This window comes from Halorubrum salinarum, from assembly GCF_013267195.1.
Classification (GTDB): domain Archaea; phylum Halobacteriota; class Halobacteria; order Halobacteriales; family Haloferacaceae; genus Halorubrum; species Halorubrum salinarum.
The window spans coordinates 839,755-948,838 of record NZ_CP053941.1 but is presented as its reverse complement, the minus strand read 5'-3'; the positions used below and the strand labels follow the sequence as shown (position 1 = coordinate 948,838).

Below are 109,084 nucleotides of genomic sequence, written 5' to 3'. Positions count from 1 at the left end.
CGCTTACCGCTCGCGGACGACGACGAACTCCGCGAGGTCGCGGAGGTACTCGATCGCCTCCGTCTCGGGCGGGTCGGCGTCGTCGAGCGCGGCCAGCGCGCGCTCCGACTCCGCCCGGGCGCGCTCGTTGATCTCCTCGGGCGACAGCGACGTGACCTGGAGCACCGACGGGCGGTCCATCTCGGCGTCCTGCCCGGTCGGCTTGCCGAGGTCGTCGGCGTCGGCGGTGGCGTCTAACACGTCGTCGCGCATCTGGAAGGCGACGCCGACGCGCTCGGCGTACTCGCCGAACGAGTCGATCGCGTGCGGCTCGGCGCCGCCGGCGACCGCGCCCAGCTCGGCGGCGGCCCGGAACAGCGCGCCCGTCTTCCGGCGCGCGAGCTCCATGTACTCGTCTTCGTTCGTCGGGCGCGCCGCCAGCTCCGTCGCCTCGCCCTCGCCGAGTTCGACCATCGCCTCGGCGACGGTGCGCATCGCGCGCGGGTCCGTCGAGAACAGCGCGAACGCCTCGCCGAGCAGGCCGTCGCTGGCGATGATCGCGGGCCCGTAGCCGAACTCGGCCCAGGCGGCGTCGGTGCCGCGGCGGACCTCCGAGCGGTCGATGATGTCGTCGATCACGAGCGAGGCGTTGTGGACGAACTCGATGCCGGCCGCGAAGTCGACCGCCTCCTCGGGGTCGCCGTCGAACGCCTCGCAGGCGAGGACGGTCACCGCGGGCCGGACGCGCTTGCCGCCCGCGAGGACGACGTGCCCGACCTCGTCGGACAGCTCCTCGGGCTCGACGCCGTCGATGACCGACTCGATCCGGTCTTCGACGAGCCCGACCCGACGCTCCAGGTACTCCATCTACCGCCCGGAGGGCCCCGGCGCGCAAAGGCCTAACGGAACGCCGTCCGGCCGCGATTCGGACGACGGCGGCGGCGCGCCAGCCGCGCTACCGGAACCGCACGCCGAGGTCGTCGAGCCCGTCGTTGTTCGCGGCGACGTTGATTAAAAGCGGCGTGAGCCCCTCGATTTCGGGTGCGTTGGCGATCCCGCCGGCGTCGAGCGCGCGCAGCCCCTCGATCCCCTCGGCGACGTCCGCGACCGTCCGCTTGGCGTCCCCGTCGTCGCCGATCACGAGCGTGTCGACGCCCAGCTCGGCGTCGAGGTTCGCGAGCCGCGCGGCCGCGAGGTTGTGGAACGCGCCGACGACGGCGACGCCGTCGGGCGCCGCGTCCGCGACGATCCGCGTCACCGAGCCGGCCCCGGGCTTGTGGTAGTGGAACCCCTCTTCGTCGCGTTTCATCCCCGTGGCGGGCGAGACCAGCACGTCGCCGTCGTCTAACGACCCCGCGACCGCCTCGACGGTGTCGCCGACGTGGTACGGCGGGACCGCGAGGACGACGATCCGGGCGTCGGCGGCGACCGCGGCGTTGTCGCCGCCGGTCACCGCGGCGTCGAGGCCGCGGCTCTCCAGTTCGGTCGTGTACTCCTCGGCCTTGGTCTCGGCCTTCTCGGCCTCTCGGGAGCCGACCGCGATCCGGTGGGGCGTGTCCGCCGCCAGCCGGAGCGCGAGCCCCTCGCCGATGTCACCCGTGCCGCCCAAGATGGCGATTTTCATACGGTCCGTGGGGTCGCTCGCGTCTTAGGGGTTGCGCGACCGGCCGTCCTCGCCACGACCGAAGGCGACCGGACAGCGGGGGACTTTTGCCCGATCGCGCGGAGGCGACGCCCATGGACGAGCAGGACCGCGTCGCCGCGTTCGTCGCCGAGCACGGGTTAGAGACCGACCTCGCGTACCGCGTCCTCGACTTGGAGAGCGAGGTCGGCGAGGTCGCGAAGGAGGTGGCGACCTCGACCGACTACGGGGAGGACCCGGACGCCGCCGCGATCGCGACCGACGAGGTCGGCGACGCGCTGTTCGCGCTGCTCGCGCTCGCCGACGCGGCCGATATCGACCCCGACGCCGCGCTCGACGAGTCGCTGGCGAAGTACGAGTCGCGGATCGAGTCGTCCGGCGACGCCGGGTCCGGGCAATAGCGGCCCGGGCGGCGACGCCGAATCTGAAAGGGAGGACCGCGCGCGAGGCGCCGGTTCAAGTGCGTCGCCCGCCTACGGGGCCCATGCCCGACGCCCCGTCGCTCGCGCTGCGCTACGTCGCCTGCGACGCCTGCGGCACGGTGTTCGCGCGCCCCGACGACCCCGACGAGCCCGCCGCCTGCGGCCGGTGCGGCGCCCGTCCGCTCCGCGAGATCTCGGGGATTCGGGGCCCGGACGCGTACTTCTCGCCCTGACCCCGGCTCGCTGGCGGGGGCGCTACCGGGGGATCACCGCCGCCGGCTCACTGCCGCCGGCTCACCGCAGGTCGTCCATCTCCAGCTCTCCGGCCGCGATCGCCCGCAGCTCCTCGTCGGAGAGGCGGTCGATCACGAACTGCGGCATCCCCTCCGGGAGCCCGGCCGGCACCGACCGCCCGCCGTCCGTGCGAGACGCCGCCGAAGGGCCGCCGTCCGCGTGAGACGCCGCGGACGATCCGCCGTCGTTCGCGGTCAACCGGCGAACGGCCCGCTCGACGGTCTCGACCGACGCCGACTGCCGCTCGCTCTCTTCGGCCACCTCCCGCATCCGCTCGCTGATCCGGTTCGACTGCTCGACCACCCCGTCGACCGTCGCGGCGATCTCCTCGGCCGCGGCGGCCTGCTCGTCGGTCACGTCCGAGACCTCGTCGATCCCGTTCGCCGTCTCCGTCACCGCCTCGGCGATGGCCGCGAGGCTCTCGGTCGCGTCGTCGACGCGCTCGCTCCCCTCGTTGACCCGGATCGTCGTCTCCGAGAGGCTCTCGACGGTCTCCTCCGTGTCGGTGCGGATGCCCTCGACCATCGCCTCGATGTCGCTCGCGTGGCCCTGTGACTCCTCCGCGAGCGACTTGATCTCGTCCGCGACCACGCCGAAGCCGGCGCCGGCGTCCCCGGCGCGCGCCGCCTCGATCGAGGCGTTCAGCGCGAGGAGGTTCGTCTGGTCGGCGATGCCGTTGATCGCGTCGACGAACTCGTCGATCTCCTCGACCCGCTGCTGGAGCGTCTCGACGTCCTCCGCCACCTCGTCGACCGCGGCGCCGATGTCGTCCATGGCCGCCGCGGCGTCGTCGGCCGCGTCCGCCCCGTCCTCCGCGAGCGTCTCCGCCCGGCCGCTGGTCCGCTCGACCTCGTCGGCGGTCGACGCCACCTCCTCGACCGTCGCCGAGAGGTTCGCCACCTCCGAGGAGACCTCGGCGACCTGCTGCGACTGGTCCTCGGCCGCGTCGCCGACCTCGGCGGCGCTGTCGGCGACGTCGCTCGCCGACTCGCGCAGGTCGGCGATCGGCTCTTCGACCTCCGCTTCCACGTCCGCCATCAGCCGCTCGTTCTGCTCGACCGCCGCCGAGAGCTTCTCGCTGTACGAGTGGATATACGTGTCCGTGACGACCTGCATGTCGAGGTTGACGATCCGGAGGATCGAGAGCAGGTCCTCGATCGCGTCGTCGACCTCCTCCTCGACCGCCGCCGCGGTCGCGTCGTCGACCGTCTCACCGGCGGCGTCGGGGGCCAGCCGGTCGGTGAGCGAGTCCACGAGCCGGTCGCCGACGATCGGCAGGATGAGGTCGTAGTACACGCCGTACTGGCCGAGGTAGTGTTTCATCGGCATCTCGAGCATGTCGTGGATCTTCCCGATCCGCGCCCGGTCCTCGAAGTACTCCTCGCCGTACTCGCCCCCGGCGAGGGTCACGAGGTACGCCGACTGCGTCCGCTTGAGCTGTTCGATCCCCTTCTCGGATCGACCGATCACGTCGACCGTCTGCTGGTGGCCGGTGAGGTTCTCGTAGAAGTCGTCCGCTATCTGGTCGGCGTTCTCCGCGAACGCGTCCTCGTACCGGCTCAGTCGGCGCTCGTCCTCCGCGTCGAAGCCGACGAACTCCTTCCGCCACGCGATCTCGTCCGCGTTGAGCCCAATCTCGTCGACGAGCTCTGACGCGTCGAGCCCCTCGTTCAGGCCGCCCTGGCCGAAGTCGTCCCGGCCGTACTCTCCAGATGTAGCCATACTGAGGCTTCTCCGCCTGGGTTATATAAATGATAACCCGTGCTTCTCACCGGCGATACTCGGGCTCAGCGGCGAGTACCGGGGACGGACGGCCGGGAACGCGGCGTCGGCGAGCTCAGTCGTCGCCGGCCGCCTCGCCTCCGTCGGCCGCATCGGCGGCGGGCTCGACCGCGACGGCCGAGTGTTTGAACTCGGGGATCTTCGCCTCCGGGTCGAGCGCGTCGCCGGTGAGCGCGTTCGCGAGCGGCTCCGCGTAGTGGAACGTGCAGAACGCGACGCCCTCGCGCACCGCCGGCGTGACCTCGGCCGCGACCGCGACGCTCCCGCGCTCGTTCGAGACGGTCACCCGGTCGCCGTCCTCGATGCCCCGGTCGGCGGCGTCGCTCGGGTGGATCTGGAGGGCGTCCTCGCCCCGCATCGCCGTGAGCCGGTCTGAGCGGCGGCTGAGCGCGCCGCTGTTGAAGTGCTGGAGCACGCGCCCGGTCGTGAGGGTCAGTTCGTCCGCGTCGAGGTCGTCGGCGGGCGGGACCGGGTCGACGACCGCGAGGGGGGCGGTGCGCTCGCCCGTCGCGAACGCCTCCGCGTGTAGCACCTCCGTGCCGCGCCCCTCGTCGGCGTCGAACGGCCACCGCTGGTAGCCGTCGCCGATCCCCGCGTAGCTCATCCCCTCGTAGATCGGCGCGACGCGTGTCAGCTCGTCGAAGGCCGCCTCCGGGCCGTCGTAGTCGAACGCCTCGGGACGGTCGGTCAGCCGCCGGCCGAGCGCGGTCAGGATCTCGAAGTCGCGCCGGGCGTTCCCCGGGAGGTCGGCGTTGGGGCGCATCCGCAGCACGCGCCGGTCGGTGTTCGTCACCGTGCCGGACTTCTCGGCCCACGCGCTGCCGGGGAGGACCACGTCCGCGTGCGCCGCCGTCCGCGTCTCGAAGAGGTCGATGACGACGCAGAAGTCGAGGTCGTCGAACGCCGACGCGACCGCGGTCGCGTTCGGCTCGGTGACCGCGGGGTTCTCGCCGAAGACGACCGCCGCGCGCACCTCGTCGCCGAAGCGGTGCGTCGCCTCGACCTCGGTCAGCCCGGGCTCCGCCGGCGGCTCGATGCCCCACTCCGCCGCGACGCGCTCGCGGGCCTCCGGGTCCGTCACGGGCTCGTAGCCGGGGAGGACGCTCGGGAGCCCGCCCACGTCGCTGGCGCCTTGGACGTTGTTCTGCCCGCGGAGCGGGTTCACGCCGGTCCCGGGCCGCCCGACGTTGCCGGTCAGCAGCGCGAGGTTGAGCAGGGCGTGGACGTTGTCGGTGCCGCAGCGGTGCTGGCTCGTCCCCATCCCCGTCACGATCGCTGCGCGGTCGGCCTCGCCGTACGCCCGGGCGGCCTCGCGGATCGCCTCGGGCTCCACGCCGGCCGCCGCGGCGTTGGCCGCTACGTCGACGCCGGCGAGGTGCTCGCGCAGGCGGTCGAAGCCGGTCGTACGCTCCGCGAGGAACGACTCGTCGACGAGGTCCTCCTCGACGAGCACCGCGGCGACCGCGTTCGCCACCTCGATGTCGGTGCCGGGCCGCAGCGGGAGGTGGACGTCCGCGGCCTCGGTCGTGTCGTTCGCGCGCGGGTCGACGTGGACCAGCGTCGCGCCGTCGCGGACCGCCGGGAGGACGTACGACCGGAACGCGACGGGGTGCTGCTCGGCCGGGTTCGCCCCGTTGACGAAGATGCAATCCGCCTCCCCGAGGTCGTCTAAGGTGTTCGTCATCGCGCCCGCGCCGAACCGCTCGCTCATCGCGGCGACCGTCGAGGCGTGGCAGAGCCGCGCGCAGTTGTCGACGTTGTTCGTCCCGAGCACCCGCGCGAGCTTCTGGAGGACGTAGTTCTCCTCGTTCGTACAGTTCGACGACGCGAAGAACTGGACCGCGTCCGGCCCGTGCTCGTCGACGACGCGGCCGATCCCCTCGACCGCGCGGTCGAGCGCCTCCTCCCACGGCGCCGTGACGAAGGTCCCGTCGTGACGCACCAGCGGCTCGGTCAGGCGGTCGTCGTTGTCGACCACGTCGAACGCGGCCGCCCCCTTCGGACAGATCTCGCCGCGGTCGTTCACCGGTCCCTCGACGCCGGTCGCGCTGCCGCGCCCGGCGTACTCGACGCTGCAGCCGACCCCACAGAACGGACAGACGGTGGGGTTCGAATCGAAGCGCCGCTCGGCCGTCTCGGTCGGATCGGTCATCGGGTCGACGTAGGGCCTCCACGACCCTCCCGATGCGGCCGGAACTGCGTGGTGTTTTAAGTAGCAATCCCGCGACCGCCGACCGCTGCGCGTCACCCCGTCACGGCGTCGCCGCCGACCGGCGCGACCTGGCGCCCGAGCGACAGGGCGCCGGTGGTCACGAGGCAGGCGGCGAACGCGATGGTGCCGAGCTTCCCGCCGAAGCCGACGACGTACGGCGCCGCGCCGACGAACCCGACGCCCGCGGTCGCGCCGGCAAGCAGCATCGCGCCTGGGCCGGGGATCCGCTCCGGCGTGGCCATCCCGGCGAACGACGCGCAGAAGGCGACCGCCGCGACCGCGTCGCCCGCGGCGAACAGCGGCGGGCAGACGACGCCGGCGACGAGCCCGACGACCGCGCTCGCGACGACCGGGCCGTGGCCGAGCCGGACGCTCACGAGGAACGTGACGGGCGCGGCGACCGCGGCCGCGGCGACAAGCCCCGCCGCGACGGCCGGGTCCGGGACGGTCCCGGTGCCCGGCGTCAGCCCGCCGAGCGCCGCCACCGACAGGCAGCCGACGAACGCCGTCGTCCCGAGCTTCCCGCCGAACCCGTTGAACGCGCGCTTGGCGGCGACGAAGGCGACGGCGGCGGCGAGCCCGGCTGCGGCCACCGACGCGAGGTCTGCGTCGGCGGCGGGCGTGGCCATCCCGACGAACGAGCCGCAGTACGCGGGGGCGCCGTACGTCTCGGTCAGGAGGTGCGCGCAGAGCCCGACGAGCGCGGACGCCACGACCGCGCCGACGCCGACCCGCACGGAGAGCGCGTACGTGACCGGCGCCGCGACGGCCACCGCGGTCGCGTTGCCGAGGTCGACCCGCGTGACGCCGAAGCCGTCCGTCCGCAGCGCGTCCCGCGTCTCCCTCGCGGCGGTGTGCCCGAGGCTCACCGCGGCGACCGCGAAGACGGCCGCCCCGATCGGTAGCTCCGGTCCGCCGACGGTTCCGCCCGCAAGGCCCGCGGCCGCCGCGGCGCTCATCCCGGCGCCGGCGCCGGTCAGGGCGACCGCTCCGACCACGTGGATCGCTCGGTTCACGGCCGCGACTCCGGGCCGCGGACCGATACCGACCGGCCCTCAGTATTGCGGGTGTTCTCGGTGTGACCCCCCGGAGCGGTCCGCGCGTCGGGGATCAGGCCTTTGTGCCCGTCGCACTAACCCCGACCCGATGGGAACCGGAGGGAAGCCGGCCGACGGCGGCGCGGGCGCGACGCCCGACGGCGTCCGCGCGGGCGTCGCGATCCACGGGACGGGGAACTGCCCGGTCGTCGCCGCCTCGACCGCCCACGAGGGCCCGATCACGGGCGTCACCTGGACGCACGCGGGCGACACGCACACCGAGGAGTTCCGCGCCCGCGACCCGGACGCGGTCGACGGCGCGGAGGGCGTCCCGGAGCCCGCCTCCGTCGTCGACCTCGGCGACGAGCGCGTGTACCGGTACGAGCGCCCCCGCGACGGGGCGTGCGCCTGCCGGATCATCGAGGAGCTCGACTGTCCGATCGCGGACGCCCGCGCCGAGGACGGCGTCCTCCTCCTGACGCTCCACCTCCCCGACCTCGAACGCCTGCGCGACATCGTTTCCGCCCTCGACGGGACGGCGGAGCGCGTCGAGGTCCGCTACCTCGTCGAGGGCGCGGCGCGCGGCGACGGGGCGTCGGACCGGACGCTCGTCGACCGCGGCCGCCTCACCGACCGCCAGTGCGAGGTGCTGCGGACCGCCTACCGCATGGGCTACTTCGAGCGCCCGCGCGACGCCAACGCGAGCGAGGTCGCCGGCGCGCTCGACATCTCTCCGTCGACGTTCGCCGAGCACCTCGCGACGGCGCAGCGGAAGCTGTTGGAGGAGACGCTCGCCGGGAACTGACGGCCCGCCGGGAACTGACGACTCGCCTCAGGCGGCGTGTTCGGCGATCGCGGACTCAAGCGTCGCGCGGTCCTGCGCGCCGACGAAGCGGTCGACCGCCTCGCCGTCGGCGTACAGGACGAGCGTCGGGATGCTGCGCGCGCCCAGCTGCTGGGCGACCGCCTGGTTCGCGTCCACGTCCACCTTCGCGACCGCCGCGTCGGTCTCGGCGGCGAGCGCCTCGATCGCCGGCTCCATCATCTGGCACGGCCCGCACCAGTCGGCGTAACAGTCCACCAAGACCACGTCGTGCTCGTCGACCGCGCGCCGGAGCTCGTCCATTCCGTTCACGTGGATCGGCTCGCTCGGGGTCGCCGTCGACTCGCCGCCGGCGTCGGGTTCGGCGCTCCCGTCGACCGCCTCGCCGTCGCCGAGGCGCGCCTCGAGCTCCCGCCGCTTCCGTTCGCGGATGCGCTCGCGCTCGGTCTTCGCGTCGTCGCCCGCCGGTTCGTCCGCGTCGGCTGCGTCGCTCATGCCACAGTATTGGATACTTGGAACAATATACCTTCCGCCGCCGAATCCGCCCCCGCGTCACTCCGTCGGCCCGAAGAGGCCGTCGAGTCCGGCCGCGCGCAGGTCCACGTGGTCCGCGACGAGGTCGGCAGCGCGCTCGTACGGCGAGCGGTCGGCCGCCTCGGCCCGCGGGCGCTCCCGGTCCGCGTGCGCGAAGACCCGCTCAACGAAGGCGTCGCGCACGGCCGCCGTCTCGAAGAGCCCGTGGAGGTACGTCCCGAGGACGCGGTCGGTCGCGACGCTCCCCGCGCCGAGCGGCCCGGTCGCGACAGCGGTCTCCGCCCCCTCGCCGGCCGCGTCGCCGAGGAGCCGGGTCCGCCCGGCGTGGATCTCGTACCCGGTCGCGCGCCCCGCGGCGCCCGCGATGGGGCCGACGCCGTCGACGGCGCACGTGACGCGCTCGACGCGCTTCTCCGTCGAGAACTCGGTCTCGACGGGGAGGAGTCCGACCCCCGGCACCGCCTCGCGGTCGCCGAGGCCCTCGACGGCCGCGTCGACGAGCCGCTCGCCGAGGATCTGGTACCCGCCGCAGACGCCGACCACGGGGCCGTCGAACGCGCGCAGCGCCGCGTCGAAGCCGGCGTCGCGGAGCGCCAGCAGGTCGTCGACCGTGTTCTTCGACCCGGGGAGGACGACCGCGTCGACCCCGTCGAGCGCGGCGTCGAGCGGGAGGTAGGCGACGCGGACCCCCGGCTCGCGCGCCAGCGGCTCCAGGTCGGTGAAGTTGGAGATGCGCGGGAGCCGCGGGACCCCGATCCGGACGGCCGCCGCGTCGGGGACGCCGTCGTCGGCCCCGAGGACGCCCCTGCCGCGGTCGCCCTCGCTCGGTCCGTCCTCCCCCGCGTCCGGCAGCGAGAGGCTGTCCTCGGCCGGGAGCCCGGGGTCGTCGTGCGGGACGACGCCGATCACCGGCACGCCCGTCCGCGCCTCTATCCCCTCGATGCCGGGGTCGAGGAGGCTCGGGTCGCCGCGGAACTTCGTGATCACGGCGCCGCGGACGCGCTCGCGGAGGTCGTCGGGGAGCAGTTCGAGGGTCCCGTAGAGGCTCGCGAACGCCCCGCCCCGCTCGATGTCGACCGCGATCAGGATGTCGGCGTCCGCGAACCGGGCGCACTCGACGTTCGGGAGGTCGCGGTCGCGGAGGTTGATCTCGGCGACGCTCCCCGCGCCCTCGGCGACGATCACGTCGTGGGCGGCCGCGAGGCGCTCGTGGGCCGCGACCGCGGCCGCGCGCGCCTCCTCCCAGCGGTCGTCGTAGTACTCCCTCGCCGGGGCGTTCGCGACCGCCTCGCCGTCGATCACGACCTGGCTCTCGCCGCCGCCGCGGGGCTTGAGCAGCACGGGGTTCATGTCCGTCGTCGCCGGGACTTCGGCCGCCCGCGCCTGGACGTGCTGGGAGACGCCGACCTCGCCCCACTCGCCGTCCGGGGTCAGCGCGACCCGGGCGTTGTTGCTCATGTTCTGGGCCTTGTACGGGGCGACCGAGACGCCCCGCCGCGCGAGCAGGCGACAGAGCCCGGCCGCCAGCGTGCTCTTGCCGACGTGGCTCGCGGTCCCCGCGATCAGGACGGTGTCGGCGTCGGGAGCGGCCATCTCTTTGGCACTCAGTACTCCGTCCCGCGCCGGGCGCGCTGGCCGTCGTCGAACGGGTGCGCGACCTTGCGGACGTTCGTTATCAGGTCGGCGACGCCGTCGAGGTACTCCGGCTCGGCGTGGCTCCCGGTGAGGACGAGTTCGAGGTCGTCGGGCTTCGACTCGGCGAGGGCGACGACGTCGTCGGGGGCGACGAGCCCGCGGTCGGCCGCGTACAGCAGCTCGTCGACGATCAGCATGTGGACGCCGTCCTCGGGGTCGCCGTCGAGCGGGAGCGGCTCGGTCAGGGCCGCGTCGGCCGCGCCCGCGACGAGTTCCTCCGCGCGCTCGAAGGCGGCCGCCGCCTTCGCCTCGTGCTCGTCGTCGGCCGATCCGTCGAGCAGGCCGTGCCAGCCGTAGTGACCGGCGTTCTCGTAGCTGAACCCGGGGACGGCGGCGATGGCGTTGTACTCGCCGCGGACGCCCTCGACGCTGTCGGCGCCGCCCTTCATCAGCTGGAGCATGTGGACGCGGTAGCCGTGCCCCGCGGCGCGGAACCCCATCCCCATCGCCGCCGTCGTCTTCCCCTTGCCGTCGCCCCACCAGGCCTGAACGAGCCCGAACTCCTCGGGGGCGGCGGGCTCGATCGGCTCGGGCTCGGGGGCCTCGCCGCCGCCCGGGGTGCGGCTCCGGTCGGCGGTCGGTGTCGCGTCGTTCTCGCTGCTCTCGCCGTTCTCGTCGGTCGATGCCTCGTCGGTGGTGTCGTCGTTCGGTGTCATGGGTCGAAGACCTCCGCCCGTTCGTCGGTGACGACGCCGTGTTCGGCGTCGGCCGCCGGACCGGGCACGTCGCCGTCCGGGTACCGCGACCGCAGGCTCGCGCGGACCGCGTCCCGGACGCAGGCGCGGGCCGCGCCGCCGACCGCCGTGGCGCTCCCGGAGAACTCGGTCGGCTCCCCGCCGGAGTCGTCGGCGACGACGACCGCGTCGCTCGTCGTCCCGGGCACCCCCGCGGTCGCGAGCAGCGTCGCCGCCTTCGCCTCGGCCGCGACCGCGACGAGGTTCGCCGCGGCCCCGGGCGCCAGCCGCCGCGTCGTCCCGACGACCAGGTTGACCGTCCCGGGGCCGGGCGGGCCCTCCGCGGCCTCCGTCACCTCTCGCGACTCGGCCGCGTCCGCGGGCGCCGTCGGCAGCATCGCGGGGTTCGACAGACCGACGGTCGCGTACGCGACGGCGGGCCCGAGCCGAGCGGCCCGGGCGTGCTCCATCGAGACGCCGGTAAACAGCGTCGGCGGCGCGTCGGCGGCGGCGTCCGCCCCCTCGCCGGCGGGGTCGTCGGCCTCACCGGCGAATCCGGCCCGCGCCAGCCGCTCGTCGCGGTAGGCTGCGAGGTCCGTCCGGTCGAACCCCTCCGGGACGGTGACGTTGTACGCGGCCGCCGCCCGCGACCGGCCGCCGTCCCACCCGGTCGAGAGCCAGCGCGTCCCCGGTCGGCGGAGCCGGAGGACGCCCTCGCTGACGGTCGCCTCAAACATCGCCGTCCACACCTCCGTCACCGCGGCTCCCGTCGCCGACGCCGAGCGCCGCGAGGAGCCGGTCGTTCTCGGCCGGGCGGCGCACCGCGACCCGGACGTGCGAGTCGAGGCCGCGGAAGGACCGCGCGTCGCGGACGGCGACCCCCCGGTCGCGGGCGCGCTCGATCACGCCGTCCACGTCGCGGTCGCCGACGTCGACGAGCAGGAACGGCGCCTCCGAGGGGGCAACCGCGTAGCGCTCGCCGAGCGCGGCCCGCAGCCGCTCGCGCTCGCGCCGGACGCGCTCGCGGGTCTCGCCGACGAACTCGTCCTGTCGGAGGCAGTACTCGCCGGTCGCGAGCGCCGGCGCGCCCAGGTTCCACGTCCGGCGGGCGCCCCGCAGCGCCGCGCCGAGGTCGCCCGTCGCGACCGCGAAGCCGGCCCGGATCCCGGGGAGCCCGAACAGTTTCGTGAGCGCCCGCGCGACGAGGACGCCGTCGGTCCCCGCGAGCGACGCGCGCTCGGTGAACCCGAGGAACGCCTCGTCGACGAGCAGGACGGTTCCCGCCGCCCGACAGAGCTCCGCGAACGCGAGCAGCGCGTCGCGGTCGTAGCCGGTGCCAGTGGGGTTGTTCGGGGTACAGACGACCGCCAGCGCGTGGCCGCTCGGGTCGGCGTCGAGGACGCGGTCGGCGTCGACGAACGACGGCTCGCCGCCCCGGAGCCGGACCTCGCGGGCGTACTCGCCGAAGCTCGGCGCCGGGAGCAGGGCGGTGTCGCCCTCGTCGACCGCGAGCGCGACCGCGGCCCGGATCGCCGCCAGCCCGCCCGGGGCCGGGACCACGTCCTCGGGGTCGCAGCCCACGTAGTCGGCGGCCGCCCGCCGGAACGCCGCCGGCGGCTCGGGCGGGTACGTCCGCGCCCGCTCGAACGCCGCCCGGTAGACGCGCTCGACGCCGTCGGGGACCTCGGGGTTCGCGTTCGCGCTGAAGTCCAGCAGGTCGGGGTCGTCGCTGCTCCCGTGCGGCTCGCGGCCGAGCGCCGCGGCGCGCTCGCGGTTCACGACCGCCCACCTCCCCCGCGCGCCGCCGTCGCGTCGAGCCAGTCGATCCCGCCGGTCGGGAGCGAGTCGGGTCCGTCGCCGGTGAGCAGCCGCTCCGCGAGCCGGCGGTCTCCAGGGCGGTTGACGTTGACGGCGAGACGCGCGTCGCGGGTCGCCCGGACGGCCTCGTCGCCCGCGTCGCCCAGCGCTCCGACGACGTTGATCCCGGCGGGCACGCGGTCGTCGGCGGCTTCCCCGCTCGCCTCGCCGCCGTTCGCCTCGTCGCTCGCCTCGCCACCGCCGTCCGCCTCGTCGTACCGCGTCGCGGCGTCGGCGCTCGCGCCGAGTTCCCGCTTGCGCGCCGCGGGCACGCGGACCGAGAGCGCGTCGGCGTCGGCGGCGGCGTGCGCGTCGAGGACCGCGTCGACCGCCGGGCCGTCGAGCAGCGGCAGGTCGACCGCGAGGGTGAGCGTCGGCGCGTCCGGCCCGGCTTCGAGGGCCGCCCGGAGGTCCGCGACGTACCCGTCGCCCGGCGTGTCGAGCACCCGGAGGTCGACCGAACCCGCGTCCGGGTCGTCGGAACCGCCGTCCCGCCGCGCAACCAGTCGCTCGCGCGTCCGCGGCGTGTGCGGGGAGACGGCGGCGTACGCCGTCTCGACCCGGCTCGCGGCGAGCGCGTCGAGCGCGCGGTCGACCATCGACCGCCCGGCGACCGCCGCGAGCGGCTTCTCGCCCTTGCCGAGCCGGGTGCCCCGGCCGCCGCACATCACGAGAGCGTCCACGCGATCACCCCCGCGTGAACCCCGACGACCCGGGCGACCTCGGTCGCCGCGCCGAGCACGTCGCCGCTGACCCCGCCGAGGCGCACGTTCGCCCACGCCAGGCCGACGATGGCGACGGCGCCCGCGGCGGCCAGCGCCGCGCCGGGGACGAACGCGGCGTTGAACCCGACGCCCGCCGCGGCCGCGGCGGGGCCCAGCAGCGCGGCGGGGGCCGCCGCGAGCGCGACCCAGGTCAGGTCCCGCGGGCCGGACTCGGCGGTCAGCGCCGACCCGAGCCCCTCGTGGGCGGCCTCGCCGACGCAGACGAGCGCGGCTGCGGCGCCCCTCGCGCCGACCTCGGCGGCGACGACGAGTGCGACGGCGTCGACGAGCGAGAGCCGGGCGAGGTCCACCGCCACCGTCGCCGCCGTCGCGAGGCCGAAGACGACGAGCGCCACCGCGAGCGCGCCGCCGACGCCGAGCGCCGAGTCCTTCATCACCTCGCGGCGGCCCTCGGCGTCCCCGTGGACGACCGCCGCGTCGCCGAGGTCGGCGACGCCGTCGAGGTGGGTGATCCCGCTGACGAGGTACAGCCACGCGGGGACCGCCGCCGCGACCGTGGGGGACGGGACCGGGACGGGGAGCAGCGTCGCGGCGACGACCGGGAGCGCGACCAAGGTGCCGAGCGCGTAGGCGACCGCCGGCATGGCCGCGGGCGTCCGCCGGAACGCCTCCCAGGCCGCCTCGTCGCGGCCGACGGGGACCCGCGAGCAGAACCCGAGCGCGCCGCGGAGCGCGGCGACCGTCAGGACCACGCGATCACCCCCGCGAGCGCGAGGAGCCACCCGGCCGCGGCCGCGACCGCGATCCCGCCGGCGGCGCCGACGAGGCGCACGGCGTCACGGGCGGCCGCGGGCGTCGGCGGCTCGGGCCCCCCGGGGAGCGCGTACGCGCCCGGCTTCTCCAAGCGGACGCCGAGCGCGACCGCGGCCGTCGCCATCGGCCACCCCGAGTTCGGCGAGGCGGGCTCGCGGGCCAGCGACCGCGCCCGTCGCAGGCTCCCGGGCGACCGAGCGGCGACCGCGAGACAGCCCGCGGCGGCTCGCGCGGGTAGGAACATGGCGGCGTCGTCGAGGCGGGCGCTCGCCCGGCCGACCGGCTTCGAGCGGTAGCCGAGCATCGAGTCGAGCGTGTTCACGGCCTTCGCCCAGGCGGCGGCCGCGACGCCGGCGGCGAGCGCGACTGACGGGACGGCGGCGCCCCCCGCCGCCGCGGCGAGCGCGACGGCGACGGTCGCGCCCGCGACGAACCAGGCGAGGGGCGCGACGAACCCGTCCGCGAGGTTCTCGGCGGCGCTCTCGACCGCGGCGCTGCGGAGGTCGGCCGGCGAGAGGGCGGCGGGGTCGCGGCCGACGAGCGCTCGGACGGACTCCCGGGCCGCGTCGGGGTCGGCCTCGCTCTCCGCGACCACCTCGCCCGTCACGTCGAGCAGCATGCGCAGGCTCGCGGTCGAGAAGCAGACGGCGGCCGCGACGGGGACGGCGAGGACCGGGACCCCCCCGAGCCGGGGGCCGTAGACGGCCGCGAGGCGGACCGCTCCGCCGCAGGCCGCCGCCGCGGCCAGCGGGAGCGCGACCGCGACCGCGGCGCCGACGAGTCCCGGACGCCCCCACTCGCGGTCGAAGGGCCCGATGAGGCGCCCGAACAGCGCGACCGGGTGGACCCGCCGGGGCGGCTCCGCGACCGCGAGGTCGAGCGCGACGGCGACGGCGAGCGGGGCGAGCAGCGTGACCGCCGCGGCCGGGAGGACACCGCTCCCCGTCACCGCTCCACCTCGTCGAGGAACGCGTCGAACGCCCCGCTCGCGGCGTGGACGTGGCAGTACGTGCCGAGGGTCCGGTGCTCGACGAGCCCCTCGCGGTCGCCGTCGATGCCCGTACCGCGCTCCACGTCGAACGCGAACCGAGCGTCGTCGGCGATGTCGGCCGCGGAGTAGTGGAACTCGTGGCCGCGGAGCCGGTCGCCCGCGCCCGCGGTGAGCGTCTCGGTCCGCGCGCGCAGTTCGACGTGGTCGAGCCCCTGGTACCGCTCCCGCATCTCGACGCTCGCGGGGAGGACGCCGGCCATCTCGTGGGCGTCGCCCTCGACAGTCGTCAGCGTCTCCGCGAGCGCCATCAGCCCGCCGCACTCGCCGAGTACCGGGGTCCCCTCGGCCGCGGCGTCCGCGACCGAGTCGAGCGCCGGCCCCTCGGCGAGCGCCGCCGCGTGGAGCTCCGGGTAGCCGCCGGGGAGGTAGACCCCGTCGCAGAGCGGGAGGTCGTCGCCGGCCGCCGGCGCGAACGGGACCACCGTCGCGCGCTCCGCGAGGCGCTCGCGGGTGGCCGGGTACACGAACCGGAACGCTGCGTCGTCGGCGACCGCGATCCGCGGAGGGTCGCCGTCGCCGCGGCTCGCGGCGGCGTCTCTGACGCCCGCGTCCGAGGTCGCCTCCGCGCGGGGCGTCGGCTCGCGCGCGAGGTCGAGCAGCCGGTCGGTCCGGAGCGCCTCGGCGGCGGCGTCGAGCGCCGCGTCGTCGAGCGGGGCCTCCTCGGCCATCCGGAGCCCGAGGTGCCGGTCGGGGACCTCCAGGTCCTCGCGCGGCGGGACCCGGCCGCAGTAGTCGAGCCCGTCGGGGAGCGCCTCGCGGATCCCGTCCTCGTGGCGGCCGCCGTGGGCCTTCTGGGCGATCACGCCCGCCACGTCGAGGTCGTGGGGCGTCCGGTCGGCGTACGCCGCGAAGCCGAGCGCGGTCGCCGCGACGCTCTCCATCCCCGCGCTCGCGTCCACGACGAGGACGACCGGCAGGTCGAGCGCGGCCGCGACGCCGGCGGTGCTCGCCGCGTCGCCGTCGTACAGCCCCATCATCCCCTCGATCACGCACACGTCGCCCTCGCCGCGGGCGTAGTTCCGGCGGAGCCCACCGGGCCCCTGGAGCCACGGGTCGAGCGTCCGCGAGGGCCGGCCCGCGACCCGGGCGTGGTGGCTCGGGTCGATGAAGTCCGGGCCCGCCTTCGCGGGCTGAACCGTCCGTCCCGCGGCCTCGAACGCGCGCAGCGCCGCGAGCGTCGCCACGGTCTTGCCGACGCCGGAGGCGGTGCCGGCGAGGACGAGCCCCTTCACGGCGGGTCGCCCCCGCTCGTCGGCGTCGAGCCGTCCGGGTCGCGCGGCGCGCGCTCGGCGAGAAGCCGGTCGGTCACGGCGGCGATCCGATCGCGGACGGCGGCGTCGGCGACACCCGCGCGCTCCGCGAGCGCGAGCGTCCCGCCCATTCCGACGCCCTCCTTCGCCTCGCCCCGGGCGTACGCCGCCAGCGCGGGGTGGTCGCCCTCGGCGAACCCGGGGTCGGCCGCCGCGAGCGTCAGGTCGAGGTCGGCGGCGAGCGCCGGGAGGTCCGCCGTGGGGTCGTCGGCGACGAGCGACGTGGTCGCCAGCGGGAGCCGGCGGTCGACCCCGGCGTGTCGCGCGAGCGCCGCGGCGGCGGCGAGCTGGGTGCCGCCCGCGAGCGTGACGTCGACCTCCTCGTCCGCGCAGCCGACGAGCAGCCCGGCGACCGCGGCGAGGACCGGGTCGCCGGCCAGCCGGACCGCCTCGATCGGGTCGCCCGCCGCGCCGCCCGGGTCGAGGCCGCTCGCCGCCAGCCCCTCGGCGACGACGCGGCGCTTGCGCTCGATCGGGTTCGCCGGGAGCGACGAGGAGACCGCGGCGCGCTCGCCGAGCGCCGTCAGGACCCCGAGCGCCGTCGTCGTTCCGCCCGGGATCGTCTCCGCGACGAGGAGTTCGGTCGCCCCGTCGCCGCCCGCGTCGTCGCCGCCTCCGGACGCGGCGAGGTCCGGCGCCAGCGACCGCGCGCGCTCGAAGACGGTCGCCGCCGCCGGGACCGGTTCCGGGTCGCGCACGTCGCCGCCCGGCGCCGCGCCGACGCCGCGCGTGGCGGCCGCGGTGGGCGCTCCCAGGCCGGCGTCAATGAACTCGGCTGGGAGCGACTCGGGGCCGAGCAGCTCGCGGACGGCGCGGGTGACGACCGCGGGGGTCGGACAGCCGCCCGGGCTCACCGGCACGGGCGAGCCCGGGGCCGGGCGCCCGGACGCGACGATCTCGAGGTCGGCGCTCGGCGTGTGGACGCGCAGGTCGGGGTCGGCGCCCGCGGCGCTAATTCCGTCGATCGCGGCCGTCTCGGTCGTCCCGGCGACGACGACGAGGGTCACGTCCCCCACCGGACACCCCCTCCGTCGAGGCCGCGTCGCCCCGGCGCGGCGTCGATGTGTACCACTGGCGGTTAATCGATACAAGTGAACTTTAATCGATCGACGCGGGGTGCCGGGAGCGCGGCCGAGCCTCCCTGTCACTCCTCCGCACGCGACCCGCGGAGCGAAGCGGTTAAGGGCGGACCGCGGATAAATCCGCCAACTCGCTGGTGCGGACACAGCGGGCACTCGCCGCCGGGAACGTCGGGTCGGCCGACGCGCGCCCGGGACGAGACGACATGTAGCCCCTCGCGGCTGAATCGCAACCGTCCGCGGACACACAATGGCACGAAGCTTCTACTCGCACATCAAGGAGGCGTGGCGGTCCCCCAAGGAGGGGAAACTGGCCGAGCTGCAGTGGCAGCGCAAACAGGAGTGGCGCGACCAGGGCGCCATCGAGCGCATCGAGCGCCCCACCCGGCTGGACAAGGCCCGCGAACTGGGCTACAAGGCCAAGCAGGGCGTCATCGTCGCCCGCGTGAGCGTCCGGAAGGGCGGCTCGCGCAAGCAGCGCTTCAAGGCGGGCCGCCGCTCGAAGCGCCAGGGCGTCAACCGCGTCTCGCGGCGCAAGTCGATCCAGCGCATCGCCGAGGAGCGCGCCTCGCGGAAGTACCGCAACCTCCGCGTGCTCAACTCCTACTGGGTCGGTGAGGACGGCTCCCAGAAGTGGCACGAGGTCATCCTCGTGGACCCCGCCCACCCCGCGATCGAGAACGACGACGACCTGAACTGGATCTGCTCGGACGACCACAAGGGCCGCGCGTACCGCGGCCTCACCTCCGCCGGCACCAAGGGCCGCGGCCAGCGCAAGCGCGGCAAGGGCACCGAGAAGACGCGCCCGAGCGTCACCTCGAACGACCGGCAGGGCAAGTAACGCCCTCGACGAAATCGACGTTTTTCCTCGCGGTCCGCGCTCCCGACGAGCCGCGGCGCCGTGCGACGGCGACGCAAGAGCAAAGAGACCGCGTCACATACTCACGCACGTGGCGATCGCTACGTGACCGCGAACGCGCCCATTCCGCTCGACGCGTTCGCGACCGAACTCGAGTCGCTCGACGGCGACGCGTTCGCGGACTTCGTCGCCGAGGCGTACGCGGCGACCGCCGACGAGGTCGAGGTCGACGGGGCGCGGGTCACGGTGACCGAGGGCGGCCGGCGGACCGAACTGCTCGGCGTCGCGGCCGCCGACGGGGCCGTCCCCGACGCCCCGGCGGACGCCGTCGTCGTCGCCAGCGACTCGCTGCTCGACGACCTCGACGCCGGGTTCGACGCCGACGTGGTGACCCCGGCGGACCTCCGAGAGCGCCTGCTGTACGGGGTCCCGCCGGCGACGGCGAACGCCATCTCCGACCGGTTCCTCGACGTGCCGATCCGGTCCGCGGCTTACGAGAGCGCGGTCCCGGCCGACGCACCGGACGCCGGTACCGGTCTGACGGACGACGACGCGGGCGCGGTGACGGACGACGGCGACGAGTCGGGTGCCGCCGCGCCGGGCGCCGCTGCGCCGGAACCCACCGGTGACGACGACGGTTCGGGCCTCCGGTCTGCCGACCGCACCGCCGCCGACCGCACCGCCTCCGGCTCGTCGGGCGATTTGCGGGTCGACGCTCGACCGAGCGACGCGGCGACCGTGACGGATACGGGCCACGCCGCCGCCGCGACGGACACGAGCGACGAGGCGACCGCGACCGACGGGGCGAGCGAACGACCGGACCGACGGGCGCTCCTCGCGGCGGTCGGCGTCGCCGTCCTCCTCGTCGCGGCGGCCGGGGCCGGGTTCGCCGCCGGCGCCGCCGGGGTCGGCGGTCCGGACGGCCTCGCCGGCGTCGGGGGCGACGGGGCGAGCGACCCGGCGGGGAACGACTCGGACCCGACCGGAGCGGCGAGCGAGAGCGACGACGGGAGCGGCGGATCGACCGACGACGGGAGCGGCGGATCGACCGACGACGGCGGCGCAAACACCGTCTCGGTCGCGGACGGCGACCCGACGGGCGAGGCCGCGCGCAACACGGCGCCGTCGCCCACCTGCGAGCGGTCCGCGCTCCAGGTCGTCCAGATCCAGATGAACGCGCTCCGCTACAACGACAACGCGACGAACGCCGGGATCCGGACCCTCCGGGCGTTCGCCTCGCCGCAGAACAGGGACCTGGTCGGCTCGACCGAGGAGTACGCCGAGCTGTTCGAGACGCCGCTGTACGGGCCGATGCTCACGTACGACACCGCCCAGTACTCGGTGCCGGACGTCGTCGACGACGCCGCCTACGTCGAGGTCGTCACCCGGGAGAACGGCAGCGTCACCGGCCGGTACGAGTTCCGACTCGTGCGCGTCGCCGGCGGGAGCGGAGACACGGACACCTCCCTCGGCGACGTGGACGACTGCTGGATGACCGACGCCGTGGCGGCGTCGACCGAGTGAGTCGGCGCGCCCCGCTCTCGCGGCTCAGTCGAGCCCGTCGAGCAGTTTCGCGTAGAACCGGTCCTGCTCGGTCCGCGCGTCGGTCTCCTCGGCGTCCTCGTCGTAGCGCAGCCACCGGAGCACGACGACGAGGTCGTGTTCGGGGTCGACCCAGACGGTGTTCTGTCCGTGCCCGAGGGCGGCGTACGCCGACTCGGGGGCGCTCGGCCACAGCGTCCGGCCCTCGTTGAGCCACCACAGGTAGCCGTAGCTCTCGTTGACCTCACAGGGCTCGGTCGACGCGTCGACCCACGCCTCCGAGAGCAGTCGGTTCCCGTCCCACTCCCCGCCGTTGAGGTACAGCAGGCCGACCCGCGCGAGGTCGCGGGCGGAGATCCACAGCCCGCCGCCCCAGTGGCCGCCGCCGGAGACGCTCTTCATCGCCGTCCCGTCCACGTCGACCGTCGAGTTGTAGTAGCCGTGCCACTCCCAGGTGTCGGTGGCGCCGACCGGTTCCATGACGTTCTCCGCGAGCACGCGGGGGAGCGGCCGGCCGACCGTTCGCAGGAGCGCCAGCGAGAGGCGGTTGATCCGCACGTCGTTGTACTCCCAGAACGTCCCCGGCTCGCGGAGCGACCGCGTCTCCGACTTGTCGAGCGCCTCGCCGTCCTTCCCGACCGCCCGGTTGCGGTCGACGGCGTCGGGCTTGCCGAACAGCGTCCCCTCCCACTCGCTGGTCTGGTGGAGCAGGTGGCGCCACGTGATCGCCCCGTTGTGGTCGCCCTCGAACCCGCCGTCGTCGACGTACTCGCGGACGCGGTCGTCGACGGAACCGATCTCGCCGCGGTCCCACGCCACGCCCGCGACGACCGAGAGGAAGCTCTTGGCGACGCTGAACGCCTGGTCCACGCGCCGGGTGTCGCCCCACTCCGCGACGAGGTAACCGTCCTTGAGGACGAGTCCCGCCGGGCCGCCGCGCCGCGCGGGGTGGGGCCCGATCCGCTGCCCGTGCTCGCCCTCGGCGTCGTCCCACGTCTCGTGGTCCGCGAAGTCGTAGTTGATCTGCTCGCGCGGCGTGCCGTTCAGCCTGTGGTAGTCGGCCGCGGCCGCGACGGCCTCCGGGTCGAGCCCGACCGCCTCGGGGTCGCGCCGTTCCCACTCGCCCGCGTCGGGGAAGTACATACCCCGCCTTCAGGGCTCGCCCCCTTCAGTCGTTCGCGTGCGAGGCCGGTTCCCCGGTCGCGTGCGAGAACCGTCGCGGGTGGCGCGCGCTCGCCGGCCGGCGCGTCGGCGACCGCCGCTCGGGAACACGGTTATATCCGCGCCGGCACAGGTCGTAGGCATGAGTCTCTCGCTCGACGCGACCCAGCTCGACCGCTACTCAAGACACGTCATCCTCGACGACGTGGGTCCGGAGGGGCAAAAGCGGCTGCTCGACGCGCGCGTCCTCGTCGTCGGCGCGGGCGGGCTCGGCGCGCCGGCGATCCAGTACCTCGCGGCCGCGGGGGTCGGGACGATCGGTATCGTCGACGACGACGTCGTCGAGCGCTCGAACCTCCAGCGACAGGTGATCCACGGCGACGGCGACGTGGGGCGGAAGAAGGTCGACTCGGCGGCCGAGTTCGTCGCCGACCTCAACCCCGACGTCGACGTCGAGCGCCACGAACTGCGGCTCGACGCGGGCAACGCCCGCGAACTGATCGCGGACCACGACGTTGTCGTCGACTGCTCGGACAACTTCGCCACCCGCTACGTGGTGAACGACGCGGCCCGAATCGAGGGGGTGCCGGTGTCGCACGGCGCGATCTACAAGTTCGAGGGGCAGGTGACGACGCTCTCGCCTGAGGGCCCCTGTTACCGCTGCCTGTTCCCCGAGCCGCCGGAACCGGGGACGGTGCCCGACTGCGCCAGCACGGGCGTCCTCGGCGTCCTCCCGGGGACGGTCGGCTGCCTCCAGGCGACCGAGGCCGCGAAGCTGATCATGGACGTGGGCGAGCCGCTCGTCGGGCGGATGCTGTTCTACGACGCCATGGACCTCTCGTTCGAGACGGTGCCGTACGCGCGCAACCCCGACTGTCCGGTGTGCGGCGACGACGGCATCGACAGCATCGAGGGGATCGACTACACGGCCGGCTGTCAGATCGACGCGGCCTGAGTCGGCCCGCTCGCCCCGTCGCCCGCGAGGCGCGCGCCCCGGCCGCTCACAGCGACCGGTCGGCCATCGCGGTCCCCGCGGTGACGCCGGCGTCCTCGTCGACGAACCCCGACCGGACGCACCACCGGCAGTACCGATACCCCGCCCGGTTCTCGGCGCCGCAGTGCCGGCAGACGACTGTCTCGCCGGCGGCGTCCAGCGGCGGCGGCCCGTCCCCGTCGGGCTCCCCCGCCCCGCTCGCCGAGCCGGCGTCCCCGTCGCCGTCGAGCGCGAGCGTCGGTCCGATCTCGGGCCCCTCGCCGTCGCCGTCCGAGGACCGAGCCGCGGCCGAACCGAGCAGCTCCGCCGGGTCGCGGTTCCGCCGGACGAGCAGCCACGTCACCGCGAGGTTCAGCGCCGCCACGCCGACGAATATCGCGGCGAGCGGCAGGAGCTGGTCTCCCGTCATACGTGGAGTGTTACCATTCCATCCGCTTGTGTCTGACGGTGATTCCGACCGTCCGCGACCGCGGTCCGGGCCCCGCGTCGACCGGCGGCGCGGCTCCAGAGTACTCTTGAGGCCGCCGGTCGAAGGCGCACCCGCATGAAGGAGACGATCCACACGGACGACGCCCCGGCGGCGGTGGGCGCGTACAGCCAGGCGACGACCGACGGCGACCTCGTGTTCACGGCCGGGCAGATCCCGCTGACGCCCGAGGGCGACCTGCTCGACGACGCCCCGATCGCGGTCCAGACGGAGCAGGCGCTCGACAACCTCCTCGCGGTGCTGGAGGAGGCAGGCGCCGGTCCCGAGGACGTGCTCAAGACGACGGTGTTCATGGCCGACATCGGCGACTTCGACGAGATGAACGAGACGTACGCCGACTACTTCGACGAGTCGCCGCCCGCCCGCTCCGCGGTCGAGGCCGGCGCGCTCCCGAAGGGCGCGGGCGTCGAGATCGAGGCCGTCGCCGTCGTCGAGTAGATGGCCGACGGCGAGGGCGGATCCGGACCGGGGCGCGAGCCGGACGCCGCGACCGACGGGTCCGTCCCCGCGCCCGGCGCGCCGGCCACCCCGCGTGCCCGAGCGCGCTCCGCGGCGCTGTGGGGGATCGTCGGCGGGTTCGCCTTCCTCGTGCTCGCGCAGGGGTACCGGCTCCTCGGTCCCGGATCGCTGCCGCTCGGTCTCGGCGGGCTGGCGCTCGTCGCCCTCGGCGTCGCGGTCGCGTCGGCGGGTATTACCTACCTCGCCGAGGTCCGGGTGCGCGCGAAAAGAAGGACTTAACAGTCGCACCGGATTATCTCCGCGTGAGCCAGGATGGCCGAGTGGTAAGGCGCACGCCTGGAAAGCGTGTTCCCATCCGGGATCGGGGGTTCAAATCCCTCTCCTGGCGTTCTGTCGACGTCGACTACGAGCGATGAGCGGCAGCAACGAGCGAGTCCGGCGTCGACGAACCCGTCTAATTGCCCATTTATGAACAACCAAGTGACGTCGCTGGCGATTATTTATCAATAGTTGACGACGCATCGGCGGCGAACACCGCCAAAGCCCCAGCCGCGAGGCGGGCGCACGCTCGCTGCGGTGCTCGGTCGCTCACTCCGTTCGCTCCCTGTGGTCCTTGCGTCGTCATCAGAACGCTTCGCGTTCTGATTGGCTCACGAGAGCAAAGCTCTCGTGAACGCCTGCGCCCGCCTCGCGGCTGCCCCTTTGAGTCCCGCCCCGCACAGCACCGCAACCGCACCTCACGCCTCCCCAGCCTCGTCGGCCGGCCTCCGCTTCGCTCCGGCCGCCCGACTCCCTCGCGCGTACTGTCTCGCGGCCGCCGGGGGCGGCCGCTCGCAGGCACGCGCCACCGCCTCGTTCATTTAAATATAATATCGCTGCTATCGGCTCCTCCGCTTCGACTGCGTCTGCTGCCGCCCCGCTCGCGGATACGTCCGCACACCGACACAAGATTCATATGTGTGGGAAGTGTTGACACGGGTGACGATGCCAGACACGAAATCGGGCCGCGAGCGGAAAGGGAGGAACAAGCGCCGCCAACTCGAGAACCACCTCGCACGGCGCGAACTCGACGCGGACGACGAACCGCCGGAGCCGTATGCCGAGGCCACAGACGCGGAGTTCCTCGCCGAGTCCGACGACGCGGCCCGGTGACCGGCCGCCTTCGGGTCCCTTCTCGCCGTTCGTTCGCCGCCGCGCCTGCCGGTAATCTCGCGTCGCGAAAGCTTTAGACCGAGGAGCGGCCTATCTCGGCGCAATGAGTCGCGGCCCCGAGCTGATCATCACGGAGAAAGACAACGCGGCGCGGCGCATCGCCGACATCCTGAGCGGCGAGTCCGCGACCGCGGAGCGGATGAACGACGTCAACGTCTACGAGTGGGGCGGCAAGCGGTGTATCGGGCTCTCCGGCCACGTCGTCGGCGTCGACTTTCCGGCCGAGTACAACGACTGGCGCGACGTGGAGCCGGTCGAGCTGATCGACGCGCCCGTCACGAAGACGCCGACGCAGGAGGGGATCGTCGCCGCGCTGCGCCGGCTCGCCCGCAACGCCTCCCGCGTCGTCATCGCGACCGACTACGACCGCGAGGGCGAGCTGATCGGCAAGGAGGCGTACGAGCTCGTCCGCGAGGTCAACGAGGACGTGCCCGTCGACCGCGTGCGCTTCTCGTCGATCACGGAAAACGAGGTGAAAAAGGCGTTCGCGAACCCCGACGACCTCGACTTCGAGCTGGCGGCCGCCGGGGAGGCCCGCCAGACCATCGACCTCACGTGGGGCGCGGCCCTGACCCGCTTCCTCTCGCTGTCCGCCCGACAGATGGGCGACGACTTCATCTCCGTCGGCCGGGTCCAGGGGCCGACGCTCAAGCTCATCGTCGACCGCGAGCGCGAGATCCAGGCGTTCGACCCCGAGTCCTACTGGGAGCTGACGGGCGAGCTGGCGAAGTCGGGCGGCGACCCGTTCGAGGCGCGCTACTTCTACCTGAACGACGAGGGCAACGAGCGCGAGCGCGTCTGGGACGAGGCGGTCGCCGACACGCTCACCGAGGCGCTCGCCGCGGCCGAGGCGGCGACCGTCGACGACGTCGACCGCCGCACGCAGACCGACGACCCGCCGACGCCGTTCAACACCACCGCGTTCATCCGCGCGGCGGGGTCGCTCGGCTACTCCGCGCAGCGCGCCATGTCGCTCGCGGAGGACCTCTACACCGCCGGCTACGTCACCTACCCCCGGACCGACAACACGGTGTACCCGGACGACTTGGAGCCCGAGGAGCTGATCGAGGAGCTGTCGGCGGCCTCGACGTTCGGCGCGGACACCGCGAGCCTGCTCGACGGCGACGGCGACATCGAGCCGACCGAGGGCGACGAGGAGACGACGGACCACCCGCCGATCCACCCGACCGGCGAGCTCCCCTCGGCGTCGGACCTCTCCGACGACGAGTGGGAGGTGTACGAGCTCATCGTCCGCCGGTTCCTCGCCACCTGCGCCGACCCGGCCACCTGGGAGCGGCTGCGCGTGGTCGCGCTCGCGAACGGCGAGGCGACGCCGATCGCCGCCGACGCGGACGGGCTCGCCGCGCTCCGCGACCCCGAGGACGCGGCCGGGCCGGCCGACCTCGTCGCGGACGGCGGGCTGCGGCTGAAGGCCAACGGGAAGCGGCTGCTCGAGGCCGGCTACCACGACGTGTACCCGTACCGCTCCAGCGACGAGCGGATCGTGCCGGACGTCGAGGTCGGCGAGACGCTGTCGCTGTCGGACCGGGCCACCGAGGCCAAGGAGACGCAGCCGCCCCGGCGCTACGGGCAGTCGCGGCTCATCGAGGAGATGGAGAAGCGACAGTTGGGGACGAAGGCGACCCGCCACCGGACGATCGAGAAGCTGTACGACCGCAACTACGTCGAGAGCGACCCGCCGCGACCGACCCGGCTCGCCGAGGCGGTCGTCGAGGCCGCCGAGGAGTTCGCCGACCGGATCGTGAGCGAGGAGATGACCGCCCAGCTCGAACGCGACATGGCGGCCATCGCCGCGGGCGAGAAGGACTACGACGAGGTGACGGCGGACTCCCGCGAGCTGCTCTCGCGCGTGTTCGACGACCTCACCGAGTCGCGAGAGGCGGTCGGTGACCACCTCCAGACGTCGCTGAAGGCCGACAAGACGCTCGGGCCCTGTCCGGAGTGCGGCTCGGACCTGCTCGTCCGGAAGTCGCGGCAGGGGTCGTACTTCGTCGGCTGCGACGGCTACCCCGACTGCGAGTACACGCTCCCGCTCCCCTCGACCGGGAAGCCGCTCCTCCTCGACGAGACCTGCGAGGACCACGACCTCCGCCACGTGAAGATGCTCGCCGGGCGGAAGACGTTCGTCCACGGCTGCCCGCAGTGTAAGGCGGACGAGGCCGACGAGCAGGAGGACGAGGTGATCGGCCTCTGTCCCGACTGCGGCGAGGAACACGGGGGCGAGCTCGCGATCAAGCGGCTCCGCTCCGGCTCGCGGCTCGTCGGCTGTACGCGCTACCCCGACTGCGACTACTCGCTGCCGCTCCCGCGGCGCGGCGAGATCGAGGTAACCGACGAGACCTGCGAGGAGCACGACCTCCCGCACCTCCGCGTCCACTCCGGCGACGACCCCTGGGAGCTGGGCTGCCCCATCTGTAACTACCGCGAGTTCACGGCCCGCCAGGAGGGCTCGGAGCTGCAGACCGTCGAGGGGATCGGCGAGAAGACCGCCGAGAAGCTCAAGGACGCCGGCGTCGGCGGCGTCGACGACCTCAAGTCCGCCGACCCGGACGACCTCGCGGCCGACGTCGACGGCGTCGGCGCCGACACCGTCCGCGACTGGCAGGCGAAGGCGGACTGACCCTCGCTCGGGCCGAGCGCCGTCGCGGGGTCGCGGCGACCCATAAATCCATAAACACATATGCGCGGAGTGTCTCCATCACCGACAGATGGGAGACGGGAACGGGGATCCGCCGGCCGAGGGTCCGTCGTCGTCGAGCGGCGACGCCGCCGCGGCCGGGATCCTCAGAGCGTTCGTCGGGGCGGTCCCGACGCCGACGCTCGTCTGTGACCCCGAGACGCTGGCGATCCGCGCCGCGAACGCTCCCGCGGTCGACCTGCTCGGCCACGACCGCGGCACGCTGACGCTGATGGGCTTCCCCGACCTGGGCGAGACGGAGGTCACCGTCTCGGGGCGGTCCGTCGACGCCGTCGCCGCGGCGGCCGTCGACCCTCCCGCGTCCGACGGCTCGGACGACCGGGTCGAGCGGTTCGAGTGGGACCTCCGGCTCGGTGACCCGGGGCTGCGGGTCGACGCGGCGCTCCACGCGGCGACGATCGCCGGCGACGAGTGGCTCGTCGTCGGGCTCTCGGACGCCACCGACCGGGTCGCCGCCGAGAGCGAACTCGACGGCGAGCGCCGGCTCGTCGACGCGCTCGCCGAGACCGTCCCGCTCGCGCTGTTCCGCTGTACCGAGGAGGGGACGCTCTCGCGGTGGAACGACCGGCTGGCGGCCGACTCCGGCTACGACCCCGAGTCGCTCTCGGGGCGGGCGCTCACCTCGCTGTTCGACGAGGAGACGCGCGGCCGCGTGAGCGAGTCGCTCTCGCGGGTGTACCGGGCGGGCGAGACCGTCTCCTGTGAAGTGCGGCTGCTCACCCGCTCCGGCGAGCGCGTCCCCTACCGGCTCTCGGTCGGCCCCGTCACCGACGGCGACCGGGTCGTCGGCGCCGTCGGCGTCGGCGAGGACCTCACGGAGGCGTCGCTCCGAGAGGAGCGGCTCGCGGTGCTGACCCGCGTGCTGCGACACAACTTCCGCAACGACCTCAACGTCGTCACCGGTTTCACCGGTCAGGCGATCGAGGCCGTCGACGACCCCGAGCTCACGGGGCAGCTCGAACGGGTCGTCGACACCGCCGAGCGGCTGCTGCGCCTCGGCGAGACCTCGCGCAAGGTGGAGCGGCTGCTCTCTCAGCGCCCCTCGCCGCGGCCGGTCGCGCTCGCGCCCGCGGTCGACGCGGCGCTCGAATCGCTCCCGCCGGAGATCCGCGAGCGCGCCGCCGTCGACGTGGACGTTCCCGAGGGGGTCGTCGTCTCCGCGGTCGCGTTCCTCCCCGAGGCGATCACCGAACTCGTCGACAACGCGGTCCGCCACAACGACGCCGCCGACCCGCGGGTGCGGATCTCGGCGGCGGAGCTGCCGAGCGAGTCGTGGGTCTCGCTCGTCGTCGCGGACGACGGCCCGGGGATCCCGCCGGCGGAGCGCGCCGTGCTCACCGGCGAGGAGACGCCGCTCAACCACGCGAGCGGGCTCGGGCTCTGGTACGTGAACTGGATCGTCACCGCGGGCGGCGGGAGCCTCGACATCGTCGAGAGCAAGGCCGGCGGCAGCCGGATCGAGCTGTCGCTGCGCGTCGCGGATGAGCCGCGCGCGGGGGATACGGACGTGTTCGCCCCCGACGCCTTCGAGGACGGCCCGTAGGTCCCGGGCGGCTCCCGCTCACTCGACCAGCCGCAGTTCGTCGCCGACCGCCACCGACTCGGCCGCGCCCGCCGGCAGTTCGACGACGGTGTCGGCGCGGCCGCGGCCCAGCCCGACGAACGGCGCGAGCCGCTTCGTCGCCGTCACCTCGCCGTCGGCGAGCCACACCGCGTCGATCGCGAACGGCACGAACAGCATGTGGAGCCACTGCGTGTCGGCCTCGTCGAAGGGGAAGACCAGGCCGTAGTCGTCCGGGATCGAACGCCGGAACATCAGGCCCCGGGCCTGTTCGAGCGTCGAGCGCGCGACGTCGACGTCGCTCGCGAGGACGGTCTCTCCCCCCGACTCGGGACGGTGAACGAGTCGCACGGCCGCCACCTCGCCGCGGGCGGATAAATAGCCTCTCGTTGCGGGGCCGGGCTCCGCTGGCTCCGTCCCGGGCCGATCGCGTCGGCCTCAGCTCGCGCCGCCGTACGTCTCTTCGAGGTACTCGACGATGTCGTCGCTCTCGGGCATCCCCTCGACCCCGTGGTCCTCGTCGACGAGGACCGGGACGCCCGTCTGTCCGGAGACCTCCTCGACCTCCGTCCGGTCGCTGTGCGACCGCGGCACCATCACCGACTCGTAGTCGAGGTCGAGCTCCGACAGCTTCGTCTTCACTTTCGCGCAGTACGGACAGCCCTCAAGCTCGTAGAGCGTTAGGTTTGCCATCGCCCAACCGTAGGGCCCGGGCCCGTAAAGAGGTGCGGCCGCGGATGCGTCCGCCGCGCACGGCCGAGCCCGTCCCGGTCGCGGACTCGGACCTGGCGGACGTTAGGATGCGGTACGAAAAGCGGGGGAAATCGGAGCGCGCGAAGGTGTAGTCGTCGAGCGATCGCGGTCGGGCGCGGGCGTCGAGGTCCGAGGACCTCGACCTACGTCGGCGTCGTCAGGCGAGGCCTGACGGGCTGTGGGAATTCGTCTCCGACGGGCCTCACATCGCGCCGCCCATGCCGCCCATGCCGCCCATGCCGCCGCCGGGGGCGCCGCCCTCGTCGTCGCCGCCCGACGTCGAGAGGTCGCCCGCCGAGATGATGTCGTCGATTTTCAGGACCAGGTTCGCCGCCTCGGCCGCGGAGGCGATCGCCTGCTCCTTCGCGTGGGCCGTCTCGACGACGCCCGCGTCGGCCGTGTTGACGACCTCGCCGGCGAACACGTCGAGCCCGGCGTTCTGGTCGCCCGCCTCGTGGGCCGCGCGCAGGTCGACCAGCAGGTCGATCGCGTCGAGGCCCGCGTTCTCGGCGAGCACGCGGGGGATCAGTTCGAGGGAGTCAGCGAACGCCTCGACGGCGAGCTGCTCGCGCCCCTCGACGGAGTCGGCGTAGTCGCGCAGGCGGCGCGCGATCTCGACCTCGACCGCGCCGCCGCCGGGCAGGGTGCGCCCGTCGGAGACGGTCGTCGAGACCACGTCGAGCGCGTCCTGGATGCCGCGTTCGAGCTCGTCGACGACGTGGTCGGTGGTGCCGTACAGGAGGAGCGTGACGCCGTGGGCGTCCTCGCCCTCGACGTAGAACAGCTCCTCGTCGTCGTCGCGCTCGACGGAGCCGACCGCGAGGTCGTCGGCGGTAAGCGAGTCGAGGTCCGTGACGATCGGCGCGCCGAGGACGTTCTTCAGGAACGTCAGGTCGGACTTCTTCGTGCGGCGGACCGCCAGCACGCCCTCCTTCGCGAGGTAGTGCTGCGCGAGGTCGTCGATGCCCTTCTGACAGAAGACCACGTCGGCGCCGGAGTCGACGATCTGGTCGACCTTCTCGCGGAGCTGCTGTTCCTCCTGGTCGAGGAACTTCTGGAGCTGGTCCGGGGAGTCGACGTTGACCGAGGTGTCGACGTCCGCCTCCTCGACCTCGATCGGGTCGTTGAGGAGGAGGATGTCGGCCGCCTCGAAGTCGGTCGGCATGTCCTCGTGGACGGGGTCTTTGTCGATCGCCGCGCCGGAGAGCAGGCGGGACTCGCCCGCCGCGCGACCGGTGCGCGTCTCGATGTTGAGATTGGCCAGGTCGACCACGTGAGAGCCGTCGTCGGCCTCGACGGTGACGCCCTGTACCGCGCGGACGACGAGGTCGGCGAGCACGTCCTTGTCGAGCTCGGCGCCCTTGCCCGTCATCGAGGTCTCGGCGACGTTACGCAGGGTCTCCGTGTCGTCGGGGTCGACGGCGGTCGCGACCTCGTCGACCTGCTCGCGGGCGTACTCGCTCGCGAGGTTGAAGCCCTTGATCACCGCTGTCGGGTGGATGTCCTGTTCGAGGAGGTCCTGCGCGTTCTTCAGGAGCTCGCCCGCGATGGCGACCGCGCTGGTCGTCCCGTCGCCGGCCTCGTCCTCCTGGGTCTCGGCGACCTCGACGACCATCTCGGCGGTCGGGTTGTCGATGTCCATCTCCTGGAGGATGGTGACGCCGTCGTTCGTGATGGTGACGTCGCCCATCGAGTTGACGAGCATCTTGTCCATCCCCTTCGGTCCGAGCGTCGAGCGGACCGACTCGGCGACGCCGCGCGCCGCGGAGATGTTGTACTCCTGAGCGTCCTTGTCTTGGACGCGCTGGGCGTCCTCGCCCATGATGATCATCGGCTGGCCCTGCTGCATTCGCTGACTCATACAGCGTTTGATTGATTGTGATTCTATATAAATGTCTCGTTGAGGGGCCGCCGCGTGCGGGTCGTCCGTGACGAATCGACTCGCTCGAAAACACCGGACTCCGCGGCCTTGGACCGAAATTCATGCGGGGAGTTAGCATTGCCCTCTGTCGGCGCGAGAACGCCGATTCGGCGGCATTTATATACTCGCGTTCCGGGGACCGTCACCCCGGTATCCCGCCGGCCAGGAGCGCGGCGTCGACGAGCAGCAGGACGGCCAGCCCCGCGCTCGCGAGGAGGTACGGACGGGCGACGGAGGCCAGCCGGGCGGACCCGGGGACGCCCCCGACCCCGGCGAGGGCGTCGACCGGGAACCCCTCGGCCATGTACCGACCCCACCCGAGGTCGGGGTCCACCTCGCGGCGCATCCGGAGGACGCCCAGTTCGACGAGCCCGTTCATCGCGCCCCACAGCGACAGCATCGCGAGGACGGCCCACCCACGGCCGGTCATCGCGAGGAGCTCGATCGGCGTGTACAGCCGCCAGATCATGTACGCGCCGGTGACCGGGAGGACGACGCCGGTCCAGCGCGTGACCATGAGGAGCCGGTGGGCGGCGTCGACGAACGCGGCGCGGCCGAGCGTCCCGTCGGTCGCCCGCGGCAGGGTCGCGTAGACGACGTACAGCGTCGCGCCGGTCCACAGGGCGCCGGAGAGCACGTGGAAGACGAAGGCGGTCGTGAGCAACACGCGATCGACTGGGAGCGAGAGCGGCAAAAAGGCCGTCCCGGACAGGATCGGTTCGCTCGCCGCGGTCCGGGCTCGCGTCCCGCCGATCGGGCTCGCCTCTCGTCGACCGAATCCATCCCTGGTCGGTCGAATTCACCCCTCCTCGGCCGGATTCCCGCTCGTCGGCCGAACTCACCTCTCATCCACGGGCACCGCCTCCAGCGCCGCCTCGACGACCCGCACCGCGCTCGCGCCGTCGCGCCGGGAGACGACGCAGACGAGCGCGTCGGCGGCCACGCCCGCGGCCGCGACCTCCACCTCCGCGGCGCCGAGCCGCCCCAGCGCGTCCGCCAGCGCCGCGGCGTCGACGTCGCCGGTCGCCAGGATCGCGGTGCGGTCGCCGCCCTCGACGACCGCCGCGTCGCCCACGCGGAGGAGGGGGTCGGCGTCCGCCCCGTCGCCCTCCGCGCCGTCGTTCGCCTCGGTCGGGTCGTCGGCGATGCCCACTCCGCTCCGCATGGAAACGCTCGCGGTCCGGGCCTCGGTCTCGTAGGCCGGCAAGTCCTCCCGGAAGCGGCGGAGCGCGGCCGCGATCGCGTCGGGGTCGCCGTCGAGGTCGGCGCGCGCCGCGAGCCACGACGCCGCGGCGCTGTGGTTCACCAGTCCGGCGCGGAGCGCGTCGCGGACGAACGGGCGCGCTCTGACCGCCTCCCGCGTCTCGGCTGCCAGCGACATGCGCGGGGCTGCGCGGCGGGCGGGCAAGATCGTTTCGGTCGGGCGGGGAAGTCCCGGGCGACCGAGCGCCGTTCCCGTCGTTCCGCAGCCTCCGAAGTCCCTAAGAGCGGCGCGGCCCCAGCACGGGTATGCAGTCGCTCGTCATCGTCGCGCACGGCTCCCACCTCAACCCCGAGTCGAGCGCGCCGACGTACGACCACGCCGACACGATCCGCGCCACCGGTGCCTTCGACGAGGTCCGCACCGGGTTCTGGAAGGAGGAACCGCACTTCCGAGAGGTGCTCCGCACCGTCGAGGGCGACGAGATATACGTCGTCCCGCTGTTCGTCTCGGAGGGCTACTTCACCGAGCAGGTGATCCCGCGCGAGCTCCGGCTCGACGGCTGGGACGTCTCCGAGTGGGGCTCCGACGGCCTCTCGGCGGACCAGGCGACGCTCGTCGCCGAGGACATCGACCGCGAGGTCCACTACTGCGGGCCGGTGGGGACCCACCGCGCGATGACCGACGTGATCGTCCGACGGGCCGAGTCCGTGACGGACGACCCCGACGTGGGCGAGGGGTTCGGCCTGGCGGTCGTCGGCCACGGCACCGAGCGCAACGAGAACTCCGCGAAGGCGATCGAGTACCACGCCGACCGGATCGCCGAGCGCGACCGCTTCGACGAGGTGAAGGCGCTGTACATGGACGAGGACCCGGAGGTCGACGACCTCCCCGAGCACTTCGAGAGCGACGACGTGGTCCTGGTCCCCCTCTTCATCGCCGACGGCTACCACACCCAGGAGGACATCCCGGAGGACGTTGGCCTCTGCGAGGACCACACCGAGGGGTACGACGTGCCCGAGACGGTCGACGGTACCCGGATCTGGTACGCCGGCGCGGTGGGGACGGAGCCGCTCATGGCCGACGTGGTCTTGGAGCGCGCGGCCGACGCCGGCGCCGACCTCGGGAGCGCGCTCGACGACGTGCGCGAGACGACCCGCGTCGCCACGGGGGACTGACCGTGGCCGACTCCACCTCCGCGACCGACGGCGGCGAGGCGGGCAGCGACGAGCCCGAGGTCCCCGAGATCGACCTCCCGAGCGACGCGTTCGACGCGGTCCTCGACGCGCTCGACGAGCTGGACCCCGGTGAGCCCCTGCGGTTCGAGGGGTTCAGCGTCGCGCGCGGCACCGAGGGGACCGACGAGGAGCTGCCCGGCGGCTCGCCCGACGAGTACGTCCTCGCCGACGGGAGCCGGCCGACGGGGATGAGCGAGCGCGACCTCCACGAGGCGCTCGCCGAGCGCGCGCCCGCCGTCACCGACTGGTACGTCTTCGAGCGCGTCGTCGGCGAGTTCGGCCCCCGACGCGCCTTCCTCCGCTGGATCGAGGACGCCGACGGCGAGACCGTCGCGGCCCGGTACGCGGCGCTCGCGGCCGGGATCGAGCGCGCCTGGGGCGAACTGAAGATTACGGCGACGCTCACCGACCGCGGCGAGCGTCGCTACGACGTGCGCCACGCCGACGACGCGGGCGTCCCGGTCGACGACCTCGACGCGTACGACGACCCGCTCGACGCGCGCGACCTGGTCACCTTCGACGAGAAGGGGCGGTACCGCCCCCTCAAGACGGCGCCGTCGCTCGTGGGCGGCTGGGTCTTCCCCGACCTCGGCCCCCGCGAGCTCTACGAGGCGGTCGAGACGATATACCCCGCGACGGTCGCTAACTGGCACCGCGAGCGCGAGGGCGAGCTCGACGTGAACCACTGGCGCGAGACGATGGAGCGCCAGTCGGGCATCTACGGCGTCGTGAAGACGTGGGACCGCGGCGAGGGGTACGAGCACGTCAACTGGGTCGCGGAGGCCTGTTGCGACGACTCGCAGTGTCTGAAGCGCCGGGAGTGGGAGTACGACGACGAGACGGACCTCGACGTCGACGGCGGCGACGGCGCCTTCCCCTGTCGCGAGCCCTGCTCCGTGGTGGTGTCGGCCGCGCGGAAGTGGACGCGGCTGGAGAGCGAGCAGCCGCGGACCTACGAGTTCGAGCTGACCCCGAGCGAGAAGGAGCAGGTCGAGGCGGTTATCGACGCCGTCGCGGACGGCCGGATCGACGAGATCCGCGAGGCGGACACGAAGGAGGGCGCGAACCGCTACCGGACGCGGTTCCTCCGGGCGAAGCTGTTCGACGACGAGGGGAACCTCGGCGGCGTGCCGACCGACCCGGACGAGGAGTGAGCCCCGGGGACGAGCGACCCGCCGCAGACGAGCGACCCGCCGCGGGGACCCTCACCCGCTGACGGCCCGGAAACATCGCCGCGCCCCGCAGGCTTTTCTCACCGCCCCCGGTACGGTGGGGTGATGAACGCCGTCACGCTGGGCCCCGCCGGCACGTACTCGCACCGCGCCGCGCGCTCCGTCGCCGCCGAGGTGTCGTTCCGCGAATCGGTCACCGCCATCGTCGACGCCGTCGCCGACGGCGAGTTCGAGCGCGGCGTCGTCCCCATCGAGAACAGTATCGAGGGCTCGGTCACGGAGAGCCTCGACGCGCTCGCGGAGTACGACGTGTCGGTCACCCGCGAGGTCGTCACGCCGATCCGACACGCCCTCCTCGCGCAGGACGACTCCTTCGAGGTCGTCGCGAGCCACTCGCAGGCGCTCGCGCAGTGCCGCAACTGGCTGGAGGCCGAGTACCCGGACGCCGGCCTCGAAGCGGTCGCCTCCACCGCCCGCGGCGTCGAGCGCGCCCGCGAGGACGCCCGCGTCGCCGGCATCGGCCACCCGGACAACGCCGGCGACGACCTCTCCATCCTCGCCGCGGACATCCAGGACCGCACCTCCAACGCGACCCGGTTCCTCGTCGTCGCGCCCGACTCCGCGCGCTCCGACGCCGGCGGGAAGACGACGCTGATCGTATACCCGAACGCGAACTACCCGGGCCTCCTCCTCGAACTGCTGGAGGCGTTCGCGGACCGCAACCTCAACCTCTCCCGGATCGAGTCCCGCCCGAGCGGCGAGCGCCTCGGCGACTACCTGTTCCACTTCGACGTGGACGCCGGCCTCTACGAGGACCACATGGCGAAGGCGGTCGGCGACGTCGAGGCCATCGCCGACAAGGGCTGGGTCAAGGTGCTCGGCTCGTACGACACCGAACACGTGCTGGACTGAGCCCCGGCGCCCGCTCGCGGCCCCCGAGCGACGCCGTTCCCGAGCGACGCCGCCCCCTACCGGCAATACTGGCGAAGATTTGGGTCGCTTTCGTGCCGGATGCGGGTTACTTTCTCCAAATTGTTGAATACATACTGAAACATCTTCCAGGCCGGGTGTCTCCCATGAACGCGAACAGACGGACGGTACTGAAGGGGCTCGGCGCGGGAACGGCGACGCTGGTCGGCGGCGTCGGAGCGGCCGCCGCCGAGCCGCCGAGCCAAGGGGAAACGATCGTCGACGTGGCCGTCGCGGCCGACGGGTTCGACGTGCTCGTCGCCGCGGTCCAGGAGGCGGGGCTCGTCGACACGCTGAGCGGAAACCGACAGCTCACCGTGTTCGCGCCGACCGACGCGGCGTTCAACGCGGCCGGGATCACGGTCGACAACGTCGGCGACGTCGACGGGCTCGGCGACGTGCTCACCTACCACGTCGTGCCGGGCCGGCGAAAGGCGAACTCGATCGTCAACGCGAGCCAGGTGCCGACGCTCAACGGCGCGAAGGTCGACGTCGACGGGACCGACCTCAACGGCGACCAGGCCGACATCGTCGACACGGACATCGAGGCCTCGAACGGCATCATCCACGTCATCGACGGCGTGTTACAGCCGTAGCGGCCCCGAACCGCCGGATGGTCCCCGCCGACGCTCCCGTCCTCCGCCCTCGCGGTGCTGGTATCCACGCGTTTATACGTCGCTCCGCCGATCGGTACTGTCGATGGAGCCGGTCCTCTGGCAGGTGCTGGCCGGAACGCGGGGGGGTCCCAACCGGGCCCGCCTGCTCCGCGCGCTCGACGAGCGCCCGCGGAACGCAAACCAGCTCGCAGAGGACCTCGACCTGGCGTACAAGACCGTGCGACACCACCTCGACGTGCTCGAAGAGAACGACGTGGTCGAGAGCACGGAACAGACCTACGGCGCGGTGTACCTACCGACCGAGCGCACCCGAGACAACTGGGAGACCGTCGAATCCATCATCGACCAACTGGAGTGAGCATGACCCGAACCTGGAACGCGGCGACTGATCGTGGAATCGGAGGCGACGCGGAATGACCCTGACGCTCGACGTGGCGCGAGTCGCCGCGGGGGTCAACATCCTGCTGTTGCTCGTCCTCCTCGGCATCTGGGGGCGCAGCTACCTCGAGGTGCGGTCGAAGCACACCCTCGGCTCGGCGGTGTTCGCCGCCTTCCTCTTAGCGGAGAACGCGCTGGCGCTGTTCTACTACCTGAACCCGCCGCAGATGTCGACGCCCGCGGTCCGCGCGATGATGTACCTCCAGATCCTCGAGTTCGTCGGGATCGCGTTCCTCGTCTACGTGACCTGGGACTGACGCCAGCGTGACCGGCCGGCGTCACTCGACACCGGCGCGGGCGACGACTCCCAGCCCGGCGTCGAACGACTCGACGACGGTCACCGCGTCGAACCGACGCCGGAGCACCGCGAGCACGTCCGGATTCCGGAAGTTCACGAGCCGACGGTATGCCCCCTCCAGCGCGCTCCCGAGCGCCCCGTCCGGCACCCGACCGTCGACGACCACCAGCCGACCGCCGGGACGGACGACCCGCTCGACCTCGTCGAGGACGTCCCCGATCGCCGGCATCGCGCTCAGCGCCAGCGACGCGAAGGCGGCGTCGACGGCGTCCTCGCGGAGCGGAAGTCGCCCGGCGTCGCCCCGGACCACCGCGGCGGGCGGGTGCGCCGCCGCGCGGTCGGCGGCGCGTCGCGCCATCCCGGCGCTGTAGTCGACGGCGATCACCGTCCCGTCCGCCCCGACGGCGTCCGCGAGGAGCGGAAGGCTCCCGCCCGGGCCGCAGCCGAGGTCGAGGACCGCGTCGCCGGCGTCGACGCCGAGTGCCGCGGCCCCCCTTTCCCGGACCGAGCGGGTGGCGCGGTCGACCGCGCGGTACAGCACGCCGTAGTCGGCCCAGCGGTCGTACACGGCCTGTCCGCGCCGCGCGGCGTCTTCGGCCATCTCGCGTGCGCCTTCGGAAGCGAGCAGGAAAACGCTACGCCCGCCGCGATCCGACGCGGCCCGGACCCGCGCTCACTCGAACCGGTACGTCGCGCCGTCCGGCCCGTCCTCTATCTCGACGCCGACCTCGCGGAGGGCGTCCCGCAGTTCGTCCGCGCGCTCGTAGTTGCCCGCCTCGCGCTCGGCCTCGCGCACGTCGAGCACGAGCTCGACCAGCTCGCCCGCCAGCTCCACGTCGCCGCCGCTCGCCGTCTCGAACTGGAGCCCGAGCACGTCGCCGCCGAGGTCCTCGAACGCTTCCACGGCCTCGCGGAGGCCGCGGTAGTCGTAGGCCTCGCCGGCCTCGTCGACCCCGTCGACGTGGCGGTTCACCGCGTCGGTGAGATCGAGGAGCGCCGCGGTCGCCTCCCGGAGGTTGAGGTCGTCGTTCATCGCGGCCGCGAAGTCGTCGCGCGCGGTCGCGACCGCCTCGCGGAGGTCGTCGTCCGCGGCCTTCGCGCGGGAGTCGGTCGAGTCGAGCGCCTCGACGGCGCGGTCGTAGGTGCGCGAGAGGCGCTCCCAGCGCTCCTCCGCCTCGGCGATCGTCTCCTCGGTGAGCGCCTGCTCGGAGCGGTAGGCCGCGCCGGCGTAGAAGGTCCGGACCACGTTGACGCCGAGTTCGTCTAGGGCGTCCGGCACGGTCCAGAAGTTGCCGATGGAGGAGGACATCTTCTCGCCGTCCATCTCTAAGAGCCCGACGTGGAGCCAGTGGCGCGCGAACGCCTCGCCGGTGGCCGCCTCCGACTGCGCGATCTCGTTTTCGTGATGCGGGAAGACGAGGTCGCGCCCGCCCATGTGGACGTCGAGCGTGTCGCCGAGGTGCGTCGTCGACATCGCCGAGCACTCGACGTGCCACCCCGGGCGCCCCTCGCCCCACGGGGAGTCCCACGTCTCGCCGTCCGGCGTCTCGGCGCCGTGGTCGTGTTTGGCGTGCTCCCGCGCCGCGGTCTCGCTCACGCCGTCGGCCTTCCACAGCGCGAAGTCCGCGGGGTTGCGCTTCTCGGAGCACTCGTCCGGGTCGCCCTGCGCTTCGAGCGCGTCGAGGTCCTGGTTCGAGAGCTTCCCGTACCCGTCGAAGCGCGTCACGTCGAAGTAGACGGAGCCGTTCGACTCGTAGGCGTACCCCTTCTCGATCAGGGTCTCCGTCAGGCCGATTATCTCCGGGACGTGCTCGGTGACGCGGGGGTACACCTCCGCGCGCAGGAGGTTCAGCCCGCGCATCGCGTCGAAGACGCTCGCCGTGAACGTCTCGGCCACGTCGCGCTCGGCGGCCCACTCGTCGCGCTCGCCGACGCGGGCCGTAATTTTCTCGTTCACGTCGGTGACGTTCTCGACGTGGCGCACGTCGTACCCCTCGTGTTCGAGCCACCGGTGGAGCACGTCGGCGTGGAACCACAGCCGGGCGTGGCCGAGGTGCGGGTCGTCCGACACCGTCAGGCCGCAGACGTACAGCGTGACGTCGCCGTCGGCCGTGAACTCGACGCGCTCGTCTTCCAGGGTGTCGGTGACGACGAGACTCATTACGACGTGGTTGCCGGGGTGCGCGTTTCAAATCGTCGGATCGAGCGAGACGCGGACGAATCCAACTCCGCTGTCGGTTCGTCTGTTCGCGCGTACATCGCCGATATTGACCGCGGATCGGCGGCGAACACCGCCAAAGCCCCAGCCGCGAGGCGGGCGCACGCTCGCTGTGCTCCTCGGTCGCTCACTCCGTTCGCTCCCTGCGGTGCTTGCGTCGCCTGCCCCCGCCTCGCGGCTGCCCCTTTGAGTCCCGCCCGGCACCGCAACCGCGCCTCTCACCTCCCCAACCTCGTCGGCCTCCCTCCGCTTCGCTCCGGTCGGCCGACTCCCTCGCACGCGCTCCTCACGGCCGCCGTGGGCGACCGCTCGGAGGCGCGCGCCACCGCAGTTCTTCGCAGAAACAGACGCAGTCCCTCTTCTCACTCCTCCCGCGTCGTCCACTCGACCTCGTAGCCCGCCTCGCGCACCGCCGTCAGGACGCGGTCGACGTGGGCGGGCCCGTTCGTCTCCACCTCGAACACGAGGTCGGCGTCGCCCACCGGCAGGTCCGGGCGGCTGCGCTCGTGGCGCACCGTCCGGATGTTCGCGCGCTCGCCGCCGATCAGGGTCGCTATCTCCCCCATCGTCCCGGGGGTGTCGTCGATCCGGACGGAGAGCTCGATCAGCTGGTCGCGGTCGACGAGCGCGTGGGTCACCACCTCCTTCAGCGTCGTCACGTCGATGTTGCCGCCGCAGAGCAGCGGGACGACGGTCTCGCCGGCGAGGTCGAGCTCGTCGACCGCGTCGTCGTTCAACAGGGCGGCCGCGGCCGTCGCGCCCGCGCCCTCGACCAGCTGTTTCGCGCGCTCCAAGAGCAGGAGGATCGCGCTCGCCACGTCGTCGTCGCTCACGACGACCGCGCCGTCGAGGTGCTCGTCCAGCAGGCCGAGGGTGAGGTCGCTCAGCCCGCCGGTCGCGATCCCGTCCGCGATGGTGTCCGGCTCGTCGCGCGTCACGAGCTCGCCGGCCGCGAGGCTCTCCGAGAGCGTGGACGCGCCCTCGGTCTGAACGCCGATCACGCGCGTCTTGGGCGATCGCGCCTTCACCGCGGTCGCGACGCCGCCGGCGAGCCCGCCGCCGCCGACCGGGACGAGGACGGTGTCGGCGGCGGGCACCTGGTCGAGCACCTCTAAGCCGAGCGTCCCCTGACCGGCGACCACGTCCGGGTCGTCGAAGGCGTGGACGAACCGCGTCCCGGGGTCGTCGGTCAGGGTCTGGGCGTGGGCCATCGCCTCGGGGAACGCGCTCCCGCGGAGGACGACCTCGGCGCCGTACGCGCGGGTGGCCTCGATCTTCGCCGCCGGCGCCGACTCCGGCATCACGATCGTCGCGTCGATCCCGGCGTCCGCCGCCGCCAGCGCCACCCCCTGCGCGTGGTTGCCCGCGCTCGCGGCCACGACGCGCTCGATCGCGGGCTCGTCGGCCCCTTCGTCCGAGCCGTCGACCGCCCGCGAGATCGCGTTGTACGCGCCGCGCGTCTTGAACGAGCCGGTGCGCTGGAGGTGCTCCATCTTCAGCCGCACGTCGGCGCCGCACCGCTCGCTCAGCGACCGGCTCCGCTCGACGGGCGTGCGCTGGACGATGTCGGTGCCGGCGAGGCGCTCGGCCGCGGCCTCGACGTCGTCGATCGTGACGGGGGACATGCCCGCGGTGTTCGCCGGTTCCCGTGAAAAGAACTCGGATACGGAACGCCGTTCCCGCCCCGGCCGCACCTATCGCTTCCCGAGCGCCTCCTCGAAGACGCGCTGGGCCCGCTCGTACCCCTCGTTCCGGTCGACGATGGGGTGCGGGTAGTCGGGCGCCAGCTCCTCCCGCTCCGCCCGCGAGAGGGTCGGCCAGTCGACGACCTTCCCGGCCGGCACGTCCGACAGCTCCGGGACGTACGCCTTCACGTACCGGGCCCCGTCGTCGTACTTCGACATCTGACTCACCGGGTCGAAGATGCGCACGTCGACGGAGTCGGTGCCGGTGGAGGCGGTCCACTGCCAGGCGCCGTGGTTCGAGGCGTAGTCGTGGTCGATCAGCTGCTTCGTGAAGTAGCGCGCGCCGCGCCGCCAGTCGATCAGGAGGTGCTTCGTCAGGAAGCTCGCGACCACCTGCCGCGGGCGGTTGTGGACGTACCCCTCCTCGTTCAGCTGTCGCATTCCCGCGTCGACGAGCGGGTACCCCGTCTCGCCGCGCGCCCACGCCTCGAAGTCCGCGTCCGACTCCCGCCACGCGATCTCGTTGGGGAACGACTTGTAGTTCGAGACTGCGAGGTCGGGGGTGTAGTACAGCAGGTGGTACATCTGCTCGCGCCACGACAGCTCGTAGCGGTACTTGTCGACGTTGCGGCGCTCGCCGCCGGTCACGGCGTCGTAGACGTCGCTCGCGCCCGCCCACACCTCCCGGATCCCGATCGCCCCTGTCGCGAGGTACGGCGACATCCTGGAGACCGCGTGCGTCGGCGCCTCGACCGCCCGCGCGAGGTCGTCGCGGGTGTCGTTGTAGGAGGTGATCCCGTAGTCGAGGAACTCGTCGAACCGCTCGCGCGCGGCCTCGTACCCCGCGTCGGGGAGGTCGATGTCGGCGTCGGGCTCGGGGACGGTCTTCCCGTCGCGCACGTCGGCCAGCGCGTCCGGGTCGGGCTCCGCGTACGGCCCGCGCTTCGGCACGGCCTCCCAGTCGCCGTGGAACTGGCTGTGGTTCGGGTACCGCTCCTCCAGCCGCCCGGGGTCGACCAGCACGAGGTCGGTCCGGGAGTCCGTCGCGACGCCCGCGCCGGCGAGCGCGTCCTCGACCGCGCGCTGCCGGTTCCGGCGGGCCGGCCGGTAGTGCTCGTTGTAGACGACCGCCTCGGCGTCGTGCTCGTCGGCGAGGTCGACGAGGACCTCGTCCGGGTCGCCCGCGCGGACGACGAGGTCGCTCCCGAGCTCCCGATACCGCTCCTCCAGGCGCTTCACGTGCCGGAGGAAGAAGGCGCGCTGACGCGCGCCGACCGTCGCGAGCAGGTCCGCGTCGTACACGAAGACGGGAACGACCGTTCCCTCGCGGGCCGCCGCCGCGAGGCCGGCGTTGTCCCGCGTCCGCGCGTCGCCTCGGTGCCAGAACAGGCGCATACGATCGCCAGGGGCGCCAGCGGATAGTGTCTGTCGCCCGGGTCCCGGCCCGCGCTCGGTCCCGCCGCCAGTACGTTCAAGACGCTCCGCCTCGAATCCTGACCCGTATGACACGACGCGATCCCTTCGACGAGATCGAGGACCTGCTCGAACGGATGGGCCGCGAGTTCGAGGAACTCGGCGGCACGCTGGAGGGCGCCGGCCCCGAGGTCCCGCGGTTCCCCGGGGCCCGCGAGGTGGACGTCGACGTGATCGAGGACGAGGAGTCGATCACCGTCGTCGCCGACCTCCCCGGGTTCGACGCCGACGACGTGGACGTCGAACTGCGCGACGACGCGCTCGTGATCGCCGGCTCCCGCGAGGAGTCCGCCGAGTTCGCCGCCGAGGGCGACGACGCGGCCGACGCGGGGGACGCGGGCGAGGGCGACGAGGTCCGCTACCATCGGCGCGAGCGCCGCCTCCGGTCCGTCTCGCGCCGCGTTCCGGTCCCCGAACCGGTCGAGGCCGACGCGGCGACGGCCTCTTTCGACGCCGGCGTGCTCACGGTCACGCTCCCCAAGCGCTCGCCCGACGACGACCGCGGGCACACGATCGACGTCAACTGAGCGCCGGCCCGCGATCGCCGTCGAACCGGAACTGTCGCGTTCGGAGGATAGCACGCCTCACTCTGTATTTATTACCTTACGGCGCCTTTCTGTTCTCATGAACGCGACGAATCCCTTCGACGAGATCGAGCAGTTCCTCGGCCGCACGCCCTTCGCCGGCGAGCGCGCCTGGGGCCGCGACCTCCGGACCGCCGACGTCGACGTCGCCGAGTACGACGACGAGTTCGTCGTGATGGCCGACCTCCCGGGCTTCGACCGCGAGGAGATCGACGTTCGCGCCAGCGGCGACCGGCTGACCATCACCGGCGAGCGCGACACGGAGCGCGAAGACGCGGACCGACGCTACCTCCGCCGCGAGCGCCGTCACGAGTCCGTCACCCGGACGATCGAACTCCCCGCGACCGCGGTCCTCAAGGACGCGACCGGGACGTACCGCAACGGCGTGCTCACGGTGACGGTCCCGCTCGACGCCGTCGACGCCGACGAGGGCCACCGGATCGACGTGAACTGACCCGTCCTCGACGCGAACCGAACGACTCTCGACGCGAACCGAACGACTCCATGCGTCGCGGTCGAGCCGAACCCCGCTCTTTCCGGCCGATGCTTTCTCCACGGACCCCGTGGTAACTCTCCGCATGAACGACGCCGACCACGCGGCCGCCAGGCGCGACCTGGTGAACGCGCTCCGCGACCGTCTCGACGCGAGCGAGCGGACGCTGTCGGCGATCGGCGCCGTCCCGCGACACGAGTTCGTCCCGGAGTCGGTGCGCGGGTCGGCGTACGCCGACCGACCGCTCCCGATCGGCCACGGGCAGACGGTCAGCGCGCCGCACATGGTCGCGATGATGACCGACCTGCTCGAGGTCGAGCGCGGCGACCGCGTCTTCGAGGTGGGGACCGGCTGCGGCTACCACGCCGCGGTCGTCGCCGAGGTCGTCGGCCCGGGGAACGTCTTCTCGGCCGAGCGCGTCCCGGAACTGGCGGCCGCCGCCCGCGACCGCCTCGACCGCCTCGGGTACGAGGTGACCGTGTCGGCCGGCGACGGGCGCGAGGCGTTCGCCGACGCGGCACCGGTCGACGCCGCGTACCTCACCTGCGCGGCGCCGGAGGCGGTTCCGGACGCCGTCGTCGACCGCGTCCGGACGGACGGCCGCGTCGTCGCCCCCGTCAGCGAGCGCGGCCGCCAGCGGCTCGTCCGGCTCACGGTCCGCGGCGACGGGATCGACCGCGAGGACCACGGCGGCGTGCGGTTCGTCCCGATGCGGTAGGCGGGCGGCCGAACGCACAGTTTTAGAGGACCGAGTCCTGAGACCGCGCATGGACGACGCGTCGCTCCGGGCGGACATGATCGAGGGGCTCGAACACCAGATCGGCGAGCCGATCGAGCCGCCCGTGCTGACCGCCCTTCAGCGCGTCCCCCGCGACCCCTTCGTCGACGACTCGCCCCGCGGCGGCGCCGTCGACGGCGACGACCCCCACTCGCTCTCGCTTCCGACGCTGGTCCGACTGCTCACCGCGCTCGACGCCGACGAGGGCGACTCGGTCCTCGTCGTCGGCGCGGGGATCGGCTACTCGGTCGCGCTGCTCGCGGCGATCGCCGGCGCGCGGCGCGTCCACGCGGTCGACATCGACCGCGCCGCCGTCCACGCCGCGCGGTCGAACCTCGACGCGGCCGGCTACGGCGCCGTCCTCGTCGACCGCGCGGACGGCGCCGACGGCCTCCCCGCCTACGCGCCCTACGACCGGATCCTCCTCGAAGCCGCCGTCGTCGAGCCGCCGCGGCCCCTCCGCGAACAGCTGGCGCCCGGCGGGCGGATCGTCTACCCGCGCGGCGCGGGCGTCCAGACGGTGGCGGCGATCGAGCCGTCGTCCGCGCGTGACACGGACGCGGACGAGGACCCGGCGCCGCCGGGGTTCGAGACGGTCGCGACCCACGGCCCGGCGCGGCTCCAGCCGATGCTCGTCGACGGCGAGCAGCCGGGAACGGAACGCAACCGGACCCGCCGCGAGGACGCCGAACGCGCCGAGCGCGGCCGGCAGCGCCGACACGGCTGGGAGCAGGACTGGATCGACTGGGACGACCGGCTCTGACCGGTGCTCGGCCGCGTCGCCCGCGTTGTCACTCCTCGACGACGAGCACCTCGGTGTTCCCCCGCTCGTCGACGTAGTCGCCCTCTGCGGGCGGCTTGACGTCGATGGTGAGCGTCCCGTCGGCCTGGTTCGGTCCCAACTCGGGGTCGACGTCGACGGTCGCGATCCCCTCGCCGTTCGTCTCCGCGGTGACGACGCCGTCGATCCGCGCGGAGCCGCCGCGGACGATGACCGTCGCGTCCGCGACGCGGGAGCCGTCCGGGTCGACGACCGCGACGTCGATCGACTGCTCCCCGGGCGTGGTCACCTCCGGCTGCGGCTGCGCGTCGAGCTCCGTCGCGGCCAACCCGTCGATGTCGCCGATCATCCCCATCATCACGCTGAGGCTGGCGACGCCGACGACGAGCGCGATGACGAGTCGGACCGGGAGGCCCTCGATCGCGCGGGTGTCGGTGCTGAACGTCCGGCGGTTCGCGGTGCGCGAGTCGTGTGTTCGATCGGACATACGCCCCGCTGGCCGCGGCATCCGGTATAAAGGGTCGGCCCCCCGACCGTTTTTATCCCATACCGAGGCCAGCCGTCCGCGTGTACGTACTCGGCCGCGACGGACCGGACCCCGACGGCGACGACGCGAGCGACCCCGGCCGCGACCTCGGCGACGCGAGCGACAGCGACTCCGACCACGGCGACGCGATCGATCGTGACGGCGACCGCCCGCCCCACACCGCCCGAATCGGATCCTTCCTCGCTCGCGACGGGAGCGCGGGCGCGCCCGTCGGCGTCGACCTCGACCGCCCGCACGCGGGCGTCGTCTTCGGGAAGCGCGGGACCGGGAAGTCGTACACGCTCGGCGTCCTCGCGGAGGGGCTCGCCGCCGCCGACGGCGTCGCGCCGGTCGTCGTCGACCCGATGGGCGTCTTCGGGGGCCTCGAAGCGGTCGGGGGACGGGTCGTCGACCCCGCGGTCCGTCCCGGCTCGATACCGCCGTCGACGTGGCCGGACCTGCTGGGACTCGACCCAGAGAGCGGGCCGGGAAGCCTCGTCTGGCGCGTCGTCGCGGACGCGGTCGACGGCGGCGACTCGCCCTCGCTCGCGGCGCTCCGGGAGGCGGTCGCCGCCGCGGACGCGCCGGCGGAGACGCGCCGCGCCGCAGCGAACCACCTCCGGCTGGCGGACTCGTGGGGCGTCTTCGACGCCGACGCGCCGCCGGTCGCGTCGCTCGCGGCCGACGGCGACCCCGCCGTCCTCGACCTCGCCGGCGTGCCCGACGCCGCCGCGGCGGCCGCCGTCCGCGCGGTCGCTCGCGGCCTCTACGACGCGCGGATCGACGGACGCCTCCGGCGGCTGCCGTGGCTGCTCGTCGACGAGGCGCACGCGTTCTTCGACGGGGTCGCCGAGCCCGCGCTCCGGACGCTCCTCACGCGGGGCCGCGCGCCCGGCGTCTCGGTGGTCTGTGCGACCCAGCGGCCGGCCGCGCTGCCGAGCGTCGCCGTCTCCCAGTCCGACCTCCTCGTCTCTCATCGGCTCACGGCCGCCCGCGACGTCGACCGGCTCGCCGAGGCGGAGGCGACGTACCTCGCCGGCGACCTCGCCGCCCGGCTCCCCGAGGGCGTCGGCGAGGCGCTCGTCGTCGACGACGCGACCGAGACGGCCCACACGGTCCGGATCCGGGAGCGGCGAACGCCGCACGGGGGAGCGAGCCCCCGCGCCAGCCGGCCGTCGGACGCCGAGTAGCGCCGAGGCGGCTCGGAACGCACAAGCGCCCGCGGACACACCGACGCCCATGGAACGGACGCCGTACGGGTTCCTGCTCGTCGCGGCCGGCGGCTTCCTCGGCGCGGTCGCCAGGCACGCGGTCGACGTCGGCGCGAGCGAGGCCGCCGCTGCGGCTGCCGCCGCGAGCGGCGTCGCGGTCGCCGGAGGCGCGCCGACCGGCGCGGGGACGCTGGCCGCGAACGTCGCCGGGTCGTTCGCGCTCGGCCTCCTGTTGACCCGCGCGTCGAGCGACCGAATCCGGCTGTTCGTCGGGACCGGCGCGCTCTCGTCGTTCACGACGTACAGCACGTTCGTCGGCGACGCGGTCGCGCTGGGGACACCGGCCGGCGCGTGGTACGTCGCCGCCAGCTACGCAACCGGCTTCGCCGCGGCCGCGCTCGGGCTCGCCGTCGGGGGGCTGGACTGCCGATGACCGTCGCGCCGCTCCCCGCGACAGCGCTCGTCGGCGTCGGCGGCGCGCTCGGCGCGGTCGCCAGGCACGCCGTCGGGCTCCGCGTCGAGGGGCGTCTGTCGGTGCTCCTCGTCAACGCCCTCGGGAGCTTCGCGCTCGGGGCCGTCTCGGCCGCACCGATCGGGTCGGCGGTGGCGCTGCTCCTCGGCGTCGGCTTCTGCGGCGCGTTCACCACGTTCTCCTCGTTCGCCGTCGGGACGGTCCGGACCGCGAGCGAAACGGGCATCCGCGCCGCCGCGGGCGGCGCGGCCTCGACGCTCGCCGCCGCGCTGGCCGCGTTCCTCCTCGGCTCGCTCCTCGTCGGACGCCTCTTCTGACGGGCGCCGACGCTCGGCCGCTGTCCGGCAAGCGATAGGTACAGCATCCCTCGGCCCGTACCCGCGTCCGTGACCGACACCGACCGCTCCGTCGACGGCGAGTCGACAGACCCGGCCGACTCGGGGCCACCCTCCGACGCCGTGGACCCCGAAGACGTCCCCGAGTTCGGCGACCTCTCGATCGCCCAGCGCGCCTTCGTCGCCGCCGCGCAGAACCCCTCCCGCGGACTGCTGGTCGTCGGCCTGTTCGCGTTCGCGCTCGCCTTCTACGCCGCGTTCTGGCTGTCGTTCCCCGGCGCCGCCGGCCTCCTCTCGGCGCTCGCGCTCATCGTCGCCGCCGTCGCCGCCGCCGTCTACTGGCTCCTCGATCGCGTCTCCCGCTGAACTCCCTCCTCCGTCGACCTCACGGCCGCGGCTCGTAGAACTCCCGGAGCGGCCGCCCGAACGCGGGCGAGAGCGTCGCGACCGCCTCGCCGACCAGCACGTCGCGGTCGTCGAACGCCGGCTCCACCTGCGCGCCGAGCGCCACGTCGCTCGCGGCGTCGCTCTCCAGGTACTCCCGGACGGTGGCGAACTCCCGCTCCCGCTCGACGACGTACCGGTCCCCGTCGATGAACGGGCCGTAGGTGTCCGGGTCGACGTCGTCGACGTACGACTCGTAGAAGCTCGCGGCGTGCTTCCGGACCGCGACCGGCGGCCCGTCGTGGCGCTCGACGGCCGGCCGCTCGGTCACCTCCAGTTCGGCGTACAGCGCGGCCCGCGTCGCCCCGTCGGAGCCGCCGCGTCCGACCGTCCTCTCCGCGCCGTGCCGCCCAACGTCCTCCGTCGCCCTCGCGGCGTCCGTCATCGCCCGCGCTCGGAGCACGTCGAAGCCGCGGTCGTTCAGCCCGCCGACGATCCCGTCCAGCGACCGCCGGAGCTGGGGCCACAGCTGGTCGTCGACCACGTCGGGCGCGTCGAAGACGACCGCGACCGGCGTCGTCCCCCGCCGGTTGAGGTGCGCGCGCACCTCGCTCGGGTCCAGCGGCTCCGGCTCGTCCGGCTCGAAGAGGTTCTCGCTCGGGGCCGCGAGCAGCTCGCGGGCGTAGTGCTGGAACCGCGCGAGGTTCGTCGCCGACAGCACCGCGGCGACGTTCCGCGTCGGGTCCGTCGGGTCGACGACGACCAGCGGGTCCTCGAACGTCCGCTCGGCGTGCCCCTCGGGGTCGAACTCCACCGGCGGGTGCCAGCTCCGCGCCGACTCGACCAGCGGCACGAACCCGCCCAGCTCCAACACGAGCAGCTCCGTGAGGTACCCCGAGAACCCCTCGGTGCGGAGGTCGCTCCCGTACGCGCCGATCCCCTTCAGGAACGCCTTCGCCAGCACCACGTCCGCGGCGAGGTCGTCGTCGAGCCGCGCGGAGAGGTACGCGTCGTGGAACGGCGTCCGGTCGACCGCGGAGACCAGATCCCCGGCGGTCTCCACGTCGTGGCAGGGGACGAGGTCGACGTCGAACCCCTCGTAGCTCCCCTTCACGTACGGGTGTTCGGCGTACTCCTCGTGGCCGTCGGGGAGGACCGCGTGGCCGACTTCGAGGCCGTACTCCTCCAGTTCGGCGCGGTCGAGGTCCGCGTCGAACCGGACGAACAGGTCGATGTCGCGGTCGCCGGCGACCCACGTGCCGCGCGCGGTCGACCCGACCTGGACCACGTCGGCGTCGACCGGGAGGTCGTCGATGGCCTCGCGGGTCCGGTCGGTCAGCGTCGCCGCCGTCTCCCGCAGGCGCTCGCGTTCCGCCGGCTCCGGGAGGACCCGCTCGCGGACCCGCGACAGCACCGCCTCCAACTCGTCCATACCGAACGGTCTCGCGGTCCGGCCGAAAACGTGTCGGTCGGATCGGCGCCCGCGAGACCTGTCCTCCGCGGTATCGTTTCGCACCCTCGCGTCCCGCCGATCCGCTTCCGTCGGGCGGAAACGAAAGCCATATCAAAACGACGCGAGTACGCGGAAGTGAGCCGAAGTAGCTCAGTTGGTAGAGCGCCTCGCTGTTACGACGTTCGGCGGAACCTCCCCCGGCCGTCACAGTCACGAGGCGGTCCCAGGTTCGAGTCCTGGCTTCGGCGTCCCTTCGTTCGGCCGCTCGTTTTGTACGATAGCGACGCAGCCGTTCGTATGTCGCGTCTCGCGCAGTACGACCGACTCGAGGAACCACAGAAGCGCGGACAGGCGACGGAAGCGATCGTCATCGCGGAACTGGTCGCTCGGGACGTCTCCGTGCTCACGCCGGCGTTCGACAACGAGCCGTACGACCTCGTGGCCGAGGTCGGCGGCGACTTCCACCGGATCCAAGTCAAAACCGCGTACGACAGTAAACGCGACGGTGCGGTGGAGTTCAGAACCAGAAGCGTCCGCACGAAAAGCGACGGATACGAGCGATCGGGATACGAGGGGGAGATCGACTACTTCGCCGCCCTGAACGTCAGGAAAGAGCAGATCTACCTGATCGCGATCGAGGAGGCCGGATCGACGACGACCGCGATCCGGTACGAACCCGCCGCCAACGACAACCGCGCGAACGTCAACTGGCACGCGGAGTATCGGCTTGAGACGGTTCTCGACGACCTCCGGTCGGGGTAATGCGGTAATCTAAAGAACGTCGCTCGTGTACCCGAAATCGACGCGGGCCTTTAGCTTAGTCTGGTTCAAAGCCCTCCGCTCATAACGGAGTGATCGCCGGTTCAAATCCGGCAAGGCCCATCCGTCCCGGCCTCGTTACTGATCGGTCTCCCAAACGACCGATCGCCGAAACCCCCTCCTCGAGCGATCCCGCCTAGTCCCGCCGGAGCGTCACATCGGTCGCGGTCTCGTTCGCGAGGTTGTCGCTCACGGGGCACCGCTCTTCGACCGCGGCGGTGAACTCGGCGAGCGTGTCGTCGGCCACCTCGCCGGCGAAGTCCACGTCGACGCTCGCCTCGACGCCTTGGTAGCCCGCTCGGGGCTCCTCGGCGTGACCGAGGTGTTTGCGCGGGTCGAACTCGCCGGCGACCTCGACCGCCACGCCCTCCACGTCGAGGTCGAAGTCCGGCGCCACGGCGCGGACCGTCGCGTCGAGGCACCCGCTCCAAGCGGCGAGCAGGTACTCGATCGGCATCGCGCCGGCGTCGTCGCCGCCCATCGACTCGGGGTCGTCCATCACCAGTTCGTGGTCGCGGGCCCGGGCGACGAACGCGGATTCGCCGTCGCTCTCGCCGCGCACTACCATCCGCTGCGTCGCGTTGGCGTCACTCATCGACCGCGTTAGCGGGCGAGGGCGCATAAAACGTCAAAATCGGTCCGGTTCGTGCCGGTGGCCGTGACGCCCGCGTCTCGCGTCGAGGCAGCACACGGGCGCCGAGAGCGTCGATTCCGGCCGGCTCGCCGTCAGCCGCCGCCGAGGCGCGTCTCCGGTACCGGCGAGTTCCGCGACCGCGTCGGTCGAAGGAATCGGATTGGCTCGGTCGCTCGCGCGGTACGGCCGCGACGCGCCGCTGGTCACTCCAACAGCTCCACCAGTTCGTTCACGTCCTCGACGACGGCGTCGGCGCCGGCGCCGGCGAACTTCTCGCGCCCCGCGTCGCCGGTGAGCCCGCCGGTGAGGACGCCGATCCCGTAGTACACGCGCGTCTCGTCCGCCTCGTCGGCGTTGCGCGCGGTCCGCACGTCGTCGAGAGTGTCGCCCGCGAACGCGACGCGCTCGGCGTCGAACCGCTCGGCGAGCTCGACGAGCGCCCGCGGGTGCGGCTTCCCCTCCTCCCAGTCGTCCATCGTGAACCGCCGGTCCTCGGGCACGTCGAGGCCGACGCGGTCCAGGGCGATGTCGGCCTCCGCCGCCGGCCGACCGGTGAGGACGCCGACGCCGAACCGGTCGGTGAGGTCGGCGATCGTCTCGGGGGCGACGAGCGTCGGCTCGTCGTGGATGTACCCGTCCGTCTCGACCGGCGGCTCGCCGCCCTCCAGCTCGCGGTACAGCTCCGCGCCGAGGTACAGCGCCTGGAACGTCTCGCGGAGCGCGTCCCGGTCCCACTGGTCGCGGACGCGGGCCTGCGCGACCCGCGGGAGGTCGCCGACGACCTCCTTGGCGGCGTCGAGGCCGCCGCCGAGCTCGCGGACGCGGTCGGTGAACTCCTTGACGTCCATTCGGAGCCCCTCGCGGCGGGCCAACACGAACAGCGCGGCCGCGTCGGTCAGCTCCCAGTCGTTGTTGAAGCCGCCGGCGTCCTTGAACGCCTGGACCGCGTCCCGGTCGATCGGCTTGCCGCAGACCCGGTCGACCGACTCGAGGATCGCCCGACGGTAGGAGTCCGCCACGTCGACCAACACCCCGTCGATGTCGAGGACCACTGCGTCGACCTGCATACCGCAAGGCTGTCTGGGGGCGGAATGAACGTTCGGGTTCGCGGCCGGCGTCGCCGGTTCGAGGGACGGCCCGCTGCCGGTTCGAGGGGCGGCCCACTGCCGGTTCGAGCGGCGTGGCGGAGCGGTCGCCGGGCCGCGGCGTCACCGGGCGACGTACACGACGGTCCCCGCCTCCCGCGACCGCCGCCGGACGTCGACGACCGGCTCCTCGAACCCGAGCGTGGTGAACAGGCAGGCGGCGTCGAGCCGCTCGGCCAGCGCGACGGTCGGGCGCTGGATCTCGGCGGGCAGGTTCCGCGCGTACACGGCGTCGACCCCGTCGCCGACCCACTCGGGGCCGACCGCGTCGCGGATCGCTCGCCCGTCGTCGGCCGCCAGCGCCGTCACGTCCGCGGCGGCGACGCGGAGCGACCCGTCTCCCGACCGCGCCTTCGTCGCCGCCGCCTCCCGCGCCGACTCGCTCAGATTAACGTCGACGGCGACGACCGCTCGGCCGCGGTCCGCGAGCGCGAGGGCGACGTCCGGCCGCCGCCCGACGCCGACTTCGATCAGCCGCTCGTACGGGTCGAGTGCGGCGACGAGCGCCCGTTCGGACGGCGGCGGTGACCCCACGGCGCGGCCTTTATGCCCGCGGCGGTCAAAAGCGGTTCCATGCTCGTGGACATCGTCCCGGTCGGGGAGGTCACGCCCCGAGTGAAACGGGAGGCCTCCGCTGCGCTGCGTTCCGTGTACGACTGCGACGTGACGGTCCACGACGATCAGGCGATCCCGGACTCCGCGTTCGACGCCGACCGCGACCAGTACCGCGCCGAGGACCTCATCGAGACGGTCACCCGGGTCGGCGGCGGCGAGAAGAACATCGGCATCACGCCCGAGGACCTCTACTACCGGCGCCGGAACTACGTCTTCGGCCTCGCGTACCTCAACGGGAGCGGCTCCGTCATCTCCACCCACCGGCTCCGCACCTCCTCCGACGGCGGCGTCTCGACCAAGCCCGCAGTCGACGTCTTCGGCGACCGCGTCCGCAAGGAGGTCGTCCACGAGATCGGGCACACGCTCGGCCTGGAGCACTGCGACAACAGCAAGTGCGTGATGTCGTTTTCCCCCACCGTCCGCGAGGTCGACGTGAAAGAGGAGAACCTCTGTGGCACCTGTTCTCGGATGGTCCGCTGAGCGCGCGGCCGCCGCCGCCCGCTCGCCGACCGCCGGTAGACGTAAAGTCCGCCCCGCACAAGGGACACGTATGGCCGCAAAGCCGGAATACCGCGACCGGCCGGACGTCGAGGTCGCGCTGCTCGACGCGCTCGTCGACCGCGGCGACGAGGGGATGACCGTCCTCGAACTTCGCGCGGCCGTCGACGCCGACATCGACGCCGTCGAGGAGGCCCTCTCGGCGCTGAAGGAGGACTCGCTCATCACCGTGGAGTCGGACGAGCACGTCCGGGTGTACGCCCACGAGAAGGTCGTTCCGGACCCCGAGGCGCCGGACGACGACCCGTCGGCGGGGCTCGTCGACGCGATCCGCGACCGCCTCGGACTGTAGCCGCCGGAGACGGCGGCCTTTTGCCTCTCGCTCGCATCCCTTCGGCCATGACGCTCGTCTCCGGCACCCACGACGCGCACGGCGCCGTGTACCGCGACCGCGGCGGCCGCGAGGTCGTCGACCACTACGGGAAGCCCGTCCGCGTCGGCAAGGCGGTCCGCAACGTCGCCGGCGTGATCGAGATGGGGTACGGCGTCCTCGCCGTCAGGGGCGACGACCGCGTCGAGTTCGTGGACAACGCCGTCTCGAACCGCGTCCCGACCGCGGACGGCGAGGGGACCTACGCCCTGCTGCTCGACCCGCAGGGCGGGATCGAGACGGACATGTACGTGTACAACGCCGACGAGCGACTGCTCGTCTTCCTCCCCCCGGAGCGGGCCGAGTCGGTCGCCGCCGACTGGGCGGAGAACGTGTTCATCCAGGACGTCGAGATCGAGGACGTCTCCGACGAGTTCGGCGTGTTCGGCGTCCACGGCCCCAAGTCGACGGAGAAGGTGGCGTCCGTCCTCGGCGGGCCGGGCGCGCCCGAGGACCCCCTCTCCTTCGTCCGCGGGTCGATGGTCGACGCCGGCGTCACGGTGATCGCGACGGACGCCCCGCTCGGCGAGGAGGGGTACGAGATCGTCTGCGCCGCCGCCGACGCGGGCGAGGTGTTCGACACCCTGATCAACCGCGGGCTCAACGCCGCGCCGTTCGGCTACCGGACGTGGGACGCGCTCGCGACCGAGGCCGGGACGCCCCTCTTCGAGCACGAGCTGGCGGGCACCGTCCCGAACGTGCTCGGCCTCCGGAACGCGCTCGACTTCGAGAAGGGGTGTTACGTCGGCCAGGAGGTCGTCTCGCGCGTGGAGAACCAGGGGCGACCGAGCCGCCGGCTGGTCGGCCTCGAACTCGACGGCGCCGCCGAAGCGGTCGCCGGTATCGACGCGAACGCCGACCCCGCCGGGATCGACGCCGCGCTCCCCGACTCCGGCGCGGCCGTCTTCGACGGCGACGAGGCGATAGGCGAGGTGACCCGGGCCGCGGTCGGCCCCGCGACCGAGGTTCCGATCGCCCTCGCGCTCGTCGCGTTCGACGCCGGCCTCGGCCCGGTCACCGTCCGCGTCGACGGCGAGGAGGTCTCGGCCGCCGCGGTCGACCTCCCGTTCGTCGACGGGAGCGCGGCGTCCGCGAGGCTGCCGACGTACCCCGAACTACGCGCCTGATCGTCCCGCTGACGGCGCCCGCCGCGGCTCAGACGACGAAGTCGACCGCCGTGTAGAGGCTGAATCCGAGCGTGAACGCGCCGACGAGCGACCCGATCCACGCGAGGACCGTGTACCCCATCTTCTTCCGGCTGACGCCCGCGTCGCCCGCGGCGTAGCCCGCGCCGACGATCGCGGAGACGATGATCTCGTTGAACGAGACGGGGATCCCGAACGCGACGGCGGTCTGCGCGATCGCGAACGACGGGATCAGCGCGGAGATCGACCGCCGCGGCCCCATCGAGGCGTAGTCCTGCGCGAGCGCCTTGATCATCCGCGGCGCGCCCGTCCACGACCCGGCCAGCAGCCCGGCGCCCCCGCCGACGAGCAGCGCCCACAGCGGGACCCCGACCTCGCTGAAGATCGGGACGAGGGGGCCGATCGCGAGCCCCACCTGCGACCCGCCGGCCGAGAACGCGACGAGGCCGCCCATCGCCAAGAGGAACCGGCGCTGGGCGCCCTCGCGGTCGCGGCCGAGGTCGGCGTACACGGCGACCGCGACCAGGGCGGCGATCCCGAGGGTCACCGCGGGCGGCCCCGCGCCGCCGATCCCCAGTTCTGTGCCGAGGACGGACGCGACCGACGCCTGTTCGCCGGCCGGCCCGAGCAGCGCGAACCCGACGTTCGCGAGGAGCGCGCCCACGAGCCCGGCGAGCGCCGCGGTCAGCGGGCGCTCGGGCAGCGACTCGCCGATCAGCATGCGGGCGACGCCGAAGGCGACGCCGCCGCCGACGAACGGGGTGAGCACCCACAGCGTCGCGATCTCGGCGTACTTCGGCCACGCCGGGTCGCCCCCCATCGCGAGGCCGACGCCGACGACCGCCCCGGTGACGGTGAACGCCGTCGCGATCGGGTAGCCCGCGAACACGCCGACGGCGACGAGCGCGGCGGCCGTGACGAGCGCGACGATGGCCGCCGCGGCCGTGAGCGTCACGCCGCCGATCAGCTCGGTCCCGACCGCCTCCGTCACGTTCGCCCCCTGAAGCGTCGCACCGAGCAGCCCGAGGACGCCGACGATCAGGCCGGCCCGCATCACGGAGATGGCGTTCGCGCCGACCGCGGGGGCAAACGGGGTCGACCCCGACGAGCCCGCGCCGATCGACCACGCCATGAAGAGGCTGGCCGCGGCGGCGACGACGAGCGTCGCGGCGGTGACGACGACCATCAGTTCCGCCCGTCGTTGTACCCCTCGTTCAGCCCCCTCACCGTGCGCCGGACGAGGAGGAACCCGAAGAAGAACAGCCCGAGAAGACCCACCAACAGAAGCACGAACAGCGGCTGTACCGGGAGCATAGACGTGAATCCGTCGGGACGGTGTTATGCGTTTCGGGCGACGCGGCGGGGACCGGCGCGCGCCGCGCCCCCGTCGCACGTCCCCACGAGCCTGTCCCACCGTCGCGAGGCCCGCTCTGCGACCCCGTATAGTGGGTATTGTTTACTCTCCTCATGAACACAGTTATATAGCTGTATCGTTCTGGGTTATATTGGTATGACGGACAAACAGAACAGACGGCAGGTACTGGAAGCGATCGGTGTGGCCGGCGTCGCGGCGCTGGCCGGGTGTAGCGGCGGCGGCGACGGCGGCGACGGCGGTGACGGCTCCCGCCTGAGCTGGCACGCCGGAGGGACGGGAGGGACGTACTTTCCGCTCTCGAACGAGATCAAGACGGTCGTCGAGGAGAACACGGACTTCTCGCTGAACGTCCAGTCGACGGGCGCGAGCGTCGAGAACGTCGGTAGCCTCGGCGACGAGTCCGCCGACTTCGCGCTGATCCAGAACGACATCGCCTACTTCGCGAAGAACGGGACGGGCATCGACACGTTCGAGGGCAACGCCGTCGAGAACCTGCAGGGCGTCGCGACGCTGTACCCTGAGACGATCACGGTCGTCACCCTGTCGGACTCCGGTATCGAGTCGCTCTCCGACCTCAGCGGCGCGACGATCAACACGGGCGACCTCGGCTCCGGGACGCAGGTCAACGCGAACCAGATCCTCGAGGCCGTCGGCATCAGCGACTACAACGAGCAGAACGCCGGCTTCTCGCAGGCCTCCGAACAGCTCGCGAACGGGGACATCGACGCCGCGTTCGTCGTCGGCGGCTGGCCGGTCGGGGCCATCGAGGAACTCGCGACCACGAACGACATCAACATCGTCCCGATCCAGGGGGACAACCGCCAGGCCGTCAAGGACGCCGCCTCGTGGTTCGCCGACGACACGATCCCCGGCGGCACCTACACGGGCATCGACAGCGACGTCGAGACCGTCGCGGTCCAGGCGATGATAGCCACCCACGCCGGCGTCCCGGCCGATACCGTCGAGACCGTGACGGGCGCCATCTTCGACAACGTCGGCGAGCTGAGCATCAAGACCGACTTCATCTCCGCCGACAGCGCTCAGGACGGGATGTCCATCGAGCTGCACGAGGGCGCCGCGGCGTACTTCGACGCCTGACCGGCCCCGTGGGTCGGCTCCGGCGGCGACGCACCGCTTCGCGCCCGCGTCTCCGTCCGCGAGACGCGGCGCTCGCACTCCGCCCGACGCGGGAAACTCGTCACCGCACCTGAACATCACACGTGGTACTTCGAGACGCGACTTCGCGAGACCTGCTCGGCCCGGCGCTCGCGGTGGTAGCGGTCGCGCTGTGTCTGTCGATCGCCGGCGCCGCCGTCGCGGCCCCCTCCGGACAGGTGCTCGTCGTCGAGGGGATCGACACCGGCGAGCGCTACCTGACGCACCCGGTCGACGACGGGAGCACGGTCGCGCTGTCGTACACCCACAGCGTCGAGAAGACCCCGGTGTACGACGAGTACCGCGTCGAGGGCGAGACGCTCGTGAACACGCGCATGGAGTTCGAGTCGTACGGCTGGGGACTCCCGTCGCGGGTGAACGTCACGAACGTCAACGGCACCTTCGTCTACGACCCGCCCGGGCCGATAACGACGCTCGAGACCCTGTCGGTCTCTCCGGGGCGGATCGCTAACCACACTCTGATCGTCGAGGACACCCGGTACGACCTGGTCGCGGAGACCGACGCGAGGGACGTTCGGATCCGCGTGGAACGCCGGGGCCTCACGGACGTATTCTCATGAGCACGAACGACACACAACCGGACGACGCCGAGGAGATTTCCAGAGAAGAGGCCGACGAGATAATCGACGAGATCGAGCGCCGGCGGTCGTTACAGGGGCTCGCCGCACTCGCCGTCGCGGTCATCGGGATCTGCTTTTCGCTCTTCCAACTGGCGCTCGCGGCGCGCAGTTTCACCTTCACGATACCGCTGCCGACGGTCGATCTCGGCCTGTTCGCGGTGCGGCCGATACAGATCTCGCTCCAACTGCTCCAGGCCAACGCGGTCCACGTCGGCTTCGCGCTCGTGCTCACCTTCCTGATGTTCCCGGCCACCATGGGCGACGGGCCCTTCTCGCGGCGGCTCGGCGGGGCGGTCGACGCCGCCGTGAACCGCCTCGGCGGTTCGAACCCGCTCTCGCGGGCCCTCGACGGCGTTCGGCGCGCGGTCCGGTGGGCGTTCGTCGACCCGGACCGCAGCCGCGTCACGCCCTTTGACGTGGCCTGTATGGTCGTCTCGCTGCTCGCGGTCGTCTACTTCCTCACCGAGTTCCGGGAGATCCGCGACATCCGCGCCTTCGGGCTCGAGTCCGGCCGCCCGATCACCGGCGTCTACTCGGTCCTCGAACCGCTGCTCGGCGGCGTCCCGTTCGTCAGCGAGTACTCCTACGCGATGCTGCTCGGCGTGCTCGGCGTCCTCCTCGTGTTGGAGGCCACCCGGCGGACGCTCGGGCTGCCGCTCATGATCATCGTCGCCAGCTTCATCGTGTACGCCCGCTGGGGGTACCTCATCAGCGGTAACACGCCGTTCGTCGGACTCCTCGCGATCCCCCAGTTCACCTGGCCCGACATCATCCAGAACCTGTGGTACAACACCGAAAACGGGGTGTTCGGGATCCCGGTCACCGTCTCCGTCAGCTTCATCTACATCTTCATCCTGTTCGGCTCGTTCCTCGAGATGAGCGGCGCGGGCCAGTGGTTCATCGACCTCGCGTACGCCGCCACCGGCCACCGGAAGGGCGGCCCGGCGAAGTCGAGCATCCTCGCCAGCGGCTTCATGGGCACCATCTCGGGCTCGTCGATCGCGAACACGGTCACGACGGGCGCGTTCACCATCCCGCTGATGAAGAAGTCGGGCTACTCGCCCGAGTTCTCCGGGGCGGTCGAGTCGTCGGCGTCCTCCGGCGGCCAGATCCTGCCCCCGGTGATGGGGGCTGCGGCGTTCCTCATGGTCCAGTACACCGCGACGCCGTTCCGCGAGATCATCATCCTCGCGACGATCCCGGCGATCGTCTTCTTCTTCGGCGTCTGGGTGATGGTCCACCTCAAGGCTGTCCAACAGGGGATCGGCGGCGTCGACGCCGACACCGTGTCGCTCGGGACCCACCTCAAGCGCGGGTGGTTCTACCTGGTCCCCATCGTGCTGCTCCTCTACTACCTGATCGGCGCCCGGCTCTCCGTGTCGCGGTCGGCGTGGTTCACGCTCGTCGCGCTGGTCGCGCTCATCGCGTTCATCGCGGCGTACAGCGAACAGACCCGGGCGTTCCTCCTCGCGTCGACGGCGGCCATCTTCGGCGCCGAGCTGGCGAGTTACACCGTCGCCGGCGTCCCGATCACCGGACTCCTCGCCGGCGCCGGCGGGGCCGGGGTCCCGCTCGGCGACGCCCTCGCGGTCATCGGCCCGCGGATCGGGTGGTACGCGATGCTCGGCAGCGTCGCGACGATGATCGTCCACGCCGACGTCCAGTCGGCGGTGCTCGACCTGAACCCGACCGTCCAGACCGCCGCCGAGTCCGCCGGCGAGCGGACCGGTCGCGACCTCGGCGACAACCAGCTGTTCCGCGTCGGGACCTTCGTCGTGAAGTCGATGGAGGAGGGCGCGCGCACGGCCGTTCCTGTCGTCATCGCGGTCGCCGCGGCGGGGATCATTCCCGGCGTCATCAGCGTCTCCGGGCTCGGCCCGAACCTCACCTCGCTCCTCTTGGAGCTGTCCGGCGGGTCCATCGTCGTCATGCTGCTCGTCACCGCGGTCGCGAGCATCATCCTCGGGATGGGGATGCCGACGACCGTGACGTACATCATCCTGATCTCGATGCTCGCGACGCCGCTCGTCGAGTTCGGGATCCCGCTGCTCGCGGCGCACCTGTACATCCTCTACTTCGGCGTGATGGCCGACATCACGCCGCCGGTCGCGGTGGCCGCCTACGCCGCGAGCGGGGTGGCGAAGTCGGACCCGTTCGAGACCGGCGTGAAGGCGTTCTCGCTGTCGCTGAACAAGGCGATCGTCCCCTTCGCGTTCGTGCTCGCCCCCGGGATCGTCCTCCTGCGCGAGAAGGCGAACGCCGACGAACTGCCGCTCCGCGAGCAGTACCGCGTCGTCAACTTCGCCGACCTCGCGGAGCTGTCGTACTCCGTGCCGGAGATCCTGATCCCCGTCGTCGGCGTCTTCCTCGGCGTCGTGGCGCTGGGCGCGACCGTCATCGGGACGCTGTACGCGAACGTCCCGAAGCCCGAGCGCGCCGCGTTCGCGCTCAGCTCGCTGCTGCTCATGGCGCCCCGGCTGCTCTCGGAGTCCGTCTTCGACGTCCTCGGCCTCGCGGGGGTCAGCGTCTCGGTGAACGCGCTCCTGCTCGACCTGACGCTCCGCGGCGTCGGCCTCGTGCTGTTCGTCGCGCTCACCGTCAGGAACCGGCGCAAGGCCAGCGTCGAGCCCGCGGGCCCCTCCGGCGAGCCGACGACCGCCTGAGGTCGGCCGCGGCCGCCGCGTTTCGGTGACTAAAACGCTCGTTTGCGCCTCGGACACCTATATGATCGCGCCGCTCGTAGGTGGAAACGCGACCCCCGCTTCGGCCCTCACACGCCCGGAGACGCCGGCCGACGCGCCGGCCGGTCGGACTCGCTGCCTCCCTCCCTGCCCAGAACCCCTCCCCCGGCCGCCGTCCGACCGCCGGCGTTCCCACCCGCACCGACTCGGGTCCTCCACCGTACACACGACCGTCGGCCGGTCCGGCCGCACGCGGGGCGTCGCGATCGGTCCCCGCCGACGCGCACGACGGCCTCGCGCGCCCGCTCCTCGCGCCCGTTACTCCGCGCTCCCGCCCTCGATGCGGAACGTCTCGAAGGCCTCGCCGTCAGGCGTCACCAGCCGCCCGTCCAGCCCGTTTCCGCTCTCGCCGTCGACCGGCGTCAGCTCCGCGTGCGCCGGGCGGTTCCCGCGCGGCTGCGCGTGGCTCCCCGGGTTCAGTATCGGGAGCCCGCCCGAGTCGTCGAATCGCGGGCGGTGGCTGTGGCCGCAGATCACGGCGTCCGCGTCGCGGCCGCGGCCGAGCATGACGAGCCCGGTGTCGCCGCTGCGGTGCCGGTGGGTGACCGCGAACCGGACCCCGGCGTACTCGACGGTCCGCACTTCGGGGACGCGGTCGCGGATCGCGGCGTCGTCGTTGTTGCCGTAGACGGCGCGGAGGCTCGCGGCGGCCGACCGGAACGCGTCCAACACCGGCTCTCGGTAGAAGTCGCCCGCGTGGACCACCAGATCGGCCTCGCGGACCGCCTCGGCGGTCCGCCCCTGAAGCCTCGACTCCTCGCGTGCGTGCGTGTCGGAGACGACGACGAGCATAACCGACTCTCCGCGCCGGCGTGTTTTAAAAAGCGCGCCTGCTGCGGCGGCGCGTGCCTCCGAGTGGCCGCCGAAGGCGGCCGCGAAGAGCACGCGCGAGGGAGCGGTGAGCGCTCGGAGAGCGCGAACCGCGAGGCTGGGGAGGCGTGAGGTGCCGTGCGGGGCGGGACTCAAAGGGGTAGCCGGGAGGCGGGCGCAGGCGACGTAAGGACCGCAACGAGGGAGCGAACGCCGTGAGCGACCGAGTGAGGACCGCAGCGAGCGTGCGCCCGCCTCCCGGCTGGGGCTTTGGCGGTGTTAGCCGTCGATCTGTGGCCACTTGCGTACAGCCGAGCGGCTGGGGCTTTGGCGGTGTTCGCCGTCGATTCGTGGCCAGCAGGGTACAAAACGACGAGTAGAGTTCCGAAAACAGCCTACTCGTCCAACGACAGCGCCGCGAGCAGCGACTCCAGTTGGACCTGCTCGTTGGCCCCCTCCGCGATCCGGTAGTCGGCCTCGCCGATGCGCTCCATCAGCCGCACCGCCTCGCGCTCGCTCAGGTCGAACTCCCAGACGGAGCGGTGGAGCTGGTCGATCACGTCGCCGCCGGCCATCCCCGTCTCCGTGAGCAGCGTGTCGAGCGTCGAGCGGGCGCGGGCGAAGTCCCCGCTCAGCGCGTCGGTCACCATCGACTCGATCTCCTCCGGGCGGGCGGTCGCCGTGATCGCGTACACGGCCTCCTCGTCGACCACGTCGCCCGTCGTCGCCGCCGCCTGGAGCGAGTTGATCGCGCGGCGCATGTCGCCGTCGGCCGCGTAGACGAGGGCGTCGACGCCCGCGTCGGTCACTTCGATATCCTCGGCGGCCGCGATCTCGCGAACCATCCCGCCGACCGCCTCGTCCGAGAGCGGCGAGAACCGGAAGACGGCGCACCGCGACTGGATCGGGTCGATGATCTTCGACGAGTAGTTACACGAGAGGATGAACCGGGTGTTGTCGGAGAACTGCTCCATCGTGCGGCGCAGCGCCGACTGGGCGTCGTCGGTGAGGCTGTCCGCCTCGTCGAGGAACACGATCCGGAAGTCGCCGCCGAACGACGAGCGCGCGAACCCCTTGATCCGGTCGCGGACGACGTCGATCCCGCGCTGGTCGGAGGCGTTCAGCTCCAGGAAGTTGCCGCGCCAGTTGTCCTCGCCGTATATCTCGCGGGCGATGGCGGTCGCCGCGGTGGTCTTGCCGATCCCGGCGGGCCCCGAGAACAGCAGGTGGGGCACGTCGTCCTGCGCGATGTAGCTCTGGAGGCGCTCGACGATCTCCGCTTGCCCGTGGATGTCGTCGAGCGACTGCGGCCGGTACTTCTCGATCCAGATCTCCCGCCCCGTCGCGGTCGCAGCCGCCTGCTCGTCGGCCTCGCTCATTGCCCGATCCGAGGGCCGGCGGGGTCATAAACGAACCGAGAGCCGGCCGCGCCGACGCGCGTCCTCGGCGGGCCTACGTCCGTCGCCGGACCGCCTCGCGAAACGCGCCGGCGGCGTCGGCGTCGGCCTCCGTCCGCCGGATCCGCGCGCTCGTCTCGGCGTCGAGCCCCGGTGCCAGCACGACCGCCGCCGCCCCCGTCGCGACGGTCTCGGTCCGCCAGTCGACGTACCGCTCGGCGAGCCGCGCCGGGAGGTCCGCGCGTAACACGGCGTTCCGCCACGCGAACTCCCGGGTCGCCGTCAGTCCGAGCAGGGCCAGCCGGTCGTCGAGGGGGTCGAACGCCGCGTCGATCCCGGCGATTCCGAGCGCTCCGTACGCCTCGACGAGGGCGTCTTGGGCGGTCTGAACGAGCCGGGCCAGGACCGCGTTGATGCGGTCGTGGTCCTCCAGCTTGGCGGCCCGGTCGGGGTCGATACCCACGTCGCCGAGGGTGTACGTGAGGTCGTAGGCGATGTGCGCGTTGATCCCGAGCAGCGCGTCCTGCGCGACGAGCGTCTCCCCGCGGGCCGCGGCGGCGAAGGCGAGCAGCCACGGCCGGGGGAGCGAGTCGAACGCCCGCCGCTCGAACGCGACCAGCGCCCGGCGGTAGCGCTCCGCGAAGGCGACGAGGTACGCCGCGGTCCACTCGGGGTCGACGAAGGCGCCGTCGTCGATGGCGGTCCGCACGGTCGCCGTCATCCGGCTGTACACCGTGAGGAACACCGCGCGGCGGTCGCCCCGCTCCCGGAGGTACGACTCGGTCTCCGCCAGCCGCTCGGCGACGTCGTCGACGGACGCGAACGGCGCCGCGACGAGGTCGAGCAGCGCCGCGTCCGGCTCGTCGTCCGCCAGGTCCGCGGCGATCGCGTCCCGCTCGCCGTCGGCCGCTCGGCGGAGGCCGACGAGCAGCGCTCTCGCCTCTGCGGTCGTCGGGACGGCGGCGCGGATCGGGGTCATGACTGGCGGACGGTCGGGCCGTCCGACCGCCCGGTACTCGGCCGGAGTCAAAGAACGTTGCTGCGAGCGGGCCCGGCGCCGACTACGCGAACTCGTCGATCAGCTCGGGCACCACGTCGAAGAGGTCGCCGACGATCCCGTAGTCGGCGATGTCGAAGATCGGCGCGTTCGGGTCGGTGTTGATGGCGACGATCGTGTCCGAGCCCTTCATGCCGGCGACGTGTTGGACCGCGCCGGAGATGCCGACGGCGATGTACACGTCCGGCGTGACGACCTTCCCCGACTGGCCGACCTGCCGGTTCTTCGGCAGCCAGCCGTTGTCGACGATCGGCCGCGAGGCCGAGAGGGTCGCGCCGAGCGCGTCGGCGAGCTCTTCGACGAGTTCGAGGTTCTCCTCCTCCTCGATGCCGCGGCCGACCGAGACGAGCACGTCGGCGTCCGCGATGTCGACGTCGCCGCCGCCGACCTCCTCGAAGCCCGTGACGCGGGCGCCCGACTCGGGGATGTCGACCTCGGCCGTCTCGACGGTCGCGTCGCCGACCCCCTCCGCCGGCGCCCACTCGCCGCCGCGGACCGTGATGACGAAGCGGTCACCGGCCACGTCGACGGTCGTCTCCACCTTCGAGCCGTACATCTCGCGGGTGACGGTGAGCCCGTCGTCGTAGTCGATCCCGACCGCGTCGGTCACGACGGGGGCGCCGAGGTCCTCCGCGAGCGCCGGCGCGTAGTCGAGGCCGTTGACGGAGTTCGGCAGCACCACCGCGCCGGCGTCGAGCCGGTCCGCGAGCGTCGAGACGGCGGCCTGGTAGGCGTTGTGGTCGAACTCCTCGCCGTCGTCGACGGCGTGGATCGCGTCGACGCCCTCGCGGTCGAGCTCCTCCGCGAAGCCGTCGACGTCGCCGCCGATGACGGCCACGTGGAGGTCGGCGCCGCGCGCGTCGGCGAGCTCCCGCCCGGCCGTGATCGCCTCGTACGTCACGTCCCGGAGCGCCCCGCGGCGGTGTTCGGCGGCGACGAGCACGCTCATCACGCGCCCACCCCCTTGTCCCGCAGGACCTCGGCAAGGCGACCCGCGGACTCGCCCGCGTCGCCCTCGATGATCTCCGCGTCGGACTCGCTCTCCGGCTCGTACATCTCGGTGATCGTCAGCGCGCTCTCGACCTCCTCGGCGCTCAGGCCGAGGTCGGACAGGTCCTTCGGAGCGATCTCCTTGCGCTGGGCCTGTCGGATCCCGCGGAGGCTCGCGTACCGCGGCTCGTTGAGCCCGGTCTGGACCGTCAGCACCGCCGGGAGGTCCACGTCGGTCAGCTCCTCGACGCCGCCCTCCAGCTCCCGGTGGACGTGCGCCACGCCCGCGTCCGCGTCGACGTCAAGGTGGTTGACGACCGCGGCGTGCTCGAACCCGATCCGCTCCGCGAGCGCGACGCCGGTCGCGCCGAAGCCGGTGTCCGCGGCTTGGACGCCCCCGAGGATCAGGTCCGGCTCCTCCTCCTCGACGACCGCCTCGAACAGGTCGACCTTCGAGGCCACGTCGGCGAACCCGCCGGCGAGCGCGTCGTCCCAGACGCGGACCGCGCGGTCGGCGCCCTTCGCGAGCGCCATCCGGATCGTCTCCTCGGCGCGCTCCGGGCCGACGGTGACGGTCACGACCTCGTCCGCGATCCCGGCCTCGGCGAGCTGGACGGCGGCCTCGACGGCGTAGTCGTCCCACTCGTTCAGGTCGTACTCGAGGTCGGACTCGGCGATGTCGGTCCCCTCGATCGCGAAGTCGTCGTCGGCCTCCGCGACCTCCTTGACGGTCACCAGAACCTTCATGATCGATACTCAGTCGCTCGTCCTGTAATGGTTTTCGGAACGAGCGACGGCGGACCAGCGGTTTCCACTGGTCCGGCCAGCGCTCGGTGCGAGGGCCGACGCCGCGCTGTCCGCCGGCGCTGCCCGCCACCGTCGCCGCGACCGGGGCCGCTACTCGTCGGCGCGGTCGCCGTCGCCGCCTCCGGCGTCCCCGTCGTCGGGCAGCGAAATGAGGTTCTCCCGGCCGAGCCGGAGCTTCTCGACGCGGCCCTCGTCGGCCATCGCCGAGAGCAGCTGCGACACCTTCGCGTCCGACCACCCGGTCTCGGCGACGATGTCGGCCTGCCGCATCCGACCGCCGTTGGCGTCGAGGAGGCGCTCGACGCGCTCCTCGTCCGAGAGCAGCGAGAGGTCCTCCCCGTCGTCGCCGGCGTCCCCCTCGTCGCTCGCGTCGGCGCCGTCGTCGTCAGCCTCCGGTCCCCGACCGGTGCCGCCGACGCCGGCCGGTGTCGGGCCGTCGCCGTTCGTCACGTCTTCGCCGCCGTTCATCGCCGACTCGCCCGGCTCGCCTCTCCCGGGGTTGATCCGGCGGTACCCGACGACGCTCCCGGCGACGAGGACCGCGGCGAGCACCATCGCGGCCATCAGCATCGTCCACGGGGCGCCCGCTCCGGCGGGGCCGTACACGATCGCCACGGGCTCGCCCTCCTCGAACGTCTGGGGGCCCTCGATGATCACGTCGCCGTCCGAGAGCTGGGTCACGGCGCTGCTCGGCGTTCCGGTGACGGTGTACCCCTCCGGCGTCGCCACCTCCAGCGTCTGGCTCGCCTCCAGGCTGCGGAGCCACGTCTCGTTGTCCGGCGTCGTCAGCGCGTCCCCGAGGACGAGGCTCTCGCCGTCCTGTTCGAGGAACGCCGTCCAGGTGAACGTGAGCCGCAGTTCGCCGACCGCGACCGCGTCCTCCGTCGCGACCTCGTACTCGCTCGGGTCCTCGTACACCTCGACCTCGCGCTCGACGTCCTCGATCGCCATCGAGCGGTCGACGTTGCGGTTTGCCTCGCGGCGGAACCCCTCGAACAGAGCGGCGTCGGGGCCGACCTCGCCGTCCTCGAAGCGGTCGCCGGCGGTCCTGAACGCCGCCGTCTCGTTCGCGTCCGCCAGCGAGTACCGGACCGCGACGGTCCAGTCGGCGCTGCGGTCGGGGTTCAGGCCGATTCGGATCCGCGTCGTCGACGACGACGTGATGCCGTCGTCGGTCTGCTGGCGGGCGGCCGTCGAGCGATCGCCGACGGTGCCGGCGACGCCCGGGCCGTCGGCGGCGGCCGACACGCGGATCGGGTTCTCGTCAGCGTCGAGGGGGGAGGGAGCCGTGACCGCGCCGTCGGCCGCGACGCCGGCGCTCGCGACCAGCGCGAGCGCGACGACGGCGATCAAGAGCACGCGAAGAGCGGGGTTCCGCATACGTCACGGGCCACTCGCGCGCCGGGCAAAACGCTTTCCATACGCTGTTTTTTGACAGGACGCCCGGCCGAGTCGCCGCTCGCGCTCGGGCGCCCTCGACGGCGACCCGGGCCCGTCGGCCCGGGCGGCCGGCCGCAGTGGGTGGACTTTTTGTGTCCCGGGCCGAACCGTCGGGCGATGAGAGCCCTCCCGATCGCCGCGGTCGCGGTCCTGTTGATCGTGGCCCCGGTCGCCGGCGTCACCGTCCCGGGCGCCGTCTCCCCGTCCGTCGCCCCGGCGGAGTCCGCCGATCCGGCCCCGTCCGTCGCCCCGGCGGAGTCCGCCGATCCGGCCCCGTCCGTCGCCCCGGACCTCCCCGCCGCTCCGGCGTCGCCCGGCGGTTCGACACCGCCCGCGGACCCGACGGCCGCCGCCGGCCAGCCGGCGCCGCAGATCGAAACGACGAACCTGACGCTCCGCACGCTCTCGACGCCGCCCGGGGCGGAGACGCGGGTCGGCACGTACGCCCGCGGCCCCGACCTCGGGTCGGCGCTCGGGTTCGCGACCGCCGACGCCGACGCGGCCGTCGAGACCGCGGCCGTCGTCGACCGGATCGAGGGCGCCGAGGCCGGCGTCGAGCGCCAACAGCAGATCCTCGTCGAGATCAACCGCGTCGAGCGCGCGGAGGTGGCGCTGTCGAGCCGCCAGGCGGACGCCTTCAGCGCGCACGCCGCCGGCGAGATGAGCGACCGCGAGCTGGTCGACGAGCTCGTCCGGGTGGCGGCGACCGCCCGCGAGTACGACGAGCGGCTCGAGGCCATCGACGCGCTCGCCGAGTCGACCGACGGGTTCAGCTCGCCGGGCCGGCTCGACGAGCTTCAGGTTGCGCTCCAGGTGTACGAGGGGCCGGTCCGAGACCACGCGCTCGCGACCGCTCGCGGCCAGTCTTCCCCGAACGACATCTACGTCGCGTCGAGCGAGGACGCCGTCGTGCTCGCGACCGTCGTCGACGGCGAGTACGTCCGCGAGGTCTTCCGGACCGACCGCTGGGACCGCGGCGGCGGCGACATCTCGAACGACGCGGCGATAGAGATCACCGAGGCGTCGTACCCCGAGACGGCCGCGCTGCGCGAGCCCGACGCGTTCGGCGCGGGCGCGGTCCAGCGGATCACCATCCCGCACGAGTTCGGCGTCCTCCGGACGTTCGTCAGCGGCGGCACCGAACAGGTGTTCGTCGAACACCAGCGCGTCGACCTGGCCGCGTTCCCCGACACCGAGCCGGTCGCGGCCGCCGGCGACGGGTTCAACGTCACCGTCGAGCGGACCTACCCCGGCGGGCCGGTGACGGTGACCGTCCTCGACGACGAGACCGGCGAGCCGGTCTCCGGCGTCACCGTCACCAAGTCCGTCGGCGGCGGCGACAGCCGGGCGATCGGCGCGACCGACGAGAACGGTGTCGTCCGGACGCTCTCGCCCGCCGAGCCGTACCGCATCACGGTCGTCGACGAGCCGCGCGTCGTCGTCCTCGACGGCATCGAACCCCTCCCGACGCCGCGGCCGGTCGACGACGAGTGACCGGCCGCCCGGGGCGACGCTTTTAGTCGAAAGCGCCCCACGCCCCCCGTGTCACCAGTTGCTCGCCGCGCCCGAGGGATGGCGCCCGTCGCGGGCGTGCTGCTCATCGCGATCACGGTCGTGTTGGCCGGCGGCGTCGCGGCCACCGCGCTCGACGGCCCGAGCGCGACGGTGCCGCCCTCGGCGGTGCTGTCGCTGTCGGCGACCGACGACCGGATCGCGATCGACCACCGCGGCGGCGACCCGATCGACGTCGCGGCCGTGCGGGTCCGCGTCAGCGTCGACGGCGAACCGCTCGACGAGCAGCCGCCGCTCCCGTTCTTCTCGGCCGCGGGGTTCCACCCCGGCCCGACCGGCCCGTTCAACTCCGCGGGCGACGACACGCTGCGCGTCGGGGAGACGGCCGCCTTCCGCGTCGCGGACACCAACGACCCGACGCTCGAACCGGGTCGACGGGTCACCGTCGAGATCACGGCCGACGGCCGGCCGGTCGCGACGCTGGAGACGGTCGTCGAGTCCGGGTAAGGTCGCGTCGGCGGGGGCCGGCCGCGCGTTCCGGCTCCCGGTCGACGCCGCTACTCGGCGCCGGGCGCCGAGGGGTCCGCGTCGGTGGCGGCCGCCGCCGACTCGTCGGGCGATTCGCCGTCGTCCGGGACGCGGGCGACGGTCGTGATGGCGCGGGGGCTCTGCGGCGTCGCCTGCTGGATGTGGTGTTCGAACTCCTCGTAGCCGGCCGCCTCGAACATCCGGTCGGCCTCGTCGGCGTCGTAGAACAGCATGATCGCGTCGGCCACCCGCTGGAGGATGGGGTTGTGCGGGTAGTCGGGGCCGACGACGAGGACCTGCCCGCCGGGCTTGGCGACGCGCCGGAGCTCGCGCAGGCCCTCGACGGGGTTCGGCCAGTACTCGATGGAGCCGGACGACCAGACCACGTCGAACGCGTCGTCGCGGAACGGGAGCCGTTCGGCGTCGCCGCGGTAGAAGTTCACGCGGTCGCGCTTCCCGAACTTCTCGAACGCCTTCTCCATCTGGTGGATGCTCTGGTCGAGCCCGTGGACGTCGTCGGCGTGTTCGAGCAGTCCCTCCGTGCCGAAGCCGGTCCCGCAGCCCACGTCGAGCACCCTCGGGTCGTCGCCGAACTCCAGCCACGAGAGCGCCTCCGCGCGCATCTCCTCGTTCCAGTTGAAGCTGTTAATCCGGTCGTACACCTTCGAGAGGTACTTGTAGAAGAGCCGGGCGTTCGACTTGTCCTCGAGGATCCCCATTTACCGGTTCCTTGGACCGGCGGCCCCATAACGACACGGATCCGCGAACGGGATCGACCGCGGACGAGCGGGCCGCGCCGCTTCCGACCGGCTTTTCCGCCCGCCGCCCCACCGCCCGGTATGGACCCGACGACGAGCGGCCGGTTCCGCGTCCACGACCGGCGCCGGCGGCCGGACATCGACGGCGAGTCGGACGGGGGCGCGGCCGGCGCCGACGCCGAGGAGTTCGTCCTCGTCGAGCTCGCCGACGAGCCGGTCGACCCGACGGCCCCCGACGCCGAGGACCGCTACGACCCCCTCTACGCCACCGCGGAGGGGTACGAGGGCGACCTCGGCGAGGCCGTCGACGCGCTCCGGCCCGGCTTCGTCGTCGACGCGACGCTGGCGTGGACCGACGGCTCCGCGCGCTTCCGCGAGGTCGAGGTCGTCCGCGAGACGCGCTTCCGCTTCGCCGACGGCGTCGAGGGGATGTTCGAGGCGGCCGTCGAGACGTGGCGGCAGATCCGCGCCGAGGGCGAGCCCGTCGGTTCGATCACGACCCGGTCGAACGACGGCGACCCCAACGGCGCGCTGTACCTCTTCGCGGACGCGCCCGGCAGCGACACCTTCGACGAGGTCCGCACGGGCCGGCTCCCCATCGAGCCGCTCGTCGCGCGCGTGAACGAGTCGCGCGACGACGACGGTCCGCGGGAGGTGTTCGTGTTACGCCCCGCGGCCCACGAGTTCGTCGCCGTCTACGTCGTCTTCGACCGCGACGGCGTCCTCGCGCAGACGGTCCGGGACACCTACGACCTCGGGGCCGGGCTGGCGGCGGGGCTCGACGCGAGCTACCCGGGCGGCGAGGGCGACGCGCCCGCCTCCGACGTTCCGGACGACGCCTCCGGCGACGCGGACGACTCGGACGGCGACGGCCCGCTCGACGGGGACGACGACTTCGACGCGCTCGACCGCCTGTAGGCCGCCCTCGGGACTCCGGCCGGGCTACAGCCAGTCCGCCTCGGGGTCCACCCGGCCGTCCGGCGTCTCGCCGTTCAGCACGGCCGCCACGTCGGCCGCGCCGCTCCGGTTCAGGTCGTCTTTCGCCTCCTCGCTGTACCACGCCGCGTGCGGCGTGACCACCGTGTCGTCACGGCCGACGAGCGGGTCGTCCTCCGGCGGCTCCTCGGCGAGGACGTCGAGGCCGGCGGCCTTTATCGCGTCGCGCTCCAGCGCGTCGAGGAGGGCGTCGGCGTCGACGACGGGGCCGCGGCTCACGTTGACGACCACCGAGTCCTCGCCCAGCCGGCCCAGCGCGTCCGCGTCGACGATCCCCCGCGTCGCGTCGGTCAGGGGGGCGTAGACGCCGACGTGGTCGGCGCGGTCGAACAGCGCCTCGAACTCGACCTTCTCGACGCCGCGGTCGGCCATCTCCTCGGCGTCGACGAACGGGTCGTGCGCGATCAGGTCGGCGCCGAACCCGGAGAGCTGTTCGGCCGCCCGCTTCGCGATCGGGCCGAACGAGAGCAGGCCGATCGTCGACGCGCTCACGCGCCGGGTCGGGACGCCGGCCTCCCAGCTCCACCCGCCCTCCGCGACCGCGTCGTCGTACGGCTTGAGCGAGCGCAGGCAGGCGAGGAGCAGCGAGACGGAGTGGGTCGCCACCTCGTCGGTGCAGTAGTCCGGCACCCGGGTGACGGTCACCCCGCGCTCCGCGGCCGCCGCCACGTCGACGTTGTCGACGCCGACCGCGGAGCGGACGACCACGTCGAGGTCCGTGGCGTCGAGCGCCGCCTCGGTGACGGGCGTGTTGATGTCGGTGACGACCGCGTCGGCGCCCGCCGCGGCGTCGATCAGGCGGTCCGTCGATCCCAGCTCCGCGACCTCCACCTCGACCGGCTCGTCGACCGCGTCGGCGAGGACCTCGCGGTACGTCTCCGGGTCTATCATCGGGAACGCCGACAGCACGACTCTGGGCATGCCCGGCCGTTCACCGCCGACCCACTTGACGGCTGTCACTAACGCTGTCAGGCCCTCTTCCGTCCGATTCGATCGTGATGGATCGCCGCACCGGGCGCCGCGTTCCGATGGCTCTTTGCGGCGGCCGGCCGTACGTCCCCCCGTGAGCGAGGACAGTTCGAAGCCCCCGATGCTGGTCCTGTTGGAGTCGCTGTCGTTCTATCGCAACGTCCGGATCGGGGCGGCGGCCGGCGCGCTGCTCGCGCTCTCGCTGTACCTCGTCCGGACCCTCGAACTGCTCGGGCCGGTGATCGACACGCGCGAGTACCCGCTGTTCGGGCCCGACGTGTGGTTCCTCCTGCTCGCGTTCGTGCTGGCTGCGACGTCGGCGCTCGCGGTGGCGGTCGTCCTCACCGTCGCGGCGGCTGTCCGGGGCGCACGCGAGGGCGGGGCGCAGCCGCCGGAGTAGCGGGGACGCCGCGCGGGACGGTCCCGAGCGCGCCGAACGCGTCGCTCGCCGTCGCCGAGAGAAGGTGAGAAGACTGACGGGGTGGGGAGTCGACCGCCGCGGGTCAGTCGGCGGTACAGGAGGCCTCGCCCTCGTCGGCGGTGAACTCCTGGGCCGGCTCCGTGAGCTTGTAGAGGTTCTGTCTGGCGTCCGCGAAGTAGACGTCCTCGTCGACGACGCCGATCCCTTCCAGCCGTTCGAGCGCGTACCGGACGGTGCGGGCCGACAGCATCGACTCTTGGACGATCCCCTTCTGGGTCAGCGGTCCGTTGTACTCGAGCACCTTGAAGACGAGTTTGGCGCTCGGTGGGAGGTCGTCGAGCCCCTCCGTTTGAGTTCCTTCCATCGTTACGATTCGAAACCGCACACGTTCATAAATGTTGATGGAGCAGCCCCGTCTCAGCGCCGTTTACCGGCGAAATCGGCCGCATCTCGCGTCACAAACCAGCAAAATGGGCCGCTAACACCCCGCTGGACTGACCAGTCAGTCAGCGATTCGGCTCGCGCGCGCCCCGGCCGCGGCGACGCGCGGCGGTGCCACAGCGGCGCGTCCCGAGGGTCGCCCGTCTTGCCCGCGGGCGACGGCGGGAACGAACGGCTTTTCACGGGCGCTCGCGGATCCGAAGGCATGAGCGACGATTCGGGCCTGTCCGACCACGCGCGCGGCGTGGTCGTCACGACCATCTGCTGTCTCGCCGGGATCGCGGCCGGCGTCGTCTCGGCCGTCTACGTCGGCACCGACCCGGCGTCCGCCGCGAGCACCACCGCGGTCTTCGTGCTCGGCGCGTTCGTCATCGCCCAGTACCCCATATTCAAGGCGGTCGGCGTCGGCGACCTCGGGGTCAAGGACAACCTCTACGTGGCGTTTCTCACGTTCACCCTCTGGTTCATCAGCTACACCGTCCTGCTGACGTCCGCCGTCGACCTGGGGGTCTGAGATGGCCGACGACAGCATCGCGGTCGTGGACCTCGATCGGTGCCAGCCCGACCGCTGTAACTACGAGTGTATGAAGGACTGCCCGCCCAACCGGACGGGCAAGGAGTGTATCACGGAGCGCGGCCCGGACGCCGAGGAGGGCGACCCCGACCAGATCCACATCTCCGAGGAGATCTGCCTGGGCGAGACCTGCGGCATCTGCGTCCAGTCGTGCCCGTTCGACGCTATCGAGATCATCAACCTCCCCTCCGAGCTCGACGACGACCCGGTCCACCGCTACGGGGACAACGCCTTCTCGCTGTACGGCCTCCCGACGCCCGAGCCGGGTAGCGTCACCGGCATCCTCGGGCCGAACGGGATCGGGAAGTCGACCGCCGTCCACGCGCTCGCCGGCGAGATGGTCCCGAACCTCGGCGACCACGCCGCCGACGGCGACTGGGAGCGCGTCCTCGACCGCTTCCGCGGCACCGGCCTCCAGAACTACCTCGAATCGCTGAAGGCGGGCGACGTGACCGTCGCGCGCAAGCCGCAGTACGTCGACCAGATCCCCAATCAGTTCGACGGGAACACCCGCGAGCTGTTGGAGCGGACCGACGAGCGCGGCGCCCTCGACGACCTCGTCGACCGGCTCAACATCCGCCCGGTGATGGACCAGGACATCGACTCCATCTCCGGCGGCGAGCTCCAGCGCGTCGCCATCGCGGCCTGCCTCGCCCGCGACGCCGACTTCTACTTCCTCGACGAGATCACGCCGTACCTCGACATCGGCCAGCGGATGATCGTCGCCCGGCTCATCCGCGAGCTCGCGGACGACGACGCCGCCGACCGCTCGATGCTCGTCGTCGAGCACGACCTCGCGATCCTCGACCTGCTCGCCGACACGCTCCACGTCGCGTACGGGGAACCGGGCGCGTACGGGGTCATCACTGATCCGAAGTCGGTCCGGAAGGGAATCAACGAGTACCTGAAGGGGTACCTCGACAACGAGAACATGCGGATCCGCCCCTCCGCGATCACCTTCGAGGAGCACGCGCCGCGGGTCGCCTCCCGGAGCGAGACGCTGATCGAGTACCCCGACCTGCGGAAGTCGTACGGCGACGGCGAGTTCGAGCTCCGCGTCGAGGGCGGCGAGATCAACCGCTCCGAGGTGCTCGGCGTCGTCGGCCCGAACGGGATCGGGAAGTCCACGCTCGCGCAGCTGTTCACCGGCGACTTGGAGCCGGACGAGGGCGAACTCGACTTCGCGCTCGACATCTCGTATAAGCCGCAGTACATCGACATCGACCAGCACATGCGGGTCGACGCGTTCCTCTCCTCTATCACCGACGAGTTCGGCTCCTCCTACTGGAACACCGAGATCGCCCAGCCGCTCCAGTTGGAGCGCGTGATGGAGCAGAACCTCTCGGACCTCTCGGGCGGGGAGCGCCAGCGCGTCGCCATCGCGGCGTGCCTCTCCGACGACGCCGACCTCTACCTGCTCGACGAGCCCTCCGCCCACCTCGACGTCGAGCAGCGCGTGCGGGCGACGACCGCGATCCGCCGGTACGCCGAGAACCACGACGCGACCGTGATGGTGATCGACCACGACATCTACATGATCGACCTCCTCGCGGACCGCCTGATGGTGTTCGACGGCGAGCCGGCCGAGCGCGGGCGCGCCGCGCCCCCGCAGGACATGCGCGACGGCATGAACGAGTTCCTCGCCGACCTGGAGATCACCTTCCGGCGCGACGAGCGCACCGGCCGCCCCCGGATCAACAAGCCGGGATCGCAGCTCGACAGCCAGCAGAAGCGCGACGGCGAGTACTACTACTCGGGCTGAGCCGACCTCTCGGTCGCTCGCGACCCGCACCCCGGCACTCTCTGTCCGATCCCCGCCGGTCGCCGCCGCCTCGCCGCTACCCCGACGCTTTCGTCGTTCGACCCCGGAGCCTCCGGCATGCCCGAGACGGACGCCGACCTGTTCGGCATGACGTGGGAGGACGCCGGCGCCGCGATCGACGACGCCGACTTCGCGGTGCTCCCCGCCGGCAGCATCGAGCAGCACGGCCCGCACCTCCCGGTGTCGACGGACACGCTCCGCGCGGACCACCTCACGGCCGAGCTCGTCGACGCCGCCGACGAGTTCGACCTCGACCTGCTGCGGCTCCCGACGCTGCCGTACGGGCAGTCGGAACACCACATGCGGTTCCCCGGAACGGTCACGCTCTCGACGGAGACGTACGTCGACGTGGTCCGTGAGATCGGCGAGTCGGTGGCCGAACACGGCGCCGACCGGCTACTCCTTCTGAACTGCCACGGCGGGAACCGCGAGCCGCTGTCGGTCGCCGCCGACCGGCTCGGCCGCGACACCGACCTCACGGTCCACTTCGTCCACTGGACGGACTTCGCGGAGGCGGACCTGACGGAGGCGTACGGCGAGGGGTGGGGCCACGCCGGCGACCACGAGACGAGCTTCGTCGAGCTGTACCGCCCGGACCTCGTGCGGACCGAAAAGAAGGAGCCGCAGGAGGCCGCGGAGCTGCCCCGCACCCGGAGCTACGAGTACTTCGACGAGGTGACGGAGCTGGGCGGGCTCGGCGACCCGACGAACAGCGACCCGGACGCGCTCGAACCCATCGTCGCCGCGACGACCCGGGAGATCCTCGGCGCGCTCGTCGAGGACCTCGACCGGGGGTGGTGAGGGCGCTCGACGCGAGCGGGTGGGGACGGCGGGCCCCGTTCCGCGGGGTCGCCGCCGCCGTTCGATCCGCGGTATCGAAGCGATTAAGCCCGGAACACGCGAACCCCGGCACATGCACCACCTCATCATCCGCGGCGACCCCGACATCCGGAAGGACGCGGTGATCGAGCACGACGGCGAGGAGCTGGTCTGTTTCGGCATCAACGTTCAGGGGGGCTGGCACGGCCCGGACGAGCCGCAGCTCTGGTGTACCGTCGGCACGGAAGACGAGCGCGAGGCGTACGACAAACGCGAGTACGTCCCCCACTGGCTCGACGTCGAGACGGTCGACGCCGAGGACCTCGACGTGATCAAAGCGAAGGGCGACCTCTCCGTCTAGCGCCGCGAACGGCTCTTCTCGCCAGTCTCACCCCTCTACCGGCGGGTCCGCCAGCCACGCCTCGATGGCGCCGGCCATCGCCCCGCGCCGGTGGATCGTCCCCGCCTCGGGGTCGACGACAGTGCTCTCCGTGCCGGGCGCCTCGCCGCCGTCGATCACGGCGGCGACCCCCCCGCGGATCCGGTCGGAGAGGTCGCTCGGGTCGGTGACGCTGCCCGTCCCGGAGACGTTCGCGCTCGTCGCGGTGAGGGGACCGGTCTCGGCCAGCAGCGCCCGCGCGATGTCGTGGTCTGGCACGCGGATCCCGACGCGGTCGCGCCCGGCGGTGAGCGCGTCGGGCACCCGGTCGCCGCGCTCGACGACGACCGTCACCGGCCCCGGGAGGAACGCCCGCGCGAAGGCGACGGCCAGCTCCGTCGGTCGGGTGTAGCGGAGCGCGTCGTCGACGCTCGCGACGCCGAGCGAGAGGGGGTTCGACCGGTCGCGGCCCTTCAGGTCGAAGACGCGCTCGACGGCCTCGGGGTCGAGCGCGTTGGCGCCCAGCCCGTACACCGTCTCGGTCGGGTAGACGACGAGGTCGCCGCGGTCGACGGCGGCGGCCGCCGCGCGCAGCGCCTCGGATCGGTCCGGTCCGTCGTCGCTCGTGTCGGCGGTCACGCGCGACCGTTCGGCGGCGAGTTGAAAAAGCGTGACGAGTGTGTGCGCTCCGCGCGTCGGGCCGCGACCCGGGTCCGATCAGTCGACGAGGTCGGCGACCGCGTCGCCGATCGCCTCGGCGTCGGGGAACTCGGGATGTTCGCTCGCGACCCACGCGTACTCCACCGTGCGGTCGGCGTCGAGCAGGAAGACGGCGGGACGGCTCTCCGTGATCCCGGTCATGCCGTCGATCTCGTGTGCGAGGCCGTACTCCTCGACGACGCCCGCGCCCGGGTCGGAGAAGATCCGGACGCCGTCGCCGCGCTCGGCGAGGAGGCGCTTGTGGGCGTACGGCGTCGAGATGGAGACGCCGAGCACGTCGAGGTCGTCGCTCCACCCGTGGTCGTCGACCGTGTTGTAGAGGTACGTCCCCTGGAAGGTGCCGTCCATGGGGTGGAACAGGAGGAGCGTCGGGCCGTCGACCACGTCGGCGAGCGCGCGGTCCTCCCAGTACTCGCCGTTCACGAGCGGGCGGGTGAAGTCGGGCGCCGTGTCGCCCTCGGCGACGTGGTCCGTCTCGGGCAGGGAGACGACGTCGAACTCCGGCATCTCAGGCCCCCTCCTCGCCGTACGTTCCCTTCAGGTACTCGACGATGTTCGCGCTCTCGGACATGGTGACGCCGGTCTCCCGGTCGACGATCGCCGGCACGCTCCGGGCGCCGGAGACGCGCTTGACGACGTTGCGCTCGGAGTGCATCGGCTCGACGTAGCGGGAGCGGTACTCTACGTCGAGCTCGTTCAGCGTCCGGACGACGCGCTCGCAGTACGGGCACGCCTGCAGCCGGTACAGGGTGATCTGTGGCTCGCTCATGTCTCGCGGTTCGCCCGCGAGACGGGTAACCGTGTCGGCGGCGGCACGCGCGTCGACGATGGCTCCGGTCGGCGGCGGCACGCGCGTCGACGATGGCTCCGGTCGGTGGCGGCGGGCGTCGGCGGCACTCCGCCGCCCCGCCGCGGGGCTCAGCGAAGGGAACCCTTTAATCGTGGGCCGACGGATGACAAACGAATATGGGCTTGTGGTCGAGTACGCTGACGGCCGGTCTCCTCCAGATACAGATGCCCGGCGACACCGTCGTCGCCGCGCTCGGCGCGCTCACGATCCTGGTGTTGATCGCGCTGTCGGCGTTCTTCTCCTCGTCGGAGATCGCGATGTTCTCCCTGCCGCAGCACCGCATCGACAGCCTCGTCGAAGACGGGGTGCCGGGCTCGGAGACGGTGAAGGCGCTGAAGACCGACCCGCACCGGCTCCTCATCACGATCCTCGTCGGCAACAACATCGTCAACATCGCGATGTCCTCCATCTCCACCGGGCTGCTCGTCTACCTCGGCCTCGGGCAGGGGCAGGCAGTCACCATCGCCACCTTCGGGATCACGGCGCTCGTCCTGCTGTTCGGCGAGAGCGCGCCGAAGTCGTACGCGGTCGAGAACACCGAGTCGTGGGCGCTACGCATCGCCCGCCCGCTGAAGCTCTCCGAGTACGTCCTCCTCCCGCTCGTGGTCCTGTTCGACTACCTGACCCGGGTCGTCAACAAGATCACCGGCGGGCGCTCGGCGATCGAGTCGTCGTACGTCACCCGCGACGAGATCCAGGACATCATCGAGACCGGCGAGCGCGAGGGCGTCATCGACGAGGAGGAGCGCGAGATGCTCGACCGCATCTTCCGGTTCAACAACACCATCGCCAAGGAGGTGATGACCCCGCGGCTCGACGTCACGGCGGTCGCGAAGGAGGATACCGTCGAGGAGGCGATCGAGACGTGCATCCAGGCCGACCACGAGCGCGTCCCCGTCTACGAGGGGAACCTCGACAACATCGTCGGCGTCGTCACGGTGCGCGACCTGGTCCGCGAGCTCCGCTACTCCGAGGGGACGCCCTCCCTGGAGCGGGTCGTCAAGCCGACGCTCCACGTCCCCGAGTCGAAGAACGCCGACGAGCTGCTCGCTGAGATGCAGGAGAACCGCCTCCAGATGGTCACCGTCATCGACGAGTTCGGCACCACGGAGGGGATCATCACGCTGGAGGACGTGGCCGAGGAGATCGTCGGCGAGATCCTCGAAGGCGACGAGTCGGCGCCGGTGGAGTTCGTCGACGACGACGTCGCCGTTGTTCAGGGACAGGTCAACATCGACGAGGTGAACGAGATACTCGGGATCGAACTGCCCGAGGGCGAGGAGTTCGAGACGCTCGCCGGCTTCGTGTTCAACCGCGCGGGGCGGCTCGTCGAGGAGGGCGAAGAGATCGAGTTCGACGGCGTCCGGATCCGCATCGAGCGCGTCGACAACACTCGAATCATGTCCGCGCGCGTGACCGTCCTCGACGGCGGCGCCGCCGAGGCGGAGGAGTCGAGCGCGCCCGTCGAGGCCGCGGACGCGACCGACGAGGGCGCCGCGGAGGCCGACGGCGAGGGCGATCCGGTCCAGAACGACGCGGAGTGAGACTGGCCCCGTTCAGACCGCGTAGGCGCGGGCGGCGGCGACGAGCGCCTTCCGGTAGTCGCTCTCGGAGGGGTCGTGGCCGAGGTCGAGGAAGCGCTCCTTGAACGCGTCGACGTCGACGGCGTCGGTGTCGCTGCCGGCGGCGCGCGCGAGGTCGTAGATGCGGTGGTCGGGGCCCGCGATGCCGTGGCGCTCGACCAGCGCCAGCGCGAACGCCGCGTTGACGGCCGTTATCTCGGGGTCGGCGCCCGCCGTCACCGGCGGCGAGCCGGTGCGCGACACGTCGGGGCGGTCCGCGACCGCGGCCGCCAGCGTGGATTCGAGGAAGCCGAGCAGCTTGTCCGCGGGGGCCACCGAGAGCGTGATGTCGTCGGCGTAGATGTCTTTCATGTGGTTCGCGATCTGGTAACAGTGCGCGAGCTTGCGGCGCTCCACTGTCTCGCCGGAGAGCCCGAGGTACAGCGCCTCCTCCGTCGACTGGAGGTGCGAGGGGTGTCCCTCCTCGTACCGGGCCATGTGTGCGAGCTCGTGGATCGCCAGCTCGCGCGCCATCGCGCTCGTGGCGGCCCGCCGGGAGACGTTCAGCACGTGGTGGTCGTCGTAGTGGCCGGCCCAGGTCCGCTCGTCCGGGTCCTCGCGGACCACGACGCGGACCGGCGCCTCCACGGAGCGCTCGGTCTCGAAGAGGTCCGCGGCGCCGAGAAACGGGTCGGGGGGTACGTCCCCCTGAACGCGAAGATCCATGCGTACCGTTGACACGGGCGGCGGCGATAAGTCTCTTGCGCTCGTCGAACCCCGGTTCCGCTCGCGTCTCAAGCCGACGGGCCGAAGCCTCGCCGCCGGGATTCGCCGGCGTACGCTTTTGGGCCTCCTGGCCGAACCCCGATCCATGCGCATCTACGCGGCCTACGACGACGGCCTCCGGATCGTCGACCCCGCGACCGGCGCGGTCGAGACGCGCCTTTCCGGCCAGCGCGTCGAGTGCCTCTCCGTCACGCGCCGCGAGGCCGGGGGCGACGACCCCGGGCGACCGCGCGTCCTCGCGGGGACGTTCGACGCGGGGCTGTTCCGGTCCGTCGACGGCGGCGAGCGGTTCGCCCGCGCGGCCGCCTCGACGCTCGGCCCCGAGGGGTCCGGTCCCGACGCGGTGACCGCGGTCGCGACGAGCCCGCACGACCCCGCGGTCGTCTGGATCGGGACGGAGCCCTCGCGGACGTACCGCTCCGCCGACGGCGGCGAGACGGCCGATCCGGTCGGCGGCCTGACGGATCTCCCCTCCGCCGACGAGTGGTCGTTCCCGCCCCGGCCGGACACCCACCACGTGCGGTGGATCGAGCCCTGCCCGGCCGACCCCGAGCGGTGGCTCGTCGGCATCGAGGCGGGCGCGCTCGCCGTGACCGCGGACGGCGGCGCGACGTGGACCGACCGCCCGGCGGGCGCCCGACGGGACACGCACGCGATGGCGACCCACTCGGACGCGCCCGACCGCGTCTACGCCGCGGCCGGCGACGGCTTCGCCGAGAGCGACGACCGCGGCGACTCGTGGCGCGTCCCCGACGCCGGCCTCGACCACGGGTACGCCTGGGGGCTCGCGGTCGACCCGGGCGACCCCGACACCGCGCTGGTCAGCGCGGCCGCGGGCGCGATGGCCGCCCACCGCCGCGGCGAGAGCTACCTCTACCGCTACCGGCGCGGCGAGGAGGGAGGAGCGGCGGACTCCGAGCGCGGTCCCGGCGCGTTCGAGCGCCTCGACGACCGCGGGTTCCCGACGGGCGAGGGCACCTACCGGGCGGTGCTGGCCGGGGGTCGGACCGCCGGGGAGGTCTGGGCGCTCTCGAACCGCGGGCTCTTCGTCACCCGCGACGCGGGCGACTCCTTCGAGCAGGTCCCGGTCGACCTCCCGGACCGGGCGGCGCGGGCGCTCGCGGTCGGCTGACGGTCGCGAGAAAGGGCGGCCGCGGAGCGAGCGACGCGGTCAGTTCCGGACCGCGCCGACGATCAGGTAGACGACCGGCGTGTCGAGGACCGCGATCCCGAGCTTCAGGATGTACTGGCCGAGGCCGAGCGCGAGCAGCGCCGAGGGCCCGAACACCGGACCGGCGCCGAGCAGGGTCGGCGCGACGTAGAAGGCGACGCCGACGAAGATGGCGGTGTCTATCGCCTGGCTCGTGGCGGTCGAACCGATGTTGCGGAGCCACAGCATGCGCTCGCCGGTGCGGTCGCGGATCGCGTGGAAGACGAACACGTCCCAGTTCTGACTGACGACGTACGCCAGCAGGCTCCCGGCGACGATGTTCGCCGCGGGCCCGAGCGCGGTCTGGAAGGCGGCCGACACCTCGGGGTCGACCCCGGGCGCCGCGAGCGTCGACCACACGAGCGCCAACACGAGGAAGTTCGCGAGGAACGCGACGTTGACGACCACCTGCGTCGCCCGCCGCCCGTACAGCTCCGCGTAGCAGTCCGACGCCAGGAACGTGAGCGCGTACGCCAGCGCCGCGCCGGGCAGCAGGATCTCCGGCCCGACGACCGGCAGCGCGACCGGGAGCGGCAGCGCGAGCACCTTCGCGGCCGTGAGCTGTGCGGTCGCGAGCGCGACGGTGAACAGCGTGATCAGCGCGACCGCCGCGACCGCCGACCGGTCGAGGGGGTCGGTCCGGAAGGGGCCGCTCTCGCCGGCCGCGGTCCGGCTACTCATCGGCTCCTCCGCGCGACTCGGCCGCGGTCGACGCGCGGTCGCCGTCGAGCCGGTCGTGGCGGGCGTCGATCTCGTCGAGCAGGTCGAGGTTCTTGCGGATCGACGCGCGCACCGCGTCGCTGCGGTTCACGAACTTCCCGTCGTCGCCGACGTGTTCGTCGAGGTCGGCGAGCAGCTCCGCCGGGATCTCGACGCTTATCTTGGGCATACTCGTCCCGTGGACTCCGGGCGGGGATGAACGTTATTATCCAAGGATTATCTAGGGACTCTCGCGGTGGCCGAACCCGGGGTCGGTCGGGCCGCGTCGAGCTCGTAAACCGCTACGTTGAAGTTGGTTTACGAGTCCGTTCAGCCATGGCAACGAACACGGAGTCCGTCGACCTCGTCGGCGACGAGGCGGCGACGAACCTCGCGCGCGCCGCGCTGTTCGCGGCGCTCGTCGGCGCGTTCGCGTACGTATCGTTCCCGTTCCCGGTGTCGCCCGCGCCCGTCACGCTCCAGGTGCTCGGCGTGTTCCTCGCCGGGATCTTCCTCGGCCCCGTCTGGGGCGCCGCCGCGCTGGTCCTCTACCTCGCGGCCGGGGCGCTCGGCGCGCCGGTGTTCTCCGGCGGCGCGGCGGGCTTCGGCGAGCTCGTGGGCGCGACCGGCGGCTACCTCTGGTCGTACCCGCTCGCGGCCGGACTCGTGGGGGCGATCGCCCACCGCGGCGCCGCGCTCCGCGACCTCGACGCCGTCTCCGCCCCGCTCCTCGTGGCCGCCATGACCGCGGGGACGGTCGTCGTCTACGCGATGGGGATCGCCGGCCTCTACCTGACGCTCGACCTCACCCTCGCGGAGTCGGTGATCCAGGGCGCCGTGGTCTTCCTCCCGGCCGAGGGCGCGAAGATGGCCGCGGCGATCGGCATCGTCCGATCGGACGCGATCGCGGCGCGGTGAGGGGCCCCCCGTGATCGAGGTCCAGGAGGTCACCTGTCGGTACGACGGGGCCGATGAGGGCGGCGTCACGGCCGTCGACGACGTCTCCCTCTCGATCCCCGACGGCCAGTTCCTGATCGTCGCTGGCGCGAACGGCTCCGGGAAGACGACGCTGGTCCGGACGTTCAACGGGCTCGTCGACCCCGACGCCGGCCGCGTGACGGTCAACGGGACCCCCGTCGAGACCGACCTCGTCGCTGCCCGGACCGCGGTCGGGATGGTGTTTCAGGACCCCCGCGACCAGTTCGTCGCGGCGACCGTCGGCGCCGACGTGGCCTTCGGGCCGGAGAACCTCGGCCTCGCGCACGCGGAGATAGACCGCCGCGTCGAGGCCGCGCTCGACGCCGTCAACATGGCCGGCCGCGAGACCGACCGGATCGCGTCGCTGTCGGGCGGCGAGCGCGAGCGCGTCGCGATCGCCGGCGCGCTGGCGATGGAGCCCGACCACCTCGTCTTGGACGAGCCGTTCACCGGCCTCGACGAGCCGGCGCGGCGCTCGGTCGTCGAGCGGCTCCGCGCGCTCCGCCGCGAGGGGACCGGCGTCGTCGTCGTCACCCACGACCTCCGGGACGTGTTCGGCGTCGCCGACCGCGTGGTCGGCTTAGCGGACGGCCGCGTCGCCGTCGACGCCCCGCCGGCCGAGGCGGCCGCGGCGCTCCCCGGGCTCGACGTGCGCGTCCCCGAGGGCGACCTCGCCGCGCCCCGCCCGAGCGACGGATGACGCTGTCGTACGTCCCCGGCGACTCGGTCGGCCACCGCCTCGACCCGCGCTCGAAGCTGCTCGTCCAGGTCGCCTTCGCGGCGGCGGCGTACGCGTACACCACGCCGCGCGGGCTCGCCGTCCTCACCCCTCTCGCCGCCTCCTGCCTCCTCGCGGCCGACGGCGGCGCCCGCGACCTCTGGGCGTACCGGGTCGCGCTCCCGTTCCTCCTCGTCGCACCGCTCGTGGCCGGCGCGACCCTCGGCGCGCCGTGGTTTCGGGTCGAGCGCGCGGCCGGCACGGCGCTCGCGAGCTACCGCGTCTTCCTCATCTTGGTCGTCGCGGCCGCGTACGTCCGGTCGACGCCGGTCCGGGAGTCGCGCGCGGCGGTCCAGCGAACGATACCGGGGCGACCGGGCGTCTTCCTCGGCGCGGGCGTCGCGCTCGTCTTCCGGTTCCTGCCGCTCCTGCGGCGCGACCTGTTCGCGGCGCGCGACGCCATGCGGGCGCGCCTCGGCGGCGAGCGCCCCGTCCGCGACCGGATGCGGATCGTCGCCGTCGCTGGGATCGACCGCGCGCTCTCACGGGCCGACCGGCTCGGGACGGCGCTCGTCGCCCGCTGTTTCGCGTGGAACCCGACGCTCCCGCGGCTGGCGTTCCGGCGCGTCGACGCCCCGGCGCTGGCGCTCGCCGGGTGCCTGTTCGCGGCCGCCGTCCTGCGGATCGCGTGAGCGTCCCGCCGGGGGCGACCGCCTCGGATCGGGTGAACGCCGAGCGACGACCGCCGCGTTGTGGCAAGTTTTAACCTCGCCGTATCCCGGTGATCGATCATGACTCCCCTACAGGCGGCCACCCGAGAGACCTTCTGGACGATCGGTCCGGTGGGGAAGGCGGCGTTCTACTGGCTCGCCGCCGTCGCGGTCCTCGTCTTTCTGTACGGCGTCTACGCGCGGTTCGCGGCGTACGCACGCGGCGGCGCCGACCCGCGGGACCGGCTGTCGAACCTGCCCGGCCGGGTCGTCGCCGCGACGAAGACCGTCCTCGCGAACGAGAACCAGTTCGACGGGGACCTCTACACCGGCGTGATGCACACGTTCGTGCTGTGGGGGTTCCTCGTCTTACTCGTCGCGACGACGATCCTCGGGATCGACATCGACCTCTACCGCCCGCTCACCGGCGAGTCCTTCTGGGTCGGCGACTTCTACCTCGCCTACCAGTTCGCCGTCGACGCGTTCGGCCTGCTGTTCGTCGTCGGCGTCGGCATGGCCGCGTTCCGCCGCTACCGGCAGCGCGAGGGGCGGCTGTGGGGCAAACACACCTCCCTCGAAGACGACGCGTTCGTCTGGACGCTGTTCCTCCTCGGCGTCGGCGGCTTCCTCGTCGAGGGCGTGAGCATGGTCGGCCAGCCGCAGCGGGCGACCGAGACCGTGAGCTTCGTCGGGATGGCGCTCGCGACCGGGCTGGAGGCGGCCGGGCTCACGGCCGCGGGCGCGGAGTCGATATACGGCGCCCTCTGGTGGAGCCACTCGCTGCTCGCGTTCGCGTTCGTCGCGTGGATCCCCTACGCGAAGCCGTTCCACATGATCTCGTCGTTCGCGAACGTCGTCGCCCGAGACGAGAAGGCGGGCGCGCGGCTCCCGAACGTCCCGGCCGACCTCGATCACACAAACGCCGAGTCGCTCGACGACTTCACGTGGAAGGAGCTGCTCGACGGCGACGCCTGTACCAAGTGCGGGCGGTGTACCGACGCCTGCCCCGCCGACACCGTCGGCCGGAACCTCGACCCGCGGAACGTCATCCTCGACCTGAAGTCGTACCGCGAGTCGGTGAGCGACGATCCGGTCGCAGGCAACGGCGGTGCGGTGGCGACGGACGGTGGTGTCGCGAGCGCAGACGGGGGAACTGTCCCCATCGTCGCCGACGAGGGCGGCGTCATCGACGCCGAGTCGATGGAGTCGTGTATGTCCTGTATGGCGTGTATGGACGCCTGCCCCGTCGACATCGAACACCTCACCTCCTTCACGAAGATGAACCGCCAGCTCGTCGACGAGGGGGCGGTCGACTCGAACCTCCAGGACGTGTTCCAGGACGTGATGGGGAAGGGGAACACCTTCGGCGAGTCGCAGTCGGCCCGCGGCGACTGGACCGACGACCTCGACGACGCCGTCGACGTGCCGGACGCTCGCGAGACCGAGGTCGAGTACCTCTGGTACGTCGGCGACTACCCGAGCTTCGACGACCGGAACAAGAAGGTCGCCCGCGCGCTCGCGCGCCTGTTCGACGAGGCCGACGTGTCGTTCGGCATCCTGTTCGACGACGAGAAGACGGACGGCAACGACATCCGACGGATCGGCGAGGAGTTCCTCTACCTCGAACTCGCCGGCCACCACGTCGAGACGTTCGCGGACTGCGAGTTCGAGAACATCGTCTGTACCGACCCGCACTCGTACAACACCATCAAAAACGAGTACCCCGAGGTCGACTTCGCGGAGTTCGCGGACGACCCGATGATGCCGTTCGACCGCGAGGAGCCGTGGAACGCGGACGGCGCGGTCGACGTGTTCCACTGGACGCAAGTGGTCGAGGAGCTGGTCGACGAGGGGCGGCTCGGCCTCGCCGGCGACGAGCTCGACTACACCGTCACCTACCACGACCCCTGCCACCTCGGCCGGTACAACGACGAGTACGAGGCGCCCCGCGAGCTGATCCGGGCGACCGGCGCCGACCTCTACGAGATGCCCCGCTCGCGGGACGACTCGTTCTGCTGTGGCGGCGGCGGCGGCGGCCTCTGGACCGAACACGAGGAGGCGGTCAAGCCGAGCGAGGAGCGCCTCCGCGAGGCGGTCGAGGACACCGACGCGGGCGCCGCGATAGAGAAGTTCGTCGTCGCCTGCCCGATGTGTACGACGATGTTCGAGGACGGTCGGAAGACGGGGAACTTCGAGGACGACGTGGAGATCGTCGACGTCGCGGAGCTGCTGATCGAGGCGGTGGAGGCCGGCTCGTAGCGGCCGGAATTCGCCGCTCTCGGTCGGGGCTGAGACTCTCGCGGCGGGGACTCGCACCCAGCGTCCGTCGGTCCTACGCGTGGCTCGACTGCGCGTCGACCGCGTCGTCGGTGCGCCGCAACAGCGCCCGCCCGGGGGCGCGGTCGCGGACCGGCGCGTCGCCGAGGTAGTCGACGAGCGCGTCTCTGAGCAGGGCGATTCCCTCGTCGTCGAGCGCCGCGCCCCGCTCTATCGACTCGATCGAACGGTGGTACGGCCTGTCGTCGTCGGTGGCGGCGGTCGCGGCGTCGATCAGCGCGGCGTGGGCGACCCACGCCTCCTCCCTGGAGGTCGTCGGCGCGGGCGGCCCGTCGGTCGTGGGAGGGGTCATTCGTCCGGGTTCTCCCGGTACGGGGACTTAAAACTACGTCCCGGGCTGCTCGCTTCTCGGCCGCGACCATCGCTCGGGTGGCTATATACTGCTATATAGGGAACATACAGAAACGTACTCGTACCGGGCCGTACGCGTTCCCACATACCGCTCATAGCATACTACTTAACCGGAACTCGCTCATCAACTGGTGATGGCTTCCAGCCACGACGCGGACGCAACGGGAATCACACGGCGCAAATCGCTCGCGGCGATCGCCGGCGCCGGGGCGCTGGGACTCGCGGGCTGTACCCAGAGCTCCGACGGCGGGGACGGCTCGGACGGCGGCGACGAGCTCTCCGGACCGATCAACATCGCCGGTTCGAGCACGGTGTTCCCGCTGATGAGCGCGATCATGGAGGACTTCGCCGAGGAGCACCCCGGCGTTGACCCCGACATCAGTTCGACCGGGTCCGGCGGCGGCTTCTCGAACTTCTTCTGTACGGGCGACACCGACTTCAACAACGCGAGCCGCCCGATCCAGCCGGCGGAGGAGGAGCTGTGCGCGGAGAACGGCGTCGAGTACATCGAGCTGATCGCGGCGACCGACGCGCTCACGGTCGTCGTCAACCCCGACGCCGACTGGATCGACTCGCTCACGACCGAGGAGCTCGCGCAGATCTGGAAGTCGGACCCCGCCCAGACGTGGGACGAGGTCCGCGACGAGTTCCCGAACGAGGAGATAAACCGCTTCGGCGCCGCCGACACCTCCGGCACCTACGACTACTTCATCGAGGCGATCCTCGGCGAGGAGGGCCACACCAGCGACTACCAGGCGACCGAGCAGGACAACAGCATCGCCAACGGCGTCGCCGGCGACGAGTACGCCATCGGCTACTTCGGGTTCGCGTACTACTTCCAGAACCCCGACCAGCTGAAGGCGCTCGGGATCGACGACGGCGACGGACCGGTCGAGCCGAGCCTCGAAACGGCGTCCTCGGGCGAGTACACCCCGCTCTCGCGGCCCCTGTTCACCTACCCCTCGATCGAGTCGCTCGCCGAGGAGCACATCGCGGAGTTCGCCCGGTACTTCGTCGAGCAGACGACGAACGAGGACCTCGTCGCCGGCGACGTGGGGTACGTGCCCGCCACCGAGGAGACGCAGGAAGAGCAGATGGAGAAGCTCGAAGACGCGATCGAGCGGGCCCAGGGATAGCGCCCGCGCGATGAACCGGTGTATTGATTTACGACAGCGTTCGATACCTCACCGTTCGTGACTGACAGCACAGAGAGTCCCGACCTGAGCCGGCGGGGCGGGCTCACACGACTGAAGGAAGGAACCTACGGCGGCCTGTTCGCGGCGTGCGCGGCGATCACGCTGCTCACGACGGCCGCGATCTTCGTCACCCTCCTGTCCGACGCGGTGGTGTTCTTCCGGGCGATACCGATAGCCGAGTTCCTCACCGGCACCAACTGGAGCCCGAACCCGGCCGGCGGCGGACAGGTGTTCGGGATCGTCCCGCTGCTGATCGGAACGATCACGGTGACGATCACCGCGGCGTTCATCTCCATCCCGATCGGGACGCTCACCGCCATCTACCTCAGCGAGTACGCGACCCCGAACGCCCGGTCGATCCTGAAACCCCTCCTCGAGATCCTCGCCGGGATCCCGACGGTCGTGTACGGCTACTTCGCGTTGGTGTACGTCACGCCGGCGCTGAAGGCGACGCTGTTCCCGGAGATGAGCACCTTCAACGCGCTCGCGGCGTCGATCATGGTCGGGATCATGACGATCCCGATGGTGTCGTCGATCTCCGAGGACGCCATGAGCGCGGTGCCGGACGAGCTGCGCCAGGCCGGCTACGGGCTCGGGGCGACCAAGTTCGAGGTGTCGACGGGCATCGTCGTCCCGGCGTCGATCTCCGGGATCGCCTCCTCGTACATCCTCGCCGTCTCCCGCGCCATCGGCGAGACGATGATCGTCGTCGTCGCGATGGGCGCGCAGGCGCGGATGCCCGAGGTCCAACAGGCGCTGTTCGGGATCCCGTTCGTCAACCCCGCCGACGTGCTCCTCCAGTCCGGGATGACGATCACCGTCGCGATGGTCCAGATCACCGGCGGCGACCTCACCGGCGGCACGCTCCCGTACAACTCCATGTTCGCGCTCGGCCTCGCGCTGTTCGCGGTAACGCTCGTTATGAACGTGATCAGTGACATCATCGCACAACGCTACCGGGAGGAGTACTGATGGCGACCGAAAACTCGAACGCCGACGGGTTCGGCGAGGTCAGCCGGGTGCGGGGGATCGCCTTCGAGTACCTCTCGTTCGGCGCGAGCGTCTTCGGCCTCGTCGCGCTCGGCGTGCTGCTCGTGTACGTCGCCATCGACGCCTTCGACCTGGCGAACGCCAGCCCCGCGTGGCTGCTGACCTACTTCCTCACGCTCGTCGTCCCGTTCCTCGCGTTCTGCCTGTACAGCGCGGACGACCCGGAGGTCACCCGGCGCGCGCTCGGCGCGCTCGGCGGCGGGCTCGTCGCCGTCGCGGTGCTTTTCACCGCGATCGAGGCGCTCGTGACGCCGATCCCGCGGCTCAACTGGCAGCTCGCGTACCTCTTCGTCGTCGCCGCCCCAGTCACGGCGTACCTCGCGTACGTCGGGAGCCGCGGCCGCGTCGGCGCGGTCGGCTTCGGACTCCTCGGGCGGCTCGTCGGCGGGGTCGCGATCGGCCTCGCGGTCGGCACGCTGTTCTTAGTGTTCGACGCGCTGCTGTGGTTCCTCGCGTACACCCTCGGCGTCCTCCCGGCCGTCGGACTGTACGCCTTCGGCCGGGCCCGCGACGAGGCGCGGGCGCGGACCGCGGCGGCGCCGGTCGCCCTCGTCGGACTGGTCGCCGCGGTGGTCCTCCGCGGCGTGGTCGCGACGTACCCCTCCGACCTCATCATCTACCTCTGGACCGTCGCGGTCCCGGTCGCGGCCGCGGGGGCGTTCCTCGTCGCCGACCGTCGGAGTCGAACCGCCGGGGCCGTCGTCGGCGGCGTCCCGCTCGCGCTCGCGACCGCCGGCGGGTTCCTGGCCGCCGGCGCCGGGCTGCCGGCCCCCACGGTCCTCCTCGCGCTCGTCCTCACCGGCGTGCCGACCGCGGTGTACGTCTCCCGCGTCGTCGACGCCGGCGAGGGGCTCGCCGGGCTCGGGCTCCCGCTGCTGCTCGCCGCCGGCGTGGTCGCCGGGGCGCTGATCGTCGAGGCGCTGGGGGTCCCCGCGCCGGACCCGTGGCTCGACCCCTCGTACCTCACCGAGGCGCCCTCTCGGACCCCGACGGAGGCGGGCCTGTACCCGGCCATCGTCGGCTCCGTCATCATCATCGCGATGGTCGCGGTGCTGTCGTTCGCGCTCGGCGTCGGCACCTCCGTCTTCCTGGAGGAGTACACCCCGGAGAGCGGGCCGCTCGGGACGCTGACCCGGATCCTCCAGGTCAACATCGCGAACCTCGCGGCGGTCCCGTCGGTCGTCTACGGCCTCCTCGGTTTGGGGCTGTTCGCGAACCTCCTCGGGCTCGGGATCGGGACGGCGGTGACCGCGGCGCTGACGCTGTCGCTGCTCATCCTGCCGATCACGATCATCTCCGCGCAGGAGGCGATCCGGTCGGTCCCGGACGACCTCCGGCGGGGCTCCGACGCAATGGGCGCCACGCGCTGGCAGACGACGAAGAACGTCGTGTTACCCGAGGCGATGCCGGGGATCCTCACCGGGACGATCCTCGCGCTCGGCCGGGCGATCGGGGAGACCGCGCCGCTGATCATGATCGGCGCGGCGACGACGGTGTTCCGGGCGCCGGACAGCCTGTTCAGCCGGTTCAGCGCCATGCCGATGCAGATCTACACGTGGGCCGGCTTCCCGCAGGCCGACTTCCGGTACGGCGTCGTCGCCGCAGGCGTTATCACGCTGCTGATCATTCTCGTCGGCATGAACGGAACGGCCATCCTGCTGCGGAACCGCGCGGAACGGGGGAGCTAACATGAGTAACAGCACAACAGACGACTCGCTCATCACGACGGAGGTACAGGCGGACTCGAACGACGACCGCGCGGCGCCCGCCGCCGGTACCGCGGTGGCGGCCCGGAACCTCGACGTCTTCTACGGCGACGAGCAGGCGATAGACGACGTGACGATGGAGATCCCGGAGAAGCGCGTCACCGCGCTCATCGGTCCCTCCGGCTGCGGGAAGTCGACGTTCCTCCGGTGTATCAACCGGATGAACGACATGATCGAGATCTGCCGCGTCGAGGGCGACGTGGAGTTCGGCGGGAAGAACGTGTACGACGACGACGTCGACCCCGTCGCCCTGCGTCGGAAGATCGGGATGGTGTTCCAGAAGCCGAACCCGTTCCCGAAGTCGATCCGCGACAACGTCGCGTACGGCCTGAAGATCCAGGACTTCGACGGCGACGTCGACCAGCGCGTCGAGGAGTCGCTGAAGGGCGCCGCGCTGTGGGACGAGGTGAAAGACCAGCTCGACTCCTCGGGGCTCGAACTCTCCGGCGGCCAACAGCAGCGGCTCTGTATCGCCCGCGCCATCGCGCCGGACCCGGAGGTCATCCTGATGGACGAGCCGACCTCCGCGCTCGACCCCGTCGCGGCCTCGAAGATCGAGGACCTGATCGACGACCTCGCGGAGGAGTACACCGTCATCATCGTCACGCACAACATGCAGCAGGCGGCCCGTATCTCCGACCGGACGGCCGTCTTCCTCACTGGCGGCGAACTGGTCGAGTACGACGACACCGCGAAGATCTTCGAGGACCCCGAAGAGCAGCGCGTCGAGGACTACATCACCGGCAAGTTCGGATAGGCGCCCTGCGGCCCCCCCGTCACGCCCTCCGCGACGCGCGGTCGGCCGCGCTCGCTTCCGGAACCACTAATCCCCTCCGTGCGCACCGGTACCTCGTGACGTTACTCGCGGAGCTCATCGGCGACCAGCCGCTGCCCGTCTGGATCGCGCTCGGGTTCGTCGGCTTCCTCCTGACCTGGAAGGGCGCGAACGTCGTCGAGTCGACGACCTCGAAGATCAGCGACCACTTCGGGGTCTCGCAGGCGATCCAGGGCGGGCTGATCGTCGCGGCCGCCACGTCGTTCCCCGAGCTCGCGATCATCGTCATCTCGGTGCTCGTCCTCGGCGACTTCGGCGTCGGCGCCGGGGCGCTCATCGGGACGGCGGTGTTCAACATCTTGGTCATCCCGGCCGCCGTCGCGGTCACGAGCGGCGACACGACGACGACGCAGGGGATCGTCTACCGCGACGCCATCTTCTACATGGTCGCCGTCCTCGCGCTCTTCGGCGTGATCGCCTTGGGCGTCCTCGGCACCGACGGGCGGGAGCTCGCGCGGATCACCCCGCAGATGGGCGTCGGGCTGCTCGTGTTGTACGGCGTGTACGTCGTCTTACTCGTCGGGGGCAAGAGCGGCGCGTCGGACATGGAACGGACCGAGTCGACGAACGTCCCGAAGCAGGCCGGGCTGTTCGCGGCCGGGCTCGTCGTCGTGCTCGTCGGCGTCGAGTCGATGGTGGGCATGACGGTCCAGATATCGGACGCGCTGAACGCGCCCCCGTTCCTCGTCTCCGTGACGGTGCTGTCGGTGCTGAGCTCGTTCCCCGACCTGCTCGTCGGCGTGAAGATGGGCGAGTCCGGCGACCAGCGGGCGGCGATCGCGAACGTCTTCGGCACGAACACGTTCAACCTCGTCGCGGCGCTGCCGGTCGGCGTCGTCCTCGCCGGCGGCGTCTCGATCGGGTTCCTCACGTCCGTCCCGCTCATGCTGTTCCTGTTTTACACCACCCTCGTCGTCGTGGTGCTGGCCGCGACGGACTTCGAACTCACCACCGAGGAGGGATACGTCCTCCTCGCGATGTACCTGATCTTCCTCGCGTGGATGACGACCGAGGCGGTCGGCGTCACCACGTTCCTGACCGAGTCGACGCTCCGGACCATCGTCGGGTGACCGGCCGGTGACTCGACCGGGGCGGGGGCTGGTGGCGGCCCGCTACGGCGTCCGGACCCGGACCTCGATCCCGTCGGCGTCGGTGACCGCGAGCCCGTCGTCGCGCGCCTCGACGGCGAACTCGATGTCGCGCTCGGCCGCGACCGCGTCGAGCCGCGCCCGGACGGCGTCCAGCGCGGCCGCGTCGGGGACGACCACCTCGAACCACGCGAGCCCGCGTCCCGCGGCCGGGGTCGTCCGCCCCCGCCACGTGTTCGCGCCGAGGTGATGGTGGTAGCCGCCGGCCGCGACGAACCGGACGTCCGGCCCCGCCATTCCGATCTCGAAGCCCAGGCTGTCGACGTAGACGGCCTCGAACGCCGTGAGCGAGGCGACTTCGAGGTGGACGTGGCCCACGTCCGTGCCGGCGGGAGCGCGGTCGACGACGCCGGCGGGGTCGGCACCCCCCTCCGCGGCCGCCGCGACGCCCTCGACGTCGAGCGGGTCGGTCGCCATCCGGGGCGTCCCGTCCGGGTCGGTCGGCCACTCCTCGCGGGGGCGGTCGCGGTATATCTCCACGCCGTTGCCCTCCGGGTCGTCGAGGTACAGCGCCTCGCTGAGGAGGTGGTCCGAGGCGCCGTCGAGCCGCCACCGCTCCCGGACGCGGCCCAGCGCCTCGCCGAGCGCGGCCCGCGACGGGACGCGGAACGCGGTGTGAAAGAGGCCGGCGTCGGTCCGGCCGCGGGCCGGGCGGTCGGGGTCGCGCTCGACGACGAGCAGCGGCGTCCCGCCGGCCCCGAGCGTCGCGCGCTCGGCGTCGCGGTCGAGGACCGCGAGCCCGACCACGTCGCGGTAGAACGCGGTCGTCTCGTCGAGGTCGGCGACCCGGAGCGCGGCGCGGCCGATCCGGGTCTCGGGCGGCAGGCGCTCGGCGCGGTCGCCCGCGGCGTCGGCCGGGGCGTCGTCGGTGTCGGTCATCGGGGGCGGTACGTCCGCCCGCGCGTTCAACGCGTCGGTCGCGGATCCGGCTCGGCGGCGCCCGCCCCGCGACGGAACCTTCCCCATCGTCCGTTAGAATCAAACCCGCACGCGACCCAGTGTGGGGCATGAGCGCCGAACAGCAGGAACGCGCGGTGCGGTGTCTGGTCGCGAAGGTCGGGCTCGACGGTCACGACCGGGGCGCACACGTCATCGCGCGGGCGTTCCGCGACGCCGGCTTCGAGGTCGTCTACTCCGGACTCCACCGGGCGCCGGAGGACATCGTCCAGGCGGCGGTCCAGGAGGACGTCGACGTCCTCGGGATCTCGATCCTCTCCGGCGCGCACAACACGCTGGTCCCGAAGGTGATCGAGGGGCTGAAGGAGTACGACGCGTTCGACGACACCCTCGTCCTCGTCGGCGGGATCATCCCGGACGAGGACGAGGACGACCTGAAGGAGCTGGGCGTCGCCGAGGTGTTCGGACCCGGGACGCCGATGGAGGAGACGATCGAGTTCATCCGGAACAACGTCCCGGAGCGCGCGTAGATGGCCGGGCCGGACGCACCGTCGTTCGCGGACGCGCCGTCGCTCACCGACGCGGACGCCGCGCTCGTCGAGGACCTCCTCTCTGGGAGCCACCGCGCGCTCGCCCGGGTCATCACCAAGATCGAGAACCGAACGCCCGGGTACCGGGCTATCGTCTCCGCGCTCCACGAGCACACCGGCGGGGCGGACGTGATCGGGGTCACCGGCTCGCCGGGCGCCGGGAAGTCGACGCTCGTCGACAAGCTGTCGGCCGCCTACCGCGACCGCGGCGACACGGTCGGCGTGATCGCGGTCGACCCCTCCTCGCCGTACACCGGCGGGGCCGTCCTCGGCGACCGGATCCGGATGGGGTCGAACGTCGGCGACATGGACGTGTTCTTCCGGTCGATGAGCGCGCGCGGCCAGCTCGGCGGCCTCTCGACCGCGACCGCGGACGCCGTGAAGGCGCTCGACGCCTTCGGGAAGGACGTGGTCGTCTTAGAGACCGTCGGCGCCGGGCAGAACGAGGTCGACGTGGTCCGGACCGCCGACACGGTCGCCGTCCTGGTCCAGCCCGGTTCCGGCGACGACGTGCAGACGCTGAAGGCCGGCATCTTAGAGATCGGCGACGTGTTCGTCGTGAACAAGGCCGACATGGACGGCGCCCAGCGGACCGTCGCCGAGCTGGAGGAGATGGTCCACCGCCGCGAGGGGACGACGACGGCCCGCGACGCCGGCCACCACGGCGCGGCCTCGATGGCCTCGACGGGCGGCGCCGCGGGACGGCGCGACGGCGCCCGGTCGGGCGGTTCCGGCCGCGACGACCCCGACGCGGACGACTCTGGGGGCGACGAGTCGTGGACGCCGGACGTCTTGGAGACCGTCGCGAACACCGGCGAGGGGGTCGAGGCGCTGATCGAGGCGTTCGACGCGCACGCGGCACACCTCCGCGAGTCCGGGGAGATCGAGGCGACCGAACGCCGCCGGTACGCCGCGGAGATCCGCACGCTCGTGCGGGCGGACGTGGGGGGGATCGCGACCGCCGAGATCGAGCGGCACGGCGGGATCGACCGCCTCGCGGAACGGGTCCGCGACCGCGAGACCGACCCGTACGCGGTCGCGGAGGCGATCGTCGGACCGATCGCCGACTGCGTCGAGGCGGCGGCCGACCGAGACCCGGACGACTGACGGCGGCGCCCCGCCGTCGCGGCCGCGGTCCGCCGGGCCGCGTCCCACGAGTATAAGTCGCCAGCGAACCAACAGTATTCCATGAAGCTCAGGAACCTCCTCGGCAGCGCCGCGCTCGGCGTCGGCGCGCTCGCCGCGCTCAACACCGGCCTCCGCTACGAGGGCGAGTTGGAGTCCCCGCTCGACGGCGACGACGGCGTCTTCCGCTGGCGCGGGATGGACGTCGCGTACACCGAGGCGGGCGACCCGGACGACCCGGACCTCGTCCTGCTCCACGGGATCAACGCCGCCGGCTCCTCCGGCGAGTGGCGCGCGGTGTTCGACGACCTCGCCGCCGACTACCACGTTATCGCGCCCGACTTCCCCGGCTACGGCCGGTCCGACCGCCCGCCGCTCCGCTACTCCGCGGCGCTGTACGAGGACTTCGTCCACGACTTCCTCGCCGCGTTCGACGAGCCCGCGGTGGTCGCCTCCTCGCTGTCGGCCGCGTACGCGGTCGCGGCGGCCGACGGCGAGGACGGCGTCGAGCTGCGCGGCTTCGTCGCCGTCTGTCCCACGGCCACCGCGGGCCCGAGCCCGGCGAAGGGGTGGCTCCGCGAACTGCTCCGCGCCCCGCTCGTCGGACGGGCGCTGTTCAACGCCATCACGGCGAAGCCGTCGATCCGCTACTTCAACGCCGACCACGGCTACGACGACCCCGCGAACCCGAGCGCCGAGTGGACCGACTACGAGTGGCGGACCACCCACGTCGAGAACGCCCGGTTCGCGCCCGCGTCGTTCGTCTCGGGCACGCTCAACAGCGAGGTCGACCTCGCGGCCGCGCTCGCCGACCTCGACGTGCCGCCGACGATCGTCTGGGGCCGCGAGGCGACGGTCAGCCCCCTCACCGAGGGGCGCGAGCTCGCCGACGCGGCCGACGCGCGCCTCGTCGTCTTCGACCGCGCGCGGCTGCTCCCGCACGTCGAACACCCGGACCGGTTCGTCGAGACGGTCGAGGAGGCGCTCGTCGCCGGCGCGACGGCGTAGCCCGCCGACGCTCTCGGACGGCTACTCGTCGCGGCGCACGTACAGCGTCTTCTCGCAGGCCGCGTGGACCTCGCCCTCCTCGTCGACGAGCGAGACGAGGTACTCGCGGTCGGTCGACTCGCCCGGTCCGAGCGCCTCGCGGATCGCCTCCGTCTCCCGGCTTGGGAGGTCGAACTCCGCGTACAGCGTGTCGCGGCCGGGCTCGATGAACTCCAGCGCGGCCGACTTGTCCCAGACCGTGAACCCGTCGCCGAGGACTCGCCGCAGCATCATCATGTACACCGGGTCGATCGCGCCGTAGATGCTGCCGCCGAAGACCGTCCCGACCGCGTTCCGGGTGCGCCAGTTGAACGGGACGCGGATCCGGACGTAGCGCCAGTCGGCCGCGATGTGGTCCACGCGGGCGCCCGTCCCCCGGTACGCGGGCATGAGGTTGAACCCGAGGCGCCAGAGCCGCGTCCGACGGCTTTCCGCCGGGGGGTCCTCGCGCAAGGGTCGCGGGTCGGGGTCGCGGTCGACGCCGGTCGGGGAATCGCTCACGCCGATCCGCGACGGGCCGGCGACAAACCGGTGTCGGAACCGGCGACAACGCGCCCGGGGTTGTCGACGTTTACCGCTCGTTTACGCGGGTCTCGCGGCGCGTGTCCGCGAGCGGTCGCCCTCGGCCCGTCCCGGTTCCGCGGCCCGCCTCGCGTGGCCGGCCCGAAACGGGTATCCCCGCGCGAGCGCAACCGGACACCGATGGAGTGCGACAAGTGCGGAGCCGACGCGATCCACCACGCCGCCTACTCCGGGGCGCACCTCTGTGGCGAACACCTCCGGCTGTCAGTCGAGAAGCGCGTGAAGCGGCGGGTCCGCGAGGACGGTCTCCTCGACCCGGACGCGACGCCCGACGACCCCGACCGCTGGGTGATCGGCCTCTCCGGCGGGAAAGACAGCGTCGCGCTGACCCAGATCCTCGACGACGTGTTCGGGGCGGACCCCCGCGTGGAGATGCTCGCCCTGACGATCCACGAGGGCATCGAGGGGTACCGCGACGCGAGCGTCGACGCCTGCGTCGAGCTGGCCGACGACCTCTCGATGCGCCACGAGCTGGTGTCGTACGAGGAGGAGTTCGACGTGCGGATGGACGACGTGGTCGAGGACGACCCCGAGAACATGGCGGCCTGCGCGTACTGCGGCGTGTTCCGCCGCGACCTCCTGGAGAACTACGCCGCCGAGTTCGACGCGGACAAGCTTCTCACCGGTCACAACCTCGACGACGAGGCGCAGACGGCGATGATGAACTTCCTCGAGGGCGACGTGCGACAGGTCGCGAAGCACTTCGACGCCTCGCTCGGCCCCTTCGACGAGCGCGCCGAGACCGACGCGTTCGTCCCGCGCGCCAAGCCCCTCCGCGACGTGCCGGAGAAGGAGATCGCCCTGTACTGCCACGTCCGCGACCTCCCGACCCACATGGCCGAGTGTCCCCACGCCGAGGAGGCGTACCGCGGCGAGATCCAGTCGACGATCCACGAACTAGAGGAGAATCACCCGGGCGCGCGCCACTCGATCATGGCCGGCTACGAGGAGCTGTCCGCGCTCGCGGCCGACGCCTACCGCGGCGGGGACGGCGACCGCGAGACCCCCGACCTCGGCGAGTGCGAGCGCTGCGGCTCGCAGACGAGCCGCGATGTCTGTCGGAAGTGCCGGCTGCTGGAGTCGCTCGAAGCGGCCTGAACGGACGCCTCCTCTCCGAAGCGGATCAAAAAACGGTTAGCCGTCTGTCCTCCGGGGTTCGGCTCAGCGGATGACGTCGAGGCCGTTGTTCTTCTCGATGGGGTCGCTGCCGCCGTCGGACTCCCACGCGCCGCGGTCGGTGCCGCCGGAGACCGCCGCTTCGCCCCTGTCGCCCGCCGCGCCCGGGCTCCCGTTCGCCTCGGCGGCGCGCGAGCGCGAGTCGCTGAGCTCCTCGCCGTTGACGGCCGCGCGGGACTTGTCGGCCTGCTTCTGTGTGGAGGGGCCGAGCACCTGCGCGCTCTGGACGCCCGTCATGATCGCCATGACGCGCACCTTGCCCTTGTACTCCTCCTGGATGCGGGCGCCCCAGATCACGTTGGCGCTCGCCTCCAGCCGCTCGGTGATGTTGTTCGCGATCCCCTCGGCCTCCTTCAGCGTGAGGTCGGGGCCGCCCGTGATGTGGACGAGCCCGCCCGAGGCGCCGCGGTAGTCGACGTCCAAGAGCGGGTGGTTCATCGCGTCGTTGACCACCTCTTGGGTCTTGTTCTTGTCCTGCGTCTCGCCGACGAGCATGACCGCCACGCCGCCCTGGTTCATGATCGTCGACATGTCCGCGTAGTCGAGGTTGATGAGGCTCGGCTGGGTGATCGTCTCCGAGATCCCCTTCACCGTCTCCGCGATGATCTGGTCCATCACGGAGAACGCCTTCCCGATCGGCAGGTTCGGGACGTAGTCGAGCAGGCGGTTGTTGTCGAGGACGATGATCGAGTCGGCCTCGTTGCGGAGGTCTTCGAGGCCCTCCTCTGCCTTCACCGTGCGGGCGCGCTCGACGTTGAACGGCGTCGAGACCATGCCGACGACGATGGCGCCCTGCTCTTTGGCGATCTTCGAGACGACCGGCGCCGCGCCGGTGCCCGTGCCGCCGCCCATGCCGGCGGTGACGAAGACGAGGTCGGCGTCGCCGAGCACCTCTTTGATCGTGCCCTGAGCCATCTCGGTGGCGCGCTCGCCCATCTTGGGGTCGCCGCCGGCGCCGAGCCCCTGCGTGAGCGACTTGCCAACGAGGATCTTGGTGTCGGCCTCGATCATCTTGAGGTGCTGTTTGTCCGTGTTGATGGCGACGGTGTCGGCGCCGTCGACGCCGATGTTGTACAGCCGGTTGACCGTGTTGTTCCCGGCGCCGCCGGCACCGACGATGACGATTCGGGGGTCCCCGAACTCGTCGTCGTCCATGTCGACGTCCATGTCGCGCTTCTCCGCTTCCGCGTTGTCGAGGGCGTCCTGAACGAGATCTTGCATCAGTTTACACCTTCGCCCAGTTGCGGTTGCGGCCGCGCTCGTCGCGCTCGCCGTCCTGTTCGTTCAACATGTCGCGGACGGCCGACCGGATCGCCTCGCTCCGGTTCGGGAACTCGCCCGTCTCCACCATCTGTTCGACCTCGTCGATCTGCTGTTTCGGGATTCGTAGTGTCACACGCTCCATTGGTATTCCCCCGGTAAGACGGCGACCACGCGACGCGTGTGTCTTACAGCGAGAGACCGCCCGAAACCGGGGTATCACCCCGCCCGGACGCACGCTGTAAGACGACCGTCTTACGCAACTCGTACCTCCGAGGCTACCATTATAAAACTATCGGAGGTTGTAAGACAAACTAGCGGTGAGCGGGCCGCGGCGTATGCGCGGGGTCTTACGCCGGCTACTGATCCTTCAACACGTCCGCCGCCGGCGTCCGACGCCCGCACCCGGGGCAGAACGCCCAGTCGGTCCGGAGCTCGTCGCCGCACTCGCAGAAGGCCCTGTGTGACTGCTTTTCGCCGCAGTTCGGACAGTACACGTGTTCGGACGGGACGACCTCTCCGCAGCCGCCGCAGGCGTTCTCGCGCGTCTTCGCGCCCGGGTCCGTCTTACGCGCCGCCGGCTCCGCGTCGCCGGCCGTCTCACGCGTCACACGCACGTCGTCGTCACGGTCGTCGGACTCGGCGCTCGGCGCGTCGAGGGTGACGTTTACGTTGATGTCGCCCGGGTTCCCGGCCGCGTACGCCGGGGACGGGGCGCCGCCGGCCGGACCGAGCCGCTCGTCGAGCGCGGCGTCGAGCCGCTCCGCGATCAGGTCGTCGACGCGGTCCGCGAGGGCGTCGTCGACGCTCCCGGCCGACGCGTCCGACGCGTCGGACTCGTCTCCCGTCCCGTCGAGGTGGGTCCGGAGCGCCTCCCGCATCACCTCGCTCTTGGAGGCGTCACACGCTTCCAGCCGGTCGACGAGGTCGTCGTCCGCCCGGAAGGTGATCTTGCTCATACCGAACGTGTATCTCCGGTCAGTACAAGTATCTTCCCCCGGCGTCTGACACGTTTCACGGCGCCGAAACGTTCGCCGCTCGCCGGCCGAATCGGGCGACCGCCCGCCGAATCGTGTGATTTGGTCACACGTGTGTCTGACGCAGATTTATACGCGTCGCGCGAGCATGCGTGTGTATATGAGTAACCGCGTCGAGGACCTCGAACGGCAGGTCGCGGAGCTACAGGCGGCGGTCAACGGGCTCACCGAGGAGCTCGTCGAGATGAAAGAGCGCGTCCGACAGCTGGAAGACGAGCGGTCGGTCGCGGTCGAGGCCGACGCCGCGGGCGCGGCGGCCGGCTCCGAGGCGAGCGCGGCCGGCGACGCGCCGGACGACGAGCCAGCGGCCGACGACGCCGCGCAGGCCGCGGCCGGCGGCGAGCGGACGACGCACTCCGACGACCACGTCGACGTCTTCGAGTCCGTCGAGGAGTCGTCCGACGGCGCGGACGAGGCGGCCGCCGACGCGGCCGAGGGAGACGACGTCATCGTCCCGGAGCAGTCGGCGACGACTCCCGACGCCGAGGAGAGCGCCGAGGACGACGAGGGCGAGTCGAGCGAAGGCGACGACATCATCGTCGCGTAAGCGGTCGCCTCCGACCCCATGCACATCACTGAAGTCGTTCTGGACGGGTTCAAGAGCTTCGGGCGTACGACGCGGATCCCCTTCTACGAGGACTTCACCGTCGTCACCGGTCCGAACGGCTCCGGGAAGTCGAACATCATCGACGGCGTGCTGTTCGCGCTCGGCCTCGCCCGGACCCGCGGGATCCGCGCCAAGAAGCTCACCGACCTCATCTACAACCCCGGTCACGACGACGGCGAGGCCGCGGACGGCCCGAACGAGGCCTCCGTCACGGTCGTGCTCTCCAACGAGGACGGCACCCTCGACCGCTCGCAGGTCGTCTCCGCGGCCGGCACGGAGAACGTCGGCGACGTCTCCGAGATCACGATCAAACGACGGGTGAAGGAGACCGAGGACAACTACTACTCGTACTACTACCTCAACGGGCGGTCGGTGAACCTCTCGGACGTCCAGGACCTGCTCGCGAGCGCGGGCGTGACGCCGGAGGGGTACAACGTGGTGATGCAGGGCGACGTCACGGAGATCATCAACATGACCCCCTACCAGCGGCGGGGGATCGTCGACGAGATCGCGGGCGTCGCGGAGTTCGACGAGAAGAAGGAGGCCGCCTACGAGGAGCTGGACACGGTCGAAGACCGGATCGGCGAGGCCGACCTCCGCATCGGCGAGAAGGAGGACCGGCTCGACCAGCTCGCCGACGAGCGCGAGACCGCCCTCCAGTACCAGGAGCTCCGCGAGGAGCTTGAGGAGTACCGCGGGTTCCGGAAGGCCTCGGAGCTCGAAGAGAAGCGCGAGGCGCTCGCGGACGTGGAGGGCGACATCGACGCGGCGGAGACCGACCTCGCCGAGCTCCGCGAGGAGCTCGACGCCAGGCAGGGGAAGCTCACCCGCCTCGAAGAGGACCTCGCGGACCTCAACCACGAGATCGAGACGAAAGGCGAGGAGGAACAGATCGAGATCCGCTCGGAGATCGAAGAGATCAAAGGCGAGGTCTCGCGGCTGGAAGACCGGATCGAGTCGGCCGAGTCCCGCGCCGAGTCGGCGGAGAACGACCGCCGGCAGGCGTTCGTCCAGATCGACCGGAAGGAGGAGAAGATCGAGGAGCTCGACGCCGAGATCCGCGAGACGAAGGTGGAGAAGGCGTCGGTGAAGTCGGAGCTGGCGACGAAGCGGTCCGAGCTCGCGGACGTCGAGGCCGAGATCGAGGGCGCCGACACGGAGTTCGACGAGCTGAAGGCCGAGCTGGCGGAGAAGAAGGAGGCGATCGAGTCGCTCCGCGAGGAGAAAAACGAGACGCAACGCGAGAAGGACCGGCTGCTCGACGAGGCGCGCCGCCGCTCGAACGCGGTGAGCGAGGCCCGCGAGGAGCTAGAAGAGGCCCGCGAGTCGATCCCGGAGCACAAGGCGCGGATCTCCGAGCTGAAAGGCGAGCTCGACAAGGCCGAGAAGAACGAGGCGACCATCGAGGACGCGGTCGCGGACCTGTTCGCCGAGAAGGCCGAGAAGGAGGAGCGACTGGGGGAGATCGAAGACACCCTCCGGGAGAAGCAGAACGAGTACGCCAAGCTGGAGGCGGCCGCCGACGAGCGCGGCGACGCCTCCTGGCCGCGGGCGGTCACCGAGGTGAAGAACGGCGGCATCGACGGCGTCCACGGCGCGGTCGGCGAGCTCGGCTCGGTCGCGGCCGAGTACGCCGAGGCCTGCGAGACCGCCGCCGGCGGGCGGCTGGCGAACGTCGTCGTCGACGACGACGGCGTCGGATCGACGTGTATCGACTACCTGAAACGGCGCAACGCGGGGCGGGCGACGTTCCTCCCGATCACGAAGATGGACGACCGGAGCCTCCCGCGGAAGCCGTCGGTGCCGGGCGTCGTCGACTTCGCGCGCAACCTCGTCGACTACGACGCGGAGTACGAGTCGATCTTCTCGTACGTGCTCGGCTCGACGCTCGTCGTCGAGGACATGGCGACCGCCCGCGACCTGATGGGCGACTACCGGATGGTCACCCTCGACGGCGACCTCGTCGAGAAGTCGGGCGCGATGACCGGCGGCTCCGGCGGCGGCTCCCGCTACTCGTTCACGAAGTCCGGCGGCGGCAAGCTGGAGCGGCTCGCGACGGAGATCTCCGAGCTCGAAGACGAGCGGCAGTCGGTCCAGTCGGAGATCGACACGCTCGACGACGACATCGCGGACGCGCGCGACCGGAAGGCCGACGCGGCCGAGCGCGTGCGGTCGCTGGAGGCGGACGTCGAGCGCGCCGAGGACGACCTCGCCGAGGCGGAAGCCCGGATCGAAGATCTCGAAGACGAGCTCGAGGAGCTGGAGGCGGAACGCGAGTCCGTCGACGAGCAGATGACGGCGTTAGACGAGGAGCTCGCGGAGACGGACGCGGCGATCGACGAGCTCGAAGCCGAGATATCGGAGATCGAGGCCGAGCTCGCCGACTCGAAGATCCCGGAGCTCTCCGAGCGCGCCGACGAGATCCGCGCGGAGATCGGCGACCTCGAAGACCGGATGGACTCGTTCGACGGGCGGATCAACGAGCTGGAGCTGGAGAAGGGGTACGCCGAGGACGCCGTGGACGGCCTCCACGACGACGTCGAGGAGGCGCAGAACGCGAAGGCGGAGGCCGAGGAGGCGATCGCCGACCACGAGGCCGCGATCGAGGAGAAGGAGGCCGAGCTGGCCGAAAAGAAGGAGGCGATCGCCGACCTCGAAGCGGAGCTCACGGAGCTGAAAGAAGAGCGCGAGGAGCTCCGCGAGGAGATCCGCGAGGCGACCCGGAAGCGCGACGAGCAGCGCTCGCTCGTCTCCGAGGCGGAGTCGGACCTGTCGGACCTCACGGACCGCCGCGACCGCTTGGAGTGGGAGATCGACGAGCTGGAGTCGCAGGTCGGCGAGTACGACGCCGACGAGATCCCCGACCTCGACGAGGTGGAGTCGCGGATCGAGGAGCTTGAGGCGGAGATGGAGGCGTTAGAGCCCGTGAACATGCTCGCGATAGACGAGTACGACGAGGTTCAGGCGGCGCTCGACGAGCTCCAGGAGCGCCGGGACGTGCTCGTCGAGGAGCGCGACGCCATCGAGGAGCGGATCGAGGGGTACGAGGCGGCCAAGAAGGAGACGTTCATGCAGACGTTCGAGTCGATCAACGACCACTTCCGGGACATCTTCGCGCGGCTCTCGGCCGGGACGGGGGAGCTCGTCTTGGAGAACCCCGAGGACCCCTTCGAGGAGGGGTTAACGATGAAGGCCCAGCCCGCGGACAAGCCGGTCCAGCGGCTCGACGCGATGAGCGGCGGGGAGAAGTCGCTGACCGCCTTATCCTTCATCTTCGCCGTCCAGCGGCACAACCCCGCGCCGTTCTACGCGCTCGACGAGATCGACGCCTTCCTCGACGCGGTCAACGCCGAGCGCGTCGGCGAGATGATCGAGGAGCTGGCCGAGGACGCCCAGTTCGTCGTCGTCGGCCACCGCTCGGCGCTGTTGGAGCGCTCCGACCGCGCCATCGGCGTCACGATGCAGGGCGACAACCTCTCGGCGGTGACCGGGATGCAGTTCGGCGACGACGCGGACGAGGAGGAGGTGAGCGCGGATGACTGACGACGGTGTCCCCGATCTCGACCTGACGAGCGAGCGCAACGGCGCCGACCCGTTCGCTGACGACGCCCCGGGCGGCGACGGGGCCGCGTCGGACGCCGGTTCCGACCCGTCCGACAGTTCCGAGCCGTCCGACGAACCCGAGTCGTCGGGGACCGATCCCGAAGCGGACGTGACCGACATCTCGCCCCCGGACGAGACGGACGAGGACGAGGTCGAGCCCGTCGAGCTGCTCGTCCAACTGGCCGAGGAGGGCGAGATCGAGCCGTGGGACATCGACATCGTCCAGGTGACGGACGCCTTCCTGGAGAAGCTCGACGAGACGGACCTCCGGACGACGGGGCGGGCGCTGTTCTACGCCAGCGTCCTGCTCCGGATGAAAAGCGACGGCATGCTGGCGGACGACGACGAGGACGAGGAGCCCGAGCCGGAGCCGTGGGAGGCCGCGATGGAGGGCGGCGCGCCCGACCCGGCCGCGGACGGGTTCGACCCCGTCGACAAGCTCGAAGCCGAGATAGACCGCCGGCTCGACCGCAAGAACACCCGGGGGTCGCCGGAGACGCTCGACGAGCTGGTCCGCGAGCTGCGCGAGGCCGAACGCGGCTCCTGGTGGAAGGACTCCCGCGAGTACGACACCTCCGAGTCGCCGCACGGCCACGCCAGAGGCACGCAGACGCTCGATTACCACGCCGGCGACGAGTTCCGCCAGGACGGAGAGCCGACCGCAGGGGAGGCGACCGACCGCACCCACGACGAGGACATCGAGGAGGTGATCGTGGAGATCGACAACACCCTCCGCACCCACTTCGACCGCGGGCGCACGGAGGTGCTGTTCGCGGAGATCGAGACGGCAGGCGGCCGCCCGTTCATGACGTACCTCGCGCTGCTGTTCATGGCCCACCGCGGCTCGGTCCGGCTCCAGCAGGACGACCTGTTCGGCGACCTGTGGGTGAAGGACCCGGCGGCGATGACCGGCGAGTCGGAAGCGATCGCGGACTGACTCGGTCGGACCGGGACCGAACCGACGCGTGTGACACGCCCCGCGGCCGGTGTCTTACAGGTAGTCGCCCAGCAGCGGCTCGACGCGCTCCTTCGTCTCCTCCGGGATCGCCTCCGTCGGCGTGTTGACGGTGCCTTCGAGCGCGGTGTGCGCCTCGCACTCCAGGTCCTCGGGGAGCGTCCGCACGGCCTCCTCGACGGCGGCCTTGATCGCCTTCTGGTTCTTCTCGGCGTTCTCTAAGACCTCTTCGAGCGTCACTTCGCTGTCCGCCTTCCAGACGTCGTAGTCGGTGACGCCGGCGATCGTCGCGTACGCGATCTCGGCCTCCCGGGCCAGCTTCGCCTCCGGGATCGCGGTCATGCCGACCAGGTCCCAGCCCTGCGACTTGTAGAACTCCGACTCCGCGCGCGTCGAGTACTGCGGCCCCTCGATACAGACGTAGGTGCCGCCCTTCACCACGCCTGTATCTTCGGGCGCGGCCGACTCCGCGGCCTCGGTGAGGTGGTCGACGAGCTCCGGGCTGTACGGGTCCGCGAACGGCTGGTGGACGACGACGCCGTCGCCGTAGAAGGAGAGGTCCCGGTGTTTCGTCCGGTCGTAGATCTGGTCCGGGACGACGAGCGTCCCCGGCTCCAGCTCCTCTTTCAGGCTCCCGACCGCGTTGGACGCGAAGATGTGCGTGACGCCGGCCTGCTTCAGCGCGTACATGTTGGCGCGGTACGGGAGGTCGGTCGGCGAGACGCCGTGGTTCGAGCCGTGGCGCGGGAGGAACGCCACCTCGCGGCCCGTGTCGCCGAACTCGCCGATCGTCACCGCGTCGCTCGGCTCGCCGTACGGCGTGTCGAACTCGACCTCGCGCACGTCGTTGAGCGGGAGCGCCTCGTAGATGCCGCTGCCGCCGATGAATCCGATGGTGCCCATACCCGGAGTGCGCCCGCTCGCTACTTATATGACGTGAACCCGTCCGACGCCGCCACGGTGACGCGGCTCACAGCAGCCAGCGCACCGCCGCGAGCGCGACCGCGCTCACGGCGAGCAGGTGGACCAGCACCGCGCCCACGGGCGCGGCGCCCACCGCGCGCATGTCGTCGATACGGATAGAGAGCCCGAGGCCGACGAACGCCAGCGCGAACAGCGCGTCCGAGACGCGGCCGATCGACGCCAGCGCGGCCGGCGAGAGCAGCCCGCTGTTTGCCACCGCCGCCACGATCAGGAAGCCGAGCAGGAACTTCGGGAACTCCGCCCACAGCCGCCGCACGCCCGGGTCGGCCGCGGAGCGCGCCGCGTACGCGACCGAGTACGCGACCGCGACCCCGCCCAGCAGCGAGTTCCGCGCCAGCTTCGTCACCGTCGCCCACTGGCCCGCCTCGGGGGAGTAGGCGAACCCCGCGGCCGCGACGGGGCCGGTCGAGAACATGCTCACGCCCGCCCAGACGCCGAACTGCCGGCCCGTGAGGCCGAGCCACTCGCCCGCCAGCGGGAACGCGACGAGGGTCACGGCGTCGAACAGCAGGATCGTCGCGGCCGCGAAGGTGATCGCGGCGCCGCGCGCGTCCAGCACCCTCCCGATCGCGACGACCGCGGAGACGCCGCAGATGCTCGCGCCAGCGGCCAGGAGCGACGAGGTGGGCGACCCGATCCGGAAGAGGCCGCGCGCGACGGCCTCGGCGAACAGGAGCCCGCCGGCGACGACCGCCACCACGAGGCCGAGGACCCGCGGACCGGCTGCCAGGAACTCCTCGACCGCGACCGCGGCGCCGAGCAGCACGATCCCGGTCTCCAAGAACAGCTTGTCGACGCCGACGCCCGGCTCCGCGACCTCGGGGATCCCGACGGTGTTCCCGACCCCGACGCCGAGCGCGACGGCGACGACGAGCGGCTGGAGGCCGGGCACCGCGTCCGCGACGAGCGTCGCCGCGACCGCGCCTCCCGCGAGCAGCGCGAGGCCCGGCAGGTACGCCCGGACCGCCTCGACGACCCCCGTCACAGCGCCTGGCCGACGAGGTGCGCGGCGACGATCCCGACCCCCAGCGCGAGCGCCTGCCAGCCGCGGTCGAGCGCGGTCCAGCGGTCGACGAGCGAGGCGCCGGCCGCGTCGGCGTCGCCCGCTCCCGCGTCCGTCCCGTCGGCGGCGTCCGATGCCATACCCGTGGCTCGGCGCGCTCGCATTTATGCCGTGTGACTCGGGGCGTTCTCCGACGGCGGGAGCCGGACGGCCGTCGGGCGGCGGTCGCGCGGCCGGCGACCGAAAGAGGCAGGGCCCGGGAGGGTGTGGTCCCCACAATCGATGCCCACCACGCAGATCAAAGACTCCGTCCACGGCTACATCGAGCTGCCGGACGCGCTCGTCGAGGGCGTCGTCGACACGCGACCGTTCCAGCGGCTGCGGTACGTCCGCCAGCTCTCGGCGACCCACCTGGTGTACCCGGGCGCGAACCACACCCGGTTCGAGCACTCGCTCGGCGT

General features: G+C 72.2%; 115 protein-coding genes, 3 tRNA genes and 1 pseudogene (1 of these 119 cut by a window edge). 62 read left to right on the top strand and 57 right to left on the bottom strand.

Annotation, left to right across the window (positions count from 1 at the left end; genetic code table 11):
• Window positions 1-3 precede the first annotated feature (3 nt).
• Together HPS36_RS04855 and npdG are read right to left on the bottom strand one after the other, a co-directional pair.
• Entirely contained in the window at window positions 4-846 is an 843-nt protein-coding gene (locus HPS36_RS04855) for a polyprenyl synthetase family protein (RefSeq protein ID WP_173228809.1), read from the bottom strand.
• 88 nt (window positions 847-934) lie between these two features.
• A complete protein-coding gene (gene npdG / locus HPS36_RS04850) occupies window positions 935-1,603 on the bottom strand; it encodes an NADPH-dependent F420 reductase (protein WP_173228807.1) in 669 nt (222 codons plus the stop codon).
• A gap of 113 nt (window positions 1,604-1,716) precedes the next feature.
• Between npdG and HPS36_RS04845 the strand changes: the two genes are divergently transcribed.
• Together HPS36_RS04845 and HPS36_RS04840 are read left to right on the top strand one after the other, a co-directional pair.
• Entirely contained in the window at window positions 1,717-2,022 is a 306-nt protein-coding gene (locus HPS36_RS04845) for a MazG-like family protein (RefSeq protein WP_173228805.1), read from the top strand.
• Between the two features lie 83 nt (window positions 2,023-2,105).
• On the top strand, window positions 2,106-2,276 hold the full coding sequence (locus tag HPS36_RS04840; RefSeq protein WP_173228803.1) for a hypothetical protein: 171 nt from the start codon (window positions 2,106-2,108) through the stop codon (window positions 2,274-2,276).
• 61 nt (window positions 2,277-2,337) lie between these two features.
• On the opposite strand, the gene HPS36_RS04835 is transcribed toward HPS36_RS04840, so the two are convergent.
• The 3 genes from HPS36_RS04835 to HPS36_RS04825 form a co-directional block, all read right to left on the bottom strand.
• The gene (locus HPS36_RS04835) at window positions 2,338-4,059 is read right to left on the bottom strand and encodes a globin-coupled sensor protein (protein ID WP_235681740.1); all 1,722 of its coding nucleotides are present in this window, start codon (window positions 4,057-4,059) and stop codon (window positions 2,338-2,340) included.
• Between the two features lie 115 nt (window positions 4,060-4,174).
• Window positions 4,175-6,271: a formate dehydrogenase subunit alpha gene (gene fdhF / locus HPS36_RS04830; protein ID WP_173228801.1), complete on the bottom strand. Its 2,097-nt coding sequence runs from the start codon at window positions 6,269-6,271 to the stop codon at window positions 4,175-4,177.
• Between the two features lie 92 nt (window positions 6,272-6,363).
• Window positions 6,364-7,290 (bottom strand): hypothetical protein, encoded by a 927-nt coding sequence (locus tag HPS36_RS04825; protein ID WP_173230788.1) that lies wholly within the window; start codon window positions 7,288-7,290, stop codon window positions 6,364-6,366.
• Window positions 7,291-7,477: 187 nt separating this feature from the next.
• Here HPS36_RS04825 and HPS36_RS04820 point away from each other — a divergent pair, with 187 nt between their 5' ends.
• On the top strand, window positions 7,478-8,173 hold the full coding sequence (locus HPS36_RS04820; RefSeq protein ID WP_137716431.1) for a helix-turn-helix domain-containing protein: 696 nt from the start codon (window positions 7,478-7,480) through the stop codon (window positions 8,171-8,173).
• Window positions 8,174-8,200: 27 nt separating this feature from the next.
• On the opposite strand, the gene trxA is transcribed toward HPS36_RS04820, so the two are convergent.
• Genes trxA through HPS36_RS04770 form a run of 10 tightly spaced genes read right to left on the bottom strand, consistent with a single transcriptional unit; the run spans window position 8,201 to window position 17,866 of the window.
• Window positions 8,201-8,686: a thioredoxin gene (gene trxA / locus HPS36_RS04815; protein ID WP_173228799.1), complete on the bottom strand. Its 486-nt coding sequence runs from the start codon at window positions 8,684-8,686 to the stop codon at window positions 8,201-8,203.
• 57 nt (window positions 8,687-8,743) lie between these two features.
• Window positions 8,744-10,318: a cobyric acid synthase gene (locus HPS36_RS04810; protein ID WP_173228796.1), complete on the bottom strand. Its 1,575-nt coding sequence runs from the start codon at window positions 10,316-10,318 to the stop codon at window positions 8,744-8,746.
• Between the two features lie 11 nt (window positions 10,319-10,329).
• Entirely contained in the window at window positions 10,330-11,076 is a 747-nt protein-coding gene (locus HPS36_RS04805; RefSeq protein WP_173228794.1) for a cob(I)yrinic acid a,c-diamide adenosyltransferase, read from the bottom strand.
• Window positions 11,073-11,831, bottom strand: a complete 759-nt coding sequence (locus HPS36_RS04800) for an adenosylcobinamide amidohydrolase (RefSeq protein WP_173228792.1) — start codon at window positions 11,829-11,831, stop codon at window positions 11,073-11,075. Before HPS36_RS04800 ends, HPS36_RS04805 begins: the two co-directional genes overlap by 4 nt.
• The gene (locus HPS36_RS04795) at window positions 11,824-12,873 is read right to left on the bottom strand and encodes an aminotransferase class I/II-fold pyridoxal phosphate-dependent enzyme (protein ID WP_173228790.1); all 1,050 of its coding nucleotides are present in this window, start codon (window positions 12,871-12,873) and stop codon (window positions 11,824-11,826) included. Before HPS36_RS04795 ends, HPS36_RS04800 begins: the two co-directional genes overlap by 8 nt.
• On the bottom strand, window positions 12,870-13,619 hold the full coding sequence (locus HPS36_RS04790) for an NTP transferase domain-containing protein (RefSeq protein ID WP_173230787.1): 750 nt from the start codon (window positions 13,617-13,619) through the stop codon (window positions 12,870-12,872). The genes HPS36_RS04795 and HPS36_RS04790 overlap by 4 nt, the downstream gene beginning before the upstream one ends.
• Entirely contained in the window at window positions 13,619-14,428 is an 810-nt protein-coding gene (locus HPS36_RS04785; RefSeq protein WP_173228788.1) for an adenosylcobinamide-GDP ribazoletransferase, read from the bottom strand. Before HPS36_RS04785 ends, HPS36_RS04790 begins: the two co-directional genes overlap by 1 nt.
• On the bottom strand, window positions 14,419-15,438 hold the full coding sequence (locus tag HPS36_RS04780) for a CobD/CbiB family cobalamin biosynthesis protein (RefSeq protein ID WP_173228786.1): 1,020 nt from the start codon (window positions 15,436-15,438) through the stop codon (window positions 14,419-14,421). The genes HPS36_RS04785 and HPS36_RS04780 overlap by 10 nt, the downstream gene beginning before the upstream one ends.
• A complete protein-coding gene (locus HPS36_RS04775) occupies window positions 15,435-16,772 on the bottom strand; it encodes a cobyrinic acid a,c-diamide synthase (protein WP_173228784.1) in 1,338 nt (445 codons plus the stop codon). The genes HPS36_RS04780 and HPS36_RS04775 overlap by 4 nt, the downstream gene beginning before the upstream one ends.
• On the bottom strand, window positions 16,769-17,866 hold the full coding sequence (locus HPS36_RS04770) for a nicotinate-nucleotide--dimethylbenzimidazole phosphoribosyltransferase (RefSeq protein WP_173228782.1): 1,098 nt from the start codon (window positions 17,864-17,866) through the stop codon (window positions 16,769-16,771). Before HPS36_RS04770 ends, HPS36_RS04775 begins: the two co-directional genes overlap by 4 nt.
• A 313-nt stretch (window positions 17,867-18,179) precedes the next feature.
• On the opposite strand from HPS36_RS04770, the gene HPS36_RS04765 reads away from it, so the two are divergent.
• A complete protein-coding gene (locus tag HPS36_RS04765; protein WP_049931415.1) occupies window positions 18,180-18,770 on the top strand; it encodes a 50S ribosomal protein L15e in 591 nt (196 codons plus the stop codon).
• Between the two features lie 123 nt (window positions 18,771-18,893).
• The gene (locus HPS36_RS04760; protein WP_173228780.1) at window positions 18,894-20,312 is read left to right on the top strand and encodes a hypothetical protein; all 1,419 of its coding nucleotides are present in this window, start codon (window positions 18,894-18,896) and stop codon (window positions 20,310-20,312) included.
• 24 nt (window positions 20,313-20,336) lie between these two features.
• Here the strand turns inward: HPS36_RS04760 and HPS36_RS04755 are convergent, their stop codons facing one another.
• Window positions 20,337-21,473: a serine hydrolase domain-containing protein gene (locus HPS36_RS04755; RefSeq protein ID WP_173228778.1), complete on the bottom strand. Its 1,137-nt coding sequence runs from the start codon at window positions 21,471-21,473 to the stop codon at window positions 20,337-20,339.
• A 160-nt stretch (window positions 21,474-21,633) separates the two neighbouring features.
• Here HPS36_RS04755 and ubaA point away from each other — a divergent pair, with 160 nt between their 5' ends.
• Complete coding sequence (gene ubaA / locus HPS36_RS04750; RefSeq protein WP_173228776.1) at window positions 21,634-22,446, top strand: SAMP-activating enzyme E1; 813 nt, start codon at window positions 21,634-21,636, stop codon at window positions 22,444-22,446.
• A gap of 46 nt (window positions 22,447-22,492) precedes the next feature.
• On the opposite strand, the gene HPS36_RS04745 is transcribed toward ubaA, so the two are convergent.
• Entirely contained in the window at window positions 22,493-22,894 is a 402-nt protein-coding gene (locus HPS36_RS04745) for a DUF7577 domain-containing protein (protein WP_173228774.1), read from the bottom strand.
• Between the two features lie 135 nt (window positions 22,895-23,029).
• Between HPS36_RS04745 and HPS36_RS04740 the strand changes: the two genes are divergently transcribed.
• The 6 genes from HPS36_RS04740 (at window position 23,030) to HPS36_RS04715 (ending at window position 28,905) form a co-directional block, all read left to right on the top strand.
• A complete protein-coding gene (locus HPS36_RS04740; RefSeq protein WP_173228772.1) occupies window positions 23,030-23,410 on the top strand; it encodes a Rid family detoxifying hydrolase in 381 nt (126 codons plus the stop codon).
• Window positions 23,411-23,710, top strand: coding sequence for a hypothetical protein (locus HPS36_RS04735; protein WP_173228770.1), 300 nt, complete (start codon window positions 23,411-23,413; stop codon window positions 23,708-23,710).
• A gap of 27 nt (window positions 23,711-23,737) precedes the next feature.
• A tRNA-Ser gene (locus HPS36_RS04730) sits at window positions 23,738-23,819 on the top strand.
• A gap of 596 nt (window positions 23,820-24,415) precedes the next feature.
• Window positions 24,416-24,583, top strand: coding sequence for a hypothetical protein (locus HPS36_RS04725; RefSeq protein ID WP_007994803.1), 168 nt, complete (start codon window positions 24,416-24,418; stop codon window positions 24,581-24,583).
• A gap of 103 nt (window positions 24,584-24,686) precedes the next feature.
• On the top strand, window positions 24,687-27,284 hold the full coding sequence (locus HPS36_RS04720; protein WP_173228768.1) for a DNA topoisomerase I: 2,598 nt from the start codon (window positions 24,687-24,689) through the stop codon (window positions 27,282-27,284).
• Window positions 27,285-27,372: 88 nt separating this feature from the next.
• Window positions 27,373-28,905, top strand: a complete 1,533-nt coding sequence (locus tag HPS36_RS04715) for a PAS domain S-box protein (RefSeq protein ID WP_173228767.1) — start codon at window positions 27,373-27,375, stop codon at window positions 28,903-28,905.
• An 18-nt stretch (window positions 28,906-28,923) separates the two neighbouring features.
• Here HPS36_RS04715 and HPS36_RS04710 read toward each other — a convergent pair whose 3' ends face one another.
• The 5 genes from HPS36_RS04710 to HPS36_RS04690 form a co-directional block, all read right to left on the bottom strand.
• Window positions 28,924-29,283, bottom strand: a complete 360-nt coding sequence (locus HPS36_RS04710; protein ID WP_137716449.1) for a DUF192 domain-containing protein — start codon at window positions 29,281-29,283, stop codon at window positions 28,924-28,926.
• Between the two features lie 78 nt (window positions 29,284-29,361).
• Window positions 29,362-29,616, bottom strand: a complete 255-nt coding sequence (locus HPS36_RS04705) for a glutathione S-transferase N-terminal domain-containing protein (RefSeq protein WP_137716450.1) — start codon at window positions 29,614-29,616, stop codon at window positions 29,362-29,364.
• 262 nt (window positions 29,617-29,878) lie between these two features.
• Window positions 29,879-31,525, bottom strand: a complete 1,647-nt coding sequence (gene thsB / locus HPS36_RS04700; protein ID WP_137716562.1) for a thermosome subunit beta — start codon at window positions 31,523-31,525, stop codon at window positions 29,879-29,881.
• Between the two features lie 214 nt (window positions 31,526-31,739).
• Entirely contained in the window at window positions 31,740-32,264 is a 525-nt protein-coding gene (locus HPS36_RS04695; protein ID WP_173228765.1) for a copper resistance protein CopD, read from the bottom strand.
• A gap of 171 nt (window positions 32,265-32,435) precedes the next feature.
• Window positions 32,436-32,978 (bottom strand): DUF7523 family protein, encoded by a 543-nt coding sequence (locus tag HPS36_RS04690; RefSeq protein WP_173228763.1) that lies wholly within the window; start codon window positions 32,976-32,978, stop codon window positions 32,436-32,438.
• A gap of 128 nt (window positions 32,979-33,106) precedes the next feature.
• Between HPS36_RS04690 and HPS36_RS04685 the strand changes: the two genes are divergently transcribed.
• The 6 genes from HPS36_RS04685 (at window position 33,107) to HPS36_RS04660 (ending at window position 37,489) form a co-directional block, all read left to right on the top strand.
• On the top strand, window positions 33,107-33,976 hold the full coding sequence (locus tag HPS36_RS04685; RefSeq protein WP_121600983.1) for a CbiX/SirB N-terminal domain-containing protein: 870 nt from the start codon (window positions 33,107-33,109) through the stop codon (window positions 33,974-33,976).
• Window positions 33,977-33,978: 2 nt separating this feature from the next.
• The gene (locus HPS36_RS04680; protein WP_173228761.1) at window positions 33,979-35,190 is read left to right on the top strand and encodes a DR2241 family protein; all 1,212 of its coding nucleotides are present in this window, start codon (window positions 33,979-33,981) and stop codon (window positions 35,188-35,190) included.
• Window positions 35,191-35,313: 123 nt separating this feature from the next.
• A complete protein-coding gene (gene pheA / locus HPS36_RS04675; protein WP_137716454.1) occupies window positions 35,314-36,120 on the top strand; it encodes a prephenate dehydratase in 807 nt (268 codons plus the stop codon).
• A 164-nt stretch (window positions 36,121-36,284) separates the two neighbouring features.
• Window positions 36,285-36,773, top strand: a complete 489-nt coding sequence (locus tag HPS36_RS04670; RefSeq protein ID WP_173228759.1) for a fasciclin domain-containing protein — start codon at window positions 36,285-36,287, stop codon at window positions 36,771-36,773.
• Window positions 36,774-36,876: 103 nt separating this feature from the next.
• Window positions 36,877-37,152 carry an ArsR/SmtB family transcription factor gene (locus HPS36_RS04665; RefSeq protein WP_053771857.1) on the top strand — a complete coding sequence of 92 codons (276 nt, stop codon included), beginning with the start codon at window positions 36,877-36,879 and terminating at the stop codon, window positions 37,150-37,152.
• Between the two features lie 55 nt (window positions 37,153-37,207).
• The gene (locus HPS36_RS04660; RefSeq protein WP_173228757.1) at window positions 37,208-37,489 is read left to right on the top strand and encodes a hypothetical protein; all 282 of its coding nucleotides are present in this window, start codon (window positions 37,208-37,210) and stop codon (window positions 37,487-37,489) included.
• 21 nt (window positions 37,490-37,510) lie between these two features.
• Here the strand turns inward: HPS36_RS04660 and HPS36_RS04655 are convergent, their stop codons facing one another.
• From HPS36_RS04655 to HPS36_RS04640, 4 genes are all read right to left on the bottom strand, one after another.
• The gene (locus HPS36_RS04655) at window positions 37,511-38,131 is read right to left on the bottom strand and encodes a methyltransferase domain-containing protein (RefSeq protein WP_173228756.1); all 621 of its coding nucleotides are present in this window, start codon (window positions 38,129-38,131) and stop codon (window positions 37,511-37,513) included.
• Window positions 38,132-38,203: 72 nt separating this feature from the next.
• Window positions 38,204-39,691 carry a cysteine--tRNA ligase gene (gene cysS / locus HPS36_RS04650; protein ID WP_173228754.1) on the bottom strand — a complete coding sequence of 496 codons (1,488 nt, stop codon included), beginning with the start codon at window positions 39,689-39,691 and terminating at the stop codon, window positions 38,204-38,206.
• Window positions 39,692-40,110: 419 nt separating this feature from the next.
• Window positions 40,111-41,373 (bottom strand): threonine ammonia-lyase, encoded by a 1,263-nt coding sequence (ilvA, locus tag HPS36_RS04645; RefSeq protein ID WP_173228752.1) that lies wholly within the window; start codon window positions 41,371-41,373, stop codon window positions 40,111-40,113.
• Between the two features lie 69 nt (window positions 41,374-41,442).
• Window positions 41,443-42,828: a cryptochrome/photolyase family protein gene (locus HPS36_RS04640; protein ID WP_173228750.1), complete on the bottom strand. Its 1,386-nt coding sequence runs from the start codon at window positions 42,826-42,828 to the stop codon at window positions 41,443-41,445.
• A gap of 107 nt (window positions 42,829-42,935) precedes the next feature.
• On the opposite strand from HPS36_RS04640, the gene HPS36_RS04635 reads away from it, so the two are divergent.
• The 4 genes from HPS36_RS04635 (at window position 42,936) to HPS36_RS04620 (ending at window position 45,524) form a co-directional block, all read left to right on the top strand.
• Window positions 42,936-43,433, top strand: coding sequence for an Hsp20/alpha crystallin family protein (locus HPS36_RS04635; protein WP_173228748.1), 498 nt, complete (start codon window positions 42,936-42,938; stop codon window positions 43,431-43,433).
• A 97-nt stretch (window positions 43,434-43,530) separates the two neighbouring features.
• Window positions 43,531-43,944: an archaeal heat shock protein Hsp14 gene (hsp14, locus tag HPS36_RS04630; protein ID WP_173228746.1), complete on the top strand. Its 414-nt coding sequence runs from the start codon at window positions 43,531-43,533 to the stop codon at window positions 43,942-43,944.
• Between the two features lie 124 nt (window positions 43,945-44,068).
• Entirely contained in the window at window positions 44,069-44,701 is a 633-nt protein-coding gene (locus tag HPS36_RS04625; RefSeq protein WP_173228744.1) for a protein-L-isoaspartate(D-aspartate) O-methyltransferase, read from the top strand.
• Window positions 44,702-44,750: 49 nt separating this feature from the next.
• Window positions 44,751-45,524, top strand: a complete 774-nt coding sequence (locus HPS36_RS04620) for a protein-L-isoaspartate O-methyltransferase family protein (RefSeq protein ID WP_173228742.1) — start codon at window positions 44,751-44,753, stop codon at window positions 45,522-45,524.
• A 28-nt stretch (window positions 45,525-45,552) separates the two neighbouring features.
• On the opposite strand, the gene HPS36_RS04615 is transcribed toward HPS36_RS04620, so the two are convergent.
• Window positions 45,553-46,029, bottom strand: a complete 477-nt coding sequence (locus tag HPS36_RS04615) for a DUF7382 domain-containing protein (protein ID WP_137705612.1) — start codon at window positions 46,027-46,029, stop codon at window positions 45,553-45,555.
• Between the two features lie 80 nt (window positions 46,030-46,109).
• On the opposite strand from HPS36_RS04615, the gene HPS36_RS04610 reads away from it, so the two are divergent.
• From HPS36_RS04610 to HPS36_RS04595, 4 genes are all read left to right on the top strand, one after another.
• Window positions 46,110-47,258 (top strand): ATP-binding protein, encoded by a 1,149-nt coding sequence (locus HPS36_RS04610; RefSeq protein ID WP_394353791.1) that lies wholly within the window; start codon window positions 46,110-46,112, stop codon window positions 47,256-47,258.
• Between the two features lie 49 nt (window positions 47,259-47,307).
• Window positions 47,308-47,712, top strand: a complete 405-nt coding sequence (locus HPS36_RS04605; RefSeq protein ID WP_173228740.1) for a fluoride efflux transporter FluC — start codon at window positions 47,308-47,310, stop codon at window positions 47,710-47,712.
• Entirely contained in the window at window positions 47,709-48,068 is a 360-nt protein-coding gene (locus HPS36_RS04600; RefSeq protein WP_173228738.1) for a fluoride efflux transporter FluC, read from the top strand. The genes HPS36_RS04605 and HPS36_RS04600 overlap by 4 nt, the downstream gene beginning before the upstream one ends.
• A gap of 69 nt (window positions 48,069-48,137) precedes the next feature.
• Window positions 48,138-48,452: a hypothetical protein gene (locus HPS36_RS04595; protein WP_173228736.1), complete on the top strand. Its 315-nt coding sequence runs from the start codon at window positions 48,138-48,140 to the stop codon at window positions 48,450-48,452.
• A 19-nt stretch (window positions 48,453-48,471) separates the two neighbouring features.
• Here the strand turns inward: HPS36_RS04595 and cca are convergent, their stop codons facing one another.
• Window positions 48,472-49,902 (bottom strand): CCA tRNA nucleotidyltransferase, encoded by a 1,431-nt coding sequence (gene cca / locus HPS36_RS04590; protein WP_173228734.1) that lies wholly within the window; start codon window positions 49,900-49,902, stop codon window positions 48,472-48,474.
• Between the two features lie 160 nt (window positions 49,903-50,062).
• On the opposite strand from cca, the gene HPS36_RS04585 reads away from it, so the two are divergent.
• The 3 genes from HPS36_RS04585 (at window position 50,063) to HPS36_RS04575 (ending at window position 50,805) form a co-directional block, all read left to right on the top strand.
• Window positions 50,063-50,171: transfer RNA gene (locus HPS36_RS04585), tRNA-Asn, on the top strand.
• A 49-nt stretch (window positions 50,172-50,220) separates the two neighbouring features.
• Window positions 50,221-50,685 carry a group I intron-associated PD-(D/E)XK endonuclease gene (locus HPS36_RS04580; protein ID WP_173228732.1) on the top strand — a complete coding sequence of 155 codons (465 nt, stop codon included), beginning with the start codon at window positions 50,221-50,223 and terminating at the stop codon, window positions 50,683-50,685.
• A 44-nt stretch (window positions 50,686-50,729) separates the two neighbouring features.
• Window positions 50,730-50,805 (top strand) — tRNA-Ile (locus HPS36_RS04575).
• Window positions 50,806-50,878: 73 nt separating this feature from the next.
• Here the strand turns inward: HPS36_RS04575 and HPS36_RS04570 are convergent.
• From HPS36_RS04570 to HPS36_RS04560, 3 genes are all read right to left on the bottom strand, one after another.
• Entirely contained in the window at window positions 50,879-51,337 is a 459-nt protein-coding gene (locus tag HPS36_RS04570; protein ID WP_173228730.1) for an OsmC family protein, read from the bottom strand.
• A 242-nt stretch (window positions 51,338-51,579) separates the two neighbouring features.
• Entirely contained in the window at window positions 51,580-52,443 is an 864-nt protein-coding gene (locus HPS36_RS04565; protein ID WP_173228728.1) for a TIGR01548 family HAD-type hydrolase, read from the bottom strand.
• 141 nt (window positions 52,444-52,584) lie between these two features.
• On the bottom strand, window positions 52,585-53,055 hold the full coding sequence (locus tag HPS36_RS04560) for a UPF0146 family protein (RefSeq protein ID WP_173228726.1): 471 nt from the start codon (window positions 53,053-53,055) through the stop codon (window positions 52,585-52,587).
• Window positions 53,056-53,094: 39 nt separating this feature from the next.
• Between HPS36_RS04560 and HPS36_RS04555 the strand changes: the two genes are divergently transcribed.
• The 3 genes from HPS36_RS04555 to ygfZ all read left to right on the top strand — a co-directional run bounded on the left by HPS36_RS04555 (window position 53,095) and on the right by ygfZ (window position 55,191).
• Window positions 53,095-53,616, top strand: coding sequence for an archaemetzincin family Zn-dependent metalloprotease (locus HPS36_RS04555; RefSeq protein ID WP_121561562.1), 522 nt, complete (start codon window positions 53,095-53,097; stop codon window positions 53,614-53,616).
• 70 nt (window positions 53,617-53,686) lie between these two features.
• Window positions 53,687-53,986, top strand: a complete 300-nt coding sequence (locus tag HPS36_RS04550; protein ID WP_121600969.1) for a DUF6432 family protein — start codon at window positions 53,687-53,689, stop codon at window positions 53,984-53,986.
• A gap of 47 nt (window positions 53,987-54,033) precedes the next feature.
• Entirely contained in the window at window positions 54,034-55,191 is a 1,158-nt protein-coding gene (gene ygfZ / locus HPS36_RS04545; RefSeq protein ID WP_173228724.1) for a CAF17-like 4Fe-4S cluster assembly/insertion protein YgfZ, read from the top strand.
• Window positions 55,192-55,219: 28 nt separating this feature from the next.
• On the opposite strand, the gene HPS36_RS04540 is transcribed toward ygfZ, so the two are convergent.
• Window positions 55,220-56,395 (bottom strand): inorganic phosphate transporter, encoded by a 1,176-nt coding sequence (locus HPS36_RS04540; RefSeq protein WP_173228722.1) that lies wholly within the window; start codon window positions 56,393-56,395, stop codon window positions 55,220-55,222.
• A pseudogene (locus tag HPS36_RS16965) lies at window positions 56,395-56,526 on the bottom strand (DUF7859 family protein); the annotation flags it as partial. The gene HPS36_RS04540 and the pseudogene HPS36_RS16965, both read right to left, overlap by 1 nt.
• 193 nt (window positions 56,527-56,719) lie before the next feature.
• On the opposite strand from HPS36_RS16965, the gene HPS36_RS04535 reads away from it, so the two are divergent.
• The 3 genes from HPS36_RS04535 to HPS36_RS04525 all read left to right on the top strand — a co-directional run bounded on the left by HPS36_RS04535 (window position 56,720) and on the right by HPS36_RS04525 (window position 61,043).
• Complete coding sequence (locus HPS36_RS04535; RefSeq protein WP_173228720.1) at window positions 56,720-57,682, top strand: TAXI family TRAP transporter solute-binding subunit; 963 nt, start codon at window positions 56,720-56,722, stop codon at window positions 57,680-57,682.
• A 194-nt stretch (window positions 57,683-57,876) separates the two neighbouring features.
• Window positions 57,877-58,320: a DUF1850 domain-containing protein gene (locus HPS36_RS04530; RefSeq protein WP_369333269.1), complete on the top strand. Its 444-nt coding sequence runs from the start codon at window positions 57,877-57,879 to the stop codon at window positions 58,318-58,320.
• Window positions 58,317-61,043, top strand: a complete 2,727-nt coding sequence (locus HPS36_RS04525; protein ID WP_173228718.1) for a TRAP transporter permease — start codon at window positions 58,317-58,319, stop codon at window positions 61,041-61,043. The genes HPS36_RS04530 and HPS36_RS04525 overlap by 4 nt, the downstream gene beginning before the upstream one ends.
• Before the next feature lie 336 nt (window positions 61,044-61,379).
• Here the strand turns inward: HPS36_RS04525 and HPS36_RS04520 are convergent, their stop codons facing one another.
• The 6 genes from HPS36_RS04520 to HPS36_RS04495 form a co-directional block, all read right to left on the bottom strand.
• Window positions 61,380-61,913, bottom strand: coding sequence for a metallophosphoesterase (locus HPS36_RS04520; protein ID WP_121561569.1), 534 nt, complete (start codon window positions 61,911-61,913; stop codon window positions 61,380-61,382).
• Between the two features lie 413 nt (window positions 61,914-62,326).
• Entirely contained in the window at window positions 62,327-63,310 is a 984-nt protein-coding gene (locus HPS36_RS04515) for a replication factor C small subunit (RefSeq protein WP_173228717.1), read from the bottom strand.
• A 73-nt stretch (window positions 63,311-63,383) separates the two neighbouring features.
• The gene (locus HPS36_RS04510; RefSeq protein WP_173228714.1) at window positions 63,384-64,307 is read right to left on the bottom strand and encodes a DUF5995 family protein; all 924 of its coding nucleotides are present in this window, start codon (window positions 64,305-64,307) and stop codon (window positions 63,384-63,386) included.
• Window positions 64,308-64,389: 82 nt separating this feature from the next.
• On the bottom strand, window positions 64,390-65,337 hold the full coding sequence (locus HPS36_RS04505) for an electron transfer flavoprotein subunit alpha/FixB family protein (protein WP_173228712.1): 948 nt from the start codon (window positions 65,335-65,337) through the stop codon (window positions 64,390-64,392).
• On the bottom strand, window positions 65,334-66,122 hold the full coding sequence (locus HPS36_RS04500) for an electron transfer flavoprotein subunit beta/FixA family protein (protein ID WP_137716479.1): 789 nt from the start codon (window positions 66,120-66,122) through the stop codon (window positions 65,334-65,336). Before HPS36_RS04500 ends, HPS36_RS04505 begins: the two co-directional genes overlap by 4 nt.
• A gap of 150 nt (window positions 66,123-66,272) precedes the next feature.
• Window positions 66,273-67,562, bottom strand: a complete 1,290-nt coding sequence (locus HPS36_RS04495) for a helix-turn-helix transcriptional regulator (RefSeq protein WP_173228710.1) — start codon at window positions 67,560-67,562, stop codon at window positions 66,273-66,275.
• Window positions 67,563-67,739: 177 nt separating this feature from the next.
• On the opposite strand from HPS36_RS04495, the gene HPS36_RS04490 reads away from it, so the two are divergent.
• On the top strand, window positions 67,740-69,116 hold the full coding sequence (locus tag HPS36_RS04490; RefSeq protein ID WP_173228708.1) for a DUF7094 domain-containing protein: 1,377 nt from the start codon (window positions 67,740-67,742) through the stop codon (window positions 69,114-69,116).
• Window positions 69,117-69,194: 78 nt separating this feature from the next.
• Window positions 69,195-69,641 (top strand): type IV pilin, encoded by a 447-nt coding sequence (locus HPS36_RS04485; protein ID WP_173230785.1) that lies wholly within the window; start codon window positions 69,195-69,197, stop codon window positions 69,639-69,641.
• Between the two features lie 50 nt (window positions 69,642-69,691).
• Here the strand turns inward: HPS36_RS04485 and HPS36_RS04480 are convergent, their stop codons facing one another.
• Window positions 69,692-70,381: a methyltransferase domain-containing protein gene (locus HPS36_RS04480; RefSeq protein ID WP_173228706.1), complete on the bottom strand. Its 690-nt coding sequence runs from the start codon at window positions 70,379-70,381 to the stop codon at window positions 69,692-69,694.
• Window positions 70,382-70,501: 120 nt separating this feature from the next.
• Here HPS36_RS04480 and HPS36_RS04475 point away from each other — a divergent pair, with 120 nt between their 5' ends.
• A complete protein-coding gene (locus tag HPS36_RS04475) occupies window positions 70,502-71,338 on the top strand; it encodes a DUF6663 family protein (protein ID WP_173228704.1) in 837 nt (278 codons plus the stop codon).
• A 24-nt stretch (window positions 71,339-71,362) separates the two neighbouring features.
• Here the strand turns inward: HPS36_RS04475 and HPS36_RS04470 are convergent, their stop codons facing one another.
• Window positions 71,363-72,337 (bottom strand): C-terminal binding protein, encoded by a 975-nt coding sequence (locus HPS36_RS04470; RefSeq protein ID WP_173228702.1) that lies wholly within the window; start codon window positions 72,335-72,337, stop codon window positions 71,363-71,365.
• A gap of 142 nt (window positions 72,338-72,479) precedes the next feature.
• Between HPS36_RS04470 and HPS36_RS04465 the strand changes: the two genes are divergently transcribed.
• The gene (locus tag HPS36_RS04465; protein ID WP_449405246.1) at window positions 72,480-72,785 is read left to right on the top strand and encodes a DUF7536 family protein; all 306 of its coding nucleotides are present in this window, start codon (window positions 72,480-72,482) and stop codon (window positions 72,783-72,785) included.
• 103 nt (window positions 72,786-72,888) lie between these two features.
• Here HPS36_RS04465 and HPS36_RS04460 read toward each other — a convergent pair whose 3' ends face one another.
• Window positions 72,889-73,170 (bottom strand): MarR family transcriptional regulator, encoded by a 282-nt coding sequence (locus HPS36_RS04460; RefSeq protein ID WP_008443026.1) that lies wholly within the window; start codon window positions 73,168-73,170, stop codon window positions 72,889-72,891.
• Between the two features lie 282 nt (window positions 73,171-73,452).
• Here HPS36_RS04460 and HPS36_RS04455 point away from each other — a divergent pair, with 282 nt between their 5' ends.
• The 4 genes from HPS36_RS04455 (at window position 73,453) to HPS36_RS04440 (ending at window position 76,823) form a co-directional block, all read left to right on the top strand.
• Window positions 73,453-73,761, top strand: coding sequence for an EMC6-like membrane protein (locus tag HPS36_RS04455; protein WP_121561580.1), 309 nt, complete (start codon window positions 73,453-73,455; stop codon window positions 73,759-73,761).
• Between the two features lies 1 nt (window position 73,762).
• Window positions 73,763-75,583, top strand: coding sequence for a ribosome biogenesis/translation initiation ATPase RLI (locus tag HPS36_RS04450; RefSeq protein WP_137716485.1), 1,821 nt, complete (start codon window positions 73,763-73,765; stop codon window positions 75,581-75,583).
• 117 nt (window positions 75,584-75,700) lie between these two features.
• Window positions 75,701-76,444, top strand: a complete 744-nt coding sequence (locus HPS36_RS04445) for a creatininase family protein (protein WP_173228700.1) — start codon at window positions 75,701-75,703, stop codon at window positions 76,442-76,444.
• Window positions 76,445-76,556: 112 nt separating this feature from the next.
• On the top strand, window positions 76,557-76,823 hold the full coding sequence (locus HPS36_RS04440) for an HAH_0734 family protein (RefSeq protein ID WP_053771822.1): 267 nt from the start codon (window positions 76,557-76,559) through the stop codon (window positions 76,821-76,823).
• Between the two features lie 27 nt (window positions 76,824-76,850).
• Here the strand turns inward: HPS36_RS04440 and HPS36_RS04435 are convergent, their stop codons facing one another.
• The 3 genes from HPS36_RS04435 to HPS36_RS04425 form a co-directional block, all read right to left on the bottom strand.
• Entirely contained in the window at window positions 76,851-77,480 is a 630-nt protein-coding gene (locus tag HPS36_RS04435; RefSeq protein WP_173228698.1) for an L-threonylcarbamoyladenylate synthase, read from the bottom strand.
• Between the two features lie 78 nt (window positions 77,481-77,558).
• Entirely contained in the window at window positions 77,559-78,068 is a 510-nt protein-coding gene (locus HPS36_RS04430; RefSeq protein WP_173228696.1) for a redoxin domain-containing protein, read from the bottom strand.
• A gap of 1 nt (window position 78,069) precedes the next feature.
• Window positions 78,070-78,330, bottom strand: a complete 261-nt coding sequence (locus HPS36_RS04425; RefSeq protein ID WP_173228694.1) for a glutaredoxin family protein — start codon at window positions 78,328-78,330, stop codon at window positions 78,070-78,072.
• A 197-nt stretch (window positions 78,331-78,527) separates the two neighbouring features.
• Between HPS36_RS04425 and HPS36_RS04420 the strand changes: the two genes are divergently transcribed.
• The gene (locus tag HPS36_RS04420; RefSeq protein ID WP_173228692.1) at window positions 78,528-79,955 is read left to right on the top strand and encodes a hemolysin family protein; all 1,428 of its coding nucleotides are present in this window, start codon (window positions 78,528-78,530) and stop codon (window positions 79,953-79,955) included.
• 12 nt (window positions 79,956-79,967) lie between these two features.
• On the opposite strand, the gene HPS36_RS04415 is transcribed toward HPS36_RS04420, so the two are convergent.
• On the bottom strand, window positions 79,968-80,699 hold the full coding sequence (locus HPS36_RS04415; protein ID WP_137716491.1) for a DUF5781 family protein: 732 nt from the start codon (window positions 80,697-80,699) through the stop codon (window positions 79,968-79,970).
• A 145-nt stretch (window positions 80,700-80,844) separates the two neighbouring features.
• Between HPS36_RS04415 and HPS36_RS04410 the strand changes: the two genes are divergently transcribed.
• Window positions 80,845-81,891, top strand: coding sequence for a WD40/YVTN/BNR-like repeat-containing protein (locus tag HPS36_RS04410; protein WP_173228690.1), 1,047 nt, complete (start codon window positions 80,845-80,847; stop codon window positions 81,889-81,891).
• A gap of 39 nt (window positions 81,892-81,930) precedes the next feature.
• Here HPS36_RS04410 and HPS36_RS04405 read toward each other — a convergent pair whose 3' ends face one another.
• Together HPS36_RS04405 and HPS36_RS04400 are read right to left on the bottom strand one after the other, a co-directional pair.
• Complete coding sequence (locus HPS36_RS04405; protein ID WP_173228688.1) at window positions 81,931-82,650, bottom strand: queuosine precursor transporter; 720 nt, start codon at window positions 82,648-82,650, stop codon at window positions 81,931-81,933.
• Window positions 82,643-82,858: a ribbon-helix-helix domain-containing protein gene (locus tag HPS36_RS04400; RefSeq protein WP_173228686.1), complete on the bottom strand. Its 216-nt coding sequence runs from the start codon at window positions 82,856-82,858 to the stop codon at window positions 82,643-82,645. Before HPS36_RS04400 ends, HPS36_RS04405 begins: the two co-directional genes overlap by 8 nt.
• 146 nt (window positions 82,859-83,004) lie before the next feature.
• Here HPS36_RS04400 and HPS36_RS04395 point away from each other — a divergent pair, with 146 nt between their 5' ends.
• From HPS36_RS04395 to HPS36_RS04380, 4 genes are all read left to right on the top strand, one after another.
• Complete coding sequence (locus HPS36_RS04395) at window positions 83,005-83,586, top strand: biotin transporter BioY (protein WP_173228684.1); 582 nt, start codon at window positions 83,005-83,007, stop codon at window positions 83,584-83,586.
• Between the two features lie 10 nt (window positions 83,587-83,596).
• Window positions 83,597-84,346, top strand: coding sequence for an energy-coupling factor ABC transporter ATP-binding protein (locus HPS36_RS04390; RefSeq protein WP_173228682.1), 750 nt, complete (start codon window positions 83,597-83,599; stop codon window positions 84,344-84,346).
• The gene (locus HPS36_RS04385; RefSeq protein WP_173228681.1) at window positions 84,343-85,056 is read left to right on the top strand and encodes an energy-coupling factor transporter transmembrane component T family protein; all 714 of its coding nucleotides are present in this window, start codon (window positions 84,343-84,345) and stop codon (window positions 85,054-85,056) included. The genes HPS36_RS04390 and HPS36_RS04385 overlap by 4 nt, the downstream gene beginning before the upstream one ends.
• A 99-nt stretch (window positions 85,057-85,155) precedes the next feature.
• The gene (locus HPS36_RS04380) at window positions 85,156-87,333 is read left to right on the top strand and encodes a (Fe-S)-binding protein (RefSeq protein WP_173228679.1); all 2,178 of its coding nucleotides are present in this window, start codon (window positions 85,156-85,158) and stop codon (window positions 87,331-87,333) included.
• A gap of 73 nt (window positions 87,334-87,406) precedes the next feature.
• Here HPS36_RS04380 and HPS36_RS04375 read toward each other — a convergent pair whose 3' ends face one another.
• Window positions 87,407-87,703, bottom strand: coding sequence for a DUF7853 family protein (locus HPS36_RS04375; RefSeq protein WP_173228677.1), 297 nt, complete (start codon window positions 87,701-87,703; stop codon window positions 87,407-87,409).
• A gap of 193 nt (window positions 87,704-87,896) precedes the next feature.
• On the opposite strand from HPS36_RS04375, the gene HPS36_RS04370 reads away from it, so the two are divergent.
• The 5 genes from HPS36_RS04370 to HPS36_RS04350 all read left to right on the top strand — a co-directional run bounded on the left by HPS36_RS04370 (window position 87,897) and on the right by HPS36_RS04350 (window position 93,679).
• Window positions 87,897-88,898 (top strand): PstS family phosphate ABC transporter substrate-binding protein, encoded by a 1,002-nt coding sequence (locus tag HPS36_RS04370; RefSeq protein ID WP_173228675.1) that lies wholly within the window; start codon window positions 87,897-87,899, stop codon window positions 88,896-88,898.
• 57 nt (window positions 88,899-88,955) lie between these two features.
• Complete coding sequence (pstC, locus tag HPS36_RS04365; protein WP_173228673.1) at window positions 88,956-89,930, top strand: phosphate ABC transporter permease subunit PstC; 975 nt, start codon at window positions 88,956-88,958, stop codon at window positions 89,928-89,930.
• The gene (gene pstA / locus HPS36_RS04360; protein WP_173228671.1) at window positions 89,930-91,696 is read left to right on the top strand and encodes a phosphate ABC transporter permease PstA; all 1,767 of its coding nucleotides are present in this window, start codon (window positions 89,930-89,932) and stop codon (window positions 91,694-91,696) included. The genes pstC and pstA overlap by 1 nt, the downstream gene beginning before the upstream one ends.
• A gap of 1 nt (window position 91,697) precedes the next feature.
• Window positions 91,698-92,531, top strand: coding sequence for a phosphate ABC transporter ATP-binding protein PstB (pstB, locus tag HPS36_RS04355; protein ID WP_121561597.1), 834 nt, complete (start codon window positions 91,698-91,700; stop codon window positions 92,529-92,531).
• Between the two features lie 95 nt (window positions 92,532-92,626).
• Window positions 92,627-93,679: a sodium:calcium antiporter gene (locus HPS36_RS04350; protein WP_173228669.1), complete on the top strand. Its 1,053-nt coding sequence runs from the start codon at window positions 92,627-92,629 to the stop codon at window positions 93,677-93,679.
• Window positions 93,680-93,721: 42 nt separating this feature from the next.
• Here the strand turns inward: HPS36_RS04350 and HPS36_RS04345 are convergent, their stop codons facing one another.
• On the bottom strand, window positions 93,722-94,636 hold the full coding sequence (locus tag HPS36_RS04345; RefSeq protein WP_173228667.1) for a VOC family protein: 915 nt from the start codon (window positions 94,634-94,636) through the stop codon (window positions 93,722-93,724).
• A gap of 128 nt (window positions 94,637-94,764) precedes the next feature.
• On the opposite strand from HPS36_RS04345, the gene HPS36_RS04340 reads away from it, so the two are divergent.
• The 3 genes from HPS36_RS04340 to HPS36_RS04330 all read left to right on the top strand — a co-directional run bounded on the left by HPS36_RS04340 (window position 94,765) and on the right by HPS36_RS04330 (window position 97,377).
• Entirely contained in the window at window positions 94,765-95,184 is a 420-nt protein-coding gene (locus tag HPS36_RS04340; RefSeq protein ID WP_121562430.1) for a cobalamin B12-binding domain-containing protein, read from the top strand.
• Window positions 95,185-96,351 (top strand): methylmalonyl Co-A mutase-associated GTPase MeaB, encoded by a 1,167-nt coding sequence (meaB, locus tag HPS36_RS04335; protein ID WP_173228665.1) that lies wholly within the window; start codon window positions 95,185-95,187, stop codon window positions 96,349-96,351.
• A gap of 81 nt (window positions 96,352-96,432) precedes the next feature.
• Window positions 96,433-97,377, top strand: a complete 945-nt coding sequence (locus HPS36_RS04330; RefSeq protein WP_173228662.1) for an alpha/beta fold hydrolase — start codon at window positions 96,433-96,435, stop codon at window positions 97,375-97,377.
• Between the two features lie 21 nt (window positions 97,378-97,398).
• On the opposite strand, the gene HPS36_RS04325 is transcribed toward HPS36_RS04330, so the two are convergent.
• Entirely contained in the window at window positions 97,399-97,917 is a 519-nt protein-coding gene (locus HPS36_RS04325; RefSeq protein ID WP_173228660.1) for a DUF4442 domain-containing protein, read from the bottom strand.
• Window positions 97,918-98,118: 201 nt separating this feature from the next.
• Between HPS36_RS04325 and ncsA the strand changes: the two genes are divergently transcribed.
• Window positions 98,119-99,096 carry a tRNA 2-thiolation protein NcsA gene (gene ncsA / locus HPS36_RS04320; RefSeq protein WP_173228658.1) on the top strand — a complete coding sequence of 326 codons (978 nt, stop codon included), beginning with the start codon at window positions 98,119-98,121 and terminating at the stop codon, window positions 99,094-99,096.
• 63 nt (window positions 99,097-99,159) lie between these two features.
• On the opposite strand, the gene ftsZ is transcribed toward ncsA, so the two are convergent.
• The 3 genes from ftsZ to HPS36_RS04305 all read right to left on the bottom strand — a co-directional run bounded on the left by ftsZ (window position 99,160) and on the right by HPS36_RS04305 (window position 101,393).
• Complete coding sequence (gene ftsZ / locus HPS36_RS04315) at window positions 99,160-100,395, bottom strand: cell division protein FtsZ (RefSeq protein ID WP_121561605.1); 1,236 nt, start codon at window positions 100,393-100,395, stop codon at window positions 99,160-99,162.
• A 4-nt stretch (window positions 100,396-100,399) separates the two neighbouring features.
• Complete coding sequence (locus tag HPS36_RS04310; protein WP_004595187.1) at window positions 100,400-100,579, bottom strand: ribbon-helix-helix domain-containing protein; 180 nt, start codon at window positions 100,577-100,579, stop codon at window positions 100,400-100,402.
• A 214-nt stretch (window positions 100,580-100,793) separates the two neighbouring features.
• On the bottom strand, window positions 100,794-101,393 hold the full coding sequence (locus HPS36_RS04305; protein ID WP_173228656.1) for a double zinc ribbon domain-containing protein: 600 nt from the start codon (window positions 101,391-101,393) through the stop codon (window positions 100,794-100,796).
• Window positions 101,394-101,571: 178 nt separating this feature from the next.
• Here HPS36_RS04305 and HPS36_RS04300 point away from each other — a divergent pair, with 178 nt between their 5' ends.
• From HPS36_RS04300 to HPS36_RS04290, 3 genes are read left to right on the top strand one after another with little or no spacing between them, the layout of a single operon-like run.
• Complete coding sequence (locus HPS36_RS04300; protein ID WP_173228654.1) at window positions 101,572-102,018, top strand: DUF7518 family protein; 447 nt, start codon at window positions 101,572-101,574, stop codon at window positions 102,016-102,018.
• Window positions 102,019-102,036: 18 nt separating this feature from the next.
• Complete coding sequence (gene smc, locus HPS36_RS04295; protein WP_173228652.1) at window positions 102,037-105,621, top strand: chromosome segregation protein SMC; 3,585 nt, start codon at window positions 102,037-102,039, stop codon at window positions 105,619-105,621.
• Window positions 105,614-106,618 (top strand): segregation and condensation protein A, encoded by a 1,005-nt coding sequence (locus HPS36_RS04290; RefSeq protein ID WP_173228649.1) that lies wholly within the window; start codon window positions 105,614-105,616, stop codon window positions 106,616-106,618. The genes smc and HPS36_RS04290 overlap by 8 nt, the downstream gene beginning before the upstream one ends.
• A 54-nt stretch (window positions 106,619-106,672) precedes the next feature.
• Here HPS36_RS04290 and mtnP read toward each other — a convergent pair whose 3' ends face one another.
• From mtnP to HPS36_RS04275, 3 genes are all read right to left on the bottom strand, one after another.
• A complete protein-coding gene (gene mtnP, locus HPS36_RS04285) occupies window positions 106,673-107,539 on the bottom strand; it encodes an S-methyl-5'-thioadenosine phosphorylase (RefSeq protein WP_137716511.1) in 867 nt (288 codons plus the stop codon).
• Window positions 107,540-107,606: 67 nt separating this feature from the next.
• Window positions 107,607-108,605 (bottom strand): YeiH family protein, encoded by a 999-nt coding sequence (locus HPS36_RS04280; RefSeq protein ID WP_173228648.1) that lies wholly within the window; start codon window positions 108,603-108,605, stop codon window positions 107,607-107,609.
• Window positions 108,602-108,763 (bottom strand): hypothetical protein, encoded by a 162-nt coding sequence (locus HPS36_RS04275; RefSeq protein ID WP_173228646.1) that lies wholly within the window; start codon window positions 108,761-108,763, stop codon window positions 108,602-108,604. Before HPS36_RS04275 ends, HPS36_RS04280 begins: the two co-directional genes overlap by 4 nt.
• Window positions 108,764-108,905: 142 nt before the next feature.
• Between HPS36_RS04275 and HPS36_RS04270 the strand changes: the two genes are divergently transcribed.
• Window positions 108,906-109,084: the 5' end (the start) of an HD domain-containing protein gene (locus tag HPS36_RS04270; RefSeq protein ID WP_137716513.1), read on the top strand. Its footprint extends 1,246 nt past the window's final position; the window shows 179 of its 1,425 coding nt (coding positions 1-179); it begins with the start codon at window positions 108,906-108,908; its stop codon lies beyond the right edge, outside the window.

Coding starts and splice junctions, on each gene's coding strand:
- HPS36_RS04800 (WP_173228792.1), bottom strand. CDS start 11,831: ATGTTTGAGGCGACCGTCAGCGAGGGCGTCCTCCGGCTCCGCCGACCG.
- HPS36_RS04380 (WP_173228679.1), top strand. CDS start 85,156: ATGACTCCCCTACAGGCGGCCACCCGAGAGACCTTCTGGACGATCGGT.
- HPS36_RS04765 (WP_049931415.1), top strand. CDS start 18,180: ATGGCACGAAGCTTCTACTCGCACATCAAGGAGGCGTGGCGGTCCCCC.
- HPS36_RS04450 (WP_137716485.1), top strand. CDS start 73,763: ATGGCCGACGACAGCATCGCGGTCGTGGACCTCGATCGGTGCCAGCCC.
- HPS36_RS04515 (WP_173228717.1), bottom strand. CDS start 63,310: ATGAGCGAGGCCGACGAGCAGGCGGCTGCGACCGCGACGGGGCGGGAG.
- HPS36_RS04660 (WP_173228757.1), top strand. CDS start 37,208: ATGACCCTGACGCTCGACGTGGCGCGAGTCGCCGCGGGGGTCAACATC.
- HPS36_RS04535 (WP_173228720.1), top strand. CDS start 56,720: ATGACGGACAAACAGAACAGACGGCAGGTACTGGAAGCGATCGGTGTG.
- ubaA (WP_173228776.1), top strand. CDS start 21,634: ATGAGTCTCTCGCTCGACGCGACCCAGCTCGACCGCTACTCAAGACAC.
- HPS36_RS04845 (WP_173228805.1), top strand. CDS start 1,717: ATGGACGAGCAGGACCGCGTCGCCGCGTTCGTCGCCGAGCACGGGTTA.
- trxA (WP_173228799.1), bottom strand. CDS start 8,686: ATGAGCGACGCAGCCGACGCGGACGAACCGGCGGGCGACGACGCGAAG.
- HPS36_RS04480 (WP_173228706.1), bottom strand. CDS start 70,381: ATGGGGATCCTCGAGGACAAGTCGAACGCCCGGCTCTTCTACAAGTAC.
- HPS36_RS04820 (WP_137716431.1), top strand. CDS start 7,478: ATGGGAACCGGAGGGAAGCCGGCCGACGGCGGCGCGGGCGCGACGCCC.
- HPS36_RS04440 (WP_053771822.1), top strand. CDS start 76,557: ATGCACCACCTCATCATCCGCGGCGACCCCGACATCCGGAAGGACGCG.
- pstA (WP_173228671.1), top strand. CDS start 89,930: ATGGCGACCGAAAACTCGAACGCCGACGGGTTCGGCGAGGTCAGCCGG.
- smc (WP_173228652.1), top strand. CDS start 102,037: ATGCACATCACTGAAGTCGTTCTGGACGGGTTCAAGAGCTTCGGGCGT.
- npdG (WP_173228807.1), bottom strand. CDS start 1,603: ATGAAAATCGCCATCTTGGGCGGCACGGGTGACATCGGCGAGGGGCTC.
- HPS36_RS04855 (WP_173228809.1), bottom strand. CDS start 846: ATGGAGTACCTGGAGCGTCGGGTCGGGCTCGTCGAAGACCGGATCGAG.
- HPS36_RS04520 (WP_121561569.1), bottom strand. CDS start 61,913: ATGCTCGTCGTCGTCTCCGACACGCACGCACGCGAGGAGTCGAGGCTT.
- HPS36_RS04495 (WP_173228710.1), bottom strand. CDS start 67,562: ATGCGGAACCCCGCTCTTCGCGTGCTCTTGATCGCCGTCGTCGCGCTC.
- HPS36_RS04565 (WP_173228728.1), bottom strand. CDS start 52,443: ATGCAGGTCGACGCAGTGGTCCTCGACATCGACGGGGTGTTGGTCGAC.
- HPS36_RS04425 (WP_173228694.1), bottom strand. CDS start 78,330: ATGAGCGAGCCACAGATCACCCTGTACCGGCTGCAGGCGTGCCCGTAC.
- pstB (WP_121561597.1), top strand. CDS start 91,698: ATGAGTAACAGCACAACAGACGACTCGCTCATCACGACGGAGGTACAG.
- HPS36_RS04725 (WP_007994803.1), top strand. CDS start 24,416: ATGCCAGACACGAAATCGGGCCGCGAGCGGAAAGGGAGGAACAAGCGC.
- HPS36_RS04485 (WP_173230785.1), top strand. CDS start 69,195: ATGGCGCCCGTCGCGGGCGTGCTGCTCATCGCGATCACGGTCGTGTTG.
- HPS36_RS04670 (WP_173228759.1), top strand. CDS start 36,285: ATGAACGCGAACAGACGGACGGTACTGAAGGGGCTCGGCGCGGGAACG.
- HPS36_RS04490 (WP_173228708.1), top strand. CDS start 67,740: ATGAGAGCCCTCCCGATCGCCGCGGTCGCGGTCCTGTTGATCGTGGCC.
- HPS36_RS04615 (WP_137705612.1), bottom strand. CDS start 46,029: ATGTCCGATCGAACACACGACTCGCGCACCGCGAACCGCCGGACGTTC.
- HPS36_RS04420 (WP_173228692.1), top strand. CDS start 78,528: ATGGGCTTGTGGTCGAGTACGCTGACGGCCGGTCTCCTCCAGATACAG.
- HPS36_RS04340 (WP_121562430.1), top strand. CDS start 94,765: ATGAGCGCCGAACAGCAGGAACGCGCGGTGCGGTGTCTGGTCGCGAAG.
- ilvA (WP_173228752.1), bottom strand. CDS start 41,373: ATGTCCCCCGTCACGATCGACGACGTCGAGGCCGCGGCCGAGCGCCTC.
- HPS36_RS04665 (WP_053771857.1), top strand. CDS start 36,877: ATGGAGCCGGTCCTCTGGCAGGTGCTGGCCGGAACGCGGGGGGGTCCC.
- HPS36_RS04410 (WP_173228690.1), top strand. CDS start 80,845: ATGCGCATCTACGCGGCCTACGACGACGGCCTCCGGATCGTCGACCCC.
- HPS36_RS04685 (WP_121600983.1), top strand. CDS start 33,107: ATGCAGTCGCTCGTCATCGTCGCGCACGGCTCCCACCTCAACCCCGAG.
- HPS36_RS04395 (WP_173228684.1), top strand. CDS start 83,005: ATGGCAACGAACACGGAGTCCGTCGACCTCGTCGGCGACGAGGCGGCG.
- HPS36_RS04805 (WP_173228794.1), bottom strand. CDS start 11,076: ATGACACCGAACGACGACACCACCGACGAGGCATCGACCGACGAGAAC.
- HPS36_RS04755 (WP_173228778.1), bottom strand. CDS start 21,473: ATGTACTTCCCCGACGCGGGCGAGTGGGAACGGCGCGACCCCGAGGCG.
- HPS36_RS04810 (WP_173228796.1), bottom strand. CDS start 10,318: ATGGCCGCTCCCGACGCCGACACCGTCCTGATCGCGGGGACCGCGAGC.
- fdhF (WP_173228801.1), bottom strand. CDS start 6,271: ATGACCGATCCGACCGAGACGGCCGAGCGGCGCTTCGATTCGAACCCC.
- HPS36_RS04570 (WP_173228730.1), bottom strand. CDS start 51,337: ATGAGTGACGCCAACGCGACGCAGCGGATGGTAGTGCGCGGCGAGAGC.
- ncsA (WP_173228658.1), top strand. CDS start 98,119: ATGGAGTGCGACAAGTGCGGAGCCGACGCGATCCACCACGCCGCCTAC.
- HPS36_RS04510 (WP_173228714.1), bottom strand. CDS start 64,307: ATGACCCCGATCCGCGCCGCCGTCCCGACGACCGCAGAGGCGAGAGCG.
- hsp14 (WP_173228746.1), top strand. CDS start 43,531: ATGAACGCGACGAATCCCTTCGACGAGATCGAGCAGTTCCTCGGCCGC.
- HPS36_RS04835 (WP_235681740.1), bottom strand. CDS start 4,059: ATGGCTACATCTGGAGAGTACGGCCGGGACGACTTCGGCCAGGGCGGC.
- HPS36_RS04735 (WP_173228770.1), top strand. CDS start 23,411: ATGGCCGACGGCGAGGGCGGATCCGGACCGGGGCGCGAGCCGGACGCC.
- ygfZ (WP_173228724.1), top strand. CDS start 54,034: ATGACGCTCGTCTCCGGCACCCACGACGCGCACGGCGCCGTGTACCGC.
- HPS36_RS04470 (WP_173228702.1), bottom strand. CDS start 72,337: ATGCCCAGAGTCGTGCTGTCGGCGTTCCCGATGATAGACCCGGAGACG.
- HPS36_RS04445 (WP_173228700.1), top strand. CDS start 75,701: ATGCCCGAGACGGACGCCGACCTGTTCGGCATGACGTGGGAGGACGCC.
- thsB (WP_137716562.1), bottom strand. CDS start 31,525: ATGCAGCAGGGCCAGCCGATGATCATCATGGGCGAGGACGCCCAGCGC.
- HPS36_RS04385 (WP_173228681.1), top strand. CDS start 84,343: ATGACGCTGTCGTACGTCCCCGGCGACTCGGTCGGCCACCGCCTCGAC.
- HPS36_RS04620 (WP_173228742.1), top strand. CDS start 44,751: ATGGACGACGCGTCGCTCCGGGCGGACATGATCGAGGGGCTCGAACAC.
- HPS36_RS04290 (WP_173228649.1), top strand. CDS start 105,614: ATGACTGACGACGGTGTCCCCGATCTCGACCTGACGAGCGAGCGCAAC.
- HPS36_RS04415 (WP_137716491.1), bottom strand. CDS start 80,699: ATGGATCTTCGCGTTCAGGGGGACGTACCCCCCGACCCGTTTCTCGGC.
- HPS36_RS04300 (WP_173228654.1), top strand. CDS start 101,572: ATGAGTAACCGCGTCGAGGACCTCGAACGGCAGGTCGCGGAGCTACAG.
- ftsZ (WP_121561605.1), bottom strand. CDS start 100,395: ATGCAAGATCTCGTTCAGGACGCCCTCGACAACGCGGAAGCGGAGAAG.
- HPS36_RS04310 (WP_004595187.1), bottom strand. CDS start 100,579: ATGGAGCGTGTGACACTACGAATCCCGAAACAGCAGATCGACGAGGTC.
- cysS (WP_173228754.1), bottom strand. CDS start 39,691: ATGAGTCTCGTCGTCACCGACACCCTGGAAGACGAGCGCGTCGAGTTC.
- HPS36_RS04460 (WP_008443026.1), bottom strand. CDS start 73,170: ATGGAAGGAACTCAAACGGAGGGGCTCGACGACCTCCCACCGAGCGCC.
- HPS36_RS04475 (WP_173228704.1), top strand. CDS start 70,502: ATGGACCCGACGACGAGCGGCCGGTTCCGCGTCCACGACCGGCGCCGG.
- HPS36_RS04430 (WP_173228696.1), bottom strand. CDS start 78,068: ATGCCGGAGTTCGACGTCGTCTCCCTGCCCGAGACGGACCACGTCGCC.
- cca (WP_173228734.1), bottom strand. CDS start 49,902: ATGGACGAGTTGGAGGCGGTGCTGTCGCGGGTCCGCGAGCGGGTCCTC.
- HPS36_RS04305 (WP_173228656.1), bottom strand. CDS start 101,393: ATGAGCAAGATCACCTTCCGGGCGGACGACGACCTCGTCGACCGGCTG.
- HPS36_RS04605 (WP_173228740.1), top strand. CDS start 47,308: ATGGAACGGACGCCGTACGGGTTCCTGCTCGTCGCGGCCGGCGGCTTC.
- HPS36_RS04840 (WP_173228803.1), top strand. CDS start 2,106: ATGCCCGACGCCCCGTCGCTCGCGCTGCGCTACGTCGCCTGCGACGCC.
- HPS36_RS04405 (WP_173228688.1), bottom strand. CDS start 82,650: ATGAGTAGCCGGACCGCGGCCGGCGAGAGCGGCCCCTTCCGGACCGAC.
- HPS36_RS04500 (WP_137716479.1), bottom strand. CDS start 66,122: ATGAAGGTTCTGGTGACCGTCAAGGAGGTCGCGGAGGCCGACGACGAC.
- HPS36_RS04690 (WP_173228763.1), bottom strand. CDS start 32,978: ATGTCGCTGGCAGCCGAGACGCGGGAGGCGGTCAGAGCGCGCCCGTTC.
- HPS36_RS04455 (WP_121561580.1), top strand. CDS start 73,453: ATGAGCGACGATTCGGGCCTGTCCGACCACGCGCGCGGCGTGGTCGTC.
- HPS36_RS04555 (WP_121561562.1), top strand. CDS start 53,095: ATGCTCGTGGACATCGTCCCGGTCGGGGAGGTCACGCCCCGAGTGAAA.
- HPS36_RS04715 (WP_173228767.1), top strand. CDS start 27,373: ATGGGAGACGGGAACGGGGATCCGCCGGCCGAGGGTCCGTCGTCGTCG.
- HPS36_RS04655 (WP_173228756.1), bottom strand. CDS start 38,131: ATGGCCGAAGACGCCGCGCGGCGCGGACAGGCCGTGTACGACCGCTGG.
- HPS36_RS04550 (WP_121600969.1), top strand. CDS start 53,687: ATGGCCGCAAAGCCGGAATACCGCGACCGGCCGGACGTCGAGGTCGCG.
- HPS36_RS04825 (WP_173230788.1), bottom strand. CDS start 7,290: ATGAGCGCCGCGGCGGCCGCGGGCCTTGCGGGCGGAACCGTCGGCGGA.
- HPS36_RS04275 (WP_173228646.1), bottom strand. CDS start 108,763: ATGGCATCGGACGCCGCCGACGGGACGGACGCGGGAGCGGGCGACGCC.
- HPS36_RS04345 (WP_173228667.1), bottom strand. CDS start 94,636: ATGACCGACACCGACGACGCCCCGGCCGACGCCGCGGGCGACCGCGCC.
- HPS36_RS04600 (WP_173228738.1), top strand. CDS start 47,709: ATGACCGTCGCGCCGCTCCCCGCGACAGCGCTCGTCGGCGTCGGCGGC.
- HPS36_RS04375 (WP_173228677.1), bottom strand. CDS start 87,703: ATGACCCCTCCCACGACCGACGGGCCGCCCGCGCCGACGACCTCCAGG.
- HPS36_RS04635 (WP_173228748.1), top strand. CDS start 42,936: ATGACACGACGCGATCCCTTCGACGAGATCGAGGACCTGCTCGAACGG.
- HPS36_RS04540 (WP_173228722.1), bottom strand. CDS start 56,395: ATGGTCGTCGTCACCGCCGCGACGCTCGTCGTCGCCGCCGCGGCCAGC.
- mtnP (WP_137716511.1), bottom strand. CDS start 107,539: ATGGGCACCATCGGATTCATCGGCGGCAGCGGCATCTACGAGGCGCTC.
- HPS36_RS04400 (WP_173228686.1), bottom strand. CDS start 82,858: ATGCCCAAGATAAGCGTCGAGATCCCGGCGGAGCTGCTCGCCGACCTC.
- HPS36_RS04370 (WP_173228675.1), top strand. CDS start 87,897: ATGGCTTCCAGCCACGACGCGGACGCAACGGGAATCACACGGCGCAAA.
- HPS36_RS04640 (WP_173228750.1), bottom strand. CDS start 42,828: ATGCGCCTGTTCTGGCACCGAGGCGACGCGCGGACGCGGGACAACGCC.
- HPS36_RS04720 (WP_173228768.1), top strand. CDS start 24,687: ATGAGTCGCGGCCCCGAGCTGATCATCACGGAGAAAGACAACGCGGCG.
- HPS36_RS04790 (WP_173230787.1), bottom strand. CDS start 13,619: ATGTGCGGCGGCCGGGGCACCCGGCTCGGCAAGGGCGAGAAGCCGCTC.
- HPS36_RS04580 (WP_173228732.1), top strand. CDS start 50,221: ATGTCGCGTCTCGCGCAGTACGACCGACTCGAGGAACCACAGAAGCGC.
- HPS36_RS04705 (WP_137716450.1), bottom strand. CDS start 29,616: ATGGCAAACCTAACGCTCTACGAGCTTGAGGGCTGTCCGTACTGCGCG.
- HPS36_RS04525 (WP_173228718.1), top strand. CDS start 58,317: ATGAGCACGAACGACACACAACCGGACGACGCCGAGGAGATTTCCAGA.
- HPS36_RS04740 (WP_173228772.1), top strand. CDS start 23,030: ATGAAGGAGACGATCCACACGGACGACGCCCCGGCGGCGGTGGGCGCG.
- HPS36_RS04625 (WP_173228744.1), top strand. CDS start 44,069: ATGAACGACGCCGACCACGCGGCCGCCAGGCGCGACCTGGTGAACGCG.
- HPS36_RS04330 (WP_173228662.1), top strand. CDS start 96,433: ATGAAGCTCAGGAACCTCCTCGGCAGCGCCGCGCTCGGCGTCGGCGCG.
- HPS36_RS04745 (WP_173228774.1), bottom strand. CDS start 22,894: ATGACGGGAGACCAGCTCCTGCCGCTCGCCGCGATATTCGTCGGCGTG.
- pheA (WP_137716454.1), top strand. CDS start 35,314: ATGAACGCCGTCACGCTGGGCCCCGCCGGCACGTACTCGCACCGCGCC.
- meaB (WP_173228665.1), top strand. CDS start 95,185: ATGGCCGGGCCGGACGCACCGTCGTTCGCGGACGCGCCGTCGCTCACC.